Source organism: Flavobacterium sp. N1994, from assembly GCF_025947145.1.
GTDB lineage: Bacteria > Bacteroidota > Bacteroidia > Flavobacteriales > Flavobacteriaceae > Flavobacterium.
This window is the reverse complement of the sequence record NZ_CP109999.1, coordinates 115,344-229,961: the sequence shown is the minus strand read 5'-3', so window position 1 is coordinate 229,961 and position 114,618 is coordinate 115,344. Positions and strand designations below refer to the sequence as shown.

Genomic DNA, 114,618 nt, shown 5'->3' with positions numbered 1-114,618 from the left:
ATGGCTAAATAAAACAACCGGCTAACTTCATCCATTGGGAAGTATTGACCATCATAAGAGAATTTATTATCATCAATTCCTTGTTTTTTTCTTCGTTCTAATTTCAAACTATCCTCTATAATCCACTCAGCTTCAAAAACTGCCATTTCTGCTGGACTTCTATCCTCTAAAACACCTGAAACAATCTTTTTAGGACAAACGCCAAAAACATTGTAAGGAAAAGGAACTTCATCTTCTGGTATAATCAAAGGATCATCTGCATACTCAGAAGCAGCAAATTCTTCAGGAGTAAAACTTCCAACTGATATCCAAGAAATAAAGGGTTTATCTGCTAATGCTATTGCATTAAAATAGGTCTGTTTCATAACTTAATTTGTTATATCTGGAGTTAGTATTATTTGAAATTTTACACTTTGATTATTAGAATTAAATCTATCTACAAGGGCTAATTTAAAAGATGTTGAAGTGTGTTCTCTAGTATGATAATTAATCAATCCGTCAGCTGCATAATCACTACCAGAACCAAGTTGATTAATAATAACTTTATAGTCAGAAGTTCCTATATCTGGAAATGATAAAGTAACCAATGCTCTATCACCAATCAAATCACCATGGATATAGGTAAATTGCTTCAAGTAAGTAAGTAAAAGGCCATCCGGTTTATCCAAAACCTCATTTACTGCTCCGGCAGGTGCTATCCAACTTGGTTTTACATTGACCTGTGCGCCTGGTTCAATACTATCTAATTTATTAGCATCAGCTGTAGTAAAGTTGTTATCTGTATGAACATAGGCAGCATCAAAAACAGGAGAAATTCTGATAAAGGCTGAAAGTGCTACTCCAATAGTACTATGGGTCTCTGCAGTTACTTTTCTAATAACATCCTCATTATTCCCATTTTTAAAAGCAATATTTTCAGTAACAACAACTTTTCTAATTTTAGTAGATAATGTTCCAGGGCTTGCAGTAAACTTACAAAGTTCACCATCAATGTAAAGATAGCCATCAGTAATATTAGGACCTACAATTTTACATCCACTAATAATGTAATTACCAGTTTCAGATATGTCCATAAAAGAAACCATTGCTTTTAATATCATGAAGTAGGCCTCCTGCATTAATCGCAAAGTGTATTGTTTTAAACGGTATCCTCCGTTACGAGTGAAATCTAATAAATTCATGGTATGTAAGTTTGAATTGTGTATTTTTTACCTATGTATCTGTAACTATCAACTAATGCTCTCAAGCTATTTTCATTAAAAGTGATGGTGTTTGGCATGAATATGGTCCAACTATATTGTAATGCACCCTCTGTATCGCCATCTAAGAATAAATCGTCATCATTATCATCACCATCATCTTCAAAAAATGAGCTATCAGCTTCTAAATTTTGCCAAACGTATAATTTATCAATGCCGGGTAGATCTTCAATATAAATTAACTTTGTTGCTTCGTGGTTCTGGTTATCATAACCACTAACATTAAAGGTTTCATTCAACATCTTCTCAAGATAAATCTTGGTACCATTATGCTGCATTTTATACAACGTCTCTTGCTGTATAGTTTGCAATGGAGCTACCATTGCTTTGAAAAAAGCCAATGTTCGTATCGTGCGTAATTTAATCGGCAGCGATATCTTAATTAGCTTAGTAAAATCAATTGTTGACCAACGCATAAGGCAAATAGTTAATGGTTAAGTCAGCAGGATCAAACTTAAAATAACCGCTTTGTGGTATCTTAAAATCTTCAAAGTCAGTGAAAGGGAAAGCAGCATACTTCCATTGCAAAACATTAACTCTTACTAATTTTATTCCATCTTTTGCAACCATTTTACTTTTTAAAAAATCAGTTACAAAAGCACCGTTAAATTCTAAATTGTTGAGATATTCTTTTATGGCAACCTCTGCAGGCATAACAACCTCAGTGGTATTTAATAATCGGCCAGTGTCTAAATCAATCATTTGCGGATCTACATAAACATCTAAAGTTGCTTTCAATAAATCGGCCGTCTCATTTATCAATCTAATAGCAACACCAGGTACTTTCATTTGATTAAGATAAAATCCTAATCTTACTGCTTGAGGAGCTGATATAGGTTCAAGGTCTCCACTATTATCATGTGCAACTTTTACAACCAGTTCACCATCCACACTTTCCAGAACTGCACACCGATTTATAATTTTATAACTATCAGGATTGCTAATACCCACTAGGTCATACTGAAATTGCCCATCTTTCCAAACTAATGGTAAACCATCATGAAAGTTTAATACTGTTGCAATAAAATTTGGTAGATTTTGAGGACGTGAATTAGCAGCATTTGCTGAAACTATTTTCTCATGCAACCAAATAGCAAAAGCCACAACCCAAACAAAAATCCTCCAAGTAGAAACTTTACTTGTACTAGTTGCAGATGTTAACGTCTGCTCAGAAGTTGTTAAAACTTCCAGAGCATTGATATCAGAACTAATTGCTATCTGATCTATTATTTGCTGTTGTATGTCGTTAAATTGTCTCATTTTTTAAAAGCTAAATGGAAATTCTCCTTCAGGAAAACCATAATTAAAAATCTCTTCCGGTAATTCTGCAGGACATGTTGCTATCAATTGACCTTTACCTTTGAAATAATCAGAAACCTCTTTTAAATCCACATCCGATTTTACTTCAATAAGTTTTTGTCCTGGTACCAAAACATCCATAACATCGATTTTATTTGCAATAGCAAAATCAAAAGCACTCAAAACATTACCGTTTTCTTGTAATGCAATATCTAATAGCGATTGACTTTCAATTACTGTTATCATGGATGTTCTTTTTTGTATTTATTAAACTCCTTTACCTTATCATCATACATCTTCTTATAAAGAGCAGCCTGCTTTTTATGATATTCAATCTCTTGCATCAATATGGCTTCCTTTTGTTCAAAAAGCTTTTCAAGATTTTGTCCCATTTCTTGAACATGCTTAAACTTTTCCTCATATCTAGCTGGTAAATCATCCAAAGCATTTTTATATAGGTCAACTAACTTTGAACCGTTATCAATTTCAGTTGTAGTTGCATCGGCATTATACTTTCTTCTAGTAAAAAACCAACCTATCCAAGCTCCTATTCCGGTAGTTAATAATGGTGCAACAAATTGAACAAAGATTTCATTCATGGCGTTAAGTGTTTATTTTTAATAAATCTTTTATATCGTCGTAATCTTTGGCATCTTGCTCCATTTGAAAAGTAACTACTCTTTTGATATCTGCAGGTTTTGCACCAGTACGAATGTATTTTATTAAGTTAGCTCCGATTAATGGCTCATTTTTCCAATCGCCCTGGTTAGAACATAAAATAAGAGCAACCTCTTGAACAGTACTTTCGCCTATAACAAAATCACCTGCTTCAATTAGGATATCTAAGTCTGCATCTAATAAAAGGTCCTTAGCCATGTTTAATCTTTGTATTTTGTATGTTTGATAGATTTGCTCTATCTAAATTTCTAAATTGGGATGACAATATTTTTAATGCTGCTCCTCCATCGTTTGGAACCACATTCCAATTAGTAAATACTTCTTGTATCTTTTGGAGGATTAATGTGTTTTTATCAACCTGATTTTTTAATTCAACAGCATTAACTATTCCTCCAAAATCATCTCCATTAATCATCATTTGACCATTGTTTAAAGACAATTTAAACCCTGATTGATCTATCAGTTCAAATCCCTCCATTTCCTCGCATGAAATCAAAAAAGCTGCTTCTCCATTGTGTATAGATCCAACTAATGCTAGGCTGTCAACTTTTGGCTTGATAACTATGGAACCAAGACCAAGCAAAACATCAAAATATTCAAGACCATTATTTTCACCAATGCAGGTCATTGTCTTAGCTTCCCAATCAACTTCAGAAACTTTCACCCATTCCGTTTGAATTGGTATTCTAGCTTTTATCTTTTCTGTCAAAAGCTTTTTAAATTCCTGTAGATGTTTGCTCATTATTCCGCTTTTTTATCCAAATAACATTCCTGGTGATACTTCGGACTGTCATCATAGGTCTTAACCACTTTTTTAATAAAATATAAACCTCTTCTGTCTGGGTATTGATTGCTAATGATATCAGCTTTCATTCCATGTGTCACGCTTGGTACTCCAAATATTTCTACATGACCCTGAAAACCTTCAACTTTAAACTTTTCATAATCTGCCTTGATTAGCTTTTCAACTTCAGCTTTGACAGTTATATTGTAATAACTTAAAGTTTGCAAGGTTCCTCCATCATCTCCATACTCAGCCGTTATTTTACGACCATTTGGCAAAGTTGAAATACCCTTAATCTTTATAAGAACGTCTTCTTTATTTTTGTACTGCAGGTTATGATCAACAACGTTTTGATTGAAATTGAAAATGACTGGTTCTACAGCATCATCAGTATAAATCTTACCTACAATTAACTTTCTTCCTTTGAAATAACTATAAATGTTATTTTCCTGTAACTCTTCCAGAATTTTAGCGGCCGTTGTATTTGCCCAGCGCTTAGTTCCTATGTTAATATCCGCAACATCATACTCAATTCCCTCTGGTACTATTTTTTTAATTAAGTCCTCAAGCTTCGTGCTTCTCATTGATACATTAGCCGGATACTTCTTTAATAAATACATATAGTCATCACATTTAATGACTACTGGAACATCAGCATAAACCTCATTTACAAATCCATCAAATTCCAAAATAAGGTTTTCATCATATCCCAAATAAATTTGGACTGGATCTCCTTTTTTGAAAATCGTTTTAACATTCAGCTTGTCAAAGTCCTTAACATTTCTTGGAAGCTTTATAGTTGCTGTTGATGTCAACATCTCCCAAGAGCTTTCAATAACGACAGAATTACATTTTCTAATAATGATTTCTTCTCTACCATCTCTAGCAGGAAATACTATTTTAGAAACCATTGCAACTGTCATACTTTTGTTTTTATATTCAATTCAATTGGCTCGTCCGAAAGCGCGTCAATCGTAAACGTTCTGATATTAGGCTGCCCACGTAATGGCGAAAACTTAATTCCCAATATTGTTATGTACTTAATTCTTTTGTCGGTGAAAAGCTCGCAACCCACTTCGATAGCACTTGCCAGGTTATCCCATTTTGTAAGCTCTCTTTCCTGGTCTTTAATGTCAACCAGATTTTGAGGCTGTGATTTGTCCGGTATAAGAATTCCATTGATGGTAATCTTCCAGTTATCAAATCCATAAATCTCTTTTACGCTGCCACGTCCTCCGTTTACTTTAGTGTCGCCAATTATCTTCTGTCTGTCAAAATCCATAATTGTAGCAATCGGAAGGCGCATGGTTCCCATTTTCTTCTCAACGATTTCTCCTTTGTCATTGTACTTTTTGTAGGTACCTTCTAAAAAAGTGATCGGAAACAAAATCGGAGTACCGTAAGAACTGCTTTCAAAAGACTCGTTAGCATCTTCTACGATTTGTATCCCTTTAAAAGACTGCTGCGGAGCATTTGGCATTCCTTCAATACCTACTTTGTAACGATCAAGGAACTGCAGGCCAAAAGCCTCAACAAATAAATTACCTATAGTTAAATTTACTGCCATTATGATCCTGAAGCAATTAAAGCGTCTTTCATTGTATCGTTGATTTTGCCGACCACATGATCTGCAAATTTTTCCATATCATGGAGCTGTGATTTAGCAACATGATAAACATTGTTTACTGATAAAGTCATGTTAATAATCTTTGCTGCTCCCTGACTTGTGTTGCCTGTTACATCTTTCGTTGGGTCAGGTTTGGCTGTAGGAGGGCTTGAAGGCTTTTTGATATCCTCTGGCTTTTTTACTTCAGATTTTGTCTTTTCAGCCTTTTTATCATTCTCATCAAGAGCAAGATTATGGCGCATATCCTTAATCCATTTTGCTCCTCCACCAGCTAAACCTCCAAGACCAGGTACTTTAGATAAAAGCTCTAATAACTGTTGAACTGGATATAATAAAGCATCAAGTAAAACCAATCCAATACGTTTAATTCCTGCAACAATTCCGCCTTTAGTAAAAGCATCTGTTATGCTATCCCAGTGTTTTCTAAAACTCTGAACCAATGATATAACTAAACCAAGTGGTCCCATGAAAATACTCAGCGCTGCACCCCATTCATCCCATTTCGCTATTATTACAGTTACTGCAGCTACTAAAGCCATAACGATTAAAATAATAGCACCTATAGGATTGGCATCCATGGCCGCATTAAGGTTCCATTGTGCAATAGTTTGACCTATTGTTGACGCCTTTAACATGGTGTACAATTGTGACATGGCAACTAATCCAGGTGCCAGATTGATAACTCCCATAATACCCTGTAATCCTACATCAATAAATGGTAGCATACTTCCAGTAGCGCCGTAAATCGAAAGCTTGATATTATCAAAATAAGAAACAATACGATCCTTTTGCTCCTGATAACTTTTACCCATTTCTTGAGCCATATCATTAAGCGCTGTCTGATCGCTTTCAATATCTTTTGTATACTTTTTAAGTAAATCTAAGTTTCCAAGAAGTCCGGTAATAGCAATTGTATTTTCCATCCCAAACATGGCTCCAAGAACATTATCTTTACCTTTAAGCTTTTGAAGCTCCTCAAGTCTAACTGCTAAAGGTTTAGTTTTATCTGCAAGTTTGTCAACGTTGATGCCTGCCTTTTGTAGTTGCTCTAATACTTCTTTTGGGAGAAACTCTTTTTTATCCAGGATAGAAAGCACATTTCTTAATGCAATACCGCCTTCAGCTCCTTCCTTTCCATATTTCCCCATTACTTGTAATGCAGCATTTGTTTCAGCAAAACTGACATTAGCAGCTTTTGCTTTTGCTCCAGACTGATCAAGACCCGCAGCAACCTGGTCAACTTCTTGACTACCTACTTTAGCTGAGGCAACCATCTGATTAAGCATTTCATCCATTTTGTTAGCTGCCTCTTCTGGATTACTTAAATCAACGCCAAATTGATTCATTGCACTTGAAGCTGCATTAGTAGCACCTTCTAAGTTATTATGCATCGTTTCGGCAAGCTTTGCTACACTAGTTCCCATTTGTGCAAGAGCAACAGGATTATCAGCTATTTCAGGAGCTAGTTTTGAAAGTAAAACAGTATAGGCTCTTACATCATCTTGAGCTTTACTTCCAAACTGTGCTGCAGTATCTTTTGCGCTTTGTCCTATTTGTTGAATAGCTTCATCCGAAACCCCAGTAATGGCTTTCAACTCATGTAATGAGGAATCGAATTTGTAAGCTCCATCAGCTCCATCAAGAAAAGGCTGACCAAAATTTGTTATAGCCTGTGATGCAGCATTAGCAGCAACCAATTTTAATGAGTTATTAGTTTTCTCAAAAGCCTGCGCAGAGTTATTACCCATTTTAAGAACTTTGTCGTCAACCCCATGAATTGCAACTTCCATTTTGTCAATAGAAGACGTGACCTCTTTAACAGGCTGTGTTATCTTATCGACTAATTCAAGTATCCAATCGGTTTTTTGATCTGACATTATTCTTCTTTGGTTCCAAATAAATGAGTTAATACAGTTGCCATTGATTCGGCATCAAGCTGTTTAAGATAGTTAGCTTCGTGATATAGCTTCATCCATTTTCTAATAGAGAGCCGTTCAGGCTCTCTATGAAAATAACTTCGGATTAAGGCATTGCCACGTTTGTAAAAGTCAAACGAGTTATCGGAAGATATAACACCTTCCTCTAGCGCTTTTTTACAATCGCCTCCCTTTTCTTGAAAATTTTACTGAGCTCCTGATATGCTGCGCTTTTCATTTCGTCATCAATCAGTACCTCTTCTGATCCGGAAAGTCTGCAGGTATTAAAAAGAGTTTCAAGTCCTTTTATCGCCTGGTCCTTCTTGGTATAATCTGCCAGAACTTCCAAATGCTGCATTGTTGGTTTTTTGAAGTAGGTAGCGTGTTTGGCGCCCTCCTCATCTTCAGTAATAACCTCATGGATGTATTTGATTTTGTGCTTTGTTTTCAAAGCCTGTAATTGGGTATCATCAAGATACCCAACTACTTTAGTAACATCTATATTCATCTTATTGGTTCCAGTCAATGTGAGTTACAATACATTCCAGTTCCTGGCCTACAACTTTGTCGCCTTGCTTAACACTACGACCGAGTTTTGTAATCATGACATTTCGCAAAATATCTTTATAAATACGAAGGTCATAGTCATATTGTACAATCATGTCAGCAGGTATAGCATCCTGCAATCTCATTCCTGGAGGAATGGCATCCAATAAAGCCGTAACTTCCTCTTTCACTAACACGATTTTAACCTTTGCTTCGTATTTACCTTCACCGTGACCAATTGGCATCTTACCGGCTCCGTAAATCAATTCCTTTTCTACGGTATCGTCGTAACCAATTTCCATTATACCTTCAATATCTCTTCCGAAAAAATTGAGAGTTACTGAATTCCATCCGGCCATTTTACCGAATGCATTTACTAAAGTGTTTGCTCTTGCCATTTTATACTAAAGATAAATCTACCTCGAAGGTGTGAATAATTGCTCCTAATGTGACACTCGCTTTAACAATTAAAGGAGTTTGATCGTTCGGGTTCTGATCTGCTGGAATCAACAAATCATAACCGCTTATTTCTTCAGCTACTAGCATTTTTTGTAGTGGCTTTTTACCAACGTTTTGAAGATCGGTAATAGCAGTGCTTCTTAATTTACCGGTGCCTGCATCACGCTGAAACCATCCGCGAACTTTTGGTAAAAGAGCGTTTCTGATTCCAAGAGCTGCTTTGTCCCAAACTCCATTGTTCTCACCAGTTGAGTAGTCAGAACTTAAAGCGATACAAGTTGGCTCACCGTTGAAATATACTCCTGCAAATCCCTGGAAGGTTCCGGCATAAGTATAACCAAACGCTGTAAGCTGATTCTGCTCTACTTGTGAAAGTGTTGAAACCGGAGTTCCATCACTTAGGCACGCAGTAAGCCATAAGCCCAAAAGCGTATCCGTTAAAGGATAAGTTTCGTTACCTTTTTTAGAGCTTGGCTTCTTGATAATATCAACGGAACCTAAGTTCTCGTTAACCTTTCTAACAGCGCGGCTTCCTAAAACGGTACCGACTGCAGCATATTTAGCATATGCAGGATCAATTACTGCGATTGCAGGGTCTTGAGCAATTACTAAACTAACCTTACCGCAATCCAATGTACGTCTTGTAACCGCTGCTTTGCTGACGTTTCTACCTTCAAGGTAAATACCATTTAAGTAGATTTTATCCGCAAACAAACCGTTTATGAACGTTTGACACGCTGCTATTTCTGTTGCCAATACTACCACATCGTCGGAATTATAAACAAAGCCAATTCTTTTTACGTCAGTATTTTGACGGAATAAGGCCTTAACTGCATCCATTGCGAAAAATGCTGCAGCTGTAGCTTGATCCGTTAGTACAAGTTTCAGAGTTCCATCAGGAGCTAACCTGAAAAACTCGGAGATGTGATAATGAAGTAAAACCGCATTATTCGCATCAAAGGCAGCGTCTATACCTAACTCCTCTGCAGCTTTAACGCTATTCAAAACATAGACTGTCTGAAAATCGTTACCGGCTGCATCAGGTACAAAAGCAACTAATGACATGATGCCATCAGTTGACGGATTTGAACGGTTTAAACCTCCCTGTCCTGGATTAATTGTTACACCTGTAAAACTCATTATTAATCTTGATTTTCGGTTAATTCAGTTCTACGAGCATCAATTGTATCCAATATGATTTGTCTCGTTTCGTCTTTCGCGTAAGCATCCAACTCTTCAACTGTCTTAACGGTTGATATTTCAGTAATTAAATCCTCTTCAGATTTATCAACTTCCATTCCTGACGCTAGTTGAGCTCTGCGAGCCGCAACAGCATTCAAAACAGTAGTTCTGGTTTCGTCTTTTTCAATTGCGTCCAATTGTGCAATTGTAGTTGCTTCCTCAGCTTGAGCAATTTTGTCTGCAGCTAATTTTTTAACTAAAAATACATTAGCAGTATCTTCAGCTGATGGTTCGTCGGTCATAACCTCAGACCTTTTTACAGTTTCAAAGTCGCTATTATGCATAGCGGCTCTATTCTTGTCTAAGAACGCCTGCTCATCAGGAGTAACAAAGACCTCTTTTGCGTTTGGATATCTTTCGAATACCTCTTTCGCGGATTGTTGAGCTTTTGTCATGTTATATTTTTTTATAATTGAAAAATAAAAGTAGGAGCCATAAAAAGAATGCGCCTAATGCAATTCTACCTATGTAAATTTGGGTCCATTGCCACCAGGTTAAAATGTTTGTGGTAATGGGTATTTCTTTTTGTGAATAGCTTTTTATAAACTTTTCTTTCCAGGAGAAAAACAACTCTTCAGCTTCTTTTTCACAGTCAACCGTAAGAACGTTATCCTTAACAGTAACTTTAGGAGCTTTAAGTTTATGTCCAGTTCTGGAATTGTTAATTTTTTTAATCACTATTTTACCATCCTCAATACCTAAATCAGCAACAGTCTGACTACTATCTTTTGCAACGGTTAATAATGTATCCTTTGAAACTACTGTTATAGAATCTTTAGTAATTTCTTTTATAGGTACATTTTTGACTGATTTACAAGAAGTCATTAGCAATAATATTGCTAAAAATGAATACCAGATTATTAATGCTTTTTTCATGAGAAGTAAATTTGTGCTTCTTTTTTTCTGCGATTGGTTAACCCATTACTTGGTACTCCATTTGCTTTGTTCCACTTTAGAAACTCCTTAGCGATATTAGGATCATTCGGATTGGCATTAATCAACTTTAAGAGTGTGCTGTCACCTAATCCTTCTGGAATATTGTCTGCATCGATATCACTACCGACATTGTAGGCAAAAGAGACTACTGTATTAAATTGGTTTTGTTTTAAGCTTGATTTAACCAAGCTTGAAACGTCTTTTGCAAATAAATCAGCTATAAAGTAGAATATCTCATCAGCATAAGCTTGAGTAATTGGAGGGTCTTTCATGGTGACTTTTCTACCATTTGGGTAAATCGTGTTACCCCATCCAATTGTTGGAACTCCTGCAGAACATAAATAAGGCTTGAGACTACATTTCTCAAAAGACTTTATCAAATTATAACCTGCAATACTTAATTTCATAGCTTCTTTTTATTTTAAAGTAATAGCCGGGCATTGTGCATTTTCATGTTCACGTCACTTTTTTTGATTTGCCTATAAGGCTTTGACGTTACAATATCCGGCTATGACTTTGTATTAATTAGACTGCTTTACCGTCAATGATAGCTCCTTGACCTTGGTCCATAATTGCGAAACAACCGAAGTACAAATCGTACCCCACAACATTCTTTCTGTATTCTGGATCATCTTTAGCAGCTCTGGCATAACGAGTAACTGTACCTTTAGCTTTAACTGTTGATTTTTTGTGGAAACAAATAGTTGAAGTTCTACCAGCTGTAACACTATCAAAAGCCAATTTAACTTTTGTTGTAGCATGATAAGTGGGAGTATATACTTCTTCGTAAATGATAAATCCATAATAGTTCATTGCGATTTTACCGTCAACTCTATTCATGTATCCTTTTTCAAATACGCTATCTTCCAATAATAGATCATTAGCATGAGTAGAACTCAATACTAAAACTCTTCCATCTTTTGGTACCGATAAATTATCTAGTTTACCTTTTAATTTAATGATATCAGCTTTGGTACAACGTAACCTTCCTGTTCCATCATTAGCTCCTGTTGTTTCAAGAACAGGTGTATCAGCTGAATTTGAAGCAGGAGAAATTGAATACAACGCATGATCAGTTGATTTCATTTCTAATTCCTCTTTCAATTCAAGGTTGATATCTCCCTCTTTATCGTAAGCAACAGAGTAAAGTTCATCAGCAGTTACCTCTTTATTCACAGTTGAATATTTATTCAAGGAAACAACTACTTTTTCATCATCACGACCAGAAGATACAAGTGGATAAACGGCATTATTAATTAATACTGATGGTGCACTATCCCCTTTTCGTTTAGGTATCTTAATAGCATCATTTCCAACCCAATTATCTTTACTGGTTACCTCTTGTATCCAGGTTCCTAAATGCTTGAATTTGGAAATAATGAACTTTTCGTTCAATTCGTTCAAAAGGTCACCATCTACAATGGCACAAGTTTTAAGCTCAACCTTTTCTTCCTGGGAAATACTCCACTTGGTAATGTTCGCGAATGAGGCTACTGTTAAAAGTAAGCACGTCAATACAATTCCGATTTTTTTCATGTTTGTTTTAGATTTAATTTAAAATTTGGTTTTACTTGCCTTCTAAGTCAGCTAAATAAGCCGCTTTAAAAGCTTCTGGATCTTCGTTAGCTAATTCGTCTCTTTCTTTTTCAGACATATCTTTAAATGCTTTCACATTTGCAGCTCCACCTGCGGAAGGAGTTACAGCAGCACTAACTTTTCCAAGTGGCTGTAAAGAATTGATGTGTGCTTCGCAAGCATCAAAATCATTTTTAGCCCAACTTTTCAAGCTTTCAACTTGAGTTGCTAAGATTTTTTTAGCTGTAACAGCACCATTTAACAAGGCATCTACCTTAGTCTCTAATGCAGCAGTTTCAGCTTGTTTTTTTTCTGCAGTCAATGCAGTCACTTTTGTTGCTGCTTCTTTGTTAGCTGTAATTGCAGCTTTGATTTGCTCTTCTGAAGCATCTTCTGAAAGCCCTAATAACAGGGCAATGATTTTTTTGTCCATGAGATTGTTTTGATTATTAATTTTACTTGTAACTTCAGGAATGTTCGGCGCTCCAAATGCTTCGAACATTGCTTTTGTATCTGGTGTAATCGTAGTTTTTTTAATTACTCCAGTTATGAATTTTTGCTTTGCGGCATCTTTAGCAGTTAACCAAACATCGCCTTTTGCCCATTTAGATTCAATGTCTTCAACGCTCAATCCTGTTTTAGCAGCATATTGCTCTTTGTATTGAGCAGTAAGGTTTTTTAATAGCTCAAGTGAGCTTTGAACTGCATCTTCATTTCCACTAAAATAACCAGATGGTTTATGGTACATAAAAGAACCATTTTCAGCCATTTGAAAGCTATCTAAGCTTATAGCTATTTTAGTAGCAGCAGATGCAACAATAGCTCCTCCAATACCATTTTTGGCACCAGGGAACCTTTGTATTTGATTTTCTATTTCAGCAGCTGTAAATACATCCCCACCAGGAGAATTTATATATACATCTACATCTTGAACACCATCTGCTAGAAACTGATCTATTTTGGCTGTTATTTCCTCAGAGCTGTTATTCCAGTTATAAAGTGCACCCGTAATACGAATGTCAGCTTTATTGCCGTTTTTATCAGCCGTAATAACTAAAGGAAACTTTTCTGCGATGGCCGCATTTATCAACGCGCTTGTGAGGCTAACCCCGCCAACAATTAATAAATTAGTTACATGATGTTTTTTCATTGTTTTCTTATGTTCTTTCGAATAGTGATGACAAAATTTGAATTATTATGAAGTTTAAAAAAATGGCAGTTCCTTAATAAGGAATAGAGTCCTATGCCTAAGGAAATCAATACTTATTAAAGAATTGAACAACTAAAAAAATCTACTTATTAATGCAATTTTGTGATGTTATAAAACAAATACATGGCAAAAGTTAGGGAGCAAAAACTGGCAGAGGATTTATACATCAAAGGCAAAAAAACAGCAAAGGAAATTTCAAGCTTGATTAATGTCTCTGAACATACTATTGGTACATGGGTTGAAAAATTCAAGTGGAAGGAACGACGTAATGCTTTACTTGGTTCTACTAACAATGGACTTCAAAACATAAATAACCTAATTGATATTTATGCAGAAAAGCTTATCAGTATGGAAACTGATAAAGATGCTTCTGACAGCGCCAAAGTAAAACTGGTTGATGCTATTGCCAAACTCAACAAAACAAAAGATGGATTTGAAAAAGAGCATAGGATACCCTATAACACTTATATCAATGTTATGGAGTTAATCATGAGTGATATGATTAGTAAAATTGAACCTAAACACCATTTAGCCATACTTGAATTTTTTGAAAACCATACAAACGAATTAGCACTTAAATACTGATTAAACTATGTTTAAACTCTTATTATCATTAATATTCAATAAAGCTTCTACTTACGAATGGAAAATTCAAATAGCTGCTCATCTTTTAAAATCTGCACTATTTGAGCAGACACAAATAGGAGATGTTGTTTCCATTAAAAAAATGGGACATAAATCATATAAAAAGAAGGAAATTGTTGGTGTAGCTTACAATTTCAAAACTAATAAAATAACCTCATTAACAGAAGAAAAAAGCTTTAAAGGCTATAAATAATGAAGTCAGTAGATAAAATAGCACAAAAGAGGTTTATTGAAAAAATTGCTCTTATTCGAGCTTCTGGAGGTTCTGTTGATCCAAACGAAACGAAACAGCAAAAGAAACTTCGTCTTGACAAAATTTCTAAAGATTTTGCATATTGTGTTAGATACTACTTTCCTCATTACGCTACTTATGAAACTCCCGATTTTCATATTGAATTAGCCAATATGGTTGGTAAAAATCCACTATTCAAAGGTTTTGCGGAATGGGGTCGTGGTTTAGCTAAATCTGTTATTTGTGATATCATTTTGCCATTTTGGCTTTGGATGCGTGGAGACCCAATGTACCTGGTTATTATAGGAAATAATGAAAAGAAAGCCATACAGCTTCTTGCAGATATTCGAGCTGAATTTGAGGGTAACCCTCGAATTATTGCGGATTTTGGAGAACAAAAATCATACGGAAGTTGGGATGAAGGATTCTTTATCACTAAAGGTGGATTTATTGGTCAAGCTTTAGGCCTTGGACAATCAGTTAGAGGGCTTCGTGTGAAGAATTTACGTCCTACGATGATTATTCCAGATGATACTGAGACAAAAGACACTATCAAAAATGAAAGACGTCAAGATGAAATAGTAGAATGGATGCTTCAAGATTTAATCCCAACAATGGATGGTGATTATAGACGTTTTTTGATGGCTAATAATGCAGCATTTCCTGTAATGATTCAAAAGAAACTTCAGCAGCTTAATCCAAAATGGAAAGTCCATCATGTTAAGGCCTACGATCCACAAACATATAAACCAAGATGGTTCTCAAAATATAAAGACAACTATTATAAAATCCTTGAGGAAGAGCTTGGAATTCTTCCTGTTCGTGCAGAATACAATAATGAGCCACATGTTAGAGGTAAAATATTCACAAATGAACTAATACAATGGTGTAAGCTTCCTAGATTAGATACTTTTGATTGTATTGTAGGGCATTGGGATGTTGCCTATTCTGGTTCTGTTACTGGTGACTATAATGCTGTTAGACTTTGGGGACTTAAAGACAAACAATTTTATTATATCACTTCATTTGTAAAAAAATGTAAAATGAAAGCTGCTGTTGAATTTATGGCAGACTTTGAAAAGAACCTTCCTGAAAAAGTTCGTATCCATTGGAGATTTGAAGCTCAGTTTTGGAATGATGAAGTTGAAAGAACCATAAGAGAAGTTGAAGAAGCTTTTGGTGTTGATTTGAGGATTACAAAAGTTGATAATCCAAGAATTAAAAAGTATGACCGAATTGTTTCAATACATCCATACTATCAAAATGGTAGAATTTGGTATAACATAAAAATGAAAAGCCATGCTGATACTCAAATAGGAATGGCACAGCTTTTCGGAATTGAACCAGGATATAATGGACATGATGATGCTCCTGATGGTGACGAACAGTGTATCACTTTTTTAAGTAAACATATTTATGAAACGTCTAAAGGTGGAAAGCCTATGACAGGCAGAGTTGAACGTAAACACGTATATTAATGGCACTATCATTTATAACAAAACAAGAGCTTACAGGACAGATTTTTGAAGAATACATTGATGAAAGTATTGAGGATGATTTAGCAATTTTAGATCAGACTGAATTAGAAAATATTTCATTAATGAAAGGAAAACTTCGTGAACGTTATGATGTATCAAAGGTTTTTGATAAATCTTTAAATTACGAAGACAAACCGCTTATCAAAAAAGTATTAATTGCCCTGGTTAATTATAGCATTGTAAAAAGAAACAAAGCTCGAAAAATACCTACCACATTTAGCGATGAGTTTAAATGGGCAATGTCTTGGTTGAAAGATGTAAAAGAAGGTGCTGAAAATCCTATTTTACCAGCATTAGAAACTCCAAGAAAAGAGGTACAATGGGGAAACAATAAAAACAACGATTTATATTTATAATCATGGCACAAAATGCAAGGGTTGGTAGAACCTACGATAATAGACCGTCAAATATAATATTACCAAGAAGTAAGTCATTAAGTGTTCAAACTATAAAGAAATGGCGTGATGCTTTAGCTTTAGCTCAATTAGCTGAAAATGCAAACAGAGCTCCACTGCTAGAGCTTTACGATAGTATTTTATTAGATAGCCATCTAGCTTCATTGATTGAGGGTCGTACATTAAAAGTACTGCAATCAAAATTCAAAATCGTAAATAAAGCAGGAGAAAAAGATGAAGAGCTTACTAAGTTATTTCAACAGCCCTGGTTTAACTCATTTATATATCATTCAGTAATGGCAAAGTTCAAAGGTGCTACAGTTGTAGAGCTTTGGGATTTGGTACCAGAAACCTTAGAACTGGATAGCGTTAACTACATACCTTCAGAAAATGTTCTTACTGGAAAAGGTTTGATAGTAAAAGAAGTTGGTGATGAAAAAGGATATCCATACAAAGAAGATCCTTTGAAAACATACTATATCCAAATCGGTAAAAACAACGACTTAGGAATTTTAAAAGATGTGGCTCCTGATGCGCTTACTAAAAAGTTTGCAAGAGCTTCTTGGTCTGAATTTGTCGAAAAATATGGAATTCCACCACGTTGGGTTGTAACTGACAGTTATAGTGAAACTCGTGAGAATGAGCTTGCCGATATGATGGCCAACATGGTTTCTAACCATTGGGCAGTATTAAAAGGCAATGAGAAAATCGAAGTAATGAACTCGACTGGTACAAGCAGCTACGATATCTTCGATAAACTTATTGATCGTATGAACTCAGAAATGAGTAAAAGGATACTTGGACAGGACGGAACTACCGATGCTGGAGCCAATGGAACCTATGGCAGCCTGAAAGTTATGCAAGGCGTGTCAGATGATCGTCATGATAGCGATAAAAACGATGCCATGACTTTGATTAATAAAGAGCTGCTTTGGCGTTTGCAGTTAATTAGTCCTGCTTATTCAAAATTGAAAGACTGCCGTTTTGAGTGGGACGATAGTCAGGAAATGACATCATCGGAACTTGTTACTATGATAAAAGAATTAGCTGACTCAGGTTTTATAGTAGATTTAAATTTCGTTAGTGAAAAAACAGGTATTCCAGTTACCGGAATGAAGAGTGATAATGCTGCAGTACCTCCAGTTGATAAAACAGGTCAAAAAAAAAAGTCAATAAAATTGCAGCCAGTAGCTTTTTATCGGACGAAATTATAGCATTTTATGATAATCATTGTGGACATGATCACGGTACTATAAATGCGGTTAATTTGTCTGACTATTCAAAGCTAATAAACCAATTAGCTAAACAGCTCTACGATGGTAAACTTCTACCTTCTGATTTGAATAGTGATTTGCTTGAAAAAACACTTGGAGACATACGTTCTGGTTTATCTAGCGGTTTAGGTGATTCCTTTTTGAATTATGAAAACAATGCTGTTCGAAACTTGAGCCTTAATCAAAATCTTTATCGATTTAGTGGTGCTAAAACCTATCAAGAGCTTGCAAAAATGAACTTATTTCTTAAAGATAAAGGTTCTTTTCAAGATTTTCAAAAAGAAGCTTTAAAAATAAATGATCAGTACAACAAATCATTTTTACAAGCTGAGTTTGATACTGCAAACAGAAGTGGAGTTATGGTGGACAAATGGAGCAAATATGAAGGACAAAAAGACCTTTATCCAAACCTTCAGTACAAAACGGCTAATGACTCAAGAGTACGTCAAGAGCATGCTGATTTGCAAGATATTATTAAACCTATAAATGATCCGTTCTGGATGTCCTGGTATCCTCCTAATGGTTTTAGATGTCGCTGCTATGTAACGCAAACCGATGCAGAACCAACAAAGGGAACTCCTACCATAAAACCAGATGCTGGATTTAATAATAATGTAGCACTTTCTAATATGGTTTTTGATGAAGGTGATCATCCATATTTTGTATTTCCTGCTGCAGATGCAAAAAAGATTAAAGAGAGCTTTGAGAACATCAAGTTATCAAGTCCAGATTATAACATTGTTTATCAAACTAAAAAAGCTAAGCTTGAAGTTTCAACCTGGGCTGATCCAAACGATATCGAATTGAACTATAAATATGCTAAAATACTGGTTGAAAAACTTGGAATTGATGTTAAAATTAGAAACCATACTGATATTCCTGGTATAACAAATCCAGAGCTTGAAATTAATGGAAGTACGGCCGACTTAAAAAACATTGATTCTGTTAAAGGAATAACTAATGGATTCGCATCTGCTAAAAAACAAATGGGGATGACAAAAAGTAACTATTCTGTTGTTTTTTCATTGGATCAACTAAAAAAAATAAAGCTTGAGGATATTACTAAACAATTAGCCAATAAATTCAACCCCACAAGAGGAAAAAATATTAAAAGTGTATTCTTTATCAAAGGTGGAAAAGCTATTGAATTAACGCGTGAAATGATACTAAAAAAAGACTTTAAGAAACTTTCTGGAATTTTATAAAAAGGTAGAGGGCTCAAACAGTTTCCCGTCCTCGCCCTCATGTATAACATTGCAAATATACAAATAAAATAATATGATAACCAAAATTCCTGATTTTAATGGAGTTGCCAAAAAGTTAATCAAAGATGCCCAGACAATAGCAGAGGTAGAAATGATTAATTTTATTATGGGTAACTTTGAAAAACAGGGTTTTATGGATGGTTCTTTGCAACCATGGCAAGCTCGTAAAGGCAACACTGATTCTGGAAGGGCTATTTTAACAAAAAGCTCAGCTTTGCGCGATAGTATTTCTATTAGCTCTAGCAGTTCTAAAAGAGTAGTTGCGACAGCAACAGCGAAACATGCTAAAATTCATAATGAAGGTGGAATACTGAAAATACCAGTTACTGCTAAAATGAAAAAGTACTTTTGGTATATGTTCAAAAAGACCGGGCAATCTCAATATAGAGCCATGGCACTAACTAAAAAAAGTTACTTCGAAATTAAGATGCCAAAACGGCAATTTATGGGAGACTCCGCCACATTCCGGGCAACTATTCAAAACAAGTTTATAAAAATGATTGAAAGCCGTTTTAAGGCTGTTTAAACACTGATTAAATATGAAAAATTTAAAAAACGTTTACCTAGAACACGAGCAAAGAATTACAGTAAATATGTCAAATATTAAAACAGTTGACCTTTGGAGTGAGCAAGTTTCATTTATGGCTGAAGAGCATCCTTTTTCATCTCCTGCAGTTTTCTTTGCTTATAGAGTTCTTAGTGCTGAAAACCTTTCAGAAAAGCTGCAGCAGTTGCGAATGCAATGTGATATCTATTTATTTTATGAAACCTTTGCTGATACCAATAGAAAAGCCAAAAACCAACAAAAAGCACTTAATTTTCTTGATGACTTAGCTACTATAAATGCTTGTTTTCATTGCTCAAATGGAAAGTATTTTAGCGAAATGAGTAGAACTGGTTTTGATCCTGTAGAAACTGGTGGAGCTGGTATGCTTTATGTACAAAGATTTCAATTCACTATGCTTGATGATAGCGCTCAAATTTTATATAAAAACTTGAAGTTTGAAAACATGGAAGTAGCAGTTGAAAAAGCAGTCATTGCTCCAGGAGAAAATAAGGCAAAGCTTTTTGATGAAATTAATACCTAACGGTAAATATAGTTTTCAACTGTTTTAGGACGCATTAAAAACTTATCAGCTGTAGCAGCTGTACAATATGCGATAGTGTATTTTTTAACTCCAAATTCTAAAACAGAATTGAGTTTATTGAAGTAAGCAGTTACTTCTCTGATTTTTCTCTCGTGAAGTTCAGCATCTCTACCCATATTAGCAAAAGTAGAAAAGATTATTGAATAAAAAAACCCACTTTTTAGAGTGGGTTTTTTATAATAAACATTGAATTAATTATTACTTATCTCCATCCCAACATACTTTTATGCTTGCATGATTAGACAAGTTATAATAGTACATGTAAGTCGATTGAGTAACAATGTGATTTTGATTGTTACTTGTACTAGGGCCATAAGATAATGAATATTGTGTTGAGCCGTCTGGATTTACTCCAGTCACATAACTAAAAACTGTAATGGCGCATGGTTCTGCAGGAACACTGTCGCTTTTTGAGCAACTAATAACAGTTACTGCTACTAAAATGAATAGTAATTTTTTCATAATTTATTGTTTTAAAGTTGTTAAAAATAAGTATTTAATTTATTGCTTCAACAATATCTATTGAGAAGTAATAAATAGTTGTTATAATTAATAATGAGACCAAAAAGCCTACCATTATACCTCTTGCAAAAGCTTCCCAAAAGGTTGCTTTCATTAATTCCTGTGCTGCTCTCTGTTCTGGTGTCATATTATTCATTTTCTATAATTTCAATTACTATTTTTTGCCATCTTTCTTGAAGACCTGTTTGTAGCTTCCATTTTTCTAATCCAATTGTTCTAGCTATAATTATTTGATCTTCTATATTAATTCTATTTATTCTCTTTAATACTAATTCTTGAGATAAAGATGACATTGATTTAAAAGCTTCTGTTTGTTCTATTTTCATAGGTATTTGTTTTATTGGTTGTATTTTATTAGTTATAATTAATTCAAAAATCTCCTCTTTAGTTTGTCCTGGTTCAATGATATATTTTTCATTTTTAAACATCACAAAACCTTTTAATAATTTTGCTTTTTTATTTGGATTTGGAGGACCATAACTTCCGTTTTGTCTATTTCTTTCCCTTATATTATATAAGTCTTGTAGTGTTCTTTTTAATTTTAATTGACTTAGTTTTTTATCAATATGTTTTGTAGTCCATCCCTTTTTTTTTGGATATTTACTATTGAAATATTTAACTATTTCTTTATTGCCTATACTTTTGAAATTACTTTTTAAATACTGTATAGCTTCAACTGGCCAAAACTCTAATTCAATTTTTTTTAGCCCAAGTTCATACGCTTTTATTCTGACTCTTGTAGGCTTTAAACCAAGATTATCCGCAATTTTTTTATTTGTCATGATTTTAAAGTTATCTTCGATGAATTTGATATCATCATCTGAAAAATCAATTTTTCCATATTTACCAACTACAGCCATTAATTTTTTTTGCTTTTTTAATACTCATCATTAAATCGTTTTTGATTAATCCAGGTCACTAAGTGGGCTTTTGCTTCTCTACTTTTAGTTAAATGTTTGAAGTAAGCTGGTAGTGCTAAGAAGCATTTTACTTTTTCTGCAGGTGATAATTTTTTGAATGCTGCTTCCGATGACTGTCTCTTCACTTTTAGTCCGTAAAGCTCCCATAATGAGTCAAAATCAAGGATTGGTTCTGCTTTTACAATTTCAAAGTTTTGTTTTAGCTTTTGTTGCCAAACAATGATATGTTTTTCTTGAAATGGGAATCGGCCATTTAACCAATCTTCTTGCTTTTCAGTTAATTCACTATCCATAAGCTCAAAACTTGCTAATTTGCCATTTAAATGGTATTTAAATACCCAAATAAAGCCGTTTTGTTTGCTCTTTACTGTATATGTTATTAGGGTTGTTTGCATATTTCTAAGTCTTTTATTTCAGTATAGATATCGATATTACATTCAATTGCGTGTTGTAATTCAATTTTTGCACCTCTGCTATCAGTAGAGCATGGCAACATAAAAATAGCATCGCAAAAAGTAAGTTCTAATAGGCAGGTTCTCATGGCGCTTGCCCATCGTTCCCCTGGATTATTAATAAGCTTAACCGGATTGACTACTTCCCAACCTTTAGCTTGTAACTGTAGCTCCATTTTTTCAAATTTGGCTGCGCACTCTTTTGGATCTAATCCTGTAACTTTTCCTGCGATGTATATTTTACTCATGCTAACTGTTGATTTAATTTGCTTTTAATAAAAAGAACTACATTTCTATCGTATTCATTTAGGCTTTGTTCCTCAGCGAATAAAACATACTTTTCTAAGGCATCTGCTTCATAATACTTGAAAGAGAACTTTGAAACTTTTGGTTTTGAGAATATTGTATTTATGCTACTTTCAACCTCCAAATGTTTCTTTTTAACCTTGAGTATCACTTCATCTAATATTGATTTAGTTGTTTTTTCCTCTCTTGATTTTGCATAAACCTGATTAATGAAATTGAAACAATAAACCAGACTATTCAATTGCCTTGCCGTTAGTTGTAACTGTACTTTTTTCATGTTAATTGCAGTTTTAGGATAGTTTGAGTTTCATTCATTTTGCTTTCTAAGACAACTTCATCCATTTCAATCTGGCATGTTATTCTAGCATAGCCTAATTCTCCACATAATTTGTGTTTTTGCCTTAATTCTTTGATTTCTGCCTTCAATTTTAAATCTTGCTCATAGTCATCATTTTGAAGTAAATAATCTAACAGGCGATTGATTTGTTGGGTAATTAGCGATCTGTATTGGGCTACGTCAATGTAATTTCTTTTAATTTTCATCTGCAGTCAGTTTTTGGTTCTGTTAATGGCATTCTGCAATCAAGACATTCCTCGATAGTAATCTCACAAGTAGCGGTTGCATCTAAAACAACCGTAGAACGGTTTGGATGTTTACATTCCTCAGTTATTGAGTAATTTTGAGCTTTAGTGTAAGCAATTTTAGCGCAACACCATTTTTCACACTCATTAACATCTTTACAATCACAAGGATTCTTATTTTTCTTTTTTTTCTTTGGTTTTTTCGAATTGTTTCCAATGTATAAACCTGCAATAAATGTTATCACCATCATAATTAAAAAGATAATAACCATTTTGTCAATTCCTTTTTCTAACTCCTGTAAATCTTTAGTTAAATCCATTACTTAAACTGATATCTAACTACATTTTCAAAGGCGTAGATTACTTTTGATGTTTCAGCAGCTGACATTTCCATCAATGGTTTTGTTACTGGTGATTTTGTTTTTAACCAATGGGCAAAAGTTTCCATATTTCCCACTGTTTTACCGTTTACAAGTTTGGTCCATCCCATTGTATGAAGCATTGAAAGGATATACTTGTGCTGATCACTTTTACTATCAAAAGCTTGCCATCTTTTTGCTTCGCTATCATCTTTAGGCTTTGGCGAAAAGTAGTTATCAGTAGCAGAACCTGTTGAGCATACAACTGGTTTTCTTGGTTGGATTGTTTTTGTACTCATTTTTTGTTTATTTCTAATTCGTTCCAGGAGCAGGAATTGAACCTGCACCGCCCCAATCGGTTACTCCTCTATTCGTTTCCTGGAAATCCAAATCAACCTTAACTAATCTTTATTCTCTTCCTTACTATTCAATGCCACTAAATGCAGGTTGAATGCATTCCGTTCCTGTATTGTTAACTCTACTGTTGCTACCCAGTTTTCGTTGTGATCCTTGTAAATGAGCTTGCCATTCACTTCTATACTTTCTTCGTTTACTGTGTTTATTTTTATGCTCATTTTGATATTGTTTGATTAATATTTTTACTCTGAAATACATAAACCTGAAGGTTTCTTTTAAAAATTGCCTATGATGCAAAGCCATTGTCAATAGTAGAATTGACAAATAATAGTCAAGCGGTCTCATTAGATACTTGATAAATTCAAATCGATGTTTTGATACTCACCTGTTCCATCTTTCATCCAAATACGGAAGTATGTTTTTGAAGCTGGACGACGGATTGCTGATGTAATCAAATCAATAGCTTCTGAGAAAAGAGGATTGTTAACACGTTCTTTGAATTGAGTAAGTTTTAGAACATCTTTTACGTCTAATTGCCCGGAGCGTTGAGTTTCAAATGATTTGATAATCATCTCTTTTATAAATCCGTTTTTAGCATCTATATTGTCCGTTAAGAACTCATCTAATTTTGCTTTTGCTGCAGTTATTGTTAAGTCATCAAATTTGATAGGCTCTGAAACATTAACCTCAATTTTAATAGTACGGTTGAAGTTGAACCAGGTGTAATTTCCTTTATTTGATTTTTTCACATCTTTTGACTGCATAAATGCTTCATAAGCTTCAGCACAAGTATCTTGAATAAGAACTTTGAAATCTCTTAATCTGGAACTAATCGATAATGCTTCTTTTAAAAGTTGAGCTGATTTTTTTTCATGTAATCTTTCAACTTTATTGATACGATTGTATGGTATTGCGGTACCTGATTCATCATACCAAATTGGGTCTTTTCCTGTTTGTGTAATTTTTAAGTTTTTCATTTTTTATCTATAATTTATTAATTCTGCTTTCGTAACTATTTTCATTTATTTCTAAATACCAGTTGTCTGGATAACTTTGAAACTTTGTTCTTTCAATCAATTCACAAGCCCAATCTATTTTCTCCTGGACACGTTCAGGAATTTTATAAACCCTAACTTGCTCTACTTCGATTACATCATTGAAGTAGTTGATGATGTCAAACAAAACTCCTCTTGCCTGATTAATACAGATGCGCTCACCAATCTTGAAAATTTTTGTATGGCTACTATCAAATTGTAATACTGTATAAAGCTTTTGGCGTTCATTTAATACTTTTTCTACTGTTATTGAGGCATCAATTTGCATAAACAAGCGGTGTATTTGTGATTAAGTCTTTAGTAAATTCAGGGGATTGTGGGTCTTCTTTTATCATTTCGAAAAGTGCTTTTGGAAATAGGTTTATTATTCCGGCAACACAACCTTTATAATGATAATTCAGATCTGATTTAGTTTTGATTAAACCAGGAACCATATCTAAAAAGGTTCTTTCTCTACTGGCTAATTCTTTCATATACCATTTGTTTATATTGGCATTAGCGACAAACTGTTGCGTTTTTTTAGGAGACTTGGCAGCATACTTGTAACAATAGTTCCAAAATTGTAGAAATATCATAAGGTCATAGTCCTCAGAACTCATTTGTAAAGTATCTAGTATTTGATTTTTTAGTGTAGTCATGATTTTGATTTTTAATAAATTTCATTCCAATATTTAGCAGCTCTTTCTGGCCATATCACCAACGGTTCACCGCCACCGTTTAACCTTCCATCTGGGAAGAGTTTGAATCCTTCAACCCAAAGCTTTAAATCGACATCAAACATGATATCATCAGCTAGACTTCCTTTGGGTAGTTTTCCTTTTGCTTGACTAATCCAAATAATCCCTTTTCCTTTTGCTAGCATTAACTCTTTTAATTGATAATACTGAGCTTTGTTTATCCTGGTATATTGTACGGAGTCAACAAAAAGGAAATCAGCTGATTTTGGTTTGCTCATTCGGTTAATCAATTCTTCAAAAGGCACCCTATCTAACAGTCGAAAAGTATTCTCGCAACTTTCCATATTATTTCTAATCAAGGCATCTCTTATAGTTGCTGAAACTCCCTGCTCAAGCGAGTCATAATCAACTTTTCCAAAATTTGTTAAATACTTTGCAAGCTTCATAGCTGCTTCAGTCTTTCCGTTACTTGTACCTCCAAAAAGTATTGCTGAGAAAGCTTTGTCTGGAGTTCCTAAAGTGTCTTTCCAAGCTCCTTCAAAACTTAAAGGCTTAAATTTCTTTGTTACAACGTTTGATACTGAATATGCTCTATTGCTTTTTTTCATACTTCTTTTTGGCTGTGTAATAGGCTTTTGTACTTACTTTTTTTCGCTTTAAAAAAACAGTTATAGTTTCGCCTGGTTTGATTTCGGCTTTTAAGTTTTTGAATTCCTGTTCACTAAACTTTGGTTTTGCACCAAAGTTTGGGCTATTGTTATGTGATAAACCAACTCCTTGTTTAGACCAGCATAGGTTAGAATAATGGTTTCCTTTTTCAGGATCAATTCTTTTAGTGATGTAGTCTAAATTTTCACTTACACTATTCCAACATTCGTTTACCAAGCGCATTACTGTGATATTTTTGTACTTTATATTGACTACTTGCATCGGAATGGACTTTCCTTCTCTTTCATAGATTTTAGGCTCCAGCTTTTTACCTAAATAAATAATCTCTGTTCCATCTTCGTTGACTTTTAGTCCTTCAAGTATGGGGTGATATCTAAATTCCATTATGCTGCTCTTTTATTAGCAAAAATCAACCTACGAACTCTTCTTAAGTCACCATCTGAGTCTTTAGCAATAGCTCTTATTGTAGCCGTTTCATCAATTCCGTTGGCTTTACAAACGTTTTCTATATCTAAGTAGCTTGTTTCTTCTAATTCTATGAAACGAAGACCTACGCGGCTGTAAATCTCTCTGTATCCTTTTTTCTCAGCTGCAACACCTCTTCTTATTCTTTTTTCAAGAAAATGCGTTGCCATTAGTATAATTCCACAATGATTTTCAAGCTCATTGTACAGTGTGATAAAGAATAAAAGAACATTATCTGCTAGTTTATCAACTTCATCCATTATGATTAATGGGTTTTCAATTGATTTTAAAAGCTGAACTGTTTTGTACATCATTTCTGGAAGGGTTAAGCCTGCATGGTCCTTACCCATTTTTGAAAGAAGCTCACGAAGAAACCAACGCTTATCCCAATATTCATTGCAGGATAGAAAGAAGACGTTTTTGTTTTCACTTTCGTATTTTTTAGTGGCTTCTGATTTACCGCTACCAGATTTTCCAGTAATTGCCATTACAAGTGAATGCTGTTGACCCTCTGTAAAGAATTTTAATAAATCATTTGAGTTTCTAGTTGTAGCAAAGTTCCAATCACTGGAACCAGCTCCGGTATATGCTCCAACTTTTCTCCACATTTCCTCTGCGATGTTATCCCAGTTGTGGTTTCTCATTTGTGAAAGTGTTGCAGGAGATACGCCAGGCATTTCTGCAGCTAATTTGTTTTGTGATCCTTTGATTGTGATCATGCGCTCTAAGGCTTCTACGATTTGGATTTTGTTTTGGTGTGAAAGTGCCATATTTAAAAGGGGTTTAAATGGTTTTTAATCAGTTTTTAAAATCGGTTATATAATGAATTTGAATCGGTTTGCATTTGTCCTTCTTTTGGTAAATGTCCTTGCAGTTTTATCATTATTTCCTGCTCTTCTATTAAGCTTTCTCTACTTATTCCTGAACGCTCAATCAATCTTTCGTAAGCTTCTTGATCACGTTTAAGTTCTGCATCTCTAACTGCTATATCTTGGAGTAGATTTACTTTAGAATTTTCAACCATAAGTATTGGAATTGACTCATGAGCACGTTTTTTCTGAGCGTATGCTATAAATCTTTTTTCTCCAGAAGGTCTAAGCTCATAAAGTGCTACATACTCATTTAAGTATTCTGGATCATAACGAACTATTAGTTTTTCATTTACCCATTTTCTACGGAAGTCTAAATCAACCTGACCATTTTCATTGTATACTTCATACAAGTAGTCTTTACCTTCAACAGTCAACGGTAATCCGTGAGCATAGTATTTCTTTTCCTTAGTTTCGTCAATCCAGAACAATGAAAGTTGGTCCATGATATCGATCTCTTCACGATGCTCAGTTTCTTGCTCAAACATTTCATTTCTACTGAATTCCATGCTTTCAGTTGAACGACTATTCCACTGATTAACTAAAGCCTGGAATATATTATTGAATTCATCAACCGTTGGAAGAGCTTCTTTGTACTCAACTATGAAATCGGTGTTAGGACGGTTAGTTGCTTTTCTTACTTTGATACCTTGCTTATCAGAAAACCACATTTTAGAAATTACCTGTTGTTGTAGTCTGTTAAATATCTGCTCAGCTGGCGATGATTTACGGCCAACCTTATGACTGTAGTGCGCTCCACCTTTAGCAGGCAATCTATCGTACAGATTTTGCATTTTACCTGATGTATGACCTGATTGTTTATCATAAGTAAATAAGAAAGGTCTGCAACCAGCTTCACTAACGGCTCTTTTAATAGCTCTAAAGTGCGATGCATGGTTTTCTGTGTATGCAATATCCCATCCAATGATTTTTTCACTGTAAACGTCAAAAACAACATTGATTTTTAATTCTGCAGCCATTTTTAATTTATTGTTTGCATAGTGAACTAGGTCTAACTTGGTTCCATCAATTGCCCACCATGCATTAGGGAACCATTCAGAGCGTTTACGTGTTACTGTATGACCAAATGTTTTCATATATTCATCCTTGCCATCACGAGCTAAAACCCAAATACGTTTTTGCTCTGTTTTATCAAGCCATTCTCCTATACCTCTTTCCGTTAATGATTTCCATCCTTTAGCTTCACGAACTGACTCATAAAGGCGATGTACTTCGGAAATTGTGTACTTGATTGGTAAGCAGTATTGTGATAAAATGAAATCGGCAACATCATCAACTATCTTAGTTGAATTTGTATTTAACCATTTGCCTGAAACGATTGAGGAGTAACCTTCCTCTTGATATTTTTTGAAAGCACGTTTAAAAGAAACTACATTTTTGTAGCGAGTATGCATCCAGGTCTCTGGTAGATTTTGAATAGCTGTTAGCATTCGACTCCACATTTCTTTTTTACCGCCAAATCTCTTTTGAACAACTACATTTACTGCAATGTGATTTACAGTATTGAACATTATAGCTTGATGAGTGTACTCTTGCTGTTTTTCTTCTGGCAGGGGCTCTCTATTTTCAAGAAGGTATGTTTTGAAATAGGTTTCAGCTTCATGGTCCCATGTCATATAGTCTGCAAAAATTATCTTTTTTGCTGATGCGTAAGGATCACCAACTTTATCACAGATCAACTTTTTAAAACGATCTGGAATTGACTCAAAAGCTACTAACGCTTTTCTTCCATTACCTCCAATAGTCAATTTTCTGATTTGACCAGTTGAGCAAAGCTTTTTATAATTGCCTTCGCTCAGGATATCATTTTCCCAAAGCCAGCTCGAAGCTATACATAGTATATTTTGCTGATAGGTAAACATTACGCCTCAGTTTTATTTTCAGATTTATACTTATCGATAAAGTCCTGTCTATTTTCCTGAATTGCTATCATTGCATCCAAAGCATCTTGATCCTCTCTGAGAAATCTCATTCTTGCAGCAGCTATTGTAGGAGCGCCCAATATTTTCTGTAATAAATTGTAATCTCCGTACTGAATATTCTTTTTTATTTGTTCAAATGTCATAACAACTGAATTTTTTTTTTAACTTTGTTTAAATGTTATCACAAAAATATAAACTTTTTTTATATAACGATAAAAAATATAAACTTTTTTTCGATTAAAATGCAAGAGACTGTTATTCATAGAATTAAGAAAGTATGCAAGTGGCTTATTTTTAGTGAGCATGCTGATAATGATAGAGAATTAGCTGAGTTGCTTGGGTATTCTAAGTCTTCATTCTCCCAAATTTTAAATGAAAAAGTTCCTTTATCAGATAGATTTATTGATAAACTATGTGGTCTTGACAATAATATAAACAAAGTTTGGGTAAAAACTGGAGATGGTGATTTCTTGAAAGAGAATAACGTTACAGTAAGTGTGGCTAATGAAACAACTACTACATATTCAATAATTAATGATGAAATAAAAATTTTTGATAATGATCAGGAACCTGAAGTACTGATAAATTCACATGGCAACAAATTTTTAATCTATCCGGATGGTGTAATTAAGATTGAGGTATTAAAGGTTCCTTTTAAGGCTTATGCCTCTTATGTAGAAAACTATTTTGATGAAGTCAAGTTAAAGGAGGACTTTTCCACGATTACTTTTAGGGTTGATCATATTGGTAGAGGGAACTATCTAGCATTTGAAAGCGTTGGTGATTCAATGTGGAATGAAGGAGGATATGATACTCCATCTGGAGCAGATCTATTAGGTCGTGAAATTTCAAAAGCCAACTGGAAGGATGGATTTCATAAAACAAAGTACGGATTTGTGATTATTAGTAAAACTGGAATGTTTCACAAAGACATAAACAAAATAGATAATAATGGATGTCTAATTCTTACTTCCAGAAATCCATTAACAAAGCCTTTTAGCTACCCTTTAAATGATATTACTCAAATATTTCACGTTATAAAACGCTCATTTTAAGGTAAACTTTCTGATTTTCAAAAACTTATATTTACTTTTCATAAAGTTTTTTTTGGAATTATCCCCTACATTATAATCAATTATTTTGCTTTTTATCTACATTTTAATGTATTATCATAATACATTCAATAATATTTATATAAAATTTAGTAACCCCAACTGTAACCCCAACTGTAACTGCAAATAGTAAATATCATTTTATTACTTAGAATAAAAATGATTCTAAAAAAGGCATAAAAAAACCGTTTAAACATTAATTAAACGGTTCATAATATCTATTTAAAGCCTTATTTTACTAATATAATGGATGTTTTTACTCATTAGCTACCTTTCAATGTAGGTAATACTATTTAAAGCCTTTAAAAGCTTTGTTCTAATGTAGGTAAAATGGAAGTTAATGTACTTTTCGTTATAGTATTTATTTTAGACCTTTTTAGTCTAAAGTGTTGAATTTATTGACCTTTTTAGACCTTTTTATAATTGTTGTTTGTTACTTTTGGTTTTTCCCCCCTTACGTTTGCGTTTCGCAAGAATTTTTATCTTTAACAGAAAATAAAAAGTTCCGAAGTTCGCACTAGTTTAGTAGCGGCAGAATGTTACCAGCAAGCATAAACAAGAAACGCTTAGAAAATTAAATATGGTTGAACAACTAATTAAAGATTATGCTCATTTTCACGATGCAATTATTCTCAACTTTGAGCATAAAACTGATATTGAGGCTGATAATGTTTATGAATCAAGGATACAGCAAGTAATTTTAGAGCTCAGTTGTTATAGGTCTTTTGCGAATTTTGAAAAAGACACAATTAGAATAAGATTCATAGACGTTGAAGATTTTAGATATATTAAGCGTGATGACATGGTAACAAGTTTGTTCATAGGAAAAGAAAACGAATTTTATGTCATTGATTTTGATCCAATTTTAACTACCGACAAATCTGGAGATTGGGTTAGAAAAAAAAATCCTGATTCTGTTTTACAAGTTAAATTCAAAGAATTATTTTATGAAGTTATCAAATAAAAATGCCAGTAGTCGTTTCTCTCAATTCCTTCGGCAGTCGCTTCCCTCGTGTGAGAATTTTGTGGTAGCTTCACGTTTACGTTTCGGAAGAATTTTAATCTTTAACAGGAAATAAACGTTTCCGAAGTTCGCAACTGAGAGAAGTGGCGGAACGTTGCCAGCCTTTTTACATGTACAAAAGAAACATTTGTCAATGAAAAAATACAGCCTAAATACAGAACTTAGTAGTTTTAATACTTTTAATCTTTACATAATCACATTTATTATTTTCATGTGTTTTGTATATACTATATACATAAAATATATTTTTGGAATTGTAATGTGGTTTTTAGTTTTGACATTACTTTATCTGGGTGCTTTTAGAAAGGTTTTAAAATACAAAAGCATCGAATTCGATTCAGAAAATATATATTTTGACGGGAAAATTATTTCTTTAAAAAAAATTATAATGATTGATGATGGAAGAATCTATTATCAAGAAAATGGTGAAAATAAAGAGGTAATATTTAGATACAATCATTTTGAAAATAATATAGAAATCCTAAGAGAGTTTTACAGAGAAAGTAGATATAATAAATAAAAAAATTGCTTATAACAGCCGTTTAGTCTTAATACGCTTGTAAAGTACTTATTTTATTGACACTCACAAGATTTTAAAATCCATTAGTACAACATAAGTACAACAAATCAGAACTTTTCTACACTACTGTAAAGCCCTACTCCATCAAGCTGCGCTTGGCGGTTCATTGCTTGGTATTCTGCTAATCTTCCGCAGTAATATTGATGGGTTGCTTTTGCATACCCATTGATCAAAAGTAAATCATTCAAACATTCACCATTAGGCAAAATCACATATCCTAATTGCCTGTTCCAATAGTCATAATAGTTATCCTGTTCTGTAATGATAGTTACAGTCGTTTTAGGCGGTGCAACAGACAAAACGAAGTGCAAGGATTGCAAACCAAATTGAAGCAGTAATTGAGCCGGTAAATGGCTTTTCTCTTCATCTTCTATCATCTTCCTATTTAGTTTTACTTCTGGTGCATCTAAGCCATAAAGTCGGATTTCTTTTTGCAATTGAGAGAAACGATTGCTAATGATGATGCTATCACCATCAAGGACTTCTTCAATTTGCCAATGGGTTTCCACTATAAACGGTGCTTTTGCATTGTATTGCATTGATTTTCAATGTTTTAAGTTGTTGATAATCAAAGATAATGATTGAAATTTGTCTTATGAATTTTATCTATTTATTAATCCATTAAATCTTAAAAAAATGGCAAGACAGAAAGGCAATTTAAAGTATGTTGGAACTCTAGGCGATGTTCGACACTTTAAAATTAAAGGACAAGAAGGCTACTTTGCAGGTATGGTAGGCGGACCAACTGGTGACCAAGTTTTAACTGCACCAGAATTTGAGAGAACACGTGAGAACATGAACGAATTTGGCGCTTGTGCCAAAGCCGGGAAGTCTGTTCGAACTGGTTTATCTCAAGTAATGAAACAAATGGCGGACAGCCAAGTAACTGGAAGATTAACTTCTATTATGAAGAAAATCAACCTTGAAGACCAAACCGAAGCGAGAGGTTACAGAAAAATCGAAATCACTACCCAACGTAGTTACTTGAAAGGTTTCGAGTTTGACAAAAACACTTCTTTCAATGGCATTTTCAATGCTCCTTACACATTGGAACATGCGGTTGATAGAGCAAGCGGTGATTTCACTGTTGCTGCTTTCAATCCAGCGAATTTAGTAAATGCTCCTTCAGGTGCTACTCACTTCCGCTTGATTACTTCACTTTCAGTTGTGAGTGATTTTGAATACAACGCTACCACAAACAGTTATGATCCTATGGATGCTGACTTGAATGAGGTAAACGATATTCAATACAGCGGGTTCTTAGACTTGTTCGCTCCGATTCCTTTGACAACCATTACTGCAACATTACCAGGTGGAGCTCTTCCAACTGTTAACACAACAGTTTTGCAATGTATCGGAATTGAGTTCTACCAACAAGTTGGAGTTAATTACTACTTGTTTGCAAGTGGCAACTGCTTGAAAGTTGAGGACGCTTTTTAGAAAAAAATCCAAAAAATCCCTCATCAAAAGTGAGGGATTTTTTATTTAACATCAAATCTATTAATCCAATGGAAAGCAAAATAATAAGAGTCGCACAAGGAAAGAATAGCACTTTGAGCCAATTGTATATCAATGGGGTTTTTCATTGTTATCTGTTAGAGGATAAAATCAGAGAAGTGAAATTGGCGAATGAAACTGCCATCCCTACCGGAACTTTTCAATTAAGGTTAAACACCTGGGGTGCTAAAAATGTGGATTACAAAAAAGCTTTTGGAAAGCTTCATGAAGGAATGATTGAAATTATTGGTTTACCAAATTTCAATTTTGTGTATATCCACACTGGAAACACTATTAAAGAAACTGCCGGATGTCCGCTTTGCGGTTTCGGGTTTCAGTTTACTGAAGGCGAGTTTCAAGTTGCTCAAAGTATTGCAGCTTACAAAATGATTTATCCAAAATTGCTTTCGTTGGCCAAAAGCACTTCAAATAAAATCATCATAGAAAACAATTTTCAATTTTAAAATCAGAACGCAATGGAAAACATCAATAATATAACAGTGCTTTTTGGCTCTTTAATTAGTGTCTTGCTATCGGTTGTGGCTTATTTTATCAAGCAATTACACACTGATTTTAAACGGATGGAGAAAGATTTGGTGGAAGTGAAAACAATGGCTTTAATCATTAAAACCGAATTCAAAAGCGGTAATGATTTGCTAAACCAGAAAGTGGAATATCTAGAAAAAAGAGTAAGTAACATCGAATTAATAATTCTAAAAAATCACGACAATGAAAAATAAAAATATGAATGTCTTGGATAGAGCTTTGGCTCCAACTCCAAAATGGTTTAAAATTCTTCGCAGTGTTGGCATTGCTTTGGCTTCTGTTGGCGGAGCTATCATAGCTTCTCCAGTTGCCTTGCCTGTTGGCTTGGTTTCAGCAGCTGGATATTTGGTACTTGGAGGAAGTGTCATAAGTGTAGTTTCTCAAACTGCTGTAAAAACGGAAGAAGAAATGTAGTATATAAAAAAACCAAACCCCTTTAAATTTTAAATTAAAGGGGTTTACTAGATATACGGTTTTCTTAATATGAATTGTAATACAACGTTTTACCTTTTCTTCCTGATGATGGTGGTCCAAGTTTACTATAAATACCAGTTTTACCATAAAAAAAAAGAATCTTCATTTGCTTTTCCATTTAACATTAATACATTTTTCGATTTGTACCTTATCTTAATAAAAATAAATCGCGTCATTAAGGTCAACTCGAAATAAAAAGGTTCTTAAAAAGAATGGTGTTTTTTTTATTAATATTTTAAAAATTAACAACTGTGGTAAGTATGATTTTTTTTAAAGATTTTGTTTTTGTTTTGAATCCAGCTTCTAATCCAAAAACACCATCCATAACATTGATTTTGGCAGATAGTTCAAGTAAAGTATTTAGCTCACTTGTTAATTTAAGTTGAACAGTTTCTGTACTTAATTTTTTTTGAGCTTTGGGATTTCTAAATTCCACTAAATCCAACAATTGATCTTCATTGGTTAAATTATATCTGTGAACTATTTCCATAGCTTCATTATATGCCCTAGTTCTATCAAAAGAATCATTATTTTCATTGTCTTCAAATATATTACTAAGCTTATATTCTGACTCTATCTTTTTTATAGTTTCTTCTTTATATTCGGCACTTAACCCGCCTATAGGCATATACGAAACATTAAAATCCGCATCTTTTGTGAATTCTTTTTCCTCTATAAATTCTGCTTTTGCAGAAAAATCTTTTGCACCTAATGCAAAAATTATATTTTTATATATGCTAATCTTCTTTGTTAAAAAATATTCTTCAGCCTTTTCGATTTCAACAAATTTATTTTGTTCAAAAGGACTTTTTAGAAACACTTGTTCTGTATTTGGTATGAGTCCAATAAATTTGTTACCCTGAAAAAAATCATTTTCATCCCAACCATAATCTGATGAAATAACATCAATCGCTTTTATTTTCTCGCTATTCTCCTCCCATTTGAAACTTTTAGATTTTTCATCAGAAGTTACCAAAACAACATTACTCTTAATTATATATTTATCCATAAACTATACAAGATGATTATTATCAAAATTACTCCTATTATTATTTTAGCTTTTTTTTTTATATTTTTTCTATTAATACTATCCTTGATGTTTTTTATATCAGATCTAAAAATAGCCCTATTAATTTTGGTGCTTGATTCTTCTAAAACTTTAATAATTTCTTCAACATCTTTACTTTCAATATAAAACATAAATGGCATTAATCTTCCAAAATCATCTTTATTATCGAAAACAGAAGAAATAAAATATCCTTTCGATTTTGAAATTAACCCTTTTTGATTACTGCTTTTCACTATTAAATTATTTTCCTTAAATATTTCAATAGAAGATTTTTGAAAATCCAATAATTCATCAAATAATTCAAAACCACCATCGTTCAAATCATCAATTGAAATTATTTTACCCTCAGTGTTAATAATTGTATTTGGTATTGAAGAGTTTTCGTTTTGAGCCCATAATATTTTCTTCATAATAAAAATTATTTAAAGGCTTTAGTATTAATAAAATCCTGTAAATCAACGTTATTTGTTAAATCAATTAAAACTAAGTTTTCGTTGAATAAGTCACTATAAACCTTATCCTTAACTTTTTCTTTGATTTCATTTCTTACTATGGATTCATTTATTTTGAATTTATCAAAATGACTGCCTATTAAAATGATTTTCATTTTATTATTATTTTTCTTTTTAATAAAATCAATTCTAGCATCAACATCCCTTTGTTCGTTAGTTTTATTTAGATATTCAAAAGAGTTAAAAACAAAAAAATACACATCATAATTATTATCTAGAAGCATTGGACCGTAATTTTTTTTTATAAATTCTTCACCTCCACCAATATCTACACCCTTTTTTATATAAAGTCTTTTTCCATTTTCTAACTTAAATTCAATTTCACTCAAATCTCTTATGCTTGTTCCTGGACCTTCATTTTCATTTCTCAGAAAATTAAAAATAGTTGTCTTTCCTGAATTTTGCATCCCAAAAATACCAAGGCCTATCCTTTTATTATTCTTAAAAGATCCTCCAGCAATGGCACCTCCAATTACTCCTGCTACACCCGCACTAACTAAAGCAGTTGTAGTTCCCAATCCAAGTGCGGCTGCACCAGCTAATAAAGAGCCGCCACCTGTGAATGGTACAGCAGCAACAGCGACTACACCAATTGCTGCACCACCTAAAATTTTACTAATTCTTTTATAATCCATGGTTGTGTGATTATTTAAATTATTATTATTTTAAAATTAATATAATAAACTATATAAACATATTATCATCAAAGCATTTACTTTGTTAAGTATTTACAAAAACTTCTTTGCCATTCTCTCAATTCCATTATCTGCATTATTTAAATTAACTAAAGTAAGTTCTTTATCAATACCAAATTTGATAATGTTAGCATGGTTTTTCATCCAATCTTCCATTCTGTGTTTCCCTTTGGATTTGTTAATGGAAGTTAATGTCACACCAACATTTTCTATACAGTTTACCACAATAGCAATTTCTCCATCGGTCAAACGGTCTCTATATTTGGTGAAGATTTCTTCTGACGATCTGATATGTTCGTAATCATACGGTTCACCACCACGCAATGTAATTCCTGTATATATATCTCGGTATAAAGCAATACCGTTACCTATTTTACAAGCTTCTATGTGCATAACTGCTTTTACTTTCGTAAAAACCTTATCTATCTCCAATCTACTGTAAGGTCTGTTAGGGTTAATAGATTTCATAATTTAAATTAATCTATTTAAAGTGCAGGAGCATGTTTTCCTTTGTTGGCACCATTCGGGTGTCGGTAACAAGGGTTATTGGTTAATCCAGAAATGTTTGGATCTGAGGTACCACAATATTTACAATAGTATTGAGATTTGGTACTACCTTCGTATAACTTATGTTTTCCCTTGTTGCTTCCATTAGGATGTCGAAAACAAGGATTGGCTACTAAGCCGGCTATACTTGAATTTTTTGTGCCGCAGTATTCGCAAAAACAGTCTGGCATATAAATAAATAATTAATTAATAAAATTCTTTTTAGTGTCCTATGTGGTATTTTGAGCACCTATGAATGTAATAATTCTTGGAAACTCAAACTTAGATAAATTATTTATTAAAAAGCATTAAATTGCTTTAAAAATTATTAATTCATATATCCTTTTAATCAGCAGGATATTAATAAAACTCATTAATTATAATTGAATTGACAATTTAGCAGATAAAGATAAAACTGCTTTGCTTTTCACTGATTTGTTTAAGTGGAGCGTATATATTGCTTTTATGTTGCGGATAAGTAGTCCTTATGGTGCAAACAATCTCAAAAGTGCAATTCTAAAATAATTCCTTTGTGTGGATTGTCTTTTAAAATATCACCATCTAAAAAAGTTGATGTTTTAAAAGTTGAAAGCTGCTTTAAATTTTCGGAGACAAAAATGTGGTCTATACAGTTTTCTATTTTTTCGGTGGCGCGGAAGATATTTAAGTTATCTGTAAAATTTAGTAATTCAGTTCTGCTGTTGATGGTTGATAACTGTCGTTTTTCGTTTTCGAAAAATGAGGTGTTGAAGTCTCCGGCAATGATAACGTTCTTGTTTTCCTTTAAGATGTTTTGAATGTCAGCTTTGAAATTTTGAAGTTCTGCCCTTGCGATTTCTTCTTGGTATTTTATTCCCCAGGTTCCAATGATGGTTCCGTAAATTGAAATTTGCTTTTGGTCTATTGTGAATTTATGACAAACAGAAGTATAATTATCAATGGTTTTTATCTCCTGAATGGAATGGTGCCTTGAATAAATAGTGGTTCGCACTGGTGTTGCTCCTTTTAGGTAAATTTCATAATCCAGATGTTGGAATTCTTCTTTTGTCGGGATTGGTTTGGAATGGTACTTAAAATAGTTGTCGTGAAAACTGAAGCTTTCAATATTCTCATTCACAACCAAAAAATCCAAATCTTGTTTTTTGATTTCGTCCTGAATTGTCTTTTGTAAATCTTTCGACTTTTTAAACCAGTCAATATTGAGTGTTGCAATTTTCAAGCTGTTTACTTTTTTACAAATTTAGAATTCAATTTGATCACTTCTGACTGCTGATTTTTTATTTATTTGTTTCTAAAAACAATTCCTTCATATCGATTGAATTCAATTTTTCAATATTTAGATATTCTTTCATTTTGTCAATTTCTACTTTCCATAATTTTTCATCTTTTGGCGATATTCTACTTTTAAAATTCTTATCTCCAGTAAAATAAATATTAATCAACTTTGCATTAATCTCATTACGTTTTAATAAATCTAAAACGTAAATACGATTGGCAAGTTGATAATACTTTTTGGTCCAAGGATTTTTATCCGCTATAATAGTTCCGATGTTATAAGCAGCTTTTGTCAACGCCTTTTCAATTTTTTTTAAGCCTTCCCCTGAAGCACCACAACTTTGTTTAAGTTCTCCAATATGTGCTTTAGCTTCAATTAAAATCCAAGTTTTAATGTCATTTTGAACAGTATAACCAACCAAATCCCAATTCATTGAATTTCCCTTTTGGGGCCATTCTTCTTTCCATTGGGAAAATAAAGCTTGGCTATTTTTTTCGTTTTCTAAAAAAGACAAACCTACCAATTCTCTGTCAGGCTCTGCTTTATCTTCGGTAAAATCAAAGTCTAACCAAGTGACATTATCAATAGCTAATAATTGTTTAATTCGTTTGTCAAATTCATTTCTGTGACGACCTATCCATCTTAATAGATGAAATTCACTACCATAACCTAATGCCATTTTTCCCATGTTCAAATATACATAATTATAATGTTATCATTTTTTGTTATCGGTTGCAGTAGCGGTGTAAAATGACTCTTCGCAAGTCATTTATGAGGTTTAGGTTTTCGTGAAATTGTTTTTCCTTTTGTTCGAGAAGTTTGAGAGCTGCAACATTTTTTTGGTGCTGCTCGTGTTCGTGCATCAAAACATTGGCTTTGGGGCTGAATTCGGATTTGAAGTTTTGAAGGCGTAAAAATGGAATTACCGAACCTACTAAATACTGATGCCAGAATTTTGTTTGCCATAAGCTATATGCAACAAAGAAAATGCTTTCGCAATCTTCCGGGTTTTGAAAAATGACAACGAAGCTGTTAGTAAATGGCTCGTTTTGGGGCTTTCCGCTGTTCATCCCTTTGTTAAGAATGAATAAATGCGGTTTGGCGTAGATAGTGCCTTTTTTGTGGGTTTTAATGATAAAATTCAGCATAACATTTGGCTTTGAAAATTGGTTAGATTTTCTATTTTCCGCAGGTTTTCTGTTGAAATGAAGGGTTGCCTCGCTACGCTCCGCCCATAAAATTTTTCAAAAGAAAAAAAAGAAAAAAAGAAAGCCGTTCGTCCAAGTGGAGGGTTTCAAAAAAGCAAGTTTTTTTTAAAAAATACTACCTGATAAGGTGGAGATTTTTTTAAAAACCCGCAGGGCTTGAACTTGCTTTTTTGAATACCCGGAACTTACCTTTGCTAGCTTTTTTTTATTTTTTTGTTTTGATTTCATTTATCAATCGCCATCGTATAAACGGGAGGTGATAGAAAGATTGGGAGTTGAATCGGGAGAAGGGCGTCTTGGGAAAGGGTATCAAATTTTGGGGACGGATGAAAAATCCGAATCAAACAATAAGAATGCTTTTCATCCGGCGCTGAAATTTGATACTCTTTCTTGTGGTTTTGTTTTTTTGAGGATGCCTGAAGTCAGTTGGCAGTTGCAGTGTTTTGTTGACAGGGGGTTTTGTTGTGGAAATGGGAAGCATCTTCAAAAAACAATGCATTAACTTACCGAGTGCGACGGTGCAGTAGCGCGTGTAAGGGTATCATTTTTTTATTTGCTTATTGGGATGTTTCTGATTGCTTTTATTAATAGCTGATGCCACAGAATGAGTTGACAGACGCATTGGCAGTTTACAGAAGAATTATGCTTAGTAACGGTATGGCATCGGCTATTGTGAAAGCAATTACTGCTTTGCGTTGTGGCAAATAAAAAATGATACTCTTACTGGCTTTTTTGGTTTTGTGTGTTCTAAAAATGGCTTTAACCATAGGCAAAAAACTAAATGACTAAGCCATTTTTTGAACTTACAAAAGCAATGAAAATACTACCGATTTAACCAGATAGTTGCTAAAAACAATTACCGTAATCGTTCTTAAAAGCAAGTATGACCGTAAAATTTCTGCTGAAATAGTGAACGTTCTTGAAGACAGTGGCGAAGGGTGGTATTTTTTGTAGCTGGGTGATGCGGCGGGAGCTGCAAAAAATGTTGCCCTGGAGCCACTGGCACGAGCGTTGGGTATGGCGGCTTTTTTACATAATGTTGTTATGGCTCATGACATTGCTTGTTTAGATGCAGGGAGTTTCTTTATGAGCTATAACGCCACATTATGTAAAGAAGCTTTGGGAAAAAAAATTACTGGCGCAAGTTGCGAAGCGTACGTGTTTTTTTTTTAAAAACTGTGCCAGTAATTTTTTTGGGAGCGTTGGCAAAGGAGTGGCAACTGAAATGTAAAACGTCTGGCTTAGATAATTTAGTTAATTGTCCAATATATCATCATGTTTGTTGATTAATGGATCTAACCAATCTGCTTTGTCATTTGCCCACTTTATCCATTCTTGTGTTTCTTGGTCTAGAGTATTTTCGTTTTGCGCTTTCTCTTTTTTTGCTTCAATGTATTTCCTAATTAAAAGTGATTTATTGTATTGTTCCGATAATTTTACGAGTTTATTGAATTTTTCGACCTCTTCGTTTCTTCGTTGTTTTATTTCTTCCTTCCTTTTTAATTCTGCTTCATAGTTTAAGTGCCAAATACGATTTCTTTCTTTCTGGATTTTTTCTTCAGCTGCATAGATTTCAAGCTTAGCCATTATTTTCGCTAACATTTCTTCAACTTTGGCTTTGCCATCACGCCATTCTCTTTCACCAGAGTATTTCCCCATTTTAATAATGAACTCTCCCGTTGGAATGTATTGAGAAGAGCCATATTTTGTTGTTGGAGGAATTCTCTTTGAAGCTTCTCTTAAATCGATTTCAATGAAAACAGTATCGATTAAAACACCAGTATAGCTATATTCTTTACTCCAAGTATGTCCTCTATATCGTAATAATTTTGTAAAAGTATCCATGAAAAGTAATGCTCTTTTTTCACAATCCTCCCCAACTCTTATAGGATAGACAATTCTATTATCCTCACGATAAGAATTGAATTTTATTTTACCTTTCCAATAATCCTTTGTTTGAATAGTAAGTATATCTGGCTTTGTTATAGTTTCCGGAACTATCAAAGGAGCATTGGGATCATTCTCAATTTCTTTGGTTCTTATTGTTAATGGAGTTTGGTCAACATTGATAGTGTTTCCCTCTTCTCTTAATGTCATAACAATTTTATCAATACCTCCGAAAATAGGATTTAGTTTCTCTATTTTAACTTTTTTATTGAATTTGAGTTTTAGCCAAAAACCATTTGGTGGCATAGGAATTTCAAATTTTTTACAGATTTTTTTAAACCCTTCATTTGAAATCGCATACTGCTGTGTCAATTTTGAAATTGGTGTAGACCAAACCAAATCATATAATTGCTTTCTTGATAGTTCAATTGTTTCCATATAAAATAACTCTTTAAAAATTACAATTAAAGATAATATATGTTACTTGAAAAACTAAATTAGCGAAATGAAGCAAACAAATAATTGATGCTAGGAATACTTGGACTAGAAGCGATTTTTATGAAGTTGAATGAGATAATTACTTTACTTAATCAACAAACATAGTTATCTGGAAGGCTAATGCTTTTTCTTTACAATTTGGACAATAATTATTGACCGAATTTAATTTTAAATCAAAATTATTGATTGTGTTGTTATCGTAATTATTCCCTTTTAAAACATCATCAGAGTAAAATAGATACTTATCTGAATTCTTGTGTTCTAAATAATTTATATTTTCAAATTCTAAGGTTTCCTTATTAATTGCTGGAACCGGACAATTGGTTTGATAACTAAATCTACCTCCACCGTATCTGAACTCGTTTGAAAAACCACAAGATTTACATTTTGATGCTATTATGTTTCCCATTTATTTTTAAAATATAAAATATGAATTTATGAATTGGTTATTATTTTATTCCAAAACTCAGCTACTAATCCATTAGCTGGGTTAATATTCTCAAAAATTGAATCAGTTATAATTAGTGTACAATATCTTGCTCTACTCGTAGCTACATTAAAACGATTTATATTAAAACTAAAACTAGGATTGTCATATGGTATAATAAAAAAAGTAAAATCACATGTTAAACCTTGAATTCTATCAATTGTTTCAATTACAATGTTTTCATTATTAGATATTTCAGAATAAATGTTGTCTTGTAGAAAATTACGTGATTTTCTGAACGCTGTCAATATGGCTATTTCTAAATCTGGTTTTTCACTTTGTAATTCCTTTATTATTCTAATCAGTAATGATGCAATTGAAATTGTAAACTTGCCTTCATGTTTTATATCTGAAAAATATATTGAAGTTCCTCCTTTAGGATTAAATAGATTATTTAATTTTTCAAATTGGATAGAAGGTGTTTCTAACTCAGATAATGAGATTAAAGAGTTATCATAGAAAATACCAGTTTGGTTAACCGCTTCAGGAAGTAATCTATATGAACCTGTCAATCTTATTTTTAGACATTCTTCTTTTGAAGCAAAATGCTTTAGCCCATATATAAGCCAATTTATTTTTTTATCAATAATAGAAGGATTTCTCTGTGAAACAACAGGAGGTAACTGCATATGATCACCAACTATTAATAATTTACGACCAAGAGCTTTAGCACAAGCAATTGTACCTAAAAAAGATTGACTGGCTTCTTCTAATATTACATAATCAAAAATAGTTTGAAAATCTGTTTCATTAGCAATGCCCGTCATTTTATAATATGTAGTCAATACTAACTCTCCTTTAGCTGGTAAGACTGTTTCACAATTTTTTAGCCCTTTACAATGTTTTTGCTCTTCTGAATTTAAATTAGTTTTTGAAATTTTACCAGCATTTAAATGATTTGATAAACCATCCTTCGAGACTAATTCAATTAAAGCACGATTTGTTAAAGCGGTCACTAAAACTGATTTGTTGTGTTCTAATAAATAATTGCAAATTTTAGCTAAAATTGTTGTTTTACCAGTACCAGGTGGTCCTTGAATAATAGCAACATCAGAACTATCAAAATTATCATTTATTTCTACTAAAACATCTGTATTTTTATCTTCTTTGGAAACCTCAAAATTATTATCATTGTATTCATTATCAAGAATTCTTCCTGGCATTGAATCTGAGTTAATTTTTTTTGTTGCTTCAATTAAGTTAGTATAATATTTTATTGGAGGTTCTTTTCTTCCAAAAACAATATATTGACCAATTACTAATGATTCTAAAAAAGTAATTTCTGCCTGGCTAAAACCAACTTCAATAAATTCTTCCTTTTCGTTTTTTTGAATAAAGATTGGAAGTACATCTGAAGTAATTTCAGCATTACTTCTTAGGTTTTCATATGAGATATTTTTCCAAGTTGAGAAATCAAAAACAGAATCAGGAAACTTTAATGCTAAAAGAGGTACTTTTAAAGCTGGCGCTGTTGTTTTTCTAAATTTTACAATACAATTACCTCTTATGCTATGTGTACCCAAATAAATACCTAAAAATAATTCTTTAGAGTTTTTTAAGTCATCAATATTGGATTTAAAATAAAGTTCATATTCATTTAGAAGAGATTCTATTTCTCTTTCATAAAATTTAATCTGTTTGTCTCTAGTTAATGAACCCATACTTATAAATAATTTTCGTCACCAATATTACTATTCTTTGTAATCTGATTATTTTCATTATTAAAAATATCGGTATTTAATTTTTCAGCCATTTCTTGATTTGTAATGAATAATAATTTAGTAGAACTGACTGCAGCGTTTCCCATTAATTTATTTACTAATTCAATATCTTTAGCACTATTATCAACACGGATTAATGTATATGGATTATAGGGTAAGTTTATTAAATCGTCTTTTGAATATATTATTTTGAAATCTTCATTACCTAAGTAAATCCAAAGCTCTATATTATCACCTTCTAATTTTTTCCAGCTGTAAGGATCCAAATACAATAATCCTTTTACTGAGGAGCGAAAAATAATGTTTCGTATTTCCCCTTTATCATTTTTGAAAGATTTGACATTTGTTTCCCGAAATTCTTCTGGGTTACTTGGAGAGAAGCCAATATTATCCAAATTTAATATTCCTTTAAGTGAAGCCGAAAAGTTTGCTTCTAATTGAGATGTTAATTCCTCGGTAAGTTCTCCACCGATAATTTGTTTAAGAGTTTCTATTTCACTTAATGAAAAATCGTTTGGATTGGTGTATTTTGTTTCTAGAGTTTTATTTAAATAATCTATATTTTCCTCATTTTTAATTACTTTAAGCTTGTTAAGGTTTTTTCTAATGACTATTTTATCTACATTATTTATTCCAAATTCTTCACATAAGACATCTAATAGAATTATTTCATCGGCAAAAAATAATTTCTTATTATTTTGATCATTATAGAACATAACGGGCTCAGAATAAGTAGGATGATTATCGAACGTTATTTCAATATTTGAGCATTGAACAAAATCATAGGTATTAAAAAAATATTCAATTTCAGAAATATCGTGAGCTATTATTTTGTCGTTAAAGCATTCATTAACAACATTTTGAATTTCTTTAATTATTATTACGCTTTCAATTTCTTCTTTTGTATGATTTACAGTTAAATTAACATCTCTAACAACTGTAATTCCAAGTTCAGTCAGTTTATTTTTAAATTCTTCATTATAATCAAGACTGTCAATGGAAATTTTATATAAGTCGTTAGATTTTGATATTATAGAAATTGGTAATGATTCTAAAGATTTATCTAGATAGATGGTATCAGTTATTTTTCTATATTCATTATCTGAACATCGAAATTCAATAGATTCACAAATAATACCTTTTTGTTCATTCGTAAAATCAGCATTGTTTAGATGGTCAAAAATTAAATTCTTATAATCGTTATTTTCATATTCTTTATTTGACAGCAATGCTTTTATAATATCTTGATTATCTAGTTTGTCTTTAAAATTTAAACATTCAGCAAGACCGTTAAATTTCTTAATATCAAAAGTTAAACAATTATCATTATCCTTTAAATAAATTTCTAAATATGGAGAATACACCTCTTGAGCTGAAACACAAATACCGCTTTTAATAGGGAAATATTTATTGTCTGGATAATTTAAAAATAATATAAAAAGACTTTCATTAATTTTTGGATGAGTAAGGCCTGTGTTTACTTTTTTTATAATTAAATGATAGTCACTAATATTAATTAACTTATTCCAAAATATATTTAAGTTGTCATATTTATTATTAATAAGTTTAAAAAAAGCGATGTAAAAAAAATTGTCTCTAACAGTATAATTACCAATTGGAAATGGATATGTTTTAAATTCCTTTTTTTCATTTAATTGATTAATTTTAATGCCAGGAGTGATATTAAATTTCAATAAAAAATTATAAAAATCAATATGATTTTTTTTATCTAACAATTCCATGTATTCAGATGAAATATATTTTACATCATCAATGTTTTGAAATAATTCTTTAGAATAAAAATCCACTTCGTCAATATATTTTGAAAATGAATTGTCAATAAATAAATTCAATTTTGCTGGGCTGACAATTGAATTATCAGAACATAATATTGGGAAATTAAATAAATTGTCGCGATTTACATCAAGATCTTTAATTGTGCTGAGAAAGTTAAAAATGGATATTAATGAGTTTAAAATATCATTTTGATTACTGCTATGAACTTCTTTAAAATCATTTTTAGATAATTTTCTTAATGTTCTATTAAATAGTCTGTTTTCTGTAATTTCGATATCAGCAATTTGTTTTATAAATTTAATAAATTCATTTTTTTGAATTTTGTATTCAATACATATTTTATCAATGTTAACATAATTCATTTCTTTGTCACCATATCTTTCATTTAAGAATGAGTAATCTTCCTTACTATTATCCACTTTCATCATTATAGCATCCTTCAATACAATCAATTGCCCGTCATTACATTCAATTAGAAGTTCAGAAAATTGATTATTAACTAAAAGATTGTTTCTATAATCCGCAAGGTTTTTATTAATGAAAAGAAAAAACCATAAATTAGAAAGAGTAGACTTTTTAAATTCAATTGTTTCTATTTCATCACTTTCAATAATTGAAAGCTTACTTATTATGGGTTTAATATTTTTAACTATTAAATCTATGGTATATTCCGTATCGTATTCGTCAACTGATAAAATATCAAATAAAGATTTTATTCTAGAATGTTTTACCAAAACTTCTTCTAATTCTTTTGGAGAAGGTATATATAAATCAAGATATTTGAATGTTTCTTTATAAACTTCTTCAATATTTAAAGTAATGTCTGATAAGTGATAATATTCTTCATTTAATTTGAATGGTTTTACTTTTGTTTTAAGTAAACTGTGAATCTTTTTTGAAGACTCTAAATGTCTAATTTTGAATAAAAAGCTGATTAAACTCTTTAAATCAGTAAAGTATATTTGTTGGATTGATTGAAGACTTAGTAATTCTAATAAATCAACATCATCAAATATTTCAATATCTAAGAAATATTGAAGTTTGTTTTCTTCATCATTAATAATTGAAGAGAGAATTTTTTTATCTCTATATTTTTCAATTTCATTTAAGTGCTTTTCATCAATAATTTTAAATATACCGGTTTTATCAATTATTAGATTTTCCTTTTTTATTTTAGAATTATCGTTACAAGGCAATTCTAAAACAACACTATTTTCGATATAGTTATCATTGATAATTGCCAAAGCATTAATATTACTATTTTCAAAATCAGGTATCAATTTTAGAAAATCTGAATACCTACCTTCATTAATTAGAAGCTGTGAAAAAGATATTAATGCTTCTGAAGCAAATTTTAAAACTTCGGAATTGTATTTTAAATTACGAACTAAATCTGTCCTATCAAGATCAGGGATAAAATCCGCATTTATAATATACGGAATGCCATGTTTAGTATTTGACAATGGTAAATAAGTGAACAAATTAATAAGTTCTAAATTTTCATCTAGTGGTAATGCTATACTAACTTTAGGTTTTCTAAAATTTCTCATTTTAGATGGAATAGCTGTATTATTTTCATCTAATAATTCGGCAATTACTTCCGGGTTAGTAATTTTATACTCATTTGAATAGGTTAAAAATTTACCTTGAACTACTTCGTTTGATTTTAAAGTTAAAATATCGAAGTTATTTTGATTCTCAATTTCTTTTTGCAAACAGTAATAATTATCAGGAACTTTAATTTCTATACGAATTAAATTTTCTAAAAAAATTAATAAATATGGATTTTGAGATAATTGTTTTAAATACTTGATTACATCATTCTTGAGTTCTTCGTTTATTAACTCAATAGCAAAAGCAACTGGTACATTAAAAAAATCGAATTGTTGGATTTCTTCTACTTTGTCTTTTTCAAGTTGAAAAACTGGTAGTACTTCCCAAGGCGTTTCTGCACCTGAAATAGCCTTATTAAATGAAAAACTGAAATTTCCTGAGCGAATATATACATTATGAGAATATCTAAAAACTGATTTAAAACCAATTCCTTTATATCCAATTCTCTCCCTATCATTTTCATTAATTTCTTCTCCAGCTAAAATACCCGTAATTGATTCAAAATTATTTTCTGTAAATAATGAACCATTGTGTTTAACTAATAAATATTTATCAAAAATTTCAAATGTTACTGAAACGTTATTGAAATTTTTATTTGGATGGTCAACAGCATTTTGAATTAGTTCATATAAAAAAGTTAATTCATTTGAAGATAAATCACCTCTTAATCTATCTAAAATATTCCTATTTTGTTTTAAAAACTTTGAAGGTAATGAAAGATGCGTTTTCAAATTCCCTTCAATAATTTTTTTGCTTTTTGTAAAGGATAAAATATTGTCTAAATGAGTTCTAAATACATTTGTGCTTAGATTTATATTTTGTCTTTCATCATTATAACCAATAATAACTACGGAAATAATATCACCCACGTTAATAACTGAAAATAATTTATTAGATAGCTCTGGTTCATTCGCAATATTAGAAACATGTAATCTACAATCATATCCTTCAATTTTGAATAACACTAATTGAGGACCATGCAAAATTTTTACAATTTGTAAATTGTATATTTCACTAGTTTTATACTTTGATTTTATTTCTTGCCAAGTCATTATGGTATGTATTTTTATGTCTTTGCGATGAATAATAATACTATCTAATAAATTAAACCAAATTTCTTTAGCTTTTTAATTGATTTTAAGGCATTTATAATGTTAATTTCTTTTATACTTTCGTTTTTTGAAATTGATTTTTGAACTGATTTTAGATTAAACAATTCTAGATTATCAAATATTTTAGTTTGTTCACCTAAACCGAAAATTTTAGCCCAGTCGTTTTTTGATATTAATTTTAACCTGTCATAAATTGCTTTAATATCAACAACCTCTACTTCTATTTCATTAGATAAAGATTTTACATCATCTATATTAATCTTATTTTCTTCAATATATAAAATACACCTATTACTAATATTAATATCTCTACTATTTAGATTTTTTGATCTTTTTATTTTATTTGCAATCTCCCATAAATCAGTGGATGCATCTTTTAATTCATCAATATTCATAGAAAATTTTGACATCCCATCCCAAAACTTATTACCAAAACTTAGTATTTTGGTAATATTCATTAAATTATTTTCAGATTTATTATCAATCTCCTCAGTTTCAACTTCTCTTGATAGAACTACTTCTTTTGTAACAAAACAATCAGAATAGTTTTCGATATTAATTTTATAGTTCTCTTCTTTTAATAGTTTCCAACTAGAGTCTCTTTTTGCATATTCTGAAATCAAAGAGTTATTTGAAGATTTAACCAACTGATTGTATACAAAAACAATCAATTTTTGTAATTCATTAATAATTCTGATATCAACGCGCTGTTCCTCGTAAATTTTCCATAAATCAATTCTATTATCGGTTAGATAATAAAAATACGAAAGTGTATATGCTACTGTGAATGATTTTAAGTTAGTATCACCAATTGCGTCAATATTCTTTCTTCCAAATAGTTTATCGACAGCTTTAAAAAGGATGGCATTTGCTATTAACTTTTTATAAAAATTTTCACCAGGCAGTTTGTTTTTTTTAACTAATTCATTTATTTTTTTAGTGTAATGAATAAAATTTTTCTGAGCACCTTGAGAAACAAAATGTGGCTCTAGCTCCCATATATTAATAAATTTTGCGACATCTGACTTAATAAACTTTTGATTTGTTGGATTTTGCTCCTTGAATTTTCTTTGCTGAACTAGTGTAGTCAATTTATTTAAGGATTCTTTATACTGACCATTTACACGCTCAAAATACCAAAGAGTAGATAAATTTCGATTCTCTGGATTTACAACGTATTTCTTTCTTGATATTGATTCAATTTGAACAAAAAACGGGTTATTAGAAGACAAATCTAATTCTGATACTTTATTTTGGCTATTTGCGTAACGAGCAATGTTTGGAACCTCAATGTTTTTCTGTTCTACATCCTTAATAACCGTTAATTTCATCTGCACAAACACATTACTCAAATCAGCGTCTTTGAATTTTTTTTGAGTGTGGAATAGTGATGCCGTAGTTTGACCACCATTAACAATTTGAAAATCTAATAGTTTTGTTAAATACAATTGATTGTCACTAATTATCGTTTCTACATTTTCTGCTGTTGCTGTAATTCCATTATTATATGGTAAAAACATTTGAGGTTTTTCCCTTATGGTATCTCTAATACCTTTGTTAAACTTACCCGTTTGTCCTAAAAATGCTCTAACATTACTTTCAAGTAATTCGTTTGAGTACTCTTTATAAAGTTTTGAGAGAACTTCACCAGGTAATATCGCTAAATAACATTCATAAAGTTCGTTCAAATTTGGCATTTTCAAACATTGAATACCATGACTACTATTTGAAATTAAGGTTTTAAAATCAATTTCTATAGGTTCTCTATTACTTGATGACTCACTTAGCTTATAAAACCGCGGAACATCCCATACATGAACGAAAACATCTAAATCGTCGAAACCTTTAATGACTACCTTTTCCAAATCATGGTTTGAATTACCATTGATTAAGAAAAATATATTTATTCTATCAAAATTTGCTTTTTGTTTGATAATAATTTTTAAAAGTTGATTCAATTCTGCTTGCGCTGGGTCAACATAATCGATATGACCTTTAAGTGCTGCATTTAAAAACTTTTTAATTTGATTTATACTTTTATTAAAATCATCTTTTGTTATATTATAATCATAGGTTGTTTGATTAAAATTTGTAATGAATAAGTCAAGCGTTTCAAAATAAACTTTGTTAGAATCATCTTTAAACTCATCTTTCAAACAATATCCATTTATTTTCCAATCAACCCGTCCTTGTGAATCTGGGTTGATATAAGATAAAACTCTTGCTCCTTCTGATTTGCCAATACTATCTAATATCTCGATGCAATGTTCCGTGAATTTATCTTCAAAGCTGGCACCTTCACCATCTGAATAGACTAACGCTGCAACATCTGATTGAATTGCTTCAATATAATTTTTTAATCCTCTCTCCATTATTTTATTAATTCAAGAATTGATTCATTGTTTATTATAAATTGTTCAACAGCAGATAATTCAATATTGTATTTTGTATCAAATAACCCAATTGGTAAATGAGAAGCTACTAGTTTTGGAAAGGCAGATGTGACTTCATAAAAATTTCTTTTTCTGAAAGCATATTGTCTATTATAATTCTCAAAATCTTCATCAAAATAGCCTACCAACAAAAGCCTTTCGTTGAAAAATTTTAAAGCATTCTGATTATAATTAATTTTAGCCCTAATTTGTTCAACTATAGAATTTAAAGAAAACCCTTTGTCTTTTATTTCTTCCACAACATATAAAACCAAATATAATTTGGTTAAGTTTTCGCTATCTAACTGCCTCTCACTTGATATTTTAATTTTCGGAACTTTAGATGAAGTCAACTTAACTTCAACACCAAATGAACCAAATAAAAAATCTTTATCTTCATAATCCGGTCCAGTCCAACTTTCAAGTAACTTATCAATTGAATACTCTTCGTCTAACAAGGAATTAAAAAGTAGTAATTCGCCAATTAACCCCTTTTGCCTTTCAATTGTTAGACCTTGAAAATTTATTTTATCGAAAAGCTTTTTCCATTTTAAAACAACATTAGAAGTTTCAACTAATGCTTCATTTTCAGTCACACATTTTGAAATATCTTCAATAATATTTTCAATAAATAAGCTAAAAATATCTTTAAGCTGATTGTCTAACAAATAAATGTGTAATTCTTTAGTTTCAGTAAAATCATAAACTTCAATAAATAACCCTTTGAATTTAAAATTTTTAAACTCGGGGTATTTTGCATTTAAAGAAGTCTCAAATATGAATAAATGATTACCTGTTATATGATTTGTAGCTGCAAAACATTTGAATGGCTTTACATCCTCAATTTGAGTTTTTATAATTATTTCATCAGTAGGAACATGACTTTCCCATATAGATTTGATACTAACCATAATTATTCGTTTTCTAAATTATCATCATCCTCCATTGGTTCCTTGTCAAGTTCATCATAAATTGTAGCCGAATAGGAAACTTGAACTTCATCCTCTATTCTTGGAAAATGTAAGCTGTAACCGATAATTGGAATTTCATTTCCAACATTGGTTGTTCCTCTAGCATCTAAAGCATAAATTAGAAGTAATCCTTTACCTTCTCTTGCTCTTCGTTCTTTTATACTTCCGCTTCCTCCTTCTAAGAGGTCAACTTGACGATCTACAATATCATCAATTTGGTTTTTTGTGATTTTATATAAATCAGATTGTTCAGTTTGATTTCTCACACTGCATACTAATTCTATAGTTTTACCATTGGCAGCAAGGTTGTATTTTTGAGGTTCATACTCCCGTCTGTTTTCTGGTTTTCTAACAACACCTTCATCATATAACAATACTTTATCACTCGTATTTGAAACAATACAAACATTCCATTCCTTGATATTATTTTTGGTTTGTTGAAGTTTAATGTAGTCCGAGATAACCTGATTATTAATAGATGGGATATTGATTTTATAATTTTCAATAAAATCAGTTAAAACATCTAAATCAACATTTCTATATAACAAATACCTTGTTTTATTTCTTTTCGTTTTAATATTTAAATAGCTTGGAAATCCTAGTCTTTCAAATAATGTTTTTAGGATATTAAAATTATTAAGGATTGATTTTTCATCCTTAAATAATAAATAGGTTTGAGGATTTGAACCAGAAAAAGACATCGTTATATCTTGAGCCCAAAAAAGTTTTGCGACGCTTGTAATAGCTAATAAACCATGATGATTACGTACTTTTAACCTAAAATCTTTTGGTTTTAAATTTCTGGTTGTCATTTCATCAAAGTCATATCTCATTTCTTCAGTTGCCATAGTAATATGATTAAACCACTCGTAAATTTGTGCTGTTGTATATAATCTACACAAATCAACATAACCAGGTCTGTAACCAAACCATCTACCCATTTGCATTAATGAATCATACATTCTGGTAGTTCTCAAATAATAACTTATTGACAAACCCTCCAATGTTATACCTCTAGCCAATCTGCCACCACCAACAGCTATTACAGACAAACCATCTTCATATCTAGAATAGTCAATTTCATCAATATTCTTATATTCCAAATTTGTAGTTGAACGAGTACCATGCACAGCTCTAATATCTATTTTAGAAGCTGCCTTTTTTAGTTCAGACTTAACCTTTTCCCAATCATGTAACTCAATTCTACTATCTGTATAATCAATATTTTCAAGTACATTTTCAGTTGTAGGCATGAAATCATTAATATATAGTTCTTCTAATTCTTTTAAAAATTTAGAATCAGTACCACTAATATAGTTTTTAAAATCTTTCATTCTTTCATTAACCAAAAGAGCAACTCTATCAATCCATTTTACATATAATGCAACATGAATTAACATTGAATTATGCTTTTTTTCGTGTCCTCTTAATCTTCTAATAGCACAAGTAAGAATAAAAGATTTCAATGCAGTTTCAAGACTTTCAGGTAGGTACTCCGGTAAATCGTCTTTGTTATTTTTATTTATTGTTTTAAAAAATGGTGGATCATAATCATCAATAACTCTGAATACATCAAGCGGTTCATGGCTTTCCCCAGTTATAGGGTTTTCTAAACCAAATATTTTTGCAGCACCAATATAATTTTTTGGAGCAACAATATTTATTATAAAATCTTTTGGAAATAAATCTTGACCAATAAAGTATTTTTTACCTTTTACATCTGTAGTTAGCTCATCGTTAAAATCTTGAGGAATAAATAAATTAGCATAAGGTGTTGCAGTATAACCTATAAAAGTATTCTGGTCGAATACATTTAATAGAGTTCGTATTAATTTATTAATTGTTTTAATTTCATTAATGTCTTTTGTTGCATTAACAGACGCTGCATCTGCTTCATCGTCTATTATTAATGCTGGTACATCAAATAATTTAGGTTGACCATCAATCATTTTAATATTAGAATCTTTAGAAAACCAATCAATTAAATTTTCAAGGATACTTTTGTTTTTCTTAATTACAAATACAACTGGATTTTTACCAATTGGGATGTTTAGTCTATTGGCAATTCCTTGATTAAAATCTCCTTCATCCCCGGTTCTATAAAATGAAGATGTTAAGGAATAAATATCGGTATCAACTTTATATTTACCAACACCAATTATTTTATTTTCACCATAATTGTTAATGTATGCTGAGCTACTTTTACCTATATAACCTTCATCAATCCTTTCTTGAGTTTGTCTTCTCAACGAACTAATTGTACCTGCTATTACTATGATTACTTTATATCCAGCATCCGTAGCTTTATTAATTAAACCTACATAATTAGAGGTTTTACCAGATTGAACATGCCCAACAACCATTCCTCTTCTGTCCCATGAACCTTGCTCTTTTGGATTAACGCATTTATCCAAAATTTTATCTGTAAAATCATCTAAATCATTAATTGGAAAAGAAGGATCTTTTTCATACATATATGATTCATATCTATTCCATAATTCCCAATTTATTTCTGCTTTTTTAGAATATAGCCATGGTGTTAAATCATCTGACATTAATGTGATTGAACCTTTACCAATACTAAAGTCAGCCACCAAAATTTCAAATAATTCTCTTTTATCAATTACTTGATTAATTGAAGCCATTGTGGTTTCAACTCTGTCTATTACACTTAAAATGATTTCATCTGTTATATCACCGTTTTCTTTAGCATGAGATAAAAGAGTATGCGCTATTAGTCTAGCTGAGTTTTTTATATCGCTCATTTTAAATAGTCGTTAATTAGTGGAAATAAATTAAATGGTGTAGCATTCATTATTTGTTGTTTGGCTAAATTAGCTGGAACACCTTGAGCAATATAGATATTAAATAATTCTACAGCCAACTTAATTAAATCGTCACTTGGTGTTTCCGGAATGCTCTCTAACTCATGAAAAGAAGGATTCTCATTTTGATTGTATAAAATTAACTCTAACGGAATATTTTCTTCAATAAGTTTTAAAGCTTTTTGAAATAACTTATTCTCTTTGTCAGATTCTAGTAAACGCTTTATAATTGGATGGCTTTTATTTATTTTATACTTTTTTATACCTTCTCTATTCGTTTCATCTTTCCATAAGCTTTCTACAGATTGACCGGCGAATTCAGAAGACATCGTTTTTTGACCTCTCCAATTATATATTTTAGCAGATTTCATTACTGCTATTTTAGCTATTCTTGCTAATTCTTTTCTAATCTCAATTGGAGGTGTTGCAGTAGATTTTTTTATATCAAGATTCCAATCAAAATCATTTGCATTTGGGAAATTAATAGCAATCCTAGCTAACTTTGAGTACTCTCGCTTCTTTTCAATCCCTAACCAATCTCCCGAAACAAGTAATCTGTCACCTCTGTAAATATAAAATCCTTGTTGTTGGTACCAACCTAATGGTCCACCAGATTTTTCATAATCTTCATTACTGATTTTTGACATGTGAGGCAATATGAAATAGGTGACTTCCACATTCTTATGTAAGACCTCTAATTGTCCCATTTCCGGTTTAGGATTAAGATTTAACAAGAAAGGATTCCATGCTTCAATCTCATAAGTATTTGAAAAAAGTTTAATTTTTTTACTTTCAATAAACCTATGAAAAACAAGGCTTAAATGCTCATTAACCGTTGCCATTTCCTGATAAAAAGCATTTTTAACTGCTTCATTTTCTTCTTTAGCATCACCAACAATTCTGTCTAACAGTTCCCATATAATTAAAGTACCGCTCTTTAAATTGTCAATTTTTTCTAGATATGATTCGTCTGATATATAATTTAAAAGTGTCCATTCTTCTTCACTATTGATAAAATCAATATCCCAACAACGTTTAATAGTTGCAAACCCTTCCTTTTTTGTGGCAACTGTAAGTCTTTTGCATTGTGAAAACGAAGCTGTTTTTAAACCCATTCCAAATCTTCCTAAATCTTTTTCGTCTCTCAAATCTTCGGGGTCTTTACTTCCTGGTGTCATTGCAACAATCAATTCTTCTAAATTCATCCCTTTTCCATTATCCAAGATTGAAATAACAGAGTCCTTTCCTTTCCAAATAAAATCAATTTCAATAGTATCAGCGTTAGCAGAAATACTATTATCAATAATATCCGCTATTGCAGTTGAAAGATTATAACCAAAACTACGATATGAGTTTATTGTTGATTTTGGATTTGGTTTAGCATTTTCTGCTTTGTATTGTTGCATCAAATTATCATCATTAATTTAAGAACAGTTTCTAATAGTGTTTAAAAGTTAATTACACATTAAAGCTGTGATATTACATATTCTTTATCAATATCTGGGAATCCTATTCGATTATAATATCTAATAAAATTTGTAATCATTGATTGTGCAAATGGTGTATCTAATTTTGTAAATCTGAAAGATTTTTCAAGCTCTTCATAATTTACCATTATTTTTTCTTGAAAATCAATTAATGAATTGCCAATAAAAGGAGTCTTTGGTAAATAAAAATATCTTTCCGAATAATTATTAGACAGTAATCTTTTTAATTTTTCTAAATTCTCAGGTTTTTTGTTCCCAATGTAATCAAGATAAATTTGATTACTCTCAATTGTTTTCACTTCAGCTAATAGTACTCTTTCAGCTTTTCTACCCTGACTAACTTCTTTTTTAAATCTCTCTACATAATCACAATCAGGAGTTAATAATATATAAACCTTCCCGTTAAAATTAATTAAATCACCGGCCTCAAACTCTTTTACCTTTTCAACTGGATATATGTAAAATTCCATAGGAAGCACATCATGATTTTGCCTTTCATCACCTACCAATTCCTTTATATTATCTTTTGATAAAGAAGCAGATAACCTTCTTAAAATTAAATAAGCTAAAGATTTTTCTTCTTCATCAATTTTAAATTTATCTCTTTCATTGTGAATAGTATCCCAAAAATATTTTTTAAATTCTTCTTCAATGAGAATATGAACTTTATCTTTCAAACTAACAATATTTGAGTTGATTAATCTCTCTATTTCATTTTTCAAATTTTCAACCCCGTCTTTTTTATCTGTAACCCCAACTACATGCGATTTTAAATCTTCAATTTTATGCGAAACAGCTGTATGAAATATAATGGGTATAAAAGTTCTTTCTTGTATATCTTTTAATATACTCAATCCTTCTTGTTTCGCTTCATCAGAGGCTTTTCCCTTGCATAAATCTAATACTACCAAATCAAAAACTTCTTCCTTAATTTTTTCTAATCCGCTTTCAAATGAATTCTCAGAGAACGCCTCTAATGTATAATCACCTATTTTTGTACCATTAAAAAGCTCAGCTAATTCTTCACCTATTTTTTCATCATCTACAAATAATATTCTTAAATTCATTTATATTCTATGTTTAAAAGTTATTTTAAAATTTGCTCCATCGAGTGGGCCATTATTTAATAAATAAAAATCACCATTATATTCAGAAACTAATTCTCCAACTATCGTCAAACCGAGACCAATCCCATCAGGTTTTGTGCTAAAATAAGGGTCAAAAACAGATAGCTCAGTTCCATCTTTTATTCCTGGGCCGTTATCACTAAAAATTATAGAAAGCGAATCTAAATCTCTTTCTACATTGACAAAAATCTTTCTTTCATGATTTACTGACTCCAGCCAATAAATTGAATTTTGAATCAAATTCATTAAAATTATACCTAATTCAGCTTCATCAATGGTAACGATATTTTTAGAGCTTGGTAATTCATAATCAATATTAAGTTTCTCCAAATCTCTATGAGCGAGAGAAAATTGATTATAAATAATTTCTTCAACAATTATTTGTTTTGGTCTTCCTCTTTTTCTTCCACCAAAAGGTTCTATTCGTTTGAATAATTGCGCAAAATCCTCTCTGATTTTTATTATTTTATCTGCATTTGATTCAATACTGTCAAAATTAATCGTTGAATTTTTAAGTTGGCGTTTAATAAGGTTTGCTTGAATATCAATTTTTCCTAAATAATTTCCACCATCATGAAGTATTACATCTATTAACTGTCCTAAAGTTGTAAGTCTCCTATACCTAGATATTATTTCTTGAACTTTTTTTACACCTTCATTAATTTCAATTTCTTTTTGTTGAATTAATTCTAGGACCTCCTTATTTTCAGGCAATTTTTCATTTAAATAAACCAAAACTTCTTTTAAAGAGAATCTATCAAAAAGACTTTCTTTACCCTTAATAACATCGTCATTTTCTCTAGGTCTCTCACTATATCTCCTAATTTCAACCTCATTTAAAATTAAAATAATAAATTCTTTCAGGTCAACAAATGATTGACTATCAACAATACCTTCTCTATTACTTTGATCTTTTAATTCTGGATTAGTATCGAGCCCAATAGAAACATATCCAACAATTTGATTATTACTTAATCTCATTGTCGGATTATTAACTCTTCTAATATTTAAGTTTAACCAATCATTATTTTTATTTCCATATGGTATAACCCTAAAATTATCTCTATAAATACTAATTCCTGCTAAATCATCTAGATCCCCTTTGACGTTCTTTACTGTTGACTCAATATCATTTGCTAAACTTTTTATAGAATCACTATCTCTGTTCCATACTTTAAATTCAAACTGAAATGGACCAGAAATAGGAAGTCTATTAGGATTTCTTAAACTAAACTCTTCAATTGACAAGCTTAATGGAATTGTTTCATTATTTTTTTTACTGAAGTAAACTATTTCAGGTATTCCTTCATCAGAAATGGAACCTTTTATATAATAATCAGGTCTATTTAGAGTCTCTGGTCTTTCAATCAAACCACTTAAGTCTTCTAAACCATCAGGTAATCTCAATTCTATCAAAAAGTCCTCTGTTGGTGATATTGGGCTTAATAATCTTGATAATGAAACTCTTAATTCTCTAATTTGATGTTCATCCCAAGAATTGCTTAACTCGCTTAATTCGAGAATAGTTCCATTAGTTGAAATAGTTTCTGGCTCTCTGACAAACCACTTAGTTTTAATCTCTTCTAAATATTTTTCTTCATCTGAGAAATCATCCCAATTAAAATTTACAACTATCTCATTGTCGTCTTTCTTTCTTGTGTAAATATCTAATTTACTAGCTAGTTTTGCTGAGGCAAACCTTCCAATCCCCTTCTCACCGGTAAACCTTCTTTGCTTATTTTCATTTTCAGATTTTTTCTTAAAATTAGTAGCCGGCTCCATCCATACATTTTCAATTATGTTTAGATCCATGCCGTCTCCTTCATCAAGGATAATTAGTTTAGATAATTCCTTCTTGATAACTCTTTTTTCTTTTTTCCCTTCGACAATTCTATCAACTTCTCCTTGAAATTCGACCACAACAATGGGACTGTTAGCATCATAACTATTCTTTACTAATTCAATTATAGCAACTACATTGTTGCTAATTAAATCTTCACCTATAGTTTTTATTAATCTTGCTTTAGGCCTTAATGATGATTCTCCATTTTGAATTGGTGTTTTACTCATTTTCTTTATTTTAATAACCAATTATTAATATCCCTTTTAATGGTAGAGTTAATCTACCTGACGCTTGTAATGTATCAAAAAAGGTTATAACGCTTTGAAAATCTTTATTTGTTCTATATGTATTTCTGACAGCAATAACTAAAAAATCTACCTCGTGCATCATACAAGCCTGAAATAAATCTTTTAGAAATTGATAGTTTGTTACTGCTCTGCCTGCTTCAACTTCAATAACTGTTTTTAGGTCTTCATTATAGGCATCCGCATCAAAATATTTTTCAAGCTTTCCATTCATTCCAAAAAGAACAGGTACCTTAATTTTGTCAATTGCTTTTTTTGAAACTTCAACTTGATAATTTAATTCTAAAAGATTTAATGAGACTTTTTCTAAGACTTCATTACTATTTAAAGTAAAATCATCCGAAGAAATTAAACTTTGATTTAAACCAAAAATATCAACTACATCTTTCAAATGAGTTGGTATTTCTTTTCTTTTAGGATAATACTGCCAATTAATCATAGAATCATCTCTTTTATTTTATTAGCAATACCCTCTGCCATTAAAGGCGGAACTGCATTTCCAATTTGTTTGAACGCAGCTGTTCTCCCACCTTCGAAAAAGAAATCATCAGGAAATGATTGTACTCTTGCAGCTTCTCTAACAGATATTGAACGAACTTGTTTTAAAGATGGATAAATGTAATAATGACCGTCTGCACATATATGAGCTACCACTGTATGACAAACTCCTTTTGGGTCAACAACCTGAAATCTGTTTAGGAAAGCGGTCTCATTTTTATGTGTTTTTAATTCATCCGGTAAATTAGCATAACTTAATCTCTTTCCTTTATTAATCCATAAATCAATTGCTATCTTATAAATCTCTAAATCTCTTTCATTATTAAATCTTGAAACGTGTTGTGTTGTAAAATCTATCCCATTTCTAATTTTAGAAAGATTTAAATAGTCATTTATTGGTTTAGTATATTTTGCAGGAGCTTTTTCTTCACCTGGTTTTAATTTTGGTAAATCATAAAATAAGTCTTTCATGATTTCTGCTTGTATTGGAAATTTGTCGAATGTTGGATATTCTAATTTCATATTTTTTTTCCAACCAATCAGAATTACTCTTCTTCGATTTTGAAGTACCCCAAAATCTTTTGAAGTCAACGTTTTATGTTCCACTTTATAACCAGCCTTATCAATTGCATATTTGATTTTCTCTAAAAACTCACCGTTTTTAGCTGACAATATTCCTGGAACATTTTCAAAAACAAACATTTTAGGTTTGTATTTTTTCAGGAATTGAACATAGTGAAGGTATAAATGGTTTCTTGGATCATCAGCCATCCCTTTAGGGTCTCTTGCTCTTCCAACAATAGAATATGCTTGGCAAGGTGGTCCGCCAATTATTAAGTCAACATTTTTGCTTTGCTTATGATTATCAATTTTACTAAAAATATCTTTAATAGTTTTATCTGATATTTCAGTATTTATAACTGTATCTAAAACTTCATTTGGAACACTGTCCCAAAGTGTTTTTTGGTCAATTTTTTGCTTTAAATATTCTAAGTAAATATTTTCTTGATTATTATCTTTTAAGTGGTAATAAGCCATTCTTGTTTTTATTGTATTACAAGCATGACTATTCATTTCAACATGAGCTATTGGATTAAATCCGGCTCTTTTAAAACCTTCGGATAAACCACCTGCTCCGGCAAACAAATCAATATAATTCATTGTGTTTTTTTCAGTTGTTGTTTTGATGTTTAATATAATTTTTTGATTAAATAAGTTTGTCTACAAAATCTATATCGAAATTAAGATACCATCCAAACTTAACTAGGTAATCAATTGAAATTGCGAACTTTCCGTTTTCAATTTTAGAAATGGTAGTTCTGCTTATTTGCATAATTTCTGCCAACTGCTCTTGACTGTACCCTCTTTTTTCTCGAATTCCTCGTATGGTTTCACCCATCCTTAAGCGGTAATCATGGAGGTGATTTTCCATTGTACTATCTACTACTTGAGATTTAACATTACTCATTTATTATGCTTCTGTAATTTGCCTTGTTATTATTTCAATCGCTTCTTCTTTACTAACTGTATTACCAAACTCCCGCAACGACTCTTCATCTTTGTAAACCCCATTTCGGTCATTCCAACTAAGCCATTCTATTAGTTCTAATCTGGACCATGAAGTTAATTCCGTTTCCAATGCATCACCTCTCAATTCCATCAATTTATAATATGGATGCTTTAGCTTTTCTTCGTCACTTATGTATATACTCATGATAATTGAATTTTATTTGGGCAATCTTTACATTATTTACTCTGGATTAACAAATAAGGTTCCTAAGTGTTCCTTACCATTATTATCAACAACAGTAAGCCAAACATTAGTTTCTACCCCATGAACACCATTAGAAAGATTAACTTCTATTTTTTGTTCACTTACTTTTGTCACTCTTCCTTCCACTTGCGAATAATCGGATTTATTGATTGTTACTTTATGTCCCATTAAGTCATTAGTATCAACTTCTACCTCTTCTAAATCACTAAGACGCACAGTATTGATTGGCGGAAAAGAAAGTCCCGTATTTAACGCCTGAATATCTGCTTTAGGTCTTTCGCCATCTTCAATCACCTCTAAAACCACATATAATTGGTTTGGATTTTCGTCTGGTAATGGTGTATGGAATTTTACAACATTTCCTTTTTTAATTGACTTCATAATTAATCATTTTTAAGTAGACTATTTCTTATATTCAAAAACAAATATAATAAAAACAATTTAATATAGTGCAATATATTGAACAAATTGTAAACAATTTTTTAACCGATATTAACAATCCAAAATAGGGTAAGATGGGTAAGCATTTTTTGACTGAAAGAAAATAAATTTTAGGTATTTTAAAACATTTGGACTTACCCGCTAAAAACAAAGCAAATTGAAACTAACGTTGTGTCAATATGCTTTGTTTTGTTCTAATGTATCCTGATTTTTATTTTTAGAAAAAAATGAAAAAAGTTTCGATGTTTTTTGGTTACCCAAGTTACCCCATCTTGTTTACTATAATTTTCTCTTTAAAATACAGTGACAAAAATCATTACCCCAATTACCGGTATTTATATCTTTATCCTGAACGATTAAATTCAATATGCTATTGAAATCAATTTCTAAATCATGCTTTTCAATTTTATCAGAGAAGAATTTGAAAAAATTATTAAAGCAATTTTCAGTAATTGAAGTATCTAAGCCAACATTGAACCTTGAAAATATAGCACCCGGATAATAGTAAATGTTTGATAAGCCATATTCAAATTTAGGTGCATTAAATATTTTTTTTAAATTAGAATACTGCTCTTTTTTTACTTCATATATTTTTAAATCTAAAGAAACAATCATACATAAATAATTTACAAAATATTTTCTTTCTTTTTCATCTGCAAAACCACTAAACGTTTCATTTATTCCAACATAAATCTTTCCTTCATAATCTGAATTATAAGGTTTATTTTGAAAATCATTTAAGTATTTTTCAAGTAATATAAAGAATCCATCAATTGACATAGTTTCCATAAATAAATATTGATTAGTAAATATAGATAATAAATTAAAATGCCTAAATAACTTTATTGTTATTATCCACTTCCTCATACGTCTTTTCGAGCATTGCATATACATAGATACCTTCCTTTTTCAATCGGATGAAGTTGTGTTTTTTTAATGCTTTCCCTAGTTTGTTAATGGTACTGTCGTTTAGATTTAGCTTTGTTCTTTCTGCCAGTTTTGCCGCTATTTGTGAAGCATTTAGAAAAGCTGTTGCCACTTCTCTTTCACAAGGTTCAAACCAGGTTAACAACAATTCTTCTTCGGGGCTGTGTAATTGGTATTGTTCGTTATTGGCGGTGATGGATTTGATTTCTTCTTGGTCGAACCAGAACCGGAAGCCGCTTTTGAATAAGCTCATTGCTTGGGCGTAGACTAAATTTATATCTACTTCGTGTTGGTACTGAATGTGCTCGACTTCAAAGCAAAGGAATCTTCGGCTCCCTGTACTGTCGTTTAAGAACTGGGCTGTGTTGACACTTCCGGCGAAGGATGCGCGTCTTGGCATGGTTTCGTTGTTTTGTCCGTAGGCTTTCCGCATTCGGATTTGTGTCTTGGTGATGATTTCTTTTAAGCTGCCAATCTCGGAACGGTTTAGGTTTTCTAATTCGTCCAAGTTGATTAACATACATTCTGAAAGCTGTACCAACGTGTCTTTGTTGTTTGGGTTTATGGTTCCGGAAAATAAATGTTCTTTTAAAGGTTTCGGAATTAGTTTTTCAACCCAAGTGGTTTTCCCTAATCCCTGTTTGCCGCTGAACACAATTACGGTGTGATTGATTACTTTATCATCTAAAACACAACCTAGCATAGCGACCAACCACTTTTTAAAACACTGCTGCCAAAGTTCTTGTTTGGTTGTGGAAATGGTGTCGGCTAATTGTGTGATGTAGTCTTCTTTTTCGTCATACTTTGGTAGATTTTCAAAGTAATCTTCGAAAGGATTGTAGAGCGGACAAAAATCAGAATACAAAAGGTTTCGTAATGAGGAAAGGTTTGTTTTCAACCTTCCTTTTAAACACTCACGCAGCATTGAGTTTTCGATAAAATCGTTCATCACATTCCATTTCTTTTTACTGAAATACTGAAACTCTAATTTGCCCGAAACGATGTTGTGCCGAAAGACATATTTATTTGACAGGAACAACTCTAAACGGTCTATTTGTGTTGGTTTAGGTTTGTCTTCGTCGTCTTCGTCTAGACTTTCTTCAATTGAATAATTACTATTCTCCTTAGTTTTTTTAGTGGTATTCTTTTTATCGGAATTACCAAATTCGTGAATATTTCCATAAGCGCTGTTTACTGTTTGTGTTACTTCTTTTTCGTCATAGCCAAAATCATTTAAAATATATCCCAAAGCTTCCTGAAGCGAAACTCCTTTTCGGTTTAGGTTGCACGCTAACTGATGTACAAATACGTTGCGGCTACCATTCACATATTGCACTTTTTTTTCGGTGAATTTTATGCAGTGAGCGTAAACAGCTTCGCTGTTTTCAGTCGCAGTCGCAGTCTCAGTTTTCAGTTTTGGCGGTTCTACCGCTAAAGGCATCAAGACTTCGTTGGATGTGACAAATGTTGAAGCTTCGGGATTGTGATAGAGTTTTTCATCCCAGGAATAAAAGCAAAGTCTGGTTATGTCTTTACCGGATTTGTCGATTTGGAGGTTTAGTAGTTTTTCATAATGATCCTGGACTGATAGGAATGTTTCTTTGTGTTCAGCTTTGGTGGTTTTTACGTTGACCAGAATCTTTAATCCGTTGCCGGAGGGACTGATAAAACTGGCAAAAGTGAATTCGCATTGGTTGGCTAAATGACTGGTTTTTGTTAGTTGTACCGGGTTTAGTTTATCGATGTCTAAAATGATGGTGTTGGAATATTCAGCTAAGAATTCCATTTTTCTACCGCCCACAAATTTGCCTGAAGGTGTAAATGCCGGAAGTGATTTCTTTGCTTTTTCGTAGGCTTCGAGTTTCTTTTCGGACAACGATTTTCGGAGGTACACTATGGCGTGTTTGTACTTTCCTGTTTTAATCTCTTCCAAAATTATCGGTATTGATTTGTGTTCTACTACTTCGTTGAAGTTTTTGAATATTGTTACCATAATTGAGTTCTGGATTATGAGTTATAAGTTATGAGTGATTTGAGTTTTGTGCTGCCGACCTTTGGTTTGCAGTCACATACTTCACAGGTTCCGTTGCACTCTTCCATACTATCTTCCTTTGAAAGATTTGTTGTAATGCTCGTTGAGGAGTTTTTCTACATCGGAAAGTTTGTAATAGATTTTGTTTCCGACTTGGCTGAAGGAAATTTTGCCTTCGTCTCTCCAGGTTTGTGCGGTGCGTTTTGAGATTTTCATGTGTAACAGAAACTCTTGATTGTCAAGGAAGGTTTCTTTTTTAGCATCTGCCTTGATGCTGATTTGACTTTGGATGGTGTCCAATTTTGTCATTAGTTCGTTGAACTGGTCTTTGCTGATGATAATTGCGTCCATTTTTTAAAAAAATTAAAAGTTATGGTGCAAATGGAAGAAATAGAAAAAAGTCCGATAGGTTCGATTTTGTCTTATCGGACTAAATAGTTTGTTAGCTATTGTGAATGAAGAAAAGTAAAAAGTAACTTGTTTTATTTCATCGGACTAAAACTTGACTGTTGTGTCTGTGTTTGGGTCTTTGTCGGTGCGATTGGGTGAAAGATAGGTTTGGATAGTAGCGTTTGAAAGTGGTTGTCCGTTTTCATCTGTGAAATTATCGCAAATAAACTGAGCCACATCTTTGATTTTATATTGGATGTAAGGTGTTCCGTTTGGCTTTACATTGACCATCATTTGTTTGAAAGCATGGGTAATGATATTAATCGGACCGTTGATTTGAAGTTTTAAACCTGTTTTTGCTGCTGCGTTTGATTTGTTGTATTCTTCTTCTTGTTCTCTTACTAATTGGGTCTTCAGTATTTTATCTTCTTGAATTCCACGAAGCAAGGTTTTACATTGCTTTTTGAAATCAGCTAGTTTGGTATTGGTAAATAAAATATCCGCTTCTCTATATTGACAAATTTCATCGGTTAGATAGATTACTTTTTCGGAATAGCAACTTAAACTATTGACGTGGTTTTTGACTTCGTAGAAAGAGAAATGTCGATCCTCGCTTTCGGCATTGATAAAACGTTTCGGGGTTTTGTTAAGCGGTTCTGATACGCTCAAAGATTTCAATTCGATTCGTTTTTGTTCAATCAGATTGAAGAGTTTGTTATATCGACTGAGTGCTGTCTTGGAAGCAAACAAGATTTCATTGTTGGCCAGCAAGTTTTCAAACTTGTTTAGCCATTTGTTTTTCCCACTGACAAGATTGACTTGGTAGTTTATGAAGCCGGAAAACTTGGAAGGATTAAGCTCGAAAACTTTGTTGATTAAAGCTTTGCAGTAACTGTCTAAGTTGACTTCTTCATCAATAATGATGTCGAAAATACTTTTATCCGGTTTGGAACTAATAACCGAATGCAGCTCTGAAAACGGAGCAGTTTGTGTTGTAGTTAGGTTGGAATTCAAGGGTTAGTTAGAGTTAGGGTTTGATTAATAAATAAAAAAAGATATTTGGTTGTGTTGGTGTGTATTCATACTAATGGCTTTCGACTCCCTCTCTCATATTCATCAATTAAAATGCTCTAAAATTTCTCCACTCTGTTCTTTCTAAAATAGTTATAAAAAAAAATCCTCGGTTAAAGGATTTCAGTATAATTTGTTAACACTTGCATAAGTATATACTTACTAAAGCACTAGATAGCAAATAACGTAAAATTTGAGGATTTATTATGTTAAGTGTTAATTTTTTTAATAAAAAAAATCATCAGCCGCTAAATGTGATTCTTGACTGATGATTTTCGTGTATTTCGTATAATCCGAAAAATTATCTGTTTTGCAACACTTCTAACAATCGGAAGTTTAAATAGAGTTTTTCTTTTCCAACTGTTTCGCTTTTTAAAAATCCAGCAGTTTCCAATTCTTTCAAATAAACGCCTACCGTTTTGATGGTTCCAATACCTGCGGCTTCTAATTGGCTTCTTTTGGTGTATGGCAAACGAAATAGTATTTCTACTAAGTCTTTGGAATATATTTTTGGGAGCTTGTTTTGAATGTCTTTGCTCATTTCGTTCATTAGTTCTTCAATGGCTGCTATTTGGTTTCTGCCTTTTAAAGCGGTTTTCTCCACCATATCTAACATGTAAAGAATCCAATCTTCCCAATTGCTGTCTTCTGTTACTTTGCGTAGATTGGTGTAATACTGGTCTTTATTTTGAATGATATAGTCACTCAAATACAAAGCTGGTAGACTTAACAATTCGGTCATTTTTAAATACAGTAACAAAATGATTCTTCCGGTTCTACCGTTACCATCAAAAAATGGGTGAATCGCCTCAAACTGGTAATGTATAATTGCCATTTTAACCAAAGGATCAATATGGTCTTCGGCATGAATGAAATCTTCTAAATTTTTTAATTTCTCACGGATAACATTTTCCCCTTCCGGTGGTGTGTAAATTACTTTGCCTGAAGCTGGGTTTTTTAATTGTGTTCCAGGTGCGTTTCTGATTCCGGATTGATTTTCTTTAATGATTTGCATCAGATGAATGAACAGATTGGTGGTCAATACCGGACGCGCTTCAATTTGTTGCACACCAAACCACAAAGCATCTTTGTAATGCATCACTTCTTTGGTAGCGTGGTTTTCATATTTCTTTTCGGCAACCGAAGCTTTGAACAATTCATCTTGCGTAGTGATGATGTTTTCAATAGCGGAACTGGCTTGCGCTTCTTGTAAATTGATAGTGTCAATAAAAAGCGTTGGGTTTGGAAGGTTGGTAATGGCACCTTTCAACTCCGATAACGCTCTACTGGCAGTAATTAGCTTTCTTAGAATTACCTTAGTTTCTAAATCGGCTTTTGGTGGTAGCAAAGGCAATTCGTTGTATGGAACTTCCGGGTTATATTGTTTATCGGTACTCATAGTGTCGTTTTTGAACGAGGGTAACATTTACCTCTGTATTGTTTTCGAGGGTAAAAATAGTAAAAATTTACCTTCGTTACAATTTCGAGGGTAAAAATTACCTTCGTTCGTTTTTTATCATTTATTAGTAGATATAATTATCAACCGCTTTGTCTAATTCTTCGCTGATGATTTTTGCGTATATCTGGGTGGTGCTGATGTCTGTGTGGTCCATTAGTTTAGAAACGTGTTCTATTCGCATTCCGTTATTCAAAGCATTAGTAGCAAAACTGTGGCGGCTTAAATGGAATGAAAGTGGGAATGCTAGTTTTAAAACTTTTCCCATTCGGTTCAATTGGAAATTAGCGGAGTGATTTTCCTTTGAGGAAACGACAAAACGTGCTTCTTCGTTTTTGTTGTATATTTTCTTGTCGGTGATAATCGGGAAAATATAATCATCTGGCTGCGCATCGGCTTTGCTGTATTTGTTTAAAATATCTATTGCCACTTTGCCAATCTTAAACTGGTGCAATCTTCCTGTTTTGCGAATTACTTTTTTAATCCTTTGCTCTTCTTGATTGTAGTTGCTGTATTGGAGTTCGATAACATCACTAAATCGCAATCCTCCGGCATAGATGGAGAAAAGGAATAGGTCGCGCCATAAATCTGCTTTCTTGCCTTCTTTAAGCTCTAATTTCGTTAAGGCTTCGATTTGGTCTTTGTTGAGAAAAACGCGCTTCTGTGAGTCTTTTTTGAGTGTCAGTTTATTGAATGGGTACATGTACTCCGGGATAATATCTTCCTTCATTGCTTCTTTAAACATTATAGCCAAGATCATAATCGAATAACGTTGTGTGGTTGCTCCGTTTTTCAAAACATTACCCATGTGTGCCATGTAGTCTTTCAAAACTGAAACCGTCATATCATCAAAGTAAACATCTTTAGTCCCTATATAAGTTTCAAATTTCTTGGTGTAAATCTTATAGTTTTTGTAGGTGCCAAACGAAACGCTGCCTTTGATTTTCTCACAACGAGAATAGGCATATTCAAAAAAGTTTGGCACTTCTTTTCCCTTGATGGCTTCTTTTAGTTTATTGATGGAAACGGTTTTTATTTTGCGCTCCATGTCGGCAATCTGACCTTCAGCATCAGCAATCTTTTGTGATAACGAGGCATTCATCCTAGCACTGTTTGGATGGTTCTTTTTTACTTTCTGCTTTGCTCCATCCCATTCGTTCTCTTTGAGTTTGACTCCGGCACTGATAAATTTCGTTCTTCTGTCTTTTATAAGTCGGATGTACAAAGGGCTGTGCCCGGATTGGTCTGCTTGTGTAGTTCTTAAAATTAGTCTAATCGATGCCATAGTTTTTAAAAATTTGAAAAGTTATACTATATTTGTAAAGCGATGCAAACAAGTGAAAGCCTTGTAAATATTGGCATTTCAATCGGGTGCAACGTGATACTAAGGTACAACATTAGGTACAACAAAACAAGGTTTTTCTTGCTTTTTATTGCGTTATTTTGAGCTTGTTATTTTTACAAAATCAATAAATACGGCACTTTAAGTGCATTTGAGAACTGGCAGAAATAAAATGAGGATAACAGCCGTTTGCAGCAATGGCTAGTTTGGGTTTGTTATGGAAAGTTCTCGGCTAAGGGAAATTTTTCTAAATTTGAATGTTCCGCTAATGAATGACACCACTGTCTGCATACGGCGGAACGTTACCAGTAATACTTCACCAAATCTCTTGAAAATAGAACTAAATGGAAAGAAAAAAAAATAAGACACTTTGGTTATTACTCACTACACTTCTTTTAGTATTTATTTATTTCATCCCAAAAGAAATTGCGTATTCAAAATATAAGTCTCTTAATTGGCTCGAATTTGTATTAATTGCTGGTGTACTCCCCCTTTTTTATTTACAAAATAATCAAAAGTATAGATCAAAATTTTAGTCCAATTAAAATACTTGGATTATCTATTTCATCAATATTAATTGTAGGACCAACATTTGGATTTTTTCAAGAATATCGAAAAGATAAGGAATTAAAGAAACATGGGAAAGAAACTGTATGTATAGTTGTTGACAAAAAGAAATCAAAAAATGTTTGGCTCATAAACTGTAAATATGAAGTGAATAATAGCGAATTGATTACTTATTATCATACAGACGAGGAAAATAAATATAAAGTTGGAGATACGCTTAAACTAGTTTATAACAAAGAATTTCCAACAATGTATAAAATCGATTTTTAGAAAAAAGTACTACTGCTAACCGCCGTTTACAGCAATGTTATAAAACATAAACAAAGATGAATACGTATAAGTTAGACAAATACGAAATTGAAAACATTGAAGATTGTATTCCTTCAATAGAGAATATGTACAAGTTCAAATTTGAAGATGGAGAAACTGAAAGCGTGAAAAATTTCGATGAATTCTGCAACTTAATTATATCGAAAATAGAGTTAGAAAATGTTGAAAGTTGTACTTCACAGCAAGCATTTTATAAATTGCGAAATTCACTAGTTGAAGAGAAAGTCGCTGTAAAAGATGAAATAAAGCTTGAAAATAAACTTGAAGATTTGTTTCCAAGAAAAAACAGAATTGAACTTGTAAAAAAAGTCGAGAAGAATATTGGCTTTAAATTAAATATATTGACTCCGCCAGCTTATGTATTTTATACTTTAGTTTTACTTTCAGCAGTTTCATTTATATTGCTTTTTATAAAATTTAAATATGGAATTTTGGGAGGAGCAATTTCTATATTTGGTTTCTATTCGTGTGCTTGGTTTGGAAAAGAATTAAAAATTAAAACTTTAAAAGACTTAGTTGAAAAAATTACTTCAGAAAATTATTTAGAAATCAGGACGCAAAAAAATACTGTAAATAAATCCGAATTGAAAAAAGTAATTACGGATTGGTTTGCCGAAAATGCTTGCATTGAAAAAGAGAAATTGAGAACAGCAACTTTTGTATAATAAAAACTCAGCAGCTAACAGTCGTTTCCTTCAGCAGTCGCTACGCTCGTGTGCGAGTTTTCATTGAGTATTGCTGCTCAAGAATAAAATATTGATTTCTAATAAATTAATTACTACATTAGTTTTACTTTTACTCTTGTCAAACCAAAACCAATACTATGAAAGTTATTTCTACCCTTGCTGCTTTTTCGCTTTTGTTACTACTAACCGCTTGTCCTGATGATACGGATACTATTGAAACCGTAAAAATTGGACAGCAAACTTGGATGAAGAAAAACTTAGCTGTAGAAAAATATAGAAATGGTGATGCTATTCCACAAGTGACTGACCCTAACCAATGGCTTACTTTAACTACAGGTGCTTGGTGTTATTATAATAATGATGCCAACAACGATAAGGTATATGGTAAACTTTATAACTGGTATGCTGTAAATGACCCAAGAGGATTGGCACCAGAGGGTTGGCATGTTCCCTCAAAAGAAGAATGGACTACTTTAGCAGATTATTTAGGAGGAGCTCCAGTGGCAGGAGCCGCTTTAAAAGAAACAGGAACTACGCATTGGTTAGCACCTAATGCAGGGGCTACTAATAGTACTGGTTTTACAGGAGTCCCTGGCGGGTATCGCAATGACACCTTTGCTAATTTAGGTTTCTATAGTTTTTATTGGAGTACTACTCCAAATGCAGACAATCCTCAACGTTGTTGGAACACTGCTTTATTCTCTCAAACCACCTATTTAGGTAGTGGGACTAATGATAAGATGTTGGGCATTTCCGTTCGTTGTGTTAAGGATTAATATTTTTTGATTAGTAACTGTATAAAGCTTATCTTTCCTACTATTATATCTATACCCATCTCATGAGAAAACTTGTTTTGATTGTATTGTCTGTGTTAACTTTGGCTAATTTGGTATTGCTTGTTATAGCGTTTACCGATCCTTCTTCTTCTTTTTATCCTTTTCGCAATCGCATGGTAATTGGAATATTACTTTTAGCCAATGGAGGTCTTTTGAGAAGACATATTCTGCGGTATAATGAGGATTCGAAGGGAGAGTAGTTTATAACTATTTTTTTGTACTTTTAGTTTCCTATTCTTTATTCATTTGCTGATTATGAGTACGCAAGGGTCTAAAATAACGAAGTTCAACATTTCACCATCTGGGATAGCGGGAATAACTTTTGTGATTCTCTTTTTACTTTATCATGCTGCCGAGTATATGCTCCTCTTTCATAACAGTGTGGTGGGCTTTTTGTTTTTTCAACTCTTATTTTTTGTGGCGGCTTATTTTTTAGGGAATTGGTATTCCGATAATGGACTGGCGGCTTGGGGGTTGTCCTTTAAAGGAAAACTAATGGGTTCCTTGTTTTTTGGAATTTTTATGGGAGTGGTGATGTATGCTATTCCTTATTTCATCTCTCTGGCTTTGGGAATAGAGTCGATAGAAATTGTTCCTAACTTGACTGGGATTTTTGCTATGAGTTTGCCTTTTGTTTTTGGGGTGCTGTTTTCTTCATTTTCGGAAGATATTTTGACCCGAGGGCTTATCTATAAACACTTTAAAAAAGCGATAAAGCCTAAATTGTTGATCTTATTTTCTGCTACTATCTATGTATTGAATCACATTTATCGGTATCAAGATGGCATAGAAACTTGGATGTATTTGTTTCTGTTGGGTGTTATCTATATTATCCCTGTTATTTATACTAAAAGGTTATGGTTGACCGGTGGCATGCATTGGGCTGGGAATTGCTTTTTTTATATTTTCCACAATGTGATTCAAGTCAAAATACAGGCTACTTATATAACCCCTAATTATTTGTTTGCGCTTTGTTTGGCACTTTTTCTTCCTATCTTTTGGGCACTAATAAAAGCGTTTGCTCCTTATTTTAAGAGCAATTCGACTATATGGAAGTAAAGGCAACTATCGTAGTATGTCCTCAAAGCTTGGTTTGAAGTAGTTGGGTCCTTTCATTACCTTACCATCTTCACGATAGATTGGGTTTCCGTCCTCTCCTAGTTTGCTCATGTTGCTGCGTTGGATTTCGTCAAAGACTTCTTCTATCTTGTGTTGTAGTCCGTGTTCTAATATGGTTCCGCATAAAATGTACAGCATATCTCCTAGCGCATCGGCAATTTCTATTAGGTCGTTATTCTGAACCGCTTCTAGGTATTCTTCATTTTCTTCTTTCATTAGGTTGAAGCGCAACATATTCTTTTGCTCTCCTAAATCGGCTCTCATTTCGTGGCTTACTCCTAATCCGAAGGAAGTATGAAATTCTTTTACTGCGTTGAGTTGTTTTTGCATTTGGAATCGAAATTTATTGTTGCTGCAAATTACAACTTTCGGATACATTTGAGTAAATTTGTTGAAAATTTGAAATAAATGTTCACAACTGGTCAATGGACTTTTGCCGCACTGTTTTTTGTGGCGTTTGTAATCGCTGCTTATTTTGCCTACGGAAAAGACAAGGCACTTCACCAAAAGGTATATAAAGGGAGTTATAAGGTACTAATCGCGTTTTTGCTTTTTATTGCTTTGTTGTTTGTGATAAAGGTGGTGACTAAGCATTAGGTTAGTATTCTCTCCATCGTGTGAATGACATAGTAATTACTTCCCTTTTAAGAGATTAACACTCACTGTTGCTATATCGGAATTCGGAAACTTAGTAAATACGTTTTCATCGGAAAAGAGTCCAGCTTCTGCGGCTATTTTATGAAGTACATCAATTTCTACAATGTATTGATCAGAAAAGCCATGTGTAGCATCATAGGCAGTGGCGGCAGTTCTTCCTAGATTGTTGGCCGTTAAGTCGGGTGCGATGGTATGCAGCTCTATTAAGAGTAGTCCAAACTTTTCAACAAATGGAGACCATTTTTTTAAATGTTCCAATAAATTATCTTCTACTTCATTGTTACTGATCCTTTTGCCACGATGAGCAAAAGCACCTGAAGAAGCACTTATTCGATTAGGAGTTTTCACTGTCGGAGTTTCCCATATTCTGTTATGGTCGAGGAAGGTTCTAACGTTGAGGAGTTCTTTTAAATTGATGTTGTAATCGTCTTTTAAAGTCTCTGCTAATAATTGTGGTCTTCCAATATCACCCCAGATTACTTTTGCCCAAATGTCTGCTTTGATTAGATTGGCGCGTGTTACTTTTATAGCGGCTTCGTTATAATCGACGCCCACTAAAAACAAAGGATGTTCGTCTAGCATTTTACCACGTTGGGTTTGGCGTTCGATTACATCAAACATGTGTTCTAGAAAAGCACCATTGCCACAACCCATATCCAAAATTCCGATAGGCTGCTCAGTAATAGGGCGATTGAATAACTCGATGATGATTTCGTCTACAATCTTGAAATATTCAGCATGAGCTCCACCACTACCCCATACATTCATTTCACGATCTACGTGTAATTCGGCTTCATGTTCCCCAACATTTCTAAGGATAGCAGGATTGCCAAAAAGGAGGTCGTCCATTTTTCTTAGTGTTGGAATATAGGAAACGGTAACCCCATAAGCGGCAGCTCTTTTGGCATAGAATAAACCCGTTTCTGTAAATTGGTAATGATCATTTTTCTTGGTAAACCAATTTAGATGTGTTAGAAAGTCTAGTATTTCTTTAAAACATTCTGGTTTTTTGTGAAACTCTTCGGGACGAAAGGAGGTTTCCATGAAATATTTGTGAAACATACCTGTCATTCCGAGCATCACTATTGTAGGCCCTACTAATACTCCTTCGATATGATATAACACTTGTTCCTGAATAGCCCTAATATCATTATCCTCTGAAAGGGTAATGCCAAAGATAGTTTTGTATTTTTTGAATAACGTATTGAGCCTTTCAAAAGGTTCTACTTCAAATTTGCGTGGGTGAAAGTGTTCCGTAAATTGCATCAAATGAAAAACATCTTGATATAGTGGTACTAAAGAAAAAGCGGTTTTACTTTTATCGGTTACTGCAAAAGTGATTTCGTCTTTTTGATTATCGAGATTCTGATGTAGCCAACCTTGTGATGCTATTACTCGAAGTGCCACATTAAGGTAGCCTTCGTTAGCTTTAAACTTTTCGGTTAGTTCTTGTAAGGATACTTTTTGGTGCTGTAAAATAAAATCTAAAACTCCTTTTTGGTGAAGGGAATAAGCAACGGGAACGGTTACTATTCCATCTAAATGTCTGAATAAAATACCTCTAAGTTCGTTTTTTGGTTTCATAATTAGTTTTTCAAATACTGACAAATATACTTAATATGTGCCTATCAAGTTCAATGTTTTATCTTAACTTTGTTTCACCTAATAATCGACCGATGAGAATTCTTAAATATATATTCCTACTGTTACTGCTAGCTTTAATAGGCATTACTGTCTACGTAACCACACAAAAAGGAGATTTTGAAGTTTCTAAAAGTAGCGTTATCAAAACACAACGAAGTACTGTTTTTGATTATGTAAATGATTATAAAAACTGGGAGACTTTTGGTTCTTGGATGCAGAAAAATAGCGCTATTAAATTCAATTATGCTTCTAAAACAATGGGGAAAGGTGCCAAATGTTCTTGGGAAGAGGGTTCTGATGATGGTGATATTACTACCGTTTTTGTAAAGGAAAATGATAGTATCGCTCAAAAAGTAAATTTCAATGGCGCCACAGCCACTTTAGCTTGGACCTTTAAGGATACCATTGGTGGTACCAAAGTAACGATTCATAGTAAAGGTAAAATGGATGTTATTACTAAGGTTATCAGTTTTTTTAAAGGAGGCATAAGTTCAATTGTAACTGATGTATGTGAAAAAAGTTTACGGAACCTAGATAAGACGTTGAAGTATGAAATGAAAACATACACCATAAAAGTAAACGGAATAGTGCAACGTGGTTCAGGATTTTGTTTGAAACAAACGGTTTCCTGTCATATTAAAAGTGTATCAAAAAACATCAAAATTATGATGTCCAGTATGCTTCATTTTTTCAAAAAGAATAAATTAGGCATGGCAGGAAAAGCCTATGTAAAATATGACCGATATGATATTGCTAATGATATTGCTACTATATCGGTATGCATACCTGTAAACCAACAGGTTTTTATTTCGCCAGGAAGTGATGTTTCTTCTGGAGAGATTATTGCTTTCACCTCACTAAAAACAACCTTGACCGGAGATTATTCTCACAGTCAAGAAGCTTGGATAAAAGCAAAAAAATATATCACTGACAATGGATTGAAAGAAAACTTTGCTGGGAAATATACTGAAGTATATGTAAAAACCATTGATGATATTAAGCAACCTTCAAAATGGGTGACTGAAATTTACATTCCTGTTTTTCCTAAAGCAGCGGCTGTTCAACCTGTTGTAACTCCAATAACAGTAGCACCAGAAACACCAGAAGCCACTACTACTCCAACAGAAAATCCTTAATTTAATAAGTAAATTAAACCTTTTCTGCAGTCTATATTCTAACCCGTTAAATTTTCACATTGCAAGAAGAAAAGGATTTTATACAGGAATTATTAAATCCGAAAACGCAGAATGTTGCGTTTCAAAAACTCTTGCGAGATTATCAAAGACCTTTGTATCATCATATTCGGAATATTGTGCTAAACCACGATGATGCCGATGATGTGTTGCAAAATACCTTTGTAAAAGTCTTTCGGTATTTAAAAGATTTTAAAGGGGATAGTAAATTGTTTTCTTGGATGTATCGTATTGCGACCAATGAAGCTATTACCTTTATTAATCAGAAAGCCAAGCGAAATGGCACTACTAGTGAAGCTTTACAAAGCAGAATTGTAGATAATCTGAAAGCTGATATTTATTTTGATGGGAATGAAATCCAGCTCAAATTGCAAAAAGCAGTGGCTTTATTACCTGAAAAACAGCAATTAGTTTTTAAAATGAAATATTACGAAGAATTAAAATATGAAGAGATGTCGGAGATTTTAGGCACATCCGTTGGAGCATTAAAAGCATCTTATCACCATGCCGTTAAAAAAATTGAAGATTTTGTAAAGACCAATTAAACCATTTACTATACCTTTTGTCAAATGAACATGAAAGATTTTAAATTAGATAATGAACCTAAAATCACCTCAGGATTTACAACTCCAGAAGGTTATTTTGATGCATTCTCAGACAGACTTTTATCCCAATTACCAAAGCAAGAACCCAAGGTAATTTCAATTTTTAGCACCAAGAAAACTTGGTATTATGTTGCAGCTGCCATTCTTGTTTTAATGCTATCCATCCCCATTTATAATAAAGTAACTACTCGTTCTGAAGAAGTAGACTCTGCAACCCTAGAAAATTATCTTGCTTGCCAATCTACTATTTCCGAAGAGGAAATTGTAAATTTGCTGGAACAAAAAGATTTGGATAAGATGAAAATAGAATTCAATGTAGAAGACAAAGACATTGAAGAAGCACTAAACTCAAACTCAAATTTAGAACAATATATAATAGACTAATTATATGAAAATCAAAAATATACTATCATTACTTATAGTTATCATTTCTATGAATGCTATAGCTCAGGACGGCCCTTTTATTCGAAAAAAGAAAGATCAGATTAAAGCTTTAAAAGTAGCTTTTATAACGGATGAGTTGGCATTGTCACCAGACGAAGCCTCTAAATTTTGGCCTTTATTCAATGCCTTTGAAGACAAACAACAAGAAATAAGAAAGCAAAAACTAAAAGGTTATTTGGACCGAATGGATGATGAATCATTTGACAAATTATCTGAAAAGGACGCTGCTGCTATGTTGGCTCAAATGGAGAGTAGTGAAGATGAATTATATCAAGCCAAAAAGAAATTTGTAGCCAGTTTGAAAGGAGTTATTTCACCGATAAAAATTCTTAAACTCAAAAAAGCCGAAGAAAACTTCAATAGAAAGTTACTACAACAATACCGTGATAAAAAATTAGGTAAATAAAAATAAAGAGAGCTAACAGCTCTCTTTATTTTTTGAATACAATACGGATGATTTTGTCCTTACCAGCAGCAATCGCTGTCTTATCATCAAGGAAACGAATCGTATAAAGTGATTTGTCACTCAAGAATTGTCTCCAATTATTTCCTCCATCACTAGAATAATATAATCCTGTAAGCCCAACAGAAACCAATTCCCTTCCATCAGATTTTGGTATAAACTGAATACAAGAGGCATAACCAAATCCTGAATTATCTGCTAGTAACTTCCATGTCTTTCCCCCATCAAAAGTAATGGCTTTGTTTTGAAAGTTTTGATTAGGGAGTTCATAATTTCCGCCTGCTATTACACCTATTTTTTCATTATAAAAATCTGCTGTAAAAATACCTGCCATCTTTTGTCCTTGAATAATTGGAGTCTCAAAAACCTCCCAAGAGTTTCCTTTATCTGCCGTATGAAAAACTCTTGCTTTTTTTCCACCTGAAACTATCCATGCGTTATTTCCATTTATGCAAATGTTAGTATTGCTAGCAGCAAAAGCCGCTTCACCATCTCCAACTTTGGGTAAATCGTTGCAACTCATTTTCTTCCAAGTCTTACCTCCGTCTCTTGTAATCAATATCGAAAGACAATCTTCCGTTGGGTCACCAATAGCTATACCCTCATTATCATTCCAAAACTTCATGCTATCGTAAAAAGCTTTTTCATGGCTTTCTGCGTAGACTTTTTGAAAAGTCATATCGGATTTATTTGCCCTAAAAATACTGGTAGGACTTCCAACATTAGCTATAAAAATAGCTTCCGAGTTTTGAGCAATTGATCTAAATTCTAATTTCTCGTTTGTATTGGCTATTGTTTTTTGTAAATGAATTAAGGTTTTAAAATCATAATATCCGATTCTACTTTTATCCGCAGCATACCAAACCTTATCCTTATCAACAAGTAAAGCCCTGATACTGATGTTATCATTCAAAATAGTATCCACTACAACAGACTTAAAAGCACTATTAGTAGTTGAAGAGCCTGATTTACAACTAATGCATATCACCAAAAAAGCAAGACCTATAACTGTATTTTTCATTAAAAAAAATTGAATTATAAGCGAATATACAAATTTGAAATAAGTTAAGATTTGGTTAAAATCTAATAAAAAAATAGTTATGGCATAGTAATTGGTAAGTAAGGTTAAAAACTATTTATAAACTAAAAAGCTATATTATGAAAACTAAAACTTTATTCTTATCAATACTATCAGTATTGAGCATTTCAGGGATTTTTGCCCAAGACAGAACAACAGTTACAGCAACCAACTCTGATATTAGTGATAACCTGGATTTGAGAGCCGTAGCTTCTATATTTGGAGACTCTCAAAACTTAGATGATTTTGAAAGACGATTAAATGATCCAAAAGCTAGAATCTCGAATTTGGATTTAAACGGGGATAACCAAGTTGATTATTTGCGTGTCATCGAAAGTGTTGAAGGGAATGCCCATTTGATTATCATTCAATCTGTTCTTGGGCGTGATACCTTTCAAGATATTGCTACCGTAGAAGTAGAAAGAGATAGACAAAATAGAGTACAGATTCAAGTGGTTGGTGATGTTTACATGTATGGAAATAACTATATCTATGAGCCTGTTTATGCTTATACTCCCGTAATTTATAATACGTTTTGGGTAACTAATTATCGTCCTTATTATTCTTCTTGGAATTGGGGATTCTATCCTAGCTTTTATATTGCTTGGTCTCCATTCCCAATTTTTACTTACCAAAATCACATTGGTCTTTGTATAAGCAATCATAATTATTATCACTATGTAAATTATAGAAGATGTGAGTATGCTTACAACAATTACTATAATGGAAGAAGGGGAAATGCCTATGAAATTGAACATCCAAATCGATCTTTTTCTCATAGAAATACTGGTTATACTAACCGATATGAATTAGACAACAACAGAACCAACACAAGAGGTAACTTGGCAAACAATGGTACAAGAAGTAATTCATTTGATACTAATTCGCCAAGACCTGTAAGAACACAAAACGGTTCTAGAGATATGAATGCTGAATCCACTCCGAGAAGTTATGGAAGCACAAGAAATACAGAATCACCAAGAAGCGTAACAATGCAAAATGGTTCTAGAGACATGAGTGCTGAATCTACTCCAAGAAGTTATGGAAATACAAGAAGTATAGAATCACCAAGAAGCGTAACAATACAAAATGGTTCTAGAGATATGAATACTGAATCCACTCCTAGAAGTTATGGAAGCACAAGAAGCACAGAATCACCAAGAGGTTTTGGAAATGTTAGAAATGAAAGTTCTCCAAGAAATGGAAATCAAAGTAATGAAGCTCCAAGAAGCTCAAGTCCAAGAGAGTATTCTTCACAAGGTGGTAATGCCGGAAGAAGCGAAGGAAATTCAAGAGGTAACAGAAGAAATTAGGTTGAAGTTCATAATTTAGGTTGTTGAAAGAGCACTGCAGGGATGTGGTGCTTTTTTATTTATACACCAAAATTAAATCCTTAAAAAACTAATTGATTTAAAAATATACTACATTTGTATCCGTTTTTTAACAACTTTTTATGAGTGCTCATAATCATCATCTTCACAGTAAACTTACTGTTGCAGGATTGCTTATTACTTTAGGAATTATTTATGGCGATATTGGAACTTCTCCATTATATGTAATGAAGGCCATAATAGGATTACACCACATTATTAACGAAGATATAATTTTAGGTGGATTGTCCTGTATCTTTTGGACATTAACATTACAAACTACTTTAAAGTATGTAATTATAACATTAAGTGCCGACAACCATGGTGAGGGAGGAATTTTTGCGCTCTATGCCTTAGTGAAGCGAACTAAAATTCAATGGTTAATAGTTCCTGCTATTGTAGGAGGAAGTGCACTTTTGGCGGATGGTATTATTACCCCTCCTATTTCAGTAGCTTCTGCTGTAGAAGGGATACGAACTTTTTATCCAAGTATCAATACAGTTCCTATTGTAATTGGAATTCTCTTTATATTATTTACAATTCAACAGTTTGGAACTAAGTTAGTAGGTAAGTTTTTTGCACCTATGATGCTAGTTTGGTTTAGTATGCTTGGTATTTTAGGTATCATCCAAATTAGTTCTAATCTTGAAGTATTTAAAGCCTTAAACCCTTATTATGCTTATCATTTATTAAAAATACACCCTGATGGATTCTATGTATTAGGTTTTGTATTCTTATGTACTACTGGAGCTGAAGCATTGTATTCAGACATGGGACATTGTGGCAGAAAAAATATCCGGATTAGTTGGGTTTTTGTAAAAACTACTTTGGTGTTGAACTATTTCGGTCAAGGAGCCTACCTTATAAAACATGAAGGTGAAACCTTAATGAGTTTGGGTGGGAAAAATGCCAACCCGTTTTATTTGATTATGGAAAATTGGTTCCAACCTATAGGAATTGTTATAGCTACTATGGCTGCAGTAATTGCTTCTCAGGCTTTGATTAGTGGTTCGTTTACGCTTATTAATGAAGCCATGAGATTGAATTTTTGGCCAAAGGTTAAAATCAAATACCCAACGGATTTAAAAGGTCAGTTGTACATCCCCTCTATCAACTGGTTATTATTTATTGGCTGTGTTGGAATCGTACTGCATTTTCAAGAATCGGGGAATATGGAGGCTGCTTATGGTTTGGCCATCGTTCTTTGTATGATTATGACAACCATACTCTTAAATTATTATATGATAATGAAAAGGGTATCTATGTTTATTATAATTCCAATCATTGCGCTTTATTTGTGTATTGAGTTTAGCTTTTTGATTGCTAATCTAGATAAGTTCCCACATGGAGGTTATGTAACCGTTTTGATTGCCTGTTTGTTGATAGGAATCATGACAGTATGGTTTTTGGCTAAAAAAATTAGTAAAGCCTACACTAAAATTGTTAAGATTGACACTTATAAAAAAGTACTCGCCGAGTTAAGTGTTGATTTGTCTATACCAAAATATGCTACGCATTTGATTTATATGACTAACTCAACTCGAACTGACGAGATTGAAGAGAAAGTAATGTACTCCATACTTCAAAAAAGACCCAAACGTGCCGACATGTATTGGTTTGTACATGTGAATATTCTGAGCGAACCTTATAAAAGAGAATACAGAGTTACTGAAATAATCAAAGATGATTTGTATCGAATAGATTTCAATTTAGGTTTTAGAGAACCTACTAAAATCAACTTAATGTTTAAAGAAGTGATTCGAGACATGGTACAAAATGGCGAAGTGGATGTTACCAGTCGCTATGAATCTTTGAATAAAAATAACATCATTGGCGATTTTAAATTTGTACTTTCTGAAAAGTTCTTATCCAATGATAGTGATTTAACTTTCTTCGAAAAAATCATTATGAACAGCTACTTCATTCTTAAAAAACTCAGTTTGTCTGAAGAAAAAGGATTTGGTTTGGATAGTAGTTCGGTAAAAATAGAACAATTCCCAATGGTTCTTCATGCTCCCGAGAAATTTGACATGCACCGTATTCGTTAAAAACAAAGAGATCGTTTTAAAAGCACTCTCCTATTCTTTACTAATTTTAGCTTTAAAACATCAAGCTATATAAATCAGTAAAAATTAACAAATAGGATAACAAAAAAGCAATATCTTTGCGGGCTGATTTTTTTACACTATGCGATTACATCGAAATTTAGTTTACACCACCATCGACTCTTTAAACGCTATTTTCAACGAAGGAGAATATGCCGATAAAGTGGTAGCTCGTGCTTTGAAAAAAGATAAACGTTGGGGAAGCTCTGACCGAAAATTTGTTGCCGAAACCATCTATGAAATCGTACGTTGGAAAAGGTTGTACATGGAAATTGCCAGTGTAAAAGAACCTTTTGACCGAGATCAATTGTGGAGAATGTTTGCCGTATGGGCTGTTTTACGTGGTTATCCAATTCCCGATTGGAAACAATTAGAAGGAACTCCAGAACGTAAAATTAAAGGTCGCTTTGACGAGTTATCCAAAATCAGAAAAATGCGTGAGTCTATTCCAGATTGGATGGATGAATTAGGGGTGAAAGAATTAGGAGAAGAAGTTTGGACTAAAGAAATTGCTGCACAAAACAAGCAAGCTCAAGTTATTCTTCGTGTAAATACTTTGAAAACTACCAAAGAAAAACTTCATGCCCTTTTGATGGATTTAAACATCGAAACCGAATTTTTGAATGACCAACCCGATGCTTTAGTTTTAAAAGAAAGAGCTAATGTATTTTTAACCGATGCTTTTAAAGAAGGAATGTTTGAAGTTCAAGATGCTTCTTCTCAATTAGTTGCTGCTTTTCTAGATGTGCAACCCGGAATGAGAGTTGTTGATACTTGTGCTGGTGCTGGTGGAAAAACGTTGCACATGGCTTCTTTAATGCAAAACAAAGGACAATTGATTGCTATGGATTTGTATGAAAGCAAACTCAAACAATTAAAATTAAGAGCCAAAAGAAATGGCGCTTTCAATATAGAATACAGAATAATTGACACTACCAAAGTCATTAAAAAACTTCACGAAAAAGCAGATAGAGTATTGATTGATGCACCTTGTAGCGGTTTAGGGGTTTTAAAAAGAAATCCAGATGCCAAATGGAAATTACAACCTGAATTTATAGATAACATCAAAAAAGTACAAGCCGAAGTTTTAGAGAATTATTCTAAAATTGTAAAACCTGGTGGGAAATTGGTTTATGCCACTTGTTCTATCTTACCCTCTGAGAATCAGGAACAAATAAAACACTTCTTGTCTACCGAAACTGGAAAATCATTTACCTTTGTCAAAGAAACTAAAATTCTAGCACAAGAAACTGGGTTTGATGGTTTCTACATGGCACTATTAGAAAGAAAAAAAGAAATATAAAAAAACAATGAAAAGAATCATCATCTTATCACTCTTAAGTTTTACCATTTTTAGTAATGCTCAACAAAGTGCTAAAAACGATAATACAACTATGTCTATCCCTGCTGGATATTATAATTCAGCAACTGGAACAGGTTATGCGCTAAAAACACAATTATTCAACATAATCAAAAACCATAATGATAGAGGTTATTCAGGCCTATGGACTACTTATGGAACATCTGACAGAGACCATCAATACGAAAATGATGATACCGTTGTAGATCTTTATTCTGAAAACCCAACTGGAACAGACCCATACACTTTCATCTATAATACTAATCAATGTGGAGCTTACACCTCTGAAGGTGGATGTTATAATAGAGAGCATACGGTTCCACAAAGTTATTTTGGAAGTCAAGTGCAACCAATGTATTCTGATGCACATTTTGTACTTCCAACGGATGGTAAAGTAAATGGATGGAGAGACGATCATCCTTATGGCGTTGTTGGAGCAACAACTAATCCTTGTAATGTTGGAGCCACTAATACTCCTTGCAATACTCTTAATGGTTCAAAATTAGGTAGCAATGTTAACTCAGGTTATTCAGCGGGTTATTCTGGGACAGTTTTTGAACCATTAGATGCTTTTAAAGGAGATATTGCAAGATGCTTATTATATTTTGCATCCCGATATGAGGACCAATTGGTAAACTTCTACACAACATCAGTATCAGAAGCTAAAGTAATTTTTGATGGTAGCTCAGATCACACTTTTTCACAAACATTTTTAAATATTTTATTAACTTGGAATACACAAGATCCTGTTAGTGCACGAGAAATTGAAAGAAACGATGCTATTTATGCGCGTCAAAATAACAGAAACCCATTTATTGATCATCCAGAATATGCTACTGCAATTTGGGGATTACCTTTGTCAATTTCTGCATCTGACTCTTTAGCAGATGTTTCTGTATATCCAAATCCGTCTTCTGATTTAGTCAATATCACTAGCTCAGTATCATTGGACAAAATTGATATTATAACAATCAATGGACAAGTTTTACAACAAATAAAAAATCCAATTTTAGAAAATAACACCTACTCTATTAGCAATTTGCCAAAAGGATTCTACTTCTTAAAATTATCTTCAGCTAGTAGTTCTGTTACTAAAAAAGTATTGGTAAACTAGATTTAGTGATTCCAAATAATAACGAAACGCTGTTGGGATTCAACAGCGTTTTTTGTTTTTAATCGAAAATAGGTCTAAATAGCCATCATAATACTGTAGAAAACATTGATTTCCTTTGAATTTTAGTGGTACTTTAGTATCTTTCGCCCTCAAATTGTGTAACCCTTAAAACATTTTACAAAATGTTAGAAGAAAAGAATGATAACCTGCTTGATGCAGATGGAAGTGTAACCAATGAATCACAAGATGTGACCATGGCTGAAAATCAAGAGGAAACTGAGACGGTTCAAGAAGTTGAAACTCCTTTAGAGGAAATGGAAGAAGTTGTAACTGCAACTGAACCTGAAACTTCTAATGAAGTAGAGGAAGAAACTACTACAGAAACTGAAGTAGAATCGCCTGAAGCTGAAGTGGCCATTTTAACAGAACCTCTTACTGAAGACGAAATTGAAGTAGCTGCTGAAAAAGAAGCACTTGTAGAAGAGACTGTCGAAGCAGTTGCAGAAGAAGTTCCGCAAAGTCCGGACGAAGTAATTGAAGAATCTACTTCAGAAACAGAAGAAAATACTATCGAATTGACCGATAATCAAGTAGCTGATGAAACTCCAGTAGTTGAAAGCGATAGCCAATCAGCAATAAATGCCATAGAAGAAGTAAATGCAGAAGAAGGGGAAGATGAGACTTTAAAAGAGCGTCATGATATTCCAATGTTGGATTACGACACTTTGTCAATGGAGCAATTAGTGGATGAATTAGAAACTTTGGTTGCCGTAGAAAAACTAATGTCTGTTAAAGACCATGTTGAAGAATTAAAAAAATCATTCCTATCTAAATACCATCATTTTATTGATGAAAAGAAAGAAGAGTTCCATGCTGAAAATCCAGATACAACAGAAGATTTTCATTATCACTTTCCTTTAAAAGCAAAATTTGATCAATTATATAGCCAATATAGAGACAAAAAAAACAACCATTTTCAAAGCTTACAAAACAATTTAAAAGCAAACCTAGAAAATAGATTAGCTATTGTTGAAGAATTGAAAAACCTAATACACAGTCAAGACAGCATTCCTGTTACTTTAAAGAAATTTAATGATATCAGAGACCGTTGGAAAGTAGCTGGACCAATTCCGAAAGACAAATACAATCACGTTTGGAATAACTATCATTTTCATTTAGAGAATTTTTATGATGTTCTTCATTTAGACAGAGAAATCAGAGATCTAGATTTCAAACATAATTTAGTTCAAAAGCTTAAAATTATTGAGCGTGTTGAAGAATTAGTAAAAGAAGAAGACATCAACAAAGCTTTCCGTGAATTGCAAGATTTACACCGAATCTGGAAAGAGGATATCGGACCCGTTTCAAGAGATAACCGTGAAGAAATTTGGAACAGATTTAGTGAATTGACCAAACAAATGCACGATAAACGAGAAGGTCTTTTTGAAAAACTTCGTGAAGTTGAAACCGCTAATTTGGAGAAGAAAAAAGAAATCATCGCCAAAATTGAAGTGTTAGCGCAAGAAAAAGTAAACTCTCATAATGCATGGTTAGCGCAAATCGAAAAAGTGGATGCTTTACGAAATGCCTTTTTTAGTACTGGTAAAGTACCATCAGAAGTAACTGATCAAACTTGGACCGACTTTAAAAATGCCGTGAGAAGTTTCAATGTTTTGAAAAACTCTTTCTATAAAGACATTAAGAAAGATCAAAACGATAATCTTTCTAAAAAACAAGCCTTAGTTGCTAAAGCCAATGAATTAAAAGAAAGTACCGACTTTGCTGCCACTACGCCTCTTTTCAAACAACTTCAAGAAGAGTGGAAACAAATAGGTCATGTACCAAGAAAATATTCAGATAAACTTTGGGCTGATTTTAGAGCCGCTTGTAACGAATACTTTGAAAAGTTAAAAGAGCAAAAATCAGAAGCGAATGCAGAAGAAGTAGAAGCTTTTGAAAAGAAGAAAGTTTATATTGAAACTATTAAATCGTTTGAGCTTATTGGTGAACATAAAGCCGATTTAGATGCTATCAAAGCCCATATAGAAACGTGGAAAAGTTTTGGTAAAGTTCCTTTTGCTCGCCGACATATTGAAGGTAAATTCAATAAAATACTAGATGCTTTATTCGAAAAATTAAGTTCTAGTAAAAAGGACAATGAAATGGCTCGTTTTGCTAATAGATTAGACAATCTTTCAGGAGCAGAAAACTCTAGAAAATTGGATAACGAAAAAGTATTCATCATGCGTAAGATTGATGAAGTACAAAGCAATCTTTTCCAATTAGAGAATAACATTCAGTTTTTTGGTAGAGTAAAAGCTGATAATCCAATGGTGAAAGAAGTCATGGACAATATTGAAAAACAAAAAGAAGAATTAGCTACATGGAAAGAAAAGCTAAAACAAATTAGAAATATTAAATCAGAATAAAAAATTAAGCCTCGATACTTCGGGGCTTTTTTATTGCTGTATTTTAGAAGCCAAAAGATAAATCACTGCCATTCTAATAGCAACTCCATTTTCAACTTGATCCAGAATGACCGATTGCTTGGAGTCGGCAACATCTGAAGTAATTTCAACACCACGGTTGATAGGTCCTGGATGCATAATGACAATTTCTTTGCTCAAAGAATCTAAGAGTTGTTTATCAACCCCATATTGTTGTGCATATTCACGTGTTGATGGAAAATAATTCACATCCATACGTTCATTCTGAACACGAAGCATGTTTGCCACATCACACCATTCTAAAGCCTTTCTAAGATTCGATTCTACTGTTACTCCAAGACTTTCAATGTGTTTCGGAATCAAAGTTTTTGGTCCGCATACTTTTACTTCAGCGCCTTGCATTTGAAGGGCATAAATATTAGACAAAGCAACTCTAGAGTGCAAAATATCTCCCACAATCACCACCTTTTTCCCTCCTACTTCCCCCAGTCGTTCTTTGATGGAATAACTATCTAATAGGGCTTGGGTTGGGTGTTCGTGAGCACCATCTCCAGCATTGATAATACTAGCTTTTACATTTTGAGATAAGAAGTAAGCTGCTCCAGGATTAGCATGACGCATCACCACCATATCTACTTTCATGGAGAGAATATTGTTCACGGTATCAATCAAAGTTTCCCCTTTTTTTACCGAAGATTGTGCTGCCGAAAAACTAATCACATCGGCAGAAAGTCTTTTTTGGGCTAATTCAAAAGATAATTTGGTTCGGGTACTGTTTTCAAAAAAGATGTTGGCAATGGTAATGTCGCGCAATGACGGAACTTTTTTAATAGGCCGATTGATAACTTCTTTGAAATGATCAGCTGTTTCAAAAATCAAATCGATATCTTCTTTTTTGAGATATTTTACACCTAGTAAATGGTTGACTGATAGTTCGGACATTTTGGTTCTATGTTGTAAGTTGTGTTGTATGTTCCTTTTAAAATCCTAAATCAAATACACTGCATCTTCTCCCTCTTTTTCCTTCCAGCAAACAATTACCTTTTCATCGTTGATGGCGTCTACCTGACGACCTCTATAATCGGGCTGTATGGGTAAATGACGACTAAATCTTCTGTCAATTAGCACTAAAAGTTCAATTTCAGAAGGTCTGCCAAAAGATTGAATAGCCGTTAAAGCAGCTCTAATGCTTCTTCCTGTGAATAGTACATCATCAATAAAAACTACTTTTTTATCTTCTACTAAGAAATCAATTTGAGTTTTGTTGGCCTCTAATTGTTTTTCGCCACGACGGAAATCATCTCGAAAAAAAGTAATGTCTAAAAATCCTAGAGGTATGTTTTTGATGTTATAATCGGTTTCTAAAATAGTTTTCAGTCGCTGTGCCAATGAGACGCCACGTGGTTGAATTCCGATAAGTACAGAGTTGGAAAAATCAAGATGATTTTCGATTAACTGACAAGCCAAACGATGGAGTATGATATTGACTTCTTTGGAAGTGAGCAATACTTTTTGACTCATGATAGTGTTGTTTGGAGTGTAAAAGTAGTATTTTTTATTGAGTGTGTCAAATTAGTTATGAGATATGCTATTTTGTTATTTTCCTATTTCTCACTAATCCTAAACACTTTATTTTATTCCTACAAAAAACAACACAATGCACAATTCCTTAAAAATGATGCTTATAAACATTTCAATTAATACTGATAAACCAATTAATTCATGCCTATAAACTGATTCATTTATACGATACTTTTTCAGTGCCTTTATTTACTGGCACTCCCGAATATAAAAAAGCATTATTAGGATTATAAAACTTTATTAAATTTTGTAAGAATAAAATAGACTATCTTATGATCTAATAGCTTATTTTTGGAATCAAACTAACTTAAGTATCATGTTAAAAAAATATAGTTTTTTAATCTGTTTTGCATTCTTTGGCATAACTACTATCTATTCCCAACAAATAGACTCTACAAAAGTGTTGATGAGTGAAATTGCTAAAAGCTATAAAGGGGATACTAAAGATGGACTTGCTAATGGTAAAGGCACCGCAAAAGGAGAAGATACTTATTCAGGTGAATTTAAAAATGGATTGCCAGATGGTAAAGGAAAATATATTTATAAAAACGGAAATACTTTTAGTGGTTTTTTTAGCAAAGGAATAAAAAATGGAAAAGGAGTCTTTAATTATTCAATTAACGGAACATCCTATACACAAAAAGGATATTGGGTAAATGGAGATTATGTTGGTACTAATAATCCTGAAGAATTCTATGATGTTTCAAATATGATTGGCATTAATAGTTATTCTATTAAAAAACTAGATGACAACCAAAATACAATACAATTTTCAGTAACTGCTGGTTCAATGAAATATATCCCTAATAATTTTCATGTCAATATCACAACCGGTCAAACCTTTCCACAAGGTAAAATTTTAAAAATAAGTAATTATGTCCTTCCTGTTAATTGCGAAATTTATTTTACAGTTAGGAAAGGTGGTGTTGATAGAGACTGTTATTTTTATTTTGAGATTTTAAAAGAAGGTGACTTCGAAGTATTGATTGATGCTTCATAAAAAGAAAAACTCCCACTTATAGCGGGAGTTTTTTATTTATTAAGGATACATTTTCTTTCTCATTTCTTGAATCTTCTCATCATCAAGGTATTCATCGAAAGTCATATACCTGTCTATTACGCCGTTTGGTGTGATTTCTAAAACCCTATTGGCAACGGTTTGCGCAAACTCGTGGTCATGTGTGGTAAATAATACAGAGCCTTTAAAGTTTTTAAGAGAATTATTGAATGCTGTAATCGATTCCAAATCTAAGTGATTCGTTGGTTCATCAAGCATTAAGACATTGGCACGAATCATCATCATTCGAGATAACATACAACGTACTTTTTCTCCTCCTGATAATACAGTACATTTTTTTAAAGCTTCTTCTCCTGAGAAAATCATTTTCCCAAGGAATCCACGAACGTATACTTCATCACGCTCTTCTTCCGTTTTTACAAATTGACGTAACCAATCTACCAGATTCAGACTTCCGTCTGTGAAAAATTGGCTGTTATCATTTGGTAAATACGATTGATTTGTTGTAATTCCCCAATCAAAAGTTCCAGCATCTGCTTTTTGGTTTCCGTTTAAGATTTCATAAAAAGCTGTAGTAGCACGTGAGTCTTTTGAAAAGACAACTACTTTGTCGCCTTTGGCCATGTTCAAATCGACATTCTTAAACAATACTTCACCATCAACTGATGCGGCCAAGTTTTGAACGTGCAATATTTGGTCTCCAGCTTCTCTTTCTACATCAAATATAATCGCAGGATACCTACGACTTGAGGGTCTGATTTCATCCAAATTTAATTTTTCAATCATTTTTTTACGAGAAGTGGCTTGCTTAGATTTGGCCACATTCGCACTAAAACGACGAATAAATTCTTCCAATTCAGCTTTCTTTTCTTCTGCTTTCTTATTTTGTTGTGCTTTTTGTTTTGCTGCTAATTGACTAGACTCATACCAAAAAGTATAGTTTCCTGAATAGTGGTTAATTTTAGAAAAATCGATGTCCGAAATATGAGTACAAACCGAATCTAAAAAGTGACGGTCGTGCGAAACCACAATTACGGTATTTTCATAATTAGCTAAGAAGTTTTCTAGCCAAGTGATAGTTTCAAAATCTAGGTCATTCGTAGGCTCATCCATCACTAATACGTCAGGATTTCCAAAAAGTGCTTGTGCCAAAAGGACACGTACTTTCATTTTTCCTTCCATCTCACTCATTAAGTTGTAGTGCATGTCGGCTGAAATTCCAAGGTTAGAAAGCATAGCACCAGCATCAGACTCAGCATTCCACCCGTTCATTTCTTCAAACTGTACTTGCAACTCACCTATTCTATCCGCATTTTTATCATCATAATCAGCATACAAAGCATCCATTTCCGATTTTACTGCAAACAAAACTTTGTTACCCATCATTACCGTTTCTAAAACAGTATGAGCATCGAACATGTTGTGATTTTGGTTCAATACTGACATACGCTTTCCTGGCTCTAAGATTACTCTACCAGAAGTTGGATCAATATCACCTGCCAATATTTTAAGGAAAGTAGATTTTCCTGCACCGTTGGCACCAATCACACCGTAGCAATTGCCTTGAGTAAAAGTGGTATTTACTTCGTCAAATAATATTCTTTTACCAAATTGAACCGATAAATTAGAAACTGTAAGCATGAAATATATTTTATTAAATTTGGTGCAAAAGTAGTGAAATATGTGGATAATTTTAGCATGTATCTTCTACAAAAAAATGTTGTGTAATTGACTAGAAAAAGGCATATTTACAACCTTTTAACTTTAACGATAGGTTAACAGTAATATTCAAAGTATCCCATTAATTTTGTTTACTAGTTTTGAAAAATGCACAAGTTCAATAATATAAAATTTTTAGGTTTTCTTTTTCCAATATTCGCTCTTTTTTGTTCGTGTAAAAACGAATTTAAAGGGTGTGAATATGTGGCTTATTTTGGTGGTGAAGTCGTAAACCCTAATACTCCTTATGTGCTTTTCTGTAAAGACAATGAAGTGATAGACACTTTAAAGTTGGACAAAAACAATCGCTTTTTCATTCAGTTTGATTCATTGGCTCCAGGTTTGTATTCTTTCAAACATGAACCTGAATACCAGTATGTGTACTTTGATAAGAACGATAGTATCATGGTGCGTGTTAACTCCAAAGACTTTGATGGTTCTATTGTTTTTTGCGGTCGCGGGGATCAAAAAAATAATTATCTGATAGAACAATATTTAAGAAATGAAAAAGAGAAGAACAATATGTTTGAGACTTTTGATTATGATATTGATAAATTCAGTCACACTGTAGATTCTTTATATAAAATATCGAAGAAATTTTATGCTACTAAAAAAGAGGAGATTAAATGGAGCGATGATTTTGATGTCTATGCTAAAGCTGCTGTTGACTATCCCTACTATTCAAGAAAAGAAGTATATCCTATAATTCACAAAATAAGAACGGGTGAAGATGTTTATGAAAAAATTCCAAAAGATTTTTATGATTTCAGAAAGAATATTAATTGTAATAATGTAGCCCTTTCTAACTACTCCCCTTTTGTGATGTATTTATCCAATATGTTGAATAATATGGGCGCTATCAATTACCATAATCATTTTTCTGAAATGGATTTGGCTCTAAAAACCAATATTAATAAATTGAATATTGCGGATACACTAATTAAAAATGAAAAGGTTAAAAACACCATTCTAAATAATATAGCTTTTACCTATTTATTGGAAGATCAGAATATGGTCAACAATAAAAAGTTCTTAGATACCTATCATAAATATTCAACCGATAAAAGTCAGAAAAATGAAATCTTAAAAATTGGTGATGCCATACAATTACTTACTGTGGGTAATTCATTACCTAATGTTGCTCTGACAAATCGTGATGGAGATACCATTCAATCCTCAAATTTTGCAAACAAGAAAACTGTAATTTTCTTTTGGTCAGAAAATGCATTATCGCACTTTGAAGCGGTACATAAAAAGATTTTAGCCTTTCACAAGAACCATCCCGAATATCAGTTTATTGGCATCAACTTAAATGATTCACAAGAAGCATGGGAAAATAAGCTTTCCAATTATAATTTTAATGGAATTACTGAACTTCGTTGTGCCGATTTTGAAGATTTAAAAGACAAATGGGTCATTACCAAAGTACACAGAACTATTATTCTTGGCGATAAAGGATTAATTAAAAACGCCTTTACCAATGTCTTTGAACTTAATTTTGAAGACGAATTGAAATAGCTATGTTAGTTTGTTTATAGCAATAAAAAAAACGCTTTTCAATGAAAAGCGTTTTTTTTATTATTAATCTTTAATTACAAATTATTATTGATTTCCTTTAGCATAATCTGCTAAAAACTGAGCTAAACCAATATCAGTCAATGGGTGTTTTAGTAATCCTAATATTGACGATAATGGTCCAGTCATTACATCGGCACCAATTTTAGCACAGTTAACTACGTGCATTGTATGACGAATCGAAGCCGCTAAAATTTGCGTTTCAAAAGCATAGTTATCGTAGATATCACGAATTTCTTGAATTAAAGCCAAACCATCAGTAGAAATATCATCTAATCTTCCTAAGAACGGAGAAACATAAGTAGCTCCAGCTTTAGCAGCTAGTAAAGCTTGACCTGCTGAGAATACCAAAGTAACATTCGTTTTAACTCCTTTATCTGAAAAATATTTACAAGCTCTTACGCCGTCTTTGGTCATTGGCAATTTTACCACGATTTGCTCATGCAAATCAGCTAACTCCTCACCTTCTCTAATCATACCTTCATAATCGGTTGCAATCACTTCGGCACTTACGTCACCATCAACGATATTGCAAATGTCTACATAGTGTTTTAAGATATTATTTTTTCCGGTGATTCCTTCTTTGGCCATCAACGAAGGATTAGTGGTAACACCATCAAGTACCCCAAGGCTTTGAGCTTCTTTGATTTCGTTTAAGTTGGCTGTGTCAATAAAAAATTTCATACGCTTGTTGTTATATGTTTAAAAAAGTTGTGTTCTAAATTTGGTTGCAAAGTTACAATTTATAATGGTTCATCAACATACTTTCGTAGATTCTGTCAGGTAATATTCGCTTTAAAACGATAGAGAATTTTTGCATAAAAGCGCCCTCTTTGTAATGCAACTTTGGGTTTTTATCATTGATGATTTGAAATACTACTTTAGCTAAATCTTCGGGATTGTCTCCACTATGCATATGAGAATTCATCATACCTAATGTGTTTTCATAAGCAGTTTTATATACTGATTTTTCGTGTATTGGCGCATGATAACGATGCGAGGCAATATCTGTAGCAAACTCTCCTGGAGCAATATTTACCACTGAAATTCCGAAAGGTTTTACTTCGATACTTATGGCTTCTGAAACCAATTCTAGTGCGCCTTTTGACGCCGAATAAATTCCTCTGTAAGGCAATCCCATATATCCCGCTATGGAAGTAATATTAATTATCAAACCAGAATTTTGTTTCCGCATTTGTGGCAAAACCGCTTTGATAACTTCAATTGGACCAAAGAAATTAGTTTCGAAATTATTTCGCATTTCATCGGTTGGCGTTTCTTCTATTGGTCCTGTAATCCCAACACCAGCATTGTTTATAACGATATCAATTCGTTTTGAGAGAGCTATTACTTTTTCAATGGCTTGTTGGATACTATCTGTGTTTCTAACATCTAAAGCTATTAAGGGAAATATTGAATTGGTGACTTTTTCAGGATTTCGACTGGTTCCATAAACGGTGAATCCTTTATGAAATAAAAACTCTCCAATGGCTTTTCCAATACCTGAAGATCCTCCTGTAATTACTACTACTTTATTCATATTATGTTGTTATGTCTTGTCCAAATTGTATCCTATAACCATTGTTATCACAAATAGCAAACTCCTTCATTCCCCAATCAAAGGTTTCTAATTGATATACTACATTTACTTTTTCTTTTAATAGTTTCCAAAGTGTTTCTACATCATCCACATTTATATAAAACGTTCCCGTGAATGTAGGTTTTTCAAATGAAGTATGTTGATTTGGTTTAGCAAACATTAATTGACAATCGTCTTTAAATAATGATGCCCATCCCCATTCTTCATTCTTTTCACTACATGTAAATCCAAGAATTGTACAATAAAAATCAATAGTTTCTGAGAGTTGTTCTGTCCAAATCATTGGAACTATGGGTTGGAATTTCATAGTCAAAAAAATTAATGCATAAAGATAAAAAACTCGATTGATTCTTTAGTGCATTTTTATTCCCAATCCATTCTTTTCACTTAGCTGAATTCGTCCATTAATAATCTGACTTCCATTAGCAATGTCATTGGCAATTAAATTGGCTCCATCCAAATCAGCATAATCACATAATGGCGCTAAAACAGCTCCAGCTGAAATACCAACAGAAGATTCAGTCATGCAGCCTATCATAATTTGGAAACCTAAAGCTCTTGCCTCAGTAATCATTCCCAAAGCTGGAGTTAATCCACCACATTTAACTAATTTAATATTGATGCTTCTATAATGCGGGACTAAATCCTTTAATGCTAGATTATTTTGACAATCCTCATCAGCCATCCAATTGGCAAAGGTATCGGAGTGTAACGTCTTATAATTTTCAATTCCCGTTTTCATAGGTTGTTCCAAATAGGTGAATTTTGAAATCAACTCATTATTTTCAAGCCAAGAACATTCCTCTTGGGAAAAACTTCCATTTGAATCTAAAGCTACATTTTTATCTAATTGAACTAATTGGTTAATAGCATCATTGTCAAAATGATTGCATTTAACTTTAAATTTTGTCCATGTAGATTGTTTGATTTTTTTGATTTGATTTTCAACGGTATCAATACTAATGGTTATTGAAGAATCAGGAAGCTGATTATAATTGATATCATTCAATGCTAAAAAAGACTTCTTTTCGAGTTTTCCAAACAAATCCCAATAGGCACAATCTAATGCGGAACGAAGAAAACTTGGCAGGTTTAATGTTACTAGGAAAGTATAATAATCAGTAGGATGAATTATTTTTTGAGTTTCAATTTGAGCTTTTATTTTCTCTAAAGTATGATTGAAATCAGTAAGATTGATTTGGTAATAATCTATGGAAGTACATTCACCATATCCTCTCTCTCCATTTTGCTCTAAAGTGATGATTAGTGCTTCTCTAAAAGTGTACTTTCCATAAGCAATAGCAAAGGTTTCTTTGAGGTTGAATTTTACTATTTGCCAATGTAATTTCATGGAAAAGGATTGGATTAAAAAAAAAGAATCCGAAACAAGTTCGGATTAAAAATGGCAAGCGACCTACATCGCACCGCTACAACCACATACCTTTGCTATGTTCCCATCCTGGAGGATTTTGCAGGAGCTGGTCGTGTAGGACTTGCCGGTGCAAATATACAATCTTTTTATTTTTTTGCAAGAATTTAAGACCAATATAAATATATTTGTGAGTGAAAAATTAATTATACCAAATGAAAATTTATAACCCATTAATTACCATTTTATTAGGCTTAAATCTAATAGGTTGTGGTCCTAATCAAAAAGATAAAGAATCCTTTTTTAGTTTTGATGAAAGCAACTTAAAATCGATGTATCAAGCTACTGAGAAAGTAGATTTAAATTTAGTTAACTCCAAAAATAAAAACATAGATAGCATCGCCTATTTTGTAAACGATAAAAGAATATCATCTGTAAAAGGTAATGGTAAGTTCACTTTGGATTTGAATGGCAAAAAACTGGGATATCAAAATATAAAAGCCTTAGTTTATTTTGAAGGCGATACCGTTTCTACAAAAACCCGAGTTGAAGTGGCTTCGGGAATTGTTCCGAAATTATTGAAGTATACTATTGTTAATACTTATCCACATGACATCAATGCGTTTACAGAAGGATTCGAATTTTTCAGAGATACTTTGGTAGAAAGTACAGGAACTCCAGAAGGTTATAAAGGGTACTTTGCTAAAATTGATTATAAAACTGGTAAGACTTATAAAAGAGTCGATTTAGATGCTAAATATTTTGGTGAAGGAATCACAGTAGTGAATAATAAAATATACCAATTGACATGGCAAAATGCAACAGGATTTATCTACGATATTAATACGTTGAAAAAGCTAAAAACATTTGATTTTGACAAAAAAATTGAAGGCTGGGGAATGACAAATGACGGTAAAAACATTTACCAATCAGACGGAACAGAAAAAATATGGACCATGAATCCGGAAACTCAAAAAATGATTGATTTTATTAATGTGTATACTAACGACAGTAAAATTAAAGCAGTCAATGAATTGGAATGGATTAACGGAAAAATATATGGTAACATCTGGCAAAAAGACGCCATTGCTGTTATCAATCCACAAACGGGTGCTGTTGAAGGTGTATTGGATTTAACAGCTTTAAAAGCTCAAATAAAGAATCCAAAAGCTGATGTTTTAAATGGGATAGCCTATAACAAAAAAACGAATACCCTATTTGTTACTGGAAAATGCTGGGATAAAACTTTTGAAATCAAAGTGACTGAGTAAACTTAAAACCTATATAAAATAAAAAAAGCAAGCCTTGAATCTCGCTTTTTTTATTTCTTTCTAAATTCCATTTTGTCCTTGTCGTAAGCAAAAGAAATTTGTTGGTTCTTTCCTTTTTGAGTGACGGTACCGTCAGGATTTAAAACAAATTCAAAACCTTCTCGTCTTACTTTTTCCTGTGTTTCAGAAGCAGCTGTACCACCTAAAGATACTTTTTCAGTAATATGATTTGTCAACTGGTAATTGGAATAGACTTGTTTTTTAGAGGTTAGTTCATAAATAATATTATAGATTGTGGTCTTATCTTCTGTTTTATTTGGAGTGCTCAATAAGTTATTTTCTGTCCAGGTAAGTAAATAGAGTTTAACACCATTGGCCATGAATGAACTTAGTTTACAATCTTTTGGTGTAAAACTGGCATCAACTGCTTTCACTACTAAAGCGTCATTAGTTTTCCCTTTTTCAATTATTGACACCTGAAAGTTTCCGCTTTTAACTTCAACTTGCAGATTATCAACTTTGGGCAAAGTTACAGTTGCTTTAGCTTTTTTAGAACTTCCTTTCTTTTTTTGGCTGAACCCATTAAGAGTTAGTAAGCCTACACAAACAAATAAAAATATTTTTTTCATAGTAGCTAATTTGGTTTTAAATAGAAAGCCAATATACAAAATTATCTATTCGAGGGATGTTAAATAAAAAGCCGTCATGTAATTAAACATGACGGCCTGCTAATAAAAAAACTAAAATTTACTCTTTTTGTGATTTCAATGCTAACGAATAAATAACTAGACCAAAACCAATTTTGTTAATTGCATCTGCAATGTTATAGGCCACATCTACATTTCCTTTACCTAGGATACTTGTATACCATCCATTTGTACCCAACATATATCCTAGAGGATAAATTGCCCAACCAACTAAAACGAACCAACACAAAATTTTGTGAGCCGCTAAAATGTTTCCTCCAGCTTCTTTAGCTAATTTTGCTGCTTCACCTAACCAAATTTCATACACAATAGCAAAATAAGCTATTCCCGAAATTAATCCCCAAATTTGAGCACTTTCTGGATAAACAGCTTCTCCAAAGTAACCAGTTACTAACATAACAACGGAATAGAAAATCATTTTAGATAATAAGCTCTTTTTTGCACCAGCAATTTTAAGTATTAAATAAAACTCAAGACACATTAATGGAACAGTAAGAATCCAGTCAACGTATCTGAAAAATGTTGGAGATTCTTGGAATGAAGCCCAATAATCTCTCATGTAAAAATAATGTACTGCTGCAATAAAGGTTATTAAACCTGAAACTAATACAGAAGTACGCCACTTTTTATCAAATTGATTTAATGATAAAAAGAAAAATGCAGATGCTGCCATCATAGCCATACATCCAACAAAGAAAGTGAATCCTACATAGTCTGTAGGTAACATTTTAGCAATTAATGCTGTAGATAAAATAGTGTTTAACATAATTTAAATTGATTTAGATTAATATTTGTTTAATCAAATGTAAAAAAAGTTAAACAATAAAAATGTATTTTGTTTAATATTAGTTACATTTGATTAAACAAAAAATAAAACACCGTGAGTAAAATTGCCAAAATTTCAGTACTGCTTAGCTTTCTAGGATTATGGCTAACGTCATTTCTAAAAAATGAATATCAAGTTATTGTAGGTTTTATATTAGTATTATCGTTTGGTATTGTGCATGGAGCAAATGATTTATTGATTATAAAAAAAATAAATCCTAAATCAATCTCAATTTTGAGGCTATTGTTCAAGTATATTGTCTTGGTTTTTGTTGCTGTTTTGTTGTTTGGTTTTGTTCCATGGTTAGCAATGTTTCTATTTATTATTTTTAGTAGTTATCATTTTGGTGAACAGCATTGGGAAAACCGCATAATAAAATCAAATGAAATAATAAAAGTTTTATTTGAAATAAATTATGGTGGATTTATACTGTTACTATTATTTTATTTTCATCAAAAAGAAGTTCTGGATATTCTCTTTTCTATAACTGATATTCAAATGAGATTTATTAATATTCCTTTATTATTAAAAATTAATGGGTTTATTTTAATTTGCCTAGGACTTTACAATAGTTATAAATCTGAAATATTTAAAAATGAAGTTATTAAAGAACTATTATATCTAATTGTTTTTGGTATCATTTTTAAAGTAGCTAACTTGATATGGGGATTTACAATCTATTTTATATTTTGGCATAGCATACCTTCGTTAAGTGATCAAATTAAATATTTATATAAAGATGTTACCCTAAGAAATAGTATTACCTACTTCAAATCAGCTTTTTTATATTGGATAATTTCAATGTTTGGAATTGGTGTATTATATTTATTATTGAAGGATACTAAAATATTTGACGCCATTTTTTTCTCTTTTTTAGCAGCAATAACTTTCCCACATGTAATTGTGATAAAAAGAATGTATTCTGAAAATAAAAAAACCGAGTAATTGCTTACTCGGTTTTTAATTTTAATCCAATTTAATTATTATTTAACCTCTTCGAACTCTACATCCTGAGTGTTATCTCCTTGAGCATCTGCTTGCGGCTGTGCTTCTTGAGCTTGACCAGCTTCACCTTGAGCATACATTGCTTCAGTAGCGGTTTTCCAAGCTGCATTTACATTGTCAAGACCTTTTTGAATAGCTTCTAAATCTTGATTTTGGTGAGCCATTCTCAATTCTGTTAAAGCTAATTCGATAGCTACTTTATGATCGTCAGATAATTTTTCTCCAATTTCCTTCAATTGACTTTCTGTTTGGAAAATCATACTGTCCGCTTCGTTCAATTTATCTACTTTTTCTTTAGCTTGTCTATCAGCTTCAGCATTCATTTCAGCATCTTTTTTCATTCTTTCGATTTCTTCAGCTGTTAAACCAGAAGAAGCTTCGATACGAATGTCATGCGATTTACCAGTTCCTTTATCAGTAGCCGATACTTTGATGATACCGTTAGCATCAATATCAAAAGTAACTTCAATTTGAGGAACTCCTCTTGGTGCTGGTGGAATACCGTCTAAGTGAAAACGCCCAATTGTTTTATTATCAGCAGCCATAGTTCTTTCTCCTTGAATTACATGGATTTCAACACTAGGTTGGTTATCTGCAGCAGTTGAGAACACTTGTGATTTTTTGGTTGGAATCGTTGTATTTGACTCTATTAATTTAGTCATTACATTACCCATAGTTTCAATTCCTAATGATAAAGGTGTCACGTCAAGTAACAATACATCTTTCACATCTCCAGATAAAACTCCACCTTGAATGGCAGCACCAATCGCTACTACCTCATCTGGATTTACTCCTTTTGATGGTTTTTTCCCAAAGAATTTTTCTACTTGTTCCTGTATTACAGGAATACGAGTAGAACCACCCACTAAAATAACTTCGTCGATATCAGAAGTAGACAAACCTGCATCTTTCAATGCTTTTGCTACTGGATCCATGGAACGTTTTACTAAAGTTTCTGCCAATTGCTCGAATTTTGCACGAGTTAATGTTTTTACTAAGTGCTTTGGTCCTGAAGCTGTAGCTGTAACATAAGGCAAGTTAATTTCTGTTTGAGTAGAAGATGATAACTCAATTTTTGCTTTTTCAGCCGCTTCTTTTAAACGTTGTAAGGCCATTGGATCTTTACGTAAATCAATACCTTCTTCAGTATTGAATTCATTGGCCATCCAATCAATTATTACTTGGTCAAAATCATCTCCACCTAAATGAGTGTCTCCGTTTGTTGATAATACTTCGAATACTCCGTCTCCTAATTCAAGTACAGAAATATCGAAAGTTCCACCACCTAAATCATAAACTGCGATTTTTTGATCAATTCCTTTTTTGTCTAATCCATAAGCTAATGCAGCTGCAGTTGGCTCATTGATGATACGCATTACTTTAAGTCCTGCAATTTCACCAGCTTCTTTAGTAGCTTGACGTTGTGCATCGTTGAAGTAAGCTGGAACTGTAATAACAGCTTCTGTAACGGTTTGACCTAAATAATCTTCTGCTGTTTTTTTCATTTTTTGAAGTGTCATGGCTGACAATTCTTGTGGTGTGTATAATCTTCCGTCAATATCAACACGTGGTGTGTCGTTATCTCCTTTTACCACTTTGTAAGCTACAGTTGATGCTTCTTTGGCACTTTCTGAATACTTGTTACCCATGAATCTTTTTACAGATGCAATGGTTTTGGTTGGGTTGGTCACTGCCTGTCTTTTGGCAGGATCACCTACTTTAATTTCGCCACCTTCTACAAATGCAATTACAGATGGTGTAGTTCTCTTTCCTTCTGCATTAGCAATTACAACAGGTTCTCCACCTTCCATAACTGCCACGCAAGAATTGGTTGTACCTAAATCGATACCAATAATTTTTCCCATTTTTATTTTCTCCTTTTAATTTTGTTTTGATTATTCCTCTACGAGTGAATAGTACTTTGTGTTGTACGTTTCCGTATTTGTCAACTATTATGCCAAGTGATAAATAGTAATAAATTGTCAGTTTTAAACAAAAAGAGGCTGACAAAGTGACATTTATTCATATAAAAAATCCCAACTCAAAAAGTTGGGATTCTTTATTTAATCGTTCATCGAAATGAGGAACTCTTCATTGTTTCTAGTCTTTTTGAACCTGTCATTGATAAAGTCCATAGCTTCAACTGGATTCATATCCGCTAAGTATTTACGCATAATCCACATACGTTGAATAGTTTTTTCATCCAATAATAAATCATCGCGACGCGTACTTGATGAAGTTAAATCGATAGCAGGAAAAATACGTTTGTTGGCAATTTTTCTATCCAATTGTAATTCCATGTTACCCGTTCCTTTAAATTCTTCGAAGATTACTTCATCCATTTTAGAACCCGTTTCTGTTAAGGCTGTAGCAATGATACTCAATGAACCTCCATTTTCAATATTACGAGCCGCTCCGAAGAAACGTTTTGGTTTTTGTAATGCATTGGCATCTACTCCACCCGAAAGCACTTTTCCTGAGGCTGGTTGTACTGTATTATAAGCTCTTGCCAAACGCGTAATCGAATCTAACAAAATCACTACATCATGACCACATTCTACCAAACGTTTTGCTTTTTCTAAAACAATATTAGCTACTTTAACGTGACGGTCAGCTGGCTCATCAAAGGTAGAAGCAATCACTTCACCTCTTACGTTACGTTGCATATCTGTAACCTCTTCAGGTCTTTCGTCAATTAGTAACACTAATAAGTAAACTTCAGGATGATTGGCTGCAATACTGTTGGCAATGTCTTTTAATAGCATCGTTTTACCCGTTTTGGGTTGTGCCACAATCATACCTCTTTGTCCTTTTCCAATTGGAGAAAACAAATCGATAATTCTTGTAGAGATAGTAGATTGTTTATCCGCAAGGTTGAATTTCTCTTGTGGAAAAATAGGCGTTAAATGCTCGAAAGAAACTCTGTCACGAACCACTTGTGGGTCATGCCCATTAATTTTCAATACTTTTACTAATGGGAAAAACTTTTCTCCCTCTTTTGGCGGACGTACAACACCTTTAACCGTATCTCCAGTTTTCAGTCCAAATAATCTTATTTGTGAGGTTGATAAATATATATCATCAGGAGATGCTAAATAATTATAATCAGAAGAACGTAAGAAACCATAACCATCAGGCATCATTTCAAGTACGCCTTCGCTTTCTATAATTCCGTCAAATTCATAATCTGAATCACGGAAATTATTGTGCTTTTTTCCTTTGAAGTTAGGATTATTGTTTCCGTTGTTTCCATTTCCGTTTCCATTTCCGTTTCCATTTCCATTATTATTTTGATGTTTGTGTTTTGGTTCACGATTAGCATCATTATTATTGGGATTTGGATTAGCTTCTGTTTCTTCAACTGAGGGCTGCTCTACAGCTTCTACTTGATTTTCAACAGGCTCTTGTGAAGTCAATTGAGAAGTATTATTTTTCTTTTTATCAAAAGGTGGTTTTTTGAACTTCGGGTTTTTACTTTGGAAAGCTGGTCTTTCTTCAGCAACTGCTGCTATCGGAGTTTCATCAGCAAATAAATCATTTTGTTTTGTTTCGGGAGCTTTTTTGGCTTCTGGCAAAATACGTGCTCTTTTTGATTTATTATCAACAACTTTCTCTTCTTTAGCCTCGGGTTTTGCTGATGCTGTTGTTGCATTCTGATGCGTTAAGATTTGCTCAATAAGTGTGTCTTTTTTGGCACCGGTAACTTTTATGGTTTTAGCTAATTTAGCTATCTCTTGAAGCTCAGCAAGCTTCATTTCTTTAAGGGCAGAAATATCAAACATAAATAGTATTTATATCGTAAATTATTTTATCGGGGATGTAGAAAAATGAAGGTAGATTTCAATGATTGGGAAAATCTGATTGATGAAGTTCGTGCAGATTTACACTGCAATAATACAAATAATATTTTATCATACAATAGTATTTTTTTAAAAAGAAACTTTATTTTTGCAACTGATTATTCAAAAAAAGAAATGTTTAGACCACAAAGTTATTATTTGATTGTTTGCTTCATTATTACTGGGGTTTTACCATTCGTATTTCCACTTTGGACAGACGCTAGTGGTAAGTCTTTTTATTTTATGATGGACATTGTTTATGTTAGCCTATTTGGTTTAAGTACAACATTAACTTTACTAAGTATATTATCTCACAAAAAAAGACAACAACAATTTGTCATGGGCAGATTGAATATGATATTGAATTTAATTTTATTAGGATTATTTGTGTATCGAACACTAAATTTATCTGGAGGAACAGCTACTGTTTCTGAGAAAGGTATTGGGATGTTCTTACCTATTTTTTCTATCGTATTTTTGGTTTTGGCCAACAAAGCCATCAAAAAGGATGAAGATCTCGTAAAATCTGTGGATCGTTTGCGATAAACCTATAAACTTAGTTTTTTAGTGCTGCAAAAAACCCGAACCAATGGTTCGGGTTTTTTATTTAATCTTACTACTTGACTTTTGGTTTAAACTTTTCCGTCTCGTATTTCATCTACTATCTCAGGATTTAATAAAGTAGAAGTGTCTCCGAAGTTACTAAAGTCTCCTTCAGCAATCTTTCGCAATATTCTACGCATAATCTTACCTGAACGTGTTTTAGGTAAATTAGATACAAATTGAATTTTATCTAATTTGGCAATTGGACCTATTTGATCAGAAATTAATTGATTGATTTCCTTAGCTAGGTTATCTCTATCTCTACTTTCTCCAATTTCTTTAAGAATAATAAAGCCATACAAAGCATTTCCTTTAATATCATGAGGGAAACCAACTATTGCACTTTCCGCAATTGCTGGGTGTTCATTGATAGCATCTTCAATAGGTGCCGTTCCAAGATTATGACCTGAAACGATGATAACATCATCCACTCTACCTGTAATTCTGTAATACCCAACCTCATCACGCAAAGCTCCATCTCCCGTAAAATATTTACCTGGAAAGGCTGTAAAATAGGTTTCTTTGTAACGCTGATGATCTCCCCAAATGGTCCTAGCTATTGACGGCCAAGGGAATTTAATACATAAACTTCCCGTAACCTGATTACCTTCAATTTCATTACGCAATTCGTCCATTAAAACAGGTTGAATTCCAGGTAATGGTAAGGATGCATACGTTGGTTTTGTTGGAGTAACAAAAGGAACTGGTGAAATCATAATTCCTCCTGTTTCGGTTTGCCACCAAGTATCTACTAATGGACAACGCTTTCCGCCTACGTGGTCGTTATACCAGTGCCAAGCTTCTTCGTTGATAGGTTCTCCAACGGAACCGATTACTTTTAAAGAACTTAGTGGATATTTTTGAACGTAATCTAAACTTTCTTTAGCCAATGCACGAATAGCGGTTGGAGCAGTATAGAATTGGGTTATTTTATGTTTTTCGATTACTTCCCAAAAACGACTAAAATTTGGATAAGATGGAACTCCTTCAAAAATTACAGTAGTGGCTCCATTTAATAATGGTCCGTAAAGAATATAGGAATGTCCGGTTATCCAGCCTATATCAGCGGTACACCAAAATACATCGCTTTCTTCATAAGCAAAAACGTTTTTAAAAGTATAAGCCGTATACACCATATATCCAGCAGTTGTATGCACCATTCCTTTTGGTTTTCCTGTAGAACCCGAAGTATATAAAATAAATAACGGATCTTCAGCATCCATGATTTCAGCCACATTGTTCGGAATCGCAGCATCTAATAAAGGTTGCAACCATAAATCACGGCCTTCTTTCATAGTAACTGAAGTGTTTGTTCTTTTGGCTACCAAAACTTTTTCTACACAAGGTGTTTTTTGCAAAGCTTCATCAACAATCCCCTTTAAATCAATAGTTTTATCACCGCGATAACTTCCGTCAGAAGTGATGACCATTTTACACTCACAATCATTAATACGAGCCGCAACAGCCGAAGCCGAAAACCCAGCAAAAACTACTGAATGTACCGCACCAATTCGGGCACAAGCTAAAGTTGCAACCGCCAATTCAGGAATCATTGGTAAATAAATACAAACCCTATCTCCTTTTTGAACTCCTTGTTCTCGAAGTACATTGGCCATTCGGGCAACTTTATCATAAAGTTCGTTGTAAGTAATATGAAGTGCTTCTTCACCTGGATTATTAGGTTCAAAGATGATAGCCGTTTTATCGCCTCTTCTTGCTAAATGTCTGTCAATGCAATTTTTAGTGATGTTCACTTTGGCATCAACAAACCATTTGAATTGTGCTTCCTGAAAATTAAATTCAAAAACTTTGTCCCATTTTTGATACCAAGTAAAGTTCTCATCTGCTATTCTGTCCCAAAACTTTCTGGGCTCACGAATAGACTTCTTATACATTTTGAAGTAATGTTCTAGGTTGAGTATTTTGTAGTAGCTCATAACTGTTTAGTCAATTTTTTTATAAAATTACTATTTTATTACAATTTAAAAAGGATTTCATATAGGATTATTAATCATACAAAGCAACTATTCGCTCAAACCTTCCATGATGGCTTTTGGAAACTGGTATAAGGTTATTGTTTTGAAAAGAATAATAATTAGGAATACCATTGCTTTTTTTAATGCTTGTGGTAGCATCTAAAAATTCAATTCTTTCAAAATCAGTTGGATTTATTACTGCATCCGTAGAAATATAATCTAAAGTGATTTGGGTCTTAGTGAAATAAATTTGATCATAACAACGCACTTTCCCATAGTGAATGCTATCAATTATTTTCAAGTCAAAACATTCTAATTGCAAAGGAATATAAGCTCTAATCTGAGTTTGTCTGTTATAAATTTTATAAGCTGCTTCTTTCTGACTCCATAGATACCAAACCATAATTTCAGGTTCGTCAGCATTGAAAATCAGCAATTGTTCGCTTGAGGTAAAGATTTTTTCAATAAATCCTTTTCGTTGCCAATTGCTTTCCTTTTTGGCTAGTGCTAAATCGATGATGTCATTACCAATCACTTTTGAGCCAATTTAGTTTCAATGATATCCAATGCTGCTTTAATCGTAAGCATTTTTTCCATCGACTCGTTATCGATATCTATTTTAAAAGCATCCTCGACATCCAAAACAATATCTACCAAATTGGCAGAATTAATATTTAAATCATTGATAAAGTCAGTACTTTCATTGATGTTTTCAAAAGCTTCCTCATTTTTAACAAACGGTTTTACGATTGCTTTTAACTGTTCTATTGTGGTTGTTCTATCCATAGTTTTATTTGTATTTTTTTAAAATCACACAGCCATTTACATCACCAAATCCGAAGCTAGCTTTAGCCAAAATGGTAATCTCTTTTTGAATAAGTTGCTGTGGTATGCAGGAATTATGAATTATCTCTGTAATATCGGGATTTAAATCTTCACAATTAGTATTCGGAAAAACAAATCCATTATAAACTTGCAACACCGAAGCTACAGCTTCAATACTACCCGCAGCCGACAAACAATGTCCTACCATTGATTTCAATGAATTGATTAATGGAAACTCATTACCTTTTCTGTTTAATGCTTGGCTCCAATTAGCAATTTCAAAAGTATCTTTACTTGTTGCTGTTAAGTGTCCGTTGATGACATCTAGTTCATTTGGTGCAACTCCTGCATTTTTTAATGCGTCTGTAATACATTTTTGAACTGCAACTCCATTCGGAGCTGTCATTGTTCCTGAACCACGCTGCCCGCCTGAGTTAATGTTACCTCCCAAAACTTCAGCATAAATTCGAGCTCCCCGTTTCAAAGCTGTTTCTAAATCTTCCAATACTAAGGCTCCTGCTCCACTTCCTGGTACAAATCCAGAAGCAGTTGCTGACATTGGTCGAGAACCCTTTTCTGGAGCATCATTGTGTTTAAAAGTACAGACTTTCATCGCATCAAATCCACCCCAAATATAAGGTCCACTATCGCTAGTACTTCCCGACAATATTCTTTTAGCTTGCCCCAATTTGATTCTTTCGTAGGCCATCAAAATACTTTCCGTTCCTGTTGTACAAGCTGAGGAATTGGTTGTTACTTGATTTCCTAAACCTAATTTTCCGCCAAGATATGCACTCACCCCACTATTCATAGTTTGTGCCACAGCAGTACTTCCTAATTTTCTAGTTTGAAAATCATCAATTTTATAAATGCTTTCCCGAAATTTTTCAATTCCTGAAGTGCCCGTTCCAAAAATAGTTCCAGAATCCCAATCAGGATTATCGTTATCTTCTATTGACAATCCTGCATCTTTCCATGCATCGATTCCCGCAATAACTCCGTATAAAATTCCGGTGGAATTGAAATTACGCAATTCTAATTCGGTAAAATAATTGCGTTTCAATTCTTCCGAAATCTCAGGTGTTCCCGATATTTGACAAGAAAACTGTAATCTTTCTAATTCGGCATCATGCTTAATTCCTGAAATACCATTTTTTATAGCATCAGTAAACGCATCAAGACCCACTCCGTTTGGAGCAACCACACCTAAACCTGTTATAACTACTCTTCTACTCATACTATCATTCCTGCTATAGTTCCGTTACAAACTTCTTCATTATTTGAATTCAACATTTTCACTTTACATTTTAATTTTCCAAATCGGAAATATATTTTTTCTGAAATTACGATTACTTTTTCATTGGGAAATATCGGTTTTAAATATTCTATTTCCGAGGAAGTCAATGCTATTTTACTTTTACTGTTAAATTCATTTCCTAATAAAAAAATACCCAAACAGACTACTCCAATCTGTGCCATAGTTTCGGTCAAAATAACCCCTGGTGTAACTGGATTGTCTTTAAAATGTCCTTTATAAAAATCGGAATTTGGAGAATAAGTATAACTTCCTTTTACTCCATTTTCATCTACAAACAAAAGCTCATCCACGAAAAGGAATGGTTTTGAATAAGGCAATTTGTCGAGAATATCTTTAAACATTTAAAACTCAATTAAAATTCGCTGTGCCGAAAAACCCGGACCAAAACTAAGTAACAATCCTTTTTCTCCTTTTTGGGGTTGGCTATCCAATACTCTTTCTAAAACATACAAAACCGTGGCACTTGACATGTTTCCGTATAAGCGTAACACTTCTTTCGTATCGTTGATATTTTTACCTAAATCAGAAAACAAATCTTCCACCGTTTGTACAATTTTTTTTCCGCCTGGATGAAAAATCAGATGATCAATATCCTCTATTTTTAATTTATTTTTGGCCAAAAAAGGATGAATAATATCTGGAAAGTGTGAAGCAATTGTATCTGGAACTTCAATATCTAATACCATTTGTAAACCAGAATTGGTCAACTGAAATCCCATCATGTGAATAGCATCATAAAAATGATACATTTCATCAGCTAAAATTTTCGGCCCTTCATCCTCTTCATGAGAAGAAAGCAAGACACAAGCCGCACCATCTCCAAAAATAGCCGCACTCACAATATTCGCCATCGAATAATCATCGAGTTGAAAAGTAGCTGTTGGACTTTCAACCGCAATAACAGCAGCCCGTTTTCCTGGATTGGCTTGCAAGAAATTTTTAGCATACATAATCCCCGAAATCCCAGCAGCACAACCCATTTCGGTCACTGGCAAACGAACAATATCTTGACGCAGTTTCAAGGAATTAATCAAATAGGCATCAAGCGACGGAATCATAATGCCCGTACAACTTACTGTGATGATATAATCTAAATCTTCGGGGTTCCAATTGGCTTTTTTTAATGTTTTGGCTAACACTTTTTCTCCTAAAGCGATTACTTCACGAACGTAGATAGTGTTGCGTTCTTCAAAAGAAGTTTTGGTAAAAACCTCCACAGGGTCCATTATGGAATAGCGTTTATCTACCATCGCACCTTCAAAAATTTTCTTCACTTTACGGATGAAACGCTCTTCTTGACCCAACAACCAAGTATCCAAAAAAGGAAGAATCTCAGCGGTAGTTCGGCAATATTTTGGCAACTCTTTAGCTACTGATATTATTTTTACGCTCATATTTTTTAGTTGTCCAAATTAGTTTTGATAATCCATTGGTAACGGAAAGCCCATTTCCATTGAATGGTGTATTTTTTAAATTGCAATAGCTTTGAAAATGCTACCAATTCCTTCTTTTTAAATCCTCTCAAAATTGAAACTAATCCATCTTCTCTCGACATCTCATTCAATCGAAACACAAAACACAATGCCTGAAACAAGCGATAAGAAATGGCACTTCGCTGCAAATCATTAATAACAATTCCTAGTTTGGCTTTTTGCTGAAATACTTTTAATAGCGTTACAATTTCGTCGTCCTTAAAATGATGTAAAGTCAAAGTGCATAAAACTATGTCATACTGAAACTGTTGGAATGATTGTCCAAATATATCTTCACATCGATAACTGATGTTAGCATATTCTGATGATAATTTTCGAGCATGATTTACAGTAAAATTGTTTGCGTCAATTCCAATAAGTTTAAATTTTAAATCATTTTCTTTTCCGTAATCTGCAAGTATTCTCAACATATCTCCATTACCACAACCCACATCAACAATGGTAATTTCTTTGGAAATAGCAATTCCTTTAATAAGCTGTTTTACACCTTGCAATGTTAGTTGGTTTCCTCCCAGTAGTTGATTTATTTTGGCAATTTTATCTAAAGCCTCACGAAGCATTTCCCCTTCCATAGAAAAGTCATCCATGATTTCGGATTGTTTCGTCCTGTATTTTGTATTAATCAAAATCATATCGGTTTTCCGTGGGTTTTTTTAATAATCATTGGTAACAAACTCGGAAAAATAAAAAGCAGCTGCATAACAAACGAAGCTAATAGTTCTTTCTGCAATAAAGCCCCAAGCCATTTTCCCGTTCTCAATCGAGACCTGAAATTATAATTCCATTTTTTTTCATATCCTTTTTCCATTTCATCCCTTGATAAATTATTTTCTAAAAAAGGAATTACAGCCTCACAAGCTAATTTAGCACTGTGTATTGCCATCGCCATTCCATTGCCACATAAGGGATGAATCAAACCTGCAGTATCACCAATCATCAGCATGTTATTTTCAATAGCGGTTTTCGATTCAAAAGAAATCTGACTAATCGTTAGCGGTTTATCAAATTGAATAGTTGCTTTATCAAAAATAGCTTTCAAATTTGGGTTTTGGCTAACCACTTTTTCTTGGTATTCTTGAAGTTCTTTGTGTTTTTTAAAGGTATCGTAATTACCCAAATAACAAATATTAACTAAATTATTTTCAACTTTAGAAACACCACAATAACCTCCTTTAAAATGATATAATCCAACCAAATCATCTGGAAAATCAACCTCATAATGGGCTTTTACACCCAGCCAATTTGATGGTTTTGAAATGAATTTACGATTTAGTTTGACATCTAGATTAGAACGTTTACCAAAAGCACCCAAAACAATTTTACAATCATGCACTGATTTCTGAGTGGTAATAGTAAAAATGTTGTCTCTAAAAAATACATCGATTACTTTTTCTCGAAGAACTTTACCGCCTCGTTTTTTTACTTCTTCATATAAATAATGATCCAAAGTATACCGACTAATCCCAAATCCACCCAAAGGCAACTTTGTAGTAATCGCTTTTCCTGAACTTAATGTAAAAGTGAGTTTATCAATGTGTTTGGGTTGTAGTTTTTCAATATCTAAATCCAATGATTTTAAATATGGCAATACTTCATTAGAAATGTATTCCCCACAAACTTTATGTTTAGGGAAGTCATTTTTTTCAAAAATAATAACGGAATACCCTTTAATTAAAAGATCAAGCGCAGCTGTTAACCCAGCCAAACCGCCACCTATAATAATCACATCAAAATTTTTCATAGCAAGTAAATTTATGAAATTGAACCGATAAGTTGTTATATAATTATCATATTAGTTTCTTCTTTACTTATACTAGCATTTTCAAGTTATGATGTAAATTATCTTCATTTTATGTCTTTAAAAATTAATAATTCTCTAAAAAAGGAGCAAAAAATAGCTTTAATTTGTAGTAAACAAACAACACTATGCTATTAGATCCTAACGAGCTTGATTACTCAGCTGTCTATAAACTACTCACTGGTGCTATCATTCCAAGACCTATCGGATGGATTTCAACTGTAAATGAAGAGGGAATCAACAACCTAGCTCCTTTTTCCTATTTCAATGCCGTTGGAGATGATCCACCTCATGTGATGTTTTCAACAGGAATTAGCAATAACATCCACAAAGACACCCTTACTAATGTCTTAGCTACCAAACAATTTGTAGTTAACATGGTTACTGAAGAATTGGTTGAACAAATGAATATCACGGCAAAAGCTGTTCCTTATGATGTTGATGAATTTGAATTAGCTTCGGTAACTCCAATTCCATCCCAAAAAGTAAAACCAATGCGCGTCAAAGAAAGTCCCATCTCTTTTGAGTGTGAATTAGTTCATCATTATTTTTTGGAAGACCACAAACAAGGTGGCGCCTGCATAGTAATTGGACGAATAATAATGATGCATTTTGATGATGCCGTTTTATTGGACAATTATAAAATCAATCTTGAAAACTACAAGCCTGTTGCAAGATTAGCAGGTTCCAATTATGCTAAAATAGGAGAACTTTTCTCTGTTAAAAGGAATTAAAATTATCAATCAAAAATGAAAATAACAGTAATTGGCGGTGGCCCTGGCGGATTATACTTTTCAATACTAACCAAAAAAGCAATGCCCGATTGCCAAATTGATGTCTACGAACGCAACAAACCTGATGACAGTTTCGGATTTGGTGTAGTGTTTTCAGATGAAACTTTGGCCGAATTTCTCTCCAGAGATTTAAAGTCCTATGAATTAATCAGAAGTAATTTTGCTTATTGGGATGATATAATTATTGCTCGTGACGGACAAACCGTAAACATCGCAGGAAACGGATTTTGTGGCTGTTCCCGAAAAACGCTTTTGCAATTACTGCAACAACGATGTCTCGAAGAAGGCGTAAATCTTCATTTTGAACAAAATATTGATGATTTTAATCAATTCAAAGATTCGGATATCATCTTAGCTTCTGACGGAATTGGAAGTGCCATCAGAACAAAATACGAAACCGAATTCGGAACCAAAATAGTCTTGAAAAAGAACCGCTTTGTTTGGTTAGGCTCAACAAAACCTTTGGACGCTTTTACTTATTTTTTCAGAACTACACCACACGGACTTATAGTCGCGCATACCTATCAATACGAACCTGGAATGAGTACTTGGATTTTCGAATGTAGCGATGCAACTTGGCAAAAACTTGGCTTTGAAATAACCAATGAAGAAGATACGATTGCCAAAATATCCGAAATTTTTAAAGAAGAATTAGATGGTCATCCTTTGATTTCAAACAAATCACATTGGCGTCAATTCCCACATGTGACTAACGAAAAATGGTCACATAATAACATCGTTCTTTTAGGTGATGCCAAAGCTACAGCCCACTACTCTATTGGTTCCGGAACCAAATTGGCTATGGATTCTGCGATCGGTTTATCAGACGCCGTAATTGCAAATCCAAACAATGTACAGGCGGCATTTGAACAATATGACAAAACACGAAGAAACACCGTTGAGATGATTCAATATGCGGCTTTAGTTTCGTTAGATTGGTTTGAAAATATGGATAGAAACAGCCAACATCTTTTTTATCAGTTTGCTTTTGGTTGCATGACAAGATCCAAAAAAGTTACCTACGAAAACCTTCGTTTACGCGATAAATCGTTTACCGATAAAGTGCTAAACGAATTCAATAATAATAATTCCCCAGCCGCATTTACCAAATTCAAATTACGAGATTTAGAATTGCCAAACCGAATCGTGATGTCCTCAATGGGACAATATTCCGCCGAAAACGGATTGGTTAACGATTGGCATTTGGTACATTATGGAAGCCGAGCCACTGGCGGTGTCGGATTGATTATTGCCGAAATGACCGCTGTTGCAGAAACAGGTCGCATCACTTTAGGTTGTGCTGGAATATATTCTGAAGAACAACTAGTTAAATGGAAATCGATTACCGATTTTATTCATAAAAATACGCAAACTAAAATCGGAATTCAGTTAGGACATTCAGGTCGAAAAGGCGCATCAAAAAGACCTTGGGAAACAGAACCATTACAAAATCCGTGGGAACTAATTTCAGCATCCCCAATAGCTTTTAATGAAAATTTCTCT

General features: G+C 32.8%; 125 protein-coding genes and 1 other RNA gene (2 of these 126 running past the window's edge). 35 read left to right on the top strand and 91 right to left on the bottom strand.

The annotated features are described in order from the left end of the window. The 19 genes from OLM53_RS01105 to OLM53_RS01015 form a co-directional block, all read right to left on the bottom strand. On the bottom strand, positions 1-365 hold the 5' portion of the coding sequence (locus OLM53_RS01105) for a hypothetical protein (RefSeq protein ID WP_264521214.1). Its footprint begins 133 nt before the window's first position; 365 of the gene's 498 nt are visible here — the first part of the coding sequence; the start codon lies at positions 363-365; its stop codon lies beyond the left edge, outside the window. A 3-nt stretch (positions 366-368) separates the two neighbouring features. After that, positions 369-1,181: a hypothetical protein gene (locus tag OLM53_RS01100; RefSeq protein ID WP_264521213.1), complete on the bottom strand. Its 813-nt coding sequence runs from the start codon at positions 1,179-1,181 to the stop codon at positions 369-371. After that, positions 1,178-1,675, bottom strand: a complete 498-nt coding sequence (locus OLM53_RS01095; RefSeq protein ID WP_264521212.1) for a hypothetical protein — start codon at positions 1,673-1,675, stop codon at positions 1,178-1,180. Before OLM53_RS01095 ends, OLM53_RS01100 begins: the two co-directional genes overlap by 4 nt. Next, a complete protein-coding gene (locus tag OLM53_RS01090) occupies positions 1,656-2,519 on the bottom strand; it encodes a hypothetical protein (protein WP_264521211.1) in 864 nt (287 codons plus the stop codon). Before OLM53_RS01090 ends, OLM53_RS01095 begins: the two co-directional genes overlap by 20 nt. A 3-nt stretch (positions 2,520-2,522) precedes the next feature. Next, complete coding sequence (locus tag OLM53_RS01085) at positions 2,523-2,804, bottom strand: hypothetical protein (RefSeq protein ID WP_264521210.1); 282 nt, start codon at positions 2,802-2,804, stop codon at positions 2,523-2,525. After that, complete coding sequence (locus OLM53_RS01080; RefSeq protein ID WP_264521209.1) at positions 2,801-3,157, bottom strand: hypothetical protein; 357 nt, start codon at positions 3,155-3,157, stop codon at positions 2,801-2,803. Before OLM53_RS01080 ends, OLM53_RS01085 begins: the two co-directional genes overlap by 4 nt. Before the next feature lie 4 nt (positions 3,158-3,161). After that, the gene (locus OLM53_RS01075) at positions 3,162-3,434 is read right to left on the bottom strand and encodes a hypothetical protein (protein WP_264521208.1); all 273 of its coding nucleotides are present in this window, start codon (positions 3,432-3,434) and stop codon (positions 3,162-3,164) included. Then, positions 3,427-3,978: a hypothetical protein gene (locus tag OLM53_RS01070; RefSeq protein ID WP_264521207.1), complete on the bottom strand. Its 552-nt coding sequence runs from the start codon at positions 3,976-3,978 to the stop codon at positions 3,427-3,429. Before OLM53_RS01070 ends, OLM53_RS01075 begins: the two co-directional genes overlap by 8 nt. Beyond that, positions 3,978-4,943, bottom strand: a complete 966-nt coding sequence (locus OLM53_RS01065) for a hypothetical protein (RefSeq protein WP_264521206.1) — start codon at positions 4,941-4,943, stop codon at positions 3,978-3,980. Before OLM53_RS01065 ends, OLM53_RS01070 begins: the two co-directional genes overlap by 1 nt. Then, positions 4,940-5,587, bottom strand: a complete 648-nt coding sequence (locus OLM53_RS01060) for a DUF6046 domain-containing protein (RefSeq protein WP_264521205.1) — start codon at positions 5,585-5,587, stop codon at positions 4,940-4,942. Before OLM53_RS01060 ends, OLM53_RS01065 begins: the two co-directional genes overlap by 4 nt. Further along, on the bottom strand, positions 5,587-7,524 hold the full coding sequence (locus tag OLM53_RS01055; protein ID WP_264521204.1) for a phage tail tape measure protein: 1,938 nt from the start codon (positions 7,522-7,524) through the stop codon (positions 5,587-5,589). The genes OLM53_RS01060 and OLM53_RS01055 overlap by 1 nt, the downstream gene beginning before the upstream one ends. A 205-nt stretch (positions 7,525-7,729) precedes the next feature. Then, positions 7,730-8,071 (bottom strand): hypothetical protein, encoded by a 342-nt coding sequence (locus tag OLM53_RS01050; protein ID WP_264521203.1) that lies wholly within the window; start codon positions 8,069-8,071, stop codon positions 7,730-7,732. A gap of 1 nt (position 8,072) precedes the next feature. After that, complete coding sequence (locus OLM53_RS01045) at positions 8,073-8,507, bottom strand: hypothetical protein (protein ID WP_264521202.1); 435 nt, start codon at positions 8,505-8,507, stop codon at positions 8,073-8,075. Between the two features lies 1 nt (position 8,508). Beyond that, positions 8,509-9,708: a DUF2586 family protein gene (locus tag OLM53_RS01040; RefSeq protein ID WP_264521201.1), complete on the bottom strand. Its 1,200-nt coding sequence runs from the start codon at positions 9,706-9,708 to the stop codon at positions 8,509-8,511. 2 nt (positions 9,709-9,710) lie between these two features. Then, the gene (locus OLM53_RS01035) at positions 9,711-10,205 is read right to left on the bottom strand and encodes a hypothetical protein (RefSeq protein ID WP_264521200.1); all 495 of its coding nucleotides are present in this window, start codon (positions 10,203-10,205) and stop codon (positions 9,711-9,713) included. Between the two features lies 1 nt (position 10,206). Beyond that, positions 10,207-10,686 carry a hypothetical protein gene (locus tag OLM53_RS01030; RefSeq protein ID WP_264521199.1) on the bottom strand — a complete coding sequence of 160 codons (480 nt, stop codon included), beginning with the start codon at positions 10,684-10,686 and terminating at the stop codon, positions 10,207-10,209. Next, positions 10,683-11,153 (bottom strand): lysozyme, encoded by a 471-nt coding sequence (locus OLM53_RS01025; RefSeq protein ID WP_264521198.1) that lies wholly within the window; start codon positions 11,151-11,153, stop codon positions 10,683-10,685. The genes OLM53_RS01030 and OLM53_RS01025 overlap by 4 nt, the downstream gene beginning before the upstream one ends. A 118-nt stretch (positions 11,154-11,271) precedes the next feature. After that, positions 11,272-12,282 (bottom strand): hypothetical protein, encoded by a 1,011-nt coding sequence (locus OLM53_RS01020; RefSeq protein WP_264521197.1) that lies wholly within the window; start codon positions 12,280-12,282, stop codon positions 11,272-11,274. A 31-nt stretch (positions 12,283-12,313) separates the two neighbouring features. Beyond that, a complete protein-coding gene (locus OLM53_RS01015; RefSeq protein WP_264521196.1) occupies positions 12,314-13,471 on the bottom strand; it encodes an ATP-dependent Clp protease proteolytic subunit in 1,158 nt (385 codons plus the stop codon). A gap of 183 nt (positions 13,472-13,654) precedes the next feature. On the opposite strand from OLM53_RS01015, the gene OLM53_RS01010 reads away from it, so the two are divergent. The 8 genes from OLM53_RS01010 to OLM53_RS00975 all read left to right on the top strand — a co-directional run bounded on the left by OLM53_RS01010 (position 13,655) and on the right by OLM53_RS00975 (position 19,968). Then, on the top strand, positions 13,655-14,116 hold the full coding sequence (locus OLM53_RS01010) for a DUF1804 family protein (protein WP_264521195.1): 462 nt from the start codon (positions 13,655-13,657) through the stop codon (positions 14,114-14,116). Positions 14,117-14,123: 7 nt separating this feature from the next. Continuing rightward, positions 14,124-14,369: a hypothetical protein gene (locus OLM53_RS01005; RefSeq protein ID WP_264521194.1), complete on the top strand. Its 246-nt coding sequence runs from the start codon at positions 14,124-14,126 to the stop codon at positions 14,367-14,369. Further along, positions 14,369-15,886: a hypothetical protein gene (locus tag OLM53_RS01000; protein WP_264521193.1), complete on the top strand. Its 1,518-nt coding sequence runs from the start codon at positions 14,369-14,371 to the stop codon at positions 15,884-15,886. The genes OLM53_RS01005 and OLM53_RS01000 overlap by 1 nt, the downstream gene beginning before the upstream one ends. Beyond that, a complete protein-coding gene (locus OLM53_RS00995) occupies positions 15,886-16,302 on the top strand; it encodes a hypothetical protein (protein WP_264521192.1) in 417 nt (138 codons plus the stop codon). The genes OLM53_RS01000 and OLM53_RS00995 overlap by 1 nt, the downstream gene beginning before the upstream one ends. A 2-nt stretch (positions 16,303-16,304) precedes the next feature. Further along, positions 16,305-17,555 carry a DUF935 domain-containing protein gene (locus OLM53_RS00990; RefSeq protein WP_264521191.1) on the top strand — a complete coding sequence of 417 codons (1,251 nt, stop codon included), beginning with the start codon at positions 16,305-16,307 and terminating at the stop codon, positions 17,553-17,555. A gap of 53 nt (positions 17,556-17,608) precedes the next feature. Continuing rightward, on the top strand, positions 17,609-18,820 hold the full coding sequence (locus tag OLM53_RS00985) for a phage minor head protein (protein WP_264521190.1): 1,212 nt from the start codon (positions 17,609-17,611) through the stop codon (positions 18,818-18,820). A gap of 73 nt (positions 18,821-18,893) precedes the next feature. After that, positions 18,894-19,406 carry a phage virion morphogenesis protein gene (locus tag OLM53_RS00980; RefSeq protein WP_264521189.1) on the top strand — a complete coding sequence of 171 codons (513 nt, stop codon included), beginning with the start codon at positions 18,894-18,896 and terminating at the stop codon, positions 19,404-19,406. A 13-nt stretch (positions 19,407-19,419) separates the two neighbouring features. Then, positions 19,420-19,968, top strand: a complete 549-nt coding sequence (locus tag OLM53_RS00975) for a hypothetical protein (protein WP_264521188.1) — start codon at positions 19,420-19,422, stop codon at positions 19,966-19,968. Here OLM53_RS00975 and OLM53_RS00970 read toward each other — a convergent pair. The 19 genes from OLM53_RS00970 to OLM53_RS00880 form a co-directional block, all read right to left on the bottom strand. Then, complete coding sequence (locus tag OLM53_RS00970) at positions 19,965-20,144, bottom strand: hypothetical protein (protein ID WP_264521187.1); 180 nt, start codon at positions 20,142-20,144, stop codon at positions 19,965-19,967. The genes OLM53_RS00975 and OLM53_RS00970 overlap by 4 nt on opposite strands. Before the next feature lie 82 nt (positions 20,145-20,226). Next, positions 20,227-20,490, bottom strand: a complete 264-nt coding sequence (locus OLM53_RS00965; protein WP_264521186.1) for a hypothetical protein — start codon at positions 20,488-20,490, stop codon at positions 20,227-20,229. 34 nt (positions 20,491-20,524) lie between these two features. Continuing rightward, complete coding sequence (locus OLM53_RS00960; RefSeq protein WP_264521185.1) at positions 20,525-20,677, bottom strand: hypothetical protein; 153 nt, start codon at positions 20,675-20,677, stop codon at positions 20,525-20,527. Between the two features lies 1 nt (position 20,678). Beyond that, positions 20,679-21,410 carry a hypothetical protein gene (locus OLM53_RS00955; protein ID WP_264521184.1) on the bottom strand — a complete coding sequence of 244 codons (732 nt, stop codon included), beginning with the start codon at positions 21,408-21,410 and terminating at the stop codon, positions 20,679-20,681. A 17-nt stretch (positions 21,411-21,427) separates the two neighbouring features. Beyond that, positions 21,428-21,865: a hypothetical protein gene (locus tag OLM53_RS00950; protein WP_264521183.1), complete on the bottom strand. Its 438-nt coding sequence runs from the start codon at positions 21,863-21,865 to the stop codon at positions 21,428-21,430. Beyond that, complete coding sequence (locus tag OLM53_RS00945; RefSeq protein ID WP_264521182.1) at positions 21,850-22,170, bottom strand: DUF4406 domain-containing protein; 321 nt, start codon at positions 22,168-22,170, stop codon at positions 21,850-21,852. Before OLM53_RS00945 ends, OLM53_RS00950 begins: the two co-directional genes overlap by 16 nt. Then, complete coding sequence (locus OLM53_RS00940) at positions 22,167-22,505, bottom strand: hypothetical protein (RefSeq protein ID WP_264521181.1); 339 nt, start codon at positions 22,503-22,505, stop codon at positions 22,167-22,169. Before OLM53_RS00940 ends, OLM53_RS00945 begins: the two co-directional genes overlap by 4 nt. Further along, positions 22,502-22,771, bottom strand: coding sequence for a hypothetical protein (locus OLM53_RS00935; protein ID WP_264521180.1), 270 nt, complete (start codon positions 22,769-22,771; stop codon positions 22,502-22,504). Before OLM53_RS00935 ends, OLM53_RS00940 begins: the two co-directional genes overlap by 4 nt. Beyond that, positions 22,768-23,130 (bottom strand): hypothetical protein, encoded by a 363-nt coding sequence (locus OLM53_RS00930; RefSeq protein ID WP_264521179.1) that lies wholly within the window; start codon positions 23,128-23,130, stop codon positions 22,768-22,770. Before OLM53_RS00930 ends, OLM53_RS00935 begins: the two co-directional genes overlap by 4 nt. Next, positions 23,130-23,468 (bottom strand): hypothetical protein, encoded by a 339-nt coding sequence (locus tag OLM53_RS00925; protein WP_264521178.1) that lies wholly within the window; start codon positions 23,466-23,468, stop codon positions 23,130-23,132. The genes OLM53_RS00930 and OLM53_RS00925 overlap by 1 nt, the downstream gene beginning before the upstream one ends. Positions 23,469-23,592: 124 nt before the next feature. Then, entirely contained in the window at positions 23,593-23,784 is a 192-nt protein-coding gene (locus OLM53_RS00920; RefSeq protein ID WP_264521177.1) for a hypothetical protein, read from the bottom strand. Between the two features lie 86 nt (positions 23,785-23,870). Further along, positions 23,871-24,503, bottom strand: coding sequence for a DUF3164 family protein (locus tag OLM53_RS00915; RefSeq protein ID WP_264521176.1), 633 nt, complete (start codon positions 24,501-24,503; stop codon positions 23,871-23,873). A gap of 7 nt (positions 24,504-24,510) precedes the next feature. Beyond that, positions 24,511-24,849, bottom strand: a complete 339-nt coding sequence (locus OLM53_RS00910; protein ID WP_264521175.1) for a hypothetical protein — start codon at positions 24,847-24,849, stop codon at positions 24,511-24,513. After that, entirely contained in the window at positions 24,839-25,219 is a 381-nt protein-coding gene (locus OLM53_RS00905; RefSeq protein WP_264521174.1) for a hypothetical protein, read from the bottom strand. The genes OLM53_RS00910 and OLM53_RS00905 overlap by 11 nt, the downstream gene beginning before the upstream one ends. Before the next feature lie 11 nt (positions 25,220-25,230). Continuing rightward, entirely contained in the window at positions 25,231-25,866 is a 636-nt protein-coding gene (locus OLM53_RS00900; RefSeq protein WP_264521173.1) for a hypothetical protein, read from the bottom strand. Next, complete coding sequence (locus tag OLM53_RS00895; protein ID WP_264521172.1) at positions 25,850-26,311, bottom strand: hypothetical protein; 462 nt, start codon at positions 26,309-26,311, stop codon at positions 25,850-25,852. Before OLM53_RS00895 ends, OLM53_RS00900 begins: the two co-directional genes overlap by 17 nt. Beyond that, positions 26,311-27,162, bottom strand: coding sequence for an ATP-binding protein (locus OLM53_RS00890; protein WP_264521171.1), 852 nt, complete (start codon positions 27,160-27,162; stop codon positions 26,311-26,313). The genes OLM53_RS00895 and OLM53_RS00890 overlap by 1 nt, the downstream gene beginning before the upstream one ends. Before the next feature lie 35 nt (positions 27,163-27,197). After that, on the bottom strand, positions 27,198-29,144 hold the full coding sequence (locus OLM53_RS00885; RefSeq protein ID WP_264521170.1) for a transposase family protein: 1,947 nt from the start codon (positions 29,142-29,144) through the stop codon (positions 27,198-27,200). After that, positions 29,144-29,347 carry a hypothetical protein gene (locus tag OLM53_RS00880; protein ID WP_264521169.1) on the bottom strand — a complete coding sequence of 68 codons (204 nt, stop codon included), beginning with the start codon at positions 29,345-29,347 and terminating at the stop codon, positions 29,144-29,146. Before OLM53_RS00880 ends, OLM53_RS00885 begins: the two co-directional genes overlap by 1 nt. Before the next feature lie 99 nt (positions 29,348-29,446). On the opposite strand from OLM53_RS00880, the gene OLM53_RS00875 reads away from it, so the two are divergent. From OLM53_RS00875 to OLM53_RS00865, 3 genes are all read left to right on the top strand, one after another. Beyond that, positions 29,447-30,259 carry a helix-turn-helix domain containing protein gene (locus OLM53_RS00875; RefSeq protein ID WP_264521168.1) on the top strand — a complete coding sequence of 271 codons (813 nt, stop codon included), beginning with the start codon at positions 29,447-29,449 and terminating at the stop codon, positions 30,257-30,259. Between the two features lie 637 nt (positions 30,260-30,896). After that, complete coding sequence (locus tag OLM53_RS00870) at positions 30,897-31,280, top strand: hypothetical protein (RefSeq protein ID WP_264521167.1); 384 nt, start codon at positions 30,897-30,899, stop codon at positions 31,278-31,280. 193 nt (positions 31,281-31,473) lie between these two features. Then, on the top strand, positions 31,474-31,860 hold the full coding sequence (locus tag OLM53_RS00865) for a hypothetical protein (RefSeq protein ID WP_264521166.1): 387 nt from the start codon (positions 31,474-31,476) through the stop codon (positions 31,858-31,860). Positions 31,861-31,967: 107 nt separating this feature from the next. Here the strand turns inward: OLM53_RS00865 and OLM53_RS00860 are convergent, their stop codons facing one another. Further along, positions 31,968-32,459: a thermonuclease family protein gene (locus OLM53_RS00860; RefSeq protein ID WP_264521165.1), complete on the bottom strand. Its 492-nt coding sequence runs from the start codon at positions 32,457-32,459 to the stop codon at positions 31,968-31,970. Positions 32,460-32,556: 97 nt separating this feature from the next. Here OLM53_RS00860 and OLM53_RS00855 point away from each other — a divergent pair, with 97 nt between their 5' ends. From OLM53_RS00855 to OLM53_RS00840, 4 genes are all read left to right on the top strand, one after another. Next, on the top strand, positions 32,557-33,360 hold the full coding sequence (locus OLM53_RS00855) for a hypothetical protein (RefSeq protein WP_264521164.1): 804 nt from the start codon (positions 32,557-32,559) through the stop codon (positions 33,358-33,360). A gap of 68 nt (positions 33,361-33,428) precedes the next feature. Next, positions 33,429-33,881: a DUF5675 family protein gene (locus OLM53_RS00850; protein ID WP_264521163.1), complete on the top strand. Its 453-nt coding sequence runs from the start codon at positions 33,429-33,431 to the stop codon at positions 33,879-33,881. A 12-nt stretch (positions 33,882-33,893) separates the two neighbouring features. Continuing rightward, a complete protein-coding gene (locus OLM53_RS00845) occupies positions 33,894-34,157 on the top strand; it encodes a hypothetical protein (RefSeq protein ID WP_264521162.1) in 264 nt (87 codons plus the stop codon). After that, positions 34,147-34,377 (top strand): hypothetical protein, encoded by a 231-nt coding sequence (locus OLM53_RS00840; RefSeq protein WP_264521161.1) that lies wholly within the window; start codon positions 34,147-34,149, stop codon positions 34,375-34,377. The genes OLM53_RS00845 and OLM53_RS00840 overlap by 11 nt, the downstream gene beginning before the upstream one ends. A 295-nt stretch (positions 34,378-34,672) precedes the next feature. Here OLM53_RS00840 and OLM53_RS00835 read toward each other — a convergent pair whose 3' ends face one another. From OLM53_RS00835 to OLM53_RS00695, 29 genes are all read right to left on the bottom strand, one after another. After that, positions 34,673-35,446: a hypothetical protein gene (locus tag OLM53_RS00835; RefSeq protein WP_264521160.1), complete on the bottom strand. Its 774-nt coding sequence runs from the start codon at positions 35,444-35,446 to the stop codon at positions 34,673-34,675. Continuing rightward, the gene (locus OLM53_RS00830; protein WP_264521159.1) at positions 35,431-35,916 is read right to left on the bottom strand and encodes a hypothetical protein; all 486 of its coding nucleotides are present in this window, start codon (positions 35,914-35,916) and stop codon (positions 35,431-35,433) included. Before OLM53_RS00830 ends, OLM53_RS00835 begins: the two co-directional genes overlap by 16 nt. 8 nt (positions 35,917-35,924) lie before the next feature. Beyond that, positions 35,925-36,653 carry a hypothetical protein gene (locus OLM53_RS00825; protein ID WP_264521158.1) on the bottom strand — a complete coding sequence of 243 codons (729 nt, stop codon included), beginning with the start codon at positions 36,651-36,653 and terminating at the stop codon, positions 35,925-35,927. Positions 36,654-36,746: 93 nt separating this feature from the next. Next, positions 36,747-37,181 carry a hypothetical protein gene (locus tag OLM53_RS00820; protein ID WP_264521157.1) on the bottom strand — a complete coding sequence of 145 codons (435 nt, stop codon included), beginning with the start codon at positions 37,179-37,181 and terminating at the stop codon, positions 36,747-36,749. Positions 37,182-37,198: 17 nt separating this feature from the next. Next, positions 37,199-37,450, bottom strand: a complete 252-nt coding sequence (locus OLM53_RS00815; protein WP_264521156.1) for a hypothetical protein — start codon at positions 37,448-37,450, stop codon at positions 37,199-37,201. A gap of 311 nt (positions 37,451-37,761) precedes the next feature. Further along, entirely contained in the window at positions 37,762-38,478 is a 717-nt protein-coding gene (locus OLM53_RS00810) for an endonuclease/exonuclease/phosphatase family protein (RefSeq protein WP_264521155.1), read from the bottom strand. Between the two features lie 58 nt (positions 38,479-38,536). Beyond that, a complete protein-coding gene (locus OLM53_RS00805; protein ID WP_264521154.1) occupies positions 38,537-39,214 on the bottom strand; it encodes a hypothetical protein in 678 nt (225 codons plus the stop codon). Positions 39,215-39,260: 46 nt separating this feature from the next. Further along, entirely contained in the window at positions 39,261-39,683 is a 423-nt protein-coding gene (locus tag OLM53_RS00800; protein WP_264521153.1) for a DUF6943 family protein, read from the bottom strand. A gap of 1,314 nt (positions 39,684-40,997) precedes the next feature. Next, positions 40,998-42,068 carry a hypothetical protein gene (locus OLM53_RS00795; RefSeq protein ID WP_264521152.1) on the bottom strand — a complete coding sequence of 357 codons (1,071 nt, stop codon included), beginning with the start codon at positions 42,066-42,068 and terminating at the stop codon, positions 40,998-41,000. 148 nt (positions 42,069-42,216) lie between these two features. Then, entirely contained in the window at positions 42,217-42,537 is a 321-nt protein-coding gene (locus OLM53_RS00790) for a hypothetical protein (protein ID WP_264521151.1), read from the bottom strand. Positions 42,538-42,563: 26 nt separating this feature from the next. Then, positions 42,564-44,276 (bottom strand): AAA domain-containing protein, encoded by a 1,713-nt coding sequence (locus tag OLM53_RS00785; protein WP_264521150.1) that lies wholly within the window; start codon positions 44,274-44,276, stop codon positions 42,564-42,566. Positions 44,277-44,278: 2 nt separating this feature from the next. Further along, positions 44,279-48,799 (bottom strand): sacsin N-terminal ATP-binding-like domain-containing protein, encoded by a 4,521-nt coding sequence (locus tag OLM53_RS00780; protein ID WP_264521149.1) that lies wholly within the window; start codon positions 48,797-48,799, stop codon positions 44,279-44,281. 44 nt (positions 48,800-48,843) lie between these two features. Next, a complete protein-coding gene (locus OLM53_RS00775; protein WP_264521148.1) occupies positions 48,844-51,231 on the bottom strand; it encodes an AIPR family protein in 2,388 nt (795 codons plus the stop codon). Beyond that, entirely contained in the window at positions 51,231-52,202 is a 972-nt protein-coding gene (locus OLM53_RS00770; RefSeq protein ID WP_264521147.1) for a PD-(D/E)XK motif protein, read from the bottom strand. Before OLM53_RS00770 ends, OLM53_RS00775 begins: the two co-directional genes overlap by 1 nt. A gap of 2 nt (positions 52,203-52,204) precedes the next feature. After that, entirely contained in the window at positions 52,205-55,027 is a 2,823-nt protein-coding gene (locus tag OLM53_RS00765) for a Z1 domain-containing protein (RefSeq protein ID WP_264521146.1), read from the bottom strand. Beyond that, positions 55,024-56,493, bottom strand: coding sequence for an ATP-binding protein (locus OLM53_RS00760; RefSeq protein WP_264521145.1), 1,470 nt, complete (start codon positions 56,491-56,493; stop codon positions 55,024-55,026). Before OLM53_RS00760 ends, OLM53_RS00765 begins: the two co-directional genes overlap by 4 nt. A 59-nt stretch (positions 56,494-56,552) precedes the next feature. Beyond that, a complete protein-coding gene (locus OLM53_RS00755; protein WP_264521144.1) occupies positions 56,553-57,641 on the bottom strand; it encodes a hypothetical protein in 1,089 nt (362 codons plus the stop codon). Next, a complete protein-coding gene (locus tag OLM53_RS00750; protein ID WP_264521143.1) occupies positions 57,642-59,771 on the bottom strand; it encodes a sensor histidine kinase in 2,130 nt (709 codons plus the stop codon). 10 nt (positions 59,772-59,781) lie between these two features. Continuing rightward, complete coding sequence (locus OLM53_RS00745) at positions 59,782-60,288, bottom strand: hypothetical protein (protein ID WP_264521142.1); 507 nt, start codon at positions 60,286-60,288, stop codon at positions 59,782-59,784. After that, positions 60,285-61,508, bottom strand: a complete 1,224-nt coding sequence (locus OLM53_RS00740) for a DNA cytosine methyltransferase (RefSeq protein WP_264521141.1) — start codon at positions 61,506-61,508, stop codon at positions 60,285-60,287. Before OLM53_RS00740 ends, OLM53_RS00745 begins: the two co-directional genes overlap by 4 nt. A gap of 46 nt (positions 61,509-61,554) precedes the next feature. Further along, complete coding sequence (locus OLM53_RS00735; protein WP_264521140.1) at positions 61,555-61,779, bottom strand: helix-turn-helix domain-containing protein; 225 nt, start codon at positions 61,777-61,779, stop codon at positions 61,555-61,557. Positions 61,780-61,818: 39 nt separating this feature from the next. Next, entirely contained in the window at positions 61,819-62,061 is a 243-nt protein-coding gene (locus OLM53_RS00730) for a hypothetical protein (RefSeq protein WP_264521139.1), read from the bottom strand. A 36-nt stretch (positions 62,062-62,097) separates the two neighbouring features. Continuing rightward, positions 62,098-62,502 (bottom strand): hypothetical protein, encoded by a 405-nt coding sequence (locus OLM53_RS00725; protein ID WP_264521138.1) that lies wholly within the window; start codon positions 62,500-62,502, stop codon positions 62,098-62,100. A gap of 339 nt (positions 62,503-62,841) precedes the next feature. Beyond that, positions 62,842-63,351 (bottom strand): hypothetical protein, encoded by a 510-nt coding sequence (locus OLM53_RS00720; protein WP_264521137.1) that lies wholly within the window; start codon positions 63,349-63,351, stop codon positions 62,842-62,844. 43 nt (positions 63,352-63,394) lie between these two features. Continuing rightward, a complete protein-coding gene (locus tag OLM53_RS00715) occupies positions 63,395-65,482 on the bottom strand; it encodes a VapE domain-containing protein (protein WP_264521136.1) in 2,088 nt (695 codons plus the stop codon). Between the two features lie 108 nt (positions 65,483-65,590). After that, the gene (locus tag OLM53_RS00710) at positions 65,591-65,872 is read right to left on the bottom strand and encodes a helix-turn-helix domain-containing protein (protein ID WP_264521135.1); all 282 of its coding nucleotides are present in this window, start codon (positions 65,870-65,872) and stop codon (positions 65,591-65,593) included. Between the two features lie 144 nt (positions 65,873-66,016). Further along, complete coding sequence (locus OLM53_RS00705; RefSeq protein ID WP_264521134.1) at positions 66,017-66,925, bottom strand: hypothetical protein; 909 nt, start codon at positions 66,923-66,925, stop codon at positions 66,017-66,019. Between the two features lie 358 nt (positions 66,926-67,283). Continuing rightward, positions 67,284-68,381, bottom strand: a complete 1,098-nt coding sequence (locus OLM53_RS00700) for a Fic family protein (RefSeq protein WP_264521133.1) — start codon at positions 68,379-68,381, stop codon at positions 67,284-67,286. A 124-nt stretch (positions 68,382-68,505) separates the two neighbouring features. Beyond that, complete coding sequence (locus OLM53_RS00695) at positions 68,506-69,723, bottom strand: site-specific integrase (RefSeq protein ID WP_264521132.1); 1,218 nt, start codon at positions 69,721-69,723, stop codon at positions 68,506-68,508. Between the two features lie 1,019 nt (positions 69,724-70,742). Here OLM53_RS00695 and OLM53_RS00690 point away from each other — a divergent pair. The 3 genes from OLM53_RS00690 (at position 70,743) to OLM53_RS00680 (ending at position 73,258) form a co-directional block, all read left to right on the top strand. After that, entirely contained in the window at positions 70,743-71,342 is a 600-nt protein-coding gene (locus OLM53_RS00690; protein ID WP_264521131.1) for a hypothetical protein, read from the top strand. A gap of 158 nt (positions 71,343-71,500) precedes the next feature. Further along, positions 71,501-72,139 (top strand): fibrobacter succinogenes major paralogous domain-containing protein, encoded by a 639-nt coding sequence (locus OLM53_RS00685; protein ID WP_264521130.1) that lies wholly within the window; start codon positions 71,501-71,503, stop codon positions 72,137-72,139. Between the two features lie 315 nt (positions 72,140-72,454). After that, the gene (locus OLM53_RS00680; RefSeq protein WP_264521129.1) at positions 72,455-73,258 is read left to right on the top strand and encodes a CPBP family intramembrane glutamic endopeptidase; all 804 of its coding nucleotides are present in this window, start codon (positions 72,455-72,457) and stop codon (positions 73,256-73,258) included. A gap of 6 nt (positions 73,259-73,264) precedes the next feature. Here OLM53_RS00680 and OLM53_RS00675 read toward each other — a convergent pair whose 3' ends face one another. Beyond that, positions 73,265-73,648 (bottom strand): nucleoside triphosphate pyrophosphohydrolase family protein, encoded by a 384-nt coding sequence (locus OLM53_RS00675; RefSeq protein WP_264521128.1) that lies wholly within the window; start codon positions 73,646-73,648, stop codon positions 73,265-73,267. A 78-nt stretch (positions 73,649-73,726) separates the two neighbouring features. On the opposite strand from OLM53_RS00675, the gene OLM53_RS00670 reads away from it, so the two are divergent. Next, a complete protein-coding gene (locus tag OLM53_RS00670) occupies positions 73,727-73,915 on the top strand; it encodes a hypothetical protein (RefSeq protein ID WP_264521127.1) in 189 nt (62 codons plus the stop codon). 36 nt (positions 73,916-73,951) lie between these two features. Here OLM53_RS00670 and OLM53_RS00665 read toward each other — a convergent pair whose 3' ends face one another. Further along, positions 73,952-75,559, bottom strand: coding sequence for a class I SAM-dependent methyltransferase (locus OLM53_RS00665; protein WP_264521126.1), 1,608 nt, complete (start codon positions 75,557-75,559; stop codon positions 73,952-73,954). A gap of 92 nt (positions 75,560-75,651) precedes the next feature. Here OLM53_RS00665 and OLM53_RS00660 point away from each other — a divergent pair, with 92 nt between their 5' ends. The 4 genes from OLM53_RS00660 to OLM53_RS00645 are packed head-to-tail and all read left to right on the top strand — an operon-like array spanning position 75,652 to position 78,267. Continuing rightward, entirely contained in the window at positions 75,652-76,755 is a 1,104-nt protein-coding gene (locus OLM53_RS00660; protein WP_264521125.1) for an SRPBCC family protein, read from the top strand. 59 nt (positions 76,756-76,814) lie between these two features. Beyond that, positions 76,815-77,357 carry an RNA polymerase sigma factor gene (locus OLM53_RS00655; RefSeq protein ID WP_264521124.1) on the top strand — a complete coding sequence of 181 codons (543 nt, stop codon included), beginning with the start codon at positions 76,815-76,817 and terminating at the stop codon, positions 77,355-77,357. Positions 77,358-77,387: 30 nt separating this feature from the next. Continuing rightward, entirely contained in the window at positions 77,388-77,801 is a 414-nt protein-coding gene (locus OLM53_RS00650) for a hypothetical protein (protein ID WP_264521123.1), read from the top strand. Positions 77,802-77,805: 4 nt separating this feature from the next. After that, positions 77,806-78,267 carry a sensor of ECF-type sigma factor gene (locus tag OLM53_RS00645; protein ID WP_264521122.1) on the top strand — a complete coding sequence of 154 codons (462 nt, stop codon included), beginning with the start codon at positions 77,806-77,808 and terminating at the stop codon, positions 78,265-78,267. A 25-nt stretch (positions 78,268-78,292) separates the two neighbouring features. On the opposite strand, the gene OLM53_RS00640 is transcribed toward OLM53_RS00645, so the two are convergent. After that, positions 78,293-79,345 carry a WD40/YVTN/BNR-like repeat-containing protein gene (locus tag OLM53_RS00640; protein ID WP_264521121.1) on the bottom strand — a complete coding sequence of 351 codons (1,053 nt, stop codon included), beginning with the start codon at positions 79,343-79,345 and terminating at the stop codon, positions 78,293-78,295. Positions 79,346-79,482: 137 nt separating this feature from the next. Between OLM53_RS00640 and OLM53_RS00635 the strand changes: the two genes are divergently transcribed. The 5 genes from OLM53_RS00635 (at position 79,483) to OLM53_RS00615 (ending at position 87,780) form a co-directional block, all read left to right on the top strand. Next, positions 79,483-80,715, top strand: coding sequence for a hypothetical protein (locus OLM53_RS00635; protein WP_264521120.1), 1,233 nt, complete (start codon positions 79,483-79,485; stop codon positions 80,713-80,715). Positions 80,716-80,855: 140 nt separating this feature from the next. Beyond that, a complete protein-coding gene (locus OLM53_RS00630) occupies positions 80,856-82,820 on the top strand; it encodes a KUP/HAK/KT family potassium transporter (RefSeq protein WP_264521119.1) in 1,965 nt (654 codons plus the stop codon). 139 nt (positions 82,821-82,959) lie between these two features. Further along, on the top strand, positions 82,960-84,180 hold the full coding sequence (locus tag OLM53_RS00625) for an RsmB/NOP family class I SAM-dependent RNA methyltransferase (protein ID WP_264521118.1): 1,221 nt from the start codon (positions 82,960-82,962) through the stop codon (positions 84,178-84,180). A gap of 7 nt (positions 84,181-84,187) precedes the next feature. Then, positions 84,188-85,351: an endonuclease gene (locus tag OLM53_RS00620; RefSeq protein ID WP_264521117.1), complete on the top strand. Its 1,164-nt coding sequence runs from the start codon at positions 84,188-84,190 to the stop codon at positions 85,349-85,351. A gap of 182 nt (positions 85,352-85,533) precedes the next feature. Beyond that, positions 85,534-87,780: a DUF349 domain-containing protein gene (locus OLM53_RS00615; RefSeq protein ID WP_264521116.1), complete on the top strand. Its 2,247-nt coding sequence runs from the start codon at positions 85,534-85,536 to the stop codon at positions 87,778-87,780. 30 nt (positions 87,781-87,810) lie between these two features. Here the strand turns inward: OLM53_RS00615 and OLM53_RS00610 are convergent, their stop codons facing one another. Beyond that, a complete protein-coding gene (locus tag OLM53_RS00610) occupies positions 87,811-88,740 on the bottom strand; it encodes an aspartate carbamoyltransferase catalytic subunit (protein ID WP_264521115.1) in 930 nt (309 codons plus the stop codon). Between the two features lie 45 nt (positions 88,741-88,785). Then, positions 88,786-89,319, bottom strand: a complete 534-nt coding sequence (gene pyrR / locus OLM53_RS00605; RefSeq protein WP_264521114.1) for a bifunctional pyr operon transcriptional regulator/uracil phosphoribosyltransferase PyrR — start codon at positions 89,317-89,319, stop codon at positions 88,786-88,788. A 376-nt stretch (positions 89,320-89,695) separates the two neighbouring features. On the opposite strand from pyrR, the gene OLM53_RS00600 reads away from it, so the two are divergent. After that, positions 89,696-90,379: a hypothetical protein gene (locus tag OLM53_RS00600; protein WP_264521113.1), complete on the top strand. Its 684-nt coding sequence runs from the start codon at positions 89,696-89,698 to the stop codon at positions 90,377-90,379. A gap of 39 nt (positions 90,380-90,418) precedes the next feature. Here the strand turns inward: OLM53_RS00600 and OLM53_RS00595 are convergent, their stop codons facing one another. Beyond that, positions 90,419-92,038: an ABC-F family ATP-binding cassette domain-containing protein gene (locus OLM53_RS00595; RefSeq protein WP_264521112.1), complete on the bottom strand. Its 1,620-nt coding sequence runs from the start codon at positions 92,036-92,038 to the stop codon at positions 90,419-90,421. A gap of 186 nt (positions 92,039-92,224) precedes the next feature. On the opposite strand from OLM53_RS00595, the gene OLM53_RS00590 reads away from it, so the two are divergent. Next, positions 92,225-93,634: a TlpA family protein disulfide reductase gene (locus OLM53_RS00590; protein ID WP_264521111.1), complete on the top strand. Its 1,410-nt coding sequence runs from the start codon at positions 92,225-92,227 to the stop codon at positions 93,632-93,634. A gap of 84 nt (positions 93,635-93,718) precedes the next feature. Here OLM53_RS00590 and fsa read toward each other — a convergent pair whose 3' ends face one another. From fsa to ffs, 5 genes are all read right to left on the bottom strand, one after another. Beyond that, entirely contained in the window at positions 93,719-94,375 is a 657-nt protein-coding gene (fsa, locus tag OLM53_RS00585; RefSeq protein ID WP_264521110.1) for a fructose-6-phosphate aldolase, read from the bottom strand. Positions 94,376-94,427: 52 nt separating this feature from the next. Beyond that, positions 94,428-95,231 carry an SDR family oxidoreductase gene (locus tag OLM53_RS00580; RefSeq protein WP_264521109.1) on the bottom strand — a complete coding sequence of 268 codons (804 nt, stop codon included), beginning with the start codon at positions 95,229-95,231 and terminating at the stop codon, positions 94,428-94,430. A gap of 1 nt (position 95,232) precedes the next feature. Further along, the gene (locus tag OLM53_RS00575) at positions 95,233-95,598 is read right to left on the bottom strand and encodes a VOC family protein (RefSeq protein WP_264521108.1); all 366 of its coding nucleotides are present in this window, start codon (positions 95,596-95,598) and stop codon (positions 95,233-95,235) included. A 45-nt stretch (positions 95,599-95,643) separates the two neighbouring features. Then, a complete protein-coding gene (locus OLM53_RS00570; RefSeq protein ID WP_264521107.1) occupies positions 95,644-96,642 on the bottom strand; it encodes an enolase C-terminal domain-like protein in 999 nt (332 codons plus the stop codon). 49 nt (positions 96,643-96,691) lie between these two features. Continuing rightward, an RNA gene (ffs, locus tag OLM53_RS00565) (signal recognition particle sRNA small type) lies at positions 96,692-96,790 on the bottom strand. 85 nt (positions 96,791-96,875) lie between these two features. Here ffs and OLM53_RS00560 point away from each other — a divergent pair. Then, positions 96,876-97,931 carry a glutaminyl-peptide cyclotransferase gene (locus OLM53_RS00560; RefSeq protein WP_264521106.1) on the top strand — a complete coding sequence of 352 codons (1,056 nt, stop codon included), beginning with the start codon at positions 96,876-96,878 and terminating at the stop codon, positions 97,929-97,931. Between the two features lie 50 nt (positions 97,932-97,981). Here the strand turns inward: OLM53_RS00560 and OLM53_RS00555 are convergent, their stop codons facing one another. Together OLM53_RS00555 and OLM53_RS00550 are read right to left on the bottom strand one after the other, a co-directional pair. After that, on the bottom strand, positions 97,982-98,560 hold the full coding sequence (locus tag OLM53_RS00555) for a hypothetical protein (protein ID WP_264521105.1): 579 nt from the start codon (positions 98,558-98,560) through the stop codon (positions 97,982-97,984). A gap of 118 nt (positions 98,561-98,678) precedes the next feature. Continuing rightward, positions 98,679-99,404, bottom strand: coding sequence for a bacteriorhodopsin-like (locus tag OLM53_RS00550; protein ID WP_264521104.1), 726 nt, complete (start codon positions 99,402-99,404; stop codon positions 98,679-98,681). 114 nt (positions 99,405-99,518) lie between these two features. Between OLM53_RS00550 and OLM53_RS00545 the strand changes: the two genes are divergently transcribed. After that, on the top strand, positions 99,519-100,409 hold the full coding sequence (locus OLM53_RS00545) for a Brp/Blh family beta-carotene 15,15'-dioxygenase (RefSeq protein WP_264521103.1): 891 nt from the start codon (positions 99,519-99,521) through the stop codon (positions 100,407-100,409). A 38-nt stretch (positions 100,410-100,447) separates the two neighbouring features. Here the strand turns inward: OLM53_RS00545 and dnaK are convergent, their stop codons facing one another. Further along, positions 100,448-102,334: a molecular chaperone DnaK gene (gene dnaK / locus OLM53_RS00540; RefSeq protein ID WP_264521102.1), complete on the bottom strand. Its 1,887-nt coding sequence runs from the start codon at positions 102,332-102,334 to the stop codon at positions 100,448-100,450. Positions 102,335-102,532: 198 nt separating this feature from the next. Next, complete coding sequence (gene rho / locus OLM53_RS00535; RefSeq protein WP_264521101.1) at positions 102,533-104,251, bottom strand: transcription termination factor Rho; 1,719 nt, start codon at positions 104,249-104,251, stop codon at positions 102,533-102,535. A 192-nt stretch (positions 104,252-104,443) separates the two neighbouring features. Here rho and OLM53_RS00530 point away from each other — a divergent pair, with 192 nt between their 5' ends. Next, positions 104,444-104,854 carry a DUF4293 domain-containing protein gene (locus OLM53_RS00530; protein WP_264522404.1) on the top strand — a complete coding sequence of 137 codons (411 nt, stop codon included), beginning with the start codon at positions 104,444-104,446 and terminating at the stop codon, positions 104,852-104,854. Between the two features lie 86 nt (positions 104,855-104,940). On the opposite strand, the gene acs is transcribed toward OLM53_RS00530, so the two are convergent. The 8 genes from acs to OLM53_RS00490 form a co-directional block, all read right to left on the bottom strand. Further along, positions 104,941-106,848 carry an acetate--CoA ligase gene (gene acs, locus OLM53_RS00525; protein WP_264521100.1) on the bottom strand — a complete coding sequence of 636 codons (1,908 nt, stop codon included), beginning with the start codon at positions 106,846-106,848 and terminating at the stop codon, positions 104,941-104,943. A gap of 70 nt (positions 106,849-106,918) precedes the next feature. Next, complete coding sequence (locus OLM53_RS00520) at positions 106,919-107,422, bottom strand: 4'-phosphopantetheinyl transferase superfamily protein (protein ID WP_264521099.1); 504 nt, start codon at positions 107,420-107,422, stop codon at positions 106,919-106,921. Next, a complete protein-coding gene (locus OLM53_RS00515; protein WP_264521098.1) occupies positions 107,419-107,673 on the bottom strand; it encodes an acyl carrier protein in 255 nt (84 codons plus the stop codon). The genes OLM53_RS00520 and OLM53_RS00515 overlap by 4 nt, the downstream gene beginning before the upstream one ends. Before the next feature lie 4 nt (positions 107,674-107,677). Continuing rightward, positions 107,678-108,949, bottom strand: a complete 1,272-nt coding sequence (locus OLM53_RS00510; protein ID WP_264521097.1) for a beta-ketoacyl-[acyl-carrier-protein] synthase family protein — start codon at positions 108,947-108,949, stop codon at positions 107,678-107,680. Next, a complete protein-coding gene (locus tag OLM53_RS00505) occupies positions 108,946-109,371 on the bottom strand; it encodes a 3-hydroxyacyl-ACP dehydratase FabZ family protein (protein ID WP_264521096.1) in 426 nt (141 codons plus the stop codon). The genes OLM53_RS00510 and OLM53_RS00505 overlap by 4 nt, the downstream gene beginning before the upstream one ends. Then, a complete protein-coding gene (locus tag OLM53_RS00500; protein WP_264521095.1) occupies positions 109,372-110,424 on the bottom strand; it encodes a type III polyketide synthase in 1,053 nt (350 codons plus the stop codon). Between the two features lie 5 nt (positions 110,425-110,429). After that, positions 110,430-111,155: a methyltransferase domain-containing protein gene (locus OLM53_RS00495; protein ID WP_413614251.1), complete on the bottom strand. Its 726-nt coding sequence runs from the start codon at positions 111,153-111,155 to the stop codon at positions 110,430-110,432. Further along, on the bottom strand, positions 111,152-112,264 hold the full coding sequence (locus OLM53_RS00490) for an NAD(P)/FAD-dependent oxidoreductase (protein WP_264521094.1): 1,113 nt from the start codon (positions 112,262-112,264) through the stop codon (positions 111,152-111,154). The genes OLM53_RS00495 and OLM53_RS00490 overlap by 4 nt, the downstream gene beginning before the upstream one ends. A gap of 185 nt (positions 112,265-112,449) precedes the next feature. On the opposite strand from OLM53_RS00490, the gene OLM53_RS00485 reads away from it, so the two are divergent. Then, on the top strand, positions 112,450-113,055 hold the full coding sequence (locus tag OLM53_RS00485; protein ID WP_264521093.1) for a flavin reductase family protein: 606 nt from the start codon (positions 112,450-112,452) through the stop codon (positions 113,053-113,055). Between the two features lie 15 nt (positions 113,056-113,070). Next, positions 113,071-114,618, top strand: partial view of a bifunctional salicylyl-CoA 5-hydroxylase/oxidoreductase gene (locus tag OLM53_RS00480; RefSeq protein ID WP_264521092.1) — the 5' portion only. Its footprint extends 726 nt past the window's final position; 1,548 of the gene's 2,274 nt are visible here — the first part of the coding sequence; the start codon lies at positions 113,071-113,073; its stop codon lies off the right edge, out of view.

Bases quoted from the DNA above. Each gene is read 5' to 3' on its own strand.
- OLM53_RS01100 (WP_264521213.1), bottom strand. From the start codon at position 1,181: ATGAATTTATTAGATTTCACTCGTAACGGAGGATACCGTTTAAAACAA.
- OLM53_RS01095 (WP_264521212.1), bottom strand. From the start codon at position 1,675: ATGCGTTGGTCAACAATTGATTTTACTAAGCTAATTAAGATATCGCTG.
- OLM53_RS01090 (WP_264521211.1), bottom strand. From the start codon at position 2,519: ATGAGACAATTTAACGACATACAACAGCAAATAATAGATCAGATAGCA.
- OLM53_RS01085 (WP_264521210.1), bottom strand. From the start codon at position 2,804: ATGATAACAGTAATTGAAAGTCAATCGCTATTAGATATTGCATTACAA.
- OLM53_RS01080 (WP_264521209.1), bottom strand. From the start codon at position 3,157: ATGAATGAAATCTTTGTTCAATTTGTTGCACCATTATTAACTACCGGA.
- OLM53_RS01075 (WP_264521208.1), bottom strand. From the start codon at position 3,434: ATGGCTAAGGACCTTTTATTAGATGCAGACTTAGATATCCTAATTGAA.
- OLM53_RS01070 (WP_264521207.1), bottom strand. From the start codon at position 3,978: ATGAGCAAACATCTACAGGAATTTAAAAAGCTTTTGACAGAAAAGATA.
- OLM53_RS01065 (WP_264521206.1), bottom strand. From the start codon at position 4,943: ATGACAGTTGCAATGGTTTCTAAAATAGTATTTCCTGCTAGAGATGGT.
- OLM53_RS01060 (WP_264521205.1), bottom strand. From the start codon at position 5,587: ATGGCAGTAAATTTAACTATAGGTAATTTATTTGTTGAGGCTTTTGGC.
- OLM53_RS01055 (WP_264521204.1), bottom strand. From the start codon at position 7,524: ATGTCAGATCAAAAAACCGATTGGATACTTGAATTAGTCGATAAGATA.
- OLM53_RS01050 (WP_264521203.1), bottom strand. From the start codon at position 8,071: ATGAATATAGATGTTACTAAAGTAGTTGGGTATCTTGATGATACCCAA.
- OLM53_RS01045 (WP_264521202.1), bottom strand. From the start codon at position 8,507: ATGGCAAGAGCAAACACTTTAGTAAATGCATTCGGTAAAATGGCCGGA.
- OLM53_RS01040 (WP_264521201.1), bottom strand. From the start codon at position 9,708: ATGAGTTTTACAGGTGTAACAATTAATCCAGGACAGGGAGGTTTAAAC.
- OLM53_RS01035 (WP_264521200.1), bottom strand. From the start codon at position 10,205: ATGACAAAAGCTCAACAATCCGCGAAAGAGGTATTCGAAAGATATCCA.
- OLM53_RS01030 (WP_264521199.1), bottom strand. From the start codon at position 10,686: ATGAAAAAAGCATTAATAATCTGGTATTCATTTTTAGCAATATTATTG.
- OLM53_RS01025 (WP_264521198.1), bottom strand. From the start codon at position 11,153: ATGAAATTAAGTATTGCAGGTTATAATTTGATAAAGTCTTTTGAGAAA.
- OLM53_RS01020 (WP_264521197.1), bottom strand. From the start codon at position 12,282: ATGAAAAAAATCGGAATTGTATTGACGTGCTTACTTTTAACAGTAGCC.
- OLM53_RS01015 (WP_264521196.1), bottom strand. From the start codon at position 13,471: ATGAAAAAACATCATGTAACTAATTTATTAATTGTTGGCGGGGTTAGC.
- OLM53_RS01010 (WP_264521195.1), top strand. From the start codon at position 13,655: ATGGCAAAAGTTAGGGAGCAAAAACTGGCAGAGGATTTATACATCAAA.
- OLM53_RS01005 (WP_264521194.1), top strand. From the start codon at position 14,124: ATGTTTAAACTCTTATTATCATTAATATTCAATAAAGCTTCTACTTAC.
- OLM53_RS01000 (WP_264521193.1), top strand. From the start codon at position 14,369: ATGAAGTCAGTAGATAAAATAGCACAAAAGAGGTTTATTGAAAAAATT.
- OLM53_RS00995 (WP_264521192.1), top strand. From the start codon at position 15,886: ATGGCACTATCATTTATAACAAAACAAGAGCTTACAGGACAGATTTTT.
- OLM53_RS00990 (WP_264521191.1), top strand. From the start codon at position 16,305: ATGGCACAAAATGCAAGGGTTGGTAGAACCTACGATAATAGACCGTCA.
- OLM53_RS00980 (WP_264521189.1), top strand. From the start codon at position 18,894: ATGATAACCAAAATTCCTGATTTTAATGGAGTTGCCAAAAAGTTAATC.
- OLM53_RS00975 (WP_264521188.1), top strand. From the start codon at position 19,420: ATGAAAAATTTAAAAAACGTTTACCTAGAACACGAGCAAAGAATTACA.
- OLM53_RS00970 (WP_264521187.1), bottom strand. From the start codon at position 20,144: ATGGGTAGAGATGCTGAACTTCACGAGAGAAAAATCAGAGAAGTAACT.
- OLM53_RS00965 (WP_264521186.1), bottom strand. From the start codon at position 20,490: ATGAAAAAATTACTATTCATTTTAGTAGCAGTAACTGTTATTAGTTGC.
- OLM53_RS00960 (WP_264521185.1), bottom strand. From the start codon at position 20,677: ATGACACCAGAACAGAGAGCAGCACAGGAATTAATGAAAGCAACCTTT.
- OLM53_RS00955 (WP_264521184.1), bottom strand. From the start codon at position 21,410: ATGGCTGTAGTTGGTAAATATGGAAAAATTGATTTTTCAGATGATGAT.
- OLM53_RS00950 (WP_264521183.1), bottom strand. From the start codon at position 21,865: ATGCAAACAACCCTAATAACATATACAGTAAAGAGCAAACAAAACGGC.
- OLM53_RS00945 (WP_264521182.1), bottom strand. From the start codon at position 22,170: ATGAGTAAAATATACATCGCAGGAAAAGTTACAGGATTAGATCCAAAA.
- OLM53_RS00940 (WP_264521181.1), bottom strand. From the start codon at position 22,505: ATGAAAAAAGTACAGTTACAACTAACGGCAAGGCAATTGAATAGTCTG.
- OLM53_RS00935 (WP_264521180.1), bottom strand. From the start codon at position 22,771: ATGAAAATTAAAAGAAATTACATTGACGTAGCCCAATACAGATCGCTA.
- OLM53_RS00930 (WP_264521179.1), bottom strand. From the start codon at position 23,130: ATGGATTTAACTAAAGATTTACAGGAGTTAGAAAAAGGAATTGACAAA.
- OLM53_RS00925 (WP_264521178.1), bottom strand. From the start codon at position 23,468: ATGAGTACAAAAACAATCCAACCAAGAAAACCAGTTGTATGCTCAACA.
- OLM53_RS00920 (WP_264521177.1), bottom strand. From the start codon at position 23,784: ATGTATTTCAGAGTAAAAATATTAATCAAACAATATCAAAATGAGCAT.
- OLM53_RS00915 (WP_264521176.1), bottom strand. From the start codon at position 24,503: ATGAAAAACTTAAAAATTACACAAACAGGAAAAGACCCAATTTGGTAT.
- OLM53_RS00910 (WP_264521175.1), bottom strand. From the start codon at position 24,849: ATGCAAATTGATGCCTCAATAACAGTAGAAAAAGTATTAAATGAACGC.
- OLM53_RS00905 (WP_264521174.1), bottom strand. From the start codon at position 25,219: ATGACTACACTAAAAAATCAAATACTAGATACTTTACAAATGAGTTCT.
- OLM53_RS00900 (WP_264521173.1), bottom strand. From the start codon at position 25,866: ATGAAAAAAAGCAATAGAGCATATTCAGTATCAAACGTTGTAACAAAG.
- OLM53_RS00895 (WP_264521172.1), bottom strand. From the start codon at position 26,311: ATGGAATTTAGATATCACCCCATACTTGAAGGACTAAAAGTCAACGAA.
- OLM53_RS00890 (WP_264521171.1), bottom strand. From the start codon at position 27,162: ATGGCACTTTCACACCAAAACAAAATCCAAATCGTAGAAGCCTTAGAG.
- OLM53_RS00885 (WP_264521170.1), bottom strand. From the start codon at position 29,144: ATGTTTACCTATCAGCAAAATATACTATGTATAGCTTCGAGCTGGCTT.
- OLM53_RS00880 (WP_264521169.1), bottom strand. From the start codon at position 29,347: ATGACATTTGAACAAATAAAAAAGAATATTCAGTACGGAGATTACAAT.
- OLM53_RS00875 (WP_264521168.1), top strand. From the start codon at position 29,447: ATGCAAGAGACTGTTATTCATAGAATTAAGAAAGTATGCAAGTGGCTT.
- OLM53_RS00870 (WP_264521167.1), top strand. From the start codon at position 30,897: ATGGTTGAACAACTAATTAAAGATTATGCTCATTTTCACGATGCAATT.
- OLM53_RS00865 (WP_264521166.1), top strand. From the start codon at position 31,474: ATGAAAAAATACAGCCTAAATACAGAACTTAGTAGTTTTAATACTTTT.
- OLM53_RS00860 (WP_264521165.1), bottom strand. From the start codon at position 32,459: ATGCAATACAATGCAAAAGCACCGTTTATAGTGGAAACCCATTGGCAA.
- OLM53_RS00855 (WP_264521164.1), top strand. From the start codon at position 32,557: ATGGCAAGACAGAAAGGCAATTTAAAGTATGTTGGAACTCTAGGCGAT.
- OLM53_RS00850 (WP_264521163.1), top strand. From the start codon at position 33,429: ATGGAAAGCAAAATAATAAGAGTCGCACAAGGAAAGAATAGCACTTTG.
- OLM53_RS00845 (WP_264521162.1), top strand. From the start codon at position 33,894: ATGGAAAACATCAATAATATAACAGTGCTTTTTGGCTCTTTAATTAGT.
- OLM53_RS00840 (WP_264521161.1), top strand. From the start codon at position 34,147: ATGAAAAATAAAAATATGAATGTCTTGGATAGAGCTTTGGCTCCAACT.
- OLM53_RS00835 (WP_264521160.1), bottom strand. From the start codon at position 35,446: ATGGATAAATATATAATTAAGAGTAATGTTGTTTTGGTAACTTCTGAT.
- OLM53_RS00830 (WP_264521159.1), bottom strand. From the start codon at position 35,916: ATGAAGAAAATATTATGGGCTCAAAACGAAAACTCTTCAATACCAAAT.
- OLM53_RS00825 (WP_264521158.1), bottom strand. From the start codon at position 36,653: ATGGATTATAAAAGAATTAGTAAAATTTTAGGTGGTGCAGCAATTGGT.
- OLM53_RS00820 (WP_264521157.1), bottom strand. From the start codon at position 37,181: ATGAAATCTATTAACCCTAACAGACCTTACAGTAGATTGGAGATAGAT.
- OLM53_RS00815 (WP_264521156.1), bottom strand. From the start codon at position 37,450: ATGCCAGACTGTTTTTGCGAATACTGCGGCACAAAAAATTCAAGTATA.
- OLM53_RS00805 (WP_264521154.1), bottom strand. From the start codon at position 39,214: ATGGCATTAGGTTATGGTAGTGAATTTCATCTATTAAGATGGATAGGT.
- OLM53_RS00800 (WP_264521153.1), bottom strand. From the start codon at position 39,683: ATGCTGAATTTTATCATTAAAACCCACAAAAAAGGCACTATCTACGCC.
- OLM53_RS00795 (WP_264521152.1), bottom strand. From the start codon at position 42,068: ATGGAAACAATTGAACTATCAAGAAAGCAATTATATGATTTGGTTTGG.
- OLM53_RS00790 (WP_264521151.1), bottom strand. From the start codon at position 42,537: ATGGGAAACATAATAGCATCAAAATGTAAATCTTGTGGTTTTTCAAAC.
- OLM53_RS00785 (WP_264521150.1), bottom strand. From the start codon at position 44,276: ATGGGTTCATTAACTAGAGACAAACAGATTAAATTTTATGAAAGAGAA.
- OLM53_RS00780 (WP_264521149.1), bottom strand. From the start codon at position 48,799: ATGACTTGGCAAGAAATAAAATCAAAGTATAAAACTAGTGAAATATAC.
- OLM53_RS00775 (WP_264521148.1), bottom strand. From the start codon at position 51,231: ATGGAGAGAGGATTAAAAAATTATATTGAAGCAATTCAATCAGATGTT.
- OLM53_RS00770 (WP_264521147.1), bottom strand. From the start codon at position 52,202: ATGGTTAGTATCAAATCTATATGGGAAAGTCATGTTCCTACTGATGAA.
- OLM53_RS00765 (WP_264521146.1), bottom strand. From the start codon at position 55,027: ATGAGCGATATAAAAAACTCAGCTAGACTAATAGCGCATACTCTTTTA.
- OLM53_RS00760 (WP_264521145.1), bottom strand. From the start codon at position 56,493: ATGCAACAATACAAAGCAGAAAATGCTAAACCAAATCCAAAATCAACA.
- OLM53_RS00755 (WP_264521144.1), bottom strand. From the start codon at position 57,641: ATGAATTTAAGAATATTATTTGTAGATGATGAAAAAATAGGTGAAGAA.
- OLM53_RS00750 (WP_264521143.1), bottom strand. From the start codon at position 59,771: ATGAGTAAAACACCAATTCAAAATGGAGAATCATCATTAAGGCCTAAA.
- OLM53_RS00745 (WP_264521142.1), bottom strand. From the start codon at position 60,288: ATGATTAATTGGCAGTATTATCCTAAAAGAAAAGAAATACCAACTCAT.
- OLM53_RS00740 (WP_264521141.1), bottom strand. From the start codon at position 61,508: ATGAATTATATTGATTTGTTTGCCGGAGCAGGTGGTTTATCCGAAGGT.
- OLM53_RS00735 (WP_264521140.1), bottom strand. From the start codon at position 61,779: ATGGAAAATCACCTCCATGATTACCGCTTAAGGATGGGTGAAACCATA.
- OLM53_RS00730 (WP_264521139.1), bottom strand. From the start codon at position 62,061: ATGAGTATATACATAAGTGACGAAGAAAAGCTAAAGCATCCATATTAT.
- OLM53_RS00725 (WP_264521138.1), bottom strand. From the start codon at position 62,502: ATGAAGTCAATTAAAAAAGGAAATGTTGTAAAATTCCATACACCATTA.
- OLM53_RS00720 (WP_264521137.1), bottom strand. From the start codon at position 63,351: ATGGAAACTATGTCAATTGATGGATTCTTTATATTACTTGAAAAATAC.
- OLM53_RS00715 (WP_264521136.1), bottom strand. From the start codon at position 65,482: ATGGTAACAATATTCAAAAACTTCAACGAAGTAGTAGAACACAAATCA.
- OLM53_RS00710 (WP_264521135.1), bottom strand. From the start codon at position 65,872: ATGGACGCAATTATCATCAGCAAAGACCAGTTCAACGAACTAATGACA.
- OLM53_RS00700 (WP_264521133.1), bottom strand. From the start codon at position 68,381: ATGAGTACCGATAAACAATATAACCCGGAAGTTCCATACAACGAATTG.
- OLM53_RS00695 (WP_264521132.1), bottom strand. From the start codon at position 69,723: ATGGCATCGATTAGACTAATTTTAAGAACTACACAAGCAGACCAATCC.
- OLM53_RS00690 (WP_264521131.1), top strand. From the start codon at position 70,743: ATGTACAAGTTCAAATTTGAAGATGGAGAAACTGAAAGCGTGAAAAAT.
- OLM53_RS00685 (WP_264521130.1), top strand. From the start codon at position 71,501: ATGAAAGTTATTTCTACCCTTGCTGCTTTTTCGCTTTTGTTACTACTA.
- OLM53_RS00680 (WP_264521129.1), top strand. From the start codon at position 72,455: ATGAGTACGCAAGGGTCTAAAATAACGAAGTTCAACATTTCACCATCT.
- OLM53_RS00675 (WP_264521128.1), bottom strand. From the start codon at position 73,648: ATGCAAAAACAACTCAACGCAGTAAAAGAATTTCATACTTCCTTCGGA.
- OLM53_RS00670 (WP_264521127.1), top strand. From the start codon at position 73,727: ATGTTCACAACTGGTCAATGGACTTTTGCCGCACTGTTTTTTGTGGCG.
- OLM53_RS00665 (WP_264521126.1), bottom strand. From the start codon at position 75,559: ATGAAACCAAAAAACGAACTTAGAGGTATTTTATTCAGACATTTAGAT.
- OLM53_RS00660 (WP_264521125.1), top strand. From the start codon at position 75,652: ATGAGAATTCTTAAATATATATTCCTACTGTTACTGCTAGCTTTAATA.
- OLM53_RS00650 (WP_264521123.1), top strand. From the start codon at position 77,388: ATGAAAGATTTTAAATTAGATAATGAACCTAAAATCACCTCAGGATTT.
- OLM53_RS00645 (WP_264521122.1), top strand. From the start codon at position 77,806: ATGAAAATCAAAAATATACTATCATTACTTATAGTTATCATTTCTATG.
- OLM53_RS00640 (WP_264521121.1), bottom strand. From the start codon at position 79,345: ATGAAAAATACAGTTATAGGTCTTGCTTTTTTGGTGATATGCATTAGT.
- OLM53_RS00635 (WP_264521120.1), top strand. From the start codon at position 79,483: ATGAAAACTAAAACTTTATTCTTATCAATACTATCAGTATTGAGCATT.
- OLM53_RS00630 (WP_264521119.1), top strand. From the start codon at position 80,856: ATGAGTGCTCATAATCATCATCTTCACAGTAAACTTACTGTTGCAGGA.
- OLM53_RS00625 (WP_264521118.1), top strand. From the start codon at position 82,960: ATGCGATTACATCGAAATTTAGTTTACACCACCATCGACTCTTTAAAC.
- OLM53_RS00620 (WP_264521117.1), top strand. From the start codon at position 84,188: ATGAAAAGAATCATCATCTTATCACTCTTAAGTTTTACCATTTTTAGT.
- OLM53_RS00615 (WP_264521116.1), top strand. From the start codon at position 85,534: ATGTTAGAAGAAAAGAATGATAACCTGCTTGATGCAGATGGAAGTGTA.
- OLM53_RS00610 (WP_264521115.1), bottom strand. From the start codon at position 88,740: ATGTCCGAACTATCAGTCAACCATTTACTAGGTGTAAAATATCTCAAA.
- pyrR (WP_264521114.1), bottom strand. From the start codon at position 89,319: ATGAGTCAAAAAGTATTGCTCACTTCCAAAGAAGTCAATATCATACTC.
- OLM53_RS00600 (WP_264521113.1), top strand. From the start codon at position 89,696: ATGTTAAAAAAATATAGTTTTTTAATCTGTTTTGCATTCTTTGGCATA.
- OLM53_RS00595 (WP_264521112.1), bottom strand. From the start codon at position 92,038: ATGCTTACAGTTTCTAATTTATCGGTTCAATTTGGTAAAAGAATATTA.
- OLM53_RS00590 (WP_264521111.1), top strand. From the start codon at position 92,225: ATGCACAAGTTCAATAATATAAAATTTTTAGGTTTTCTTTTTCCAATA.
- fsa (WP_264521110.1), bottom strand. From the start codon at position 94,375: ATGAAATTTTTTATTGACACAGCCAACTTAAACGAAATCAAAGAAGCT.
- OLM53_RS00580 (WP_264521109.1), bottom strand. From the start codon at position 95,231: ATGAATAAAGTAGTAGTAATTACAGGAGGATCTTCAGGTATTGGAAAA.
- OLM53_RS00575 (WP_264521108.1), bottom strand. From the start codon at position 95,598: ATGAAATTCCAACCCATAGTTCCAATGATTTGGACAGAACAACTCTCA.
- OLM53_RS00570 (WP_264521107.1), bottom strand. From the start codon at position 96,642: ATGAAATTACATTGGCAAATAGTAAAATTCAACCTCAAAGAAACCTTT.
- OLM53_RS00560 (WP_264521106.1), top strand. From the start codon at position 96,876: ATGAAAATTTATAACCCATTAATTACCATTTTATTAGGCTTAAATCTA.
- OLM53_RS00555 (WP_264521105.1), bottom strand. From the start codon at position 98,560: ATGAAAAAAATATTTTTATTTGTTTGTGTAGGCTTACTAACTCTTAAT.
- OLM53_RS00550 (WP_264521104.1), bottom strand. From the start codon at position 99,404: ATGTTAAACACTATTTTATCTACAGCATTAATTGCTAAAATGTTACCT.
- dnaK (WP_264521102.1), bottom strand. From the start codon at position 102,334: ATGGGAAAAATTATTGGTATCGATTTAGGTACAACCAATTCTTGCGTG.
- rho (WP_264521101.1), bottom strand. From the start codon at position 104,251: ATGTTTGATATTTCTGCCCTTAAAGAAATGAAGCTTGCTGAGCTTCAA.
- OLM53_RS00530 (WP_264522404.1), top strand. From the start codon at position 104,444: ATGTTTAGACCACAAAGTTATTATTTGATTGTTTGCTTCATTATTACT.
- acs (WP_264521100.1), bottom strand. From the start codon at position 106,848: ATGAGCTACTACAAAATACTCAACCTAGAACATTACTTCAAAATGTAT.
- OLM53_RS00515 (WP_264521098.1), bottom strand. From the start codon at position 107,673: ATGGATAGAACAACCACAATAGAACAGTTAAAAGCAATCGTAAAACCG.
- OLM53_RS00510 (WP_264521097.1), bottom strand. From the start codon at position 108,949: ATGAGTAGAAGAGTAGTTATAACAGGTTTAGGTGTGGTTGCTCCAAAC.
- OLM53_RS00505 (WP_264521096.1), bottom strand. From the start codon at position 109,371: ATGTTTAAAGATATTCTCGACAAATTGCCTTATTCAAAACCATTCCTT.
- OLM53_RS00500 (WP_264521095.1), bottom strand. From the start codon at position 110,424: ATGAGCGTAAAAATAATATCAGTAGCTAAAGAGTTGCCAAAATATTGC.
- OLM53_RS00495 (WP_413614251.1), bottom strand. From the start codon at position 111,155: ATGATTTTGATTAATACAAAATACAGGACGAAACAATCCGAAATCATG.
- OLM53_RS00490 (WP_264521094.1), bottom strand. From the start codon at position 112,264: ATGAAAAATTTTGATGTGATTATTATAGGTGGCGGTTTGGCTGGGTTA.
- OLM53_RS00485 (WP_264521093.1), top strand. From the start codon at position 112,450: ATGCTATTAGATCCTAACGAGCTTGATTACTCAGCTGTCTATAAACTA.